A 114,633-nucleotide genomic window follows, 5' to 3' on the forward strand; every position below is an offset into this window, starting at 1 on the left:
CTTGGCGTAAAAATCCCAGACCATGTCGATGGCGTTGGTAGATAGGAACTGCACCCGCACCTGGCGTGAAGCATCGACAACCTGTTCACCCTCGTACTGCCCGGCCGTCTTGCCATTGATACCGAACGCTTTGCACATCACGTCGTAGATCGGCACCAGGGCAAAGCCGAAGGCGAACATCGCCACCACCAGGATGAGCAGCCGAGTAACCAGGCGCTTGATAGGCACGGACTCAGCCATGGCGACTACCCCGCTTTTGATTTTCTGTGGGAGCTGGCTTGCCTGCGATAGCGGTGTGCCAGGCACCGAATCTACCCACTGCCACACCCCCATCGCAGGCAAGCCAGCTCCCACAGGAGACCGTGTCGGCCTGCACCAAGGTGTTCATTTGACCTCCGGCGGGGTGGTGAAGGTGTGGTACGGCGCCGGCGAAGGGATGCTCCACTCCAGGCCTTCGGCGCCGTCCCAAGGCTTGGCCGGTGCGGGTGTACCGCCACGGATGCACTTGATCACAATGAACAGGAAGAAGATCTGCGTGGCGCCGAACATGAACGCGCCAATCGACGAGACCATGTTGAAATCGGCGAACTGCAAGTTGTAGTCCGGCACTCGCCGCGGCATCCCCGCCAGCCCGACGAAGTGCATCGGGAAAAACGCCATGTTCATGCCCACGAAGGACAGCCAGAAATGCAGCTTGCCCAGGGTTTCGTCGTACATGTGGCCGGTCCATTTCGGCAGCCAGTAGTAGGCCGAGGCGAAGATGCCGAAGATTGCGCCAGGCACCAGTACGTAATGGAAATGCGCCACCACGAAATAGGTGTCGTGGTACTGGAAATCCGCCGGTGCAATCGCCAACATCAGCCCGGAAAAGCCGCCGATGGTGAACAGAATCACGAACGCCACGGCAAACAGCATCGGCGTCTCGAAGGTCAGCGAGCCTTGCCACATGGTGCTGACCCAGTTGAACACCTTCACCCCCGTGGGCACGGCGATCAGCAGAGTGGCGTACATGAAGAACAACTCGCCCACCAGCGGGATGCCCACCACGAACATGTGGTGCGCCCACACGATGAACGACAGGAACGCGATGCTCGCCGTGGCGTAGACCATCGAGGTGTAGCCGAACAGCGGCTTGCGCGAAAAGGTCGGGATGATCGAGCTGACGGCGCCGAAGGCCGGCAGGATCATGATGTATACCTCGGGATGGCCGAAGAACCAGAACACGTGCTGAAACAGCACCGGGTCACCACCGCCAGCCGCACTGAAGAAGCTGGTGCCGAAGTGGATGTCCATCAGCATCATGGTCACGCAACCCGCCAGCACCGGCATCACCGCGATCAGCAGGAACGCGGTGATCAGCCACGTCCAGACGAACAGCGGCATTTTCATCAAGGTCATGCCCGGCGCACGCAGGTTGAGAATGGTGGCGACCACGTTGATCGCGCCCATGATCGAACTGATGCCCATCAGATGGATCGCGAAGATGAAGAACGTCACGCTTTCCGGGGCATAGGTGGTGGATAGCGGCGCGTAGAAGGTCCAGCCAAAGTTCGGCCCGCCACCGGGCGTGAACAGCGTCGAGACCAGCAGCAGGAACGCTGCCGGCAACAGCCAGAAGCTGAAGTTGTTCATGCGTGGCAGGGCCATGTCGGGGGCGCCGATCATCAGCGGGATCATCCAGTTGGCCAGGCCGACGAACGCCGGCATCACCGCGCCGAACACCATGATCAACCCGTGCATGGTGGTCATCTGGTTGAAGAAGGCCGGCTGCACAATCTGCAGGCCGGGCTGGAACAGCTCGGCGCGGATTACCATGGCAAACGAGCCGCCGAGCAGGAACATGGCAAAGGCGAACCACAGGTACATGGTGCCGATGTCTTTGTGGTTGGTGGTCAGCACCCAGCGCATCAACCCCTTGGCGGGGCCGTGGGCATGGTCGGCGTGACCATGGTCATCGATCACAGCGCTCATGGCCGTTCTCCTGCAAGCGAGTGGGCGGGGCGGGTCGAGGTAAACGCCTTGAGAGAGGTCATTTGCTTTCCGCCTGCTTGATGGCCAGCACGTCTTTAGGCGTGACCATGTCGCCTTTGTTGTTGCCCCAGGCATTGCGCTCGTAGGTCACTACGGCGGCGATGTCCACTTCCGAGAGTTGCTTACCGAAGGCCGCCATCGCGGTGCCGGGCTTGCCGTGGTAAACGATGCTCAGGTGGTCAGCCGCAGGGCCGGTGGCGATCTTCGAGCCCTTGAGCGCCGGAAACATCGGCGGCAAGCCCTGACCTTCGGCCTGGTGACAGGCCACGCAGGTGGTGTGGTAGACCTTGTCGCCACGCGCCACCAGCTCCTCCAGCGTCCACTCTTTGGAGGTCAGCTCCTTGAGCTTGGCGGCCTCTGCCTTGCGCTCGCCCAACCAGGTCTCGTAGTCGGCCTTGGACTTGACCTCGACCACGATGGGCATGAAGCCGTGGTCCTTGCCGCACAGTTCGGCGCACTGTCCACGGTAGATGCCGGGTTTCTCAACGCGGGTCCAGGCCTCGTTGACGAAGCCGGGAATGGCGTCGCGCTTGACCGCAAAGGCCGGCACCCACCAGGAGTGGATCACGTCGGCGGCCGTTACCAGGAAGCGTACTTTAGCGCCCACCGGCAGCACCAGCGGCTGGTCGACTTCCAGCAGGTAATGTTCGCCCTTGGTGGCCTGGTTATGGATCTGCTCGGCGGGCGTGGCCAGGTTGCTGAAGAACTCCACGTCCTGGCCCAGGTATTTGTAATGCCACTTCCACTGATAGCCGGTGACCTGGATATCGATATCCGACTCACTGCTGTCGTAGATATTGATCAGGGTCTTGGTGGCCGGAATGGCCATCGCGATCAGGATCAGCAAGGGCACCACCGTCCAGAGGATTTCCACGGTGGTGCTCTCGTGGAACTTGGCCGCGACCTGGCCCGTGGACCGGCGATGAACGATCATCGACCAGAACATCGCGCCAAACACGATGATGCCGATCACCACACAGATCCAGAATATGGTCATGTGCAGGTCGAACACAGCGTGACTGACTTCTGTCGCCCCCGGCGCCATATTCGTTGTCCAGGCGGCATGTGCCTGGCCGAATACCGACCACAACAGGAGGCCCATCCAAACGTGTGGATGTCGCATCATTGCGGGTTCCCCTTATCGTTCTTGTTATCCCGCCGGTTTGCACCTGCGTCGAAGGGAGCGGCTTCCATACTGCTTACAACCGCCTGGCCTTGCCTGCTTATGCAGTCTGGCGTCATCAGCTAATCGCGTACAAATCCGAGTATAGACAGGCTCTGCAACCCCGCAATGTGTAGGGGCAAATGAGTAGAAATGATGTGTCAGGGCTATTAAAACCGGGGGCGGAATCGTTTATCCGACGAACGATGGCAATTCGATATAACGCGCGCGCATAACCATGAAATAATTATGACAAATGCGTCTTAGGCGCTCGTATAAACGAGCTACCTTATCCTCTCCCTTTTCCTACGCCTGCATCACTGGAGCTTTCATGAACACCGCCGCATTGCGCGAGCAGATTTCCCGTGCCCATCAACACGAAGCCAGCACGGGCCAGCTTGCCCAGCAACTGGAAAAACAATTGCCGCACCTGCATTCGGCCATCGCCCTGGCTGACGGTGATCGCAACATTGTCATGACCCGCTTTGTCAGCGCCTACATCGACCTCGTCCCGGATTTGCTGGACGCCGCCAACGACGTGGCCCGCGAGGCCGGTATCGAGAGCCAGATCAAGCCGGTGCTGAAGATCGCCGAGCATTTCTTTCTGCAACCGCCCGCGATCCTGGCCGGCCACGAAGGCCTCGACAGCCTGCTGGACGAGGCCTACCTGGCGCATCGGTTGGTTGAAGAGGTGAACGATCTGTATATCAAGCACTTTGGCCAGCCGTTGATTCCGGCCGACACTACCGTGGCCAATGTCATCGCCCACCAGCTGATCGGCGAGACCTTCGCCAACCAACTGGATGAAGCGGTGCATCACGCGGTGGATGAAATGCTCAACGAAGACAGCTTTGCGCTGGAGTCGGTGGAGGTTTATCGCGAGACACTCAAGAGCCCGAATACGGAAGCGGCGTGGAAGCGCTGGCCGTGCCTGTCGCGGCAGCTGGGGGTTGAGCTGACGTTGGATCAGCCGGCTTAATTTCCTGGGTCGCAAACGATCAAATGTGGGAGCCGGGTTTGCCCGGCTCCCACAAGGTTGCTTGGTGGTTAGGCTGGCGCGGAACCTATCCCCGTCGTCATCCTGACCCGACCTTCCAGCCTTCGCTTCAACCCACGCGCCTCGATCACCAGCGTCGAGCCCTTGGCCGCATTGGCTCGCCCCCATTCCTCCAGCAACTCCAGGCAGGAATGGTCGATGTAACTCAGGTTGCTCAACGGCACATGCAAGGTCGTCCCTGTCGGCACCGCCGACAGCACCTGGGTCAGCGCCGGCACTTTCAGGAAAGTAGCCGCGCCCGTCAGACGCAGCTCCATTTCACCCTCCTGGGGCAAATCGATCAGGCTCACTTTCAGGCGTGACGCCTTGAACGCCAGCTTGACCAACGTCAACCCGAAGCCCACCAGCACACCGGTCAGCAGGTCGGTAAAGATGATCGCCAACGCCGTGGCCGCGTAGGTAAACATCGGCATCCGCCCATAACGTCCCAGTGCCTTGAACGCCTTGATGTCCACCAACTTGATCCCGGTGTACACCAACACACCCGCCAGGCTCGCCACCGGAATACTTTGCAGCACACTCGACAGCAACAGCACGAACGCCAGCAGCCACAGGCCGTGGAACATAGCCGACAGACGGGTGGTCGCACCGGCCTGCACGTTAGCCGAGCTGCGCACAATCACACCGGTCATCGGCAAGGCACCGACCAGACCACAGAGCATGTTGCCTACACCTTGGGCAGATAATTCCTTGTCAAAATCAGAACGCTGACCACTGTGCATACGATCGACCGCCGCAGCGGAAAGCAGGGTTTCGGCGCTCGCAATAAACGCCACGGCAAAGGCGGCGATCAGCAGTTGCGGATCGGCCAGGTTCAGCAAGTCACTGGGGCGCAGCCAGTCAATCGCATCCGCGAGGTTTTCCGGGACTTCCACGCGCTTGACCTGCAGCGCCAGCACCAGGCTGACCACGGTAGTCAGGCCCACCCCCAACAAGGCCCCCGGCACAAAGCGCAGGCGTTGCGGGCGTAATTTATCCCAGGCGTACATCACCAGCATCGTCGACAAGCCGAGCAATCCCGCCTGCCACCCCAGGCCACCGCCCAGGGCTGGGATCGCCTCGGCCAACGCCGCCGGGAACCCCGCCAGGTTATCCAGCCCGGAAGGCTTGGGCGCGCCGTCGAGCATCACGTGAATCTGGGATAGCACAATCAACACGCCAATCCCCGCCAGCATGCCGTACACCACCGCCGGCGCTGTGACGCGGAACCAGCAACCCAGGCGCAACCGCCCGGCCACCAATTGCAGGAAGCCCGCCAGCAACAGGATCGGCCCCAGCATCAGCATGCCGTGCTGGCGCACCAGCTCGAACACCAACACCGCCAAGCCCGCCGCCGGACCACTGACCTGCAGCGGCGATCCCGCCAGCCAACCCACCACCAGGCCACCGATGATCCCGGTGATCAGGCCTTTTGCCGGGGGCATGCCGGAGGCAATCGCGATCCCCATGCACAGGGGCAGGGCGACCAGAAACACAACCACGGAAGCCAGCAGCTCCCGTGGCAGTACAGCTTTCAATTGAGCAGCACGCATGATGACTCTCCCGAGGCATTCGCCGGGCGCGGCAAAGCCTGGCTGCGTCCATGGCAGCCACCGCTTTACCCGGCAGGGAAGTGTTTTAGAAGCGCGCTTTAGGCGTCGCGGAAGGAATCGGCCCGTCGCCGCTCAGCGATCGGAACGCTGACTGGTCCGCATCGTAGGCCCGGATTTCACTGGTCTCGATGTTGTAGATCCAGCCATGGATAAACAGCTGACCATTGGCCATGCGCGAAGCCACGGAAGGGTGGGTGCGCAAGTGTTGCAACTGGGCGATGACGTTTTCTTCAGTCAGCACTTTCATGCTCTCGCCTTCATTGGCACAGTCGCAGTTGTCCTCGACCATGGACCTTGCGACCTCGGCGTGCCGCAGCCAGGCCCTGACTGTTGGCATCTTCTCCAGGCTGGCGGGGTTGAGTACCGCACGCATGGCGCCGCAATCGGAGTGCCCGCAGACAATGATGTGCTGCACGCCCAGGGCCAGCACCGCGTACTCGATAGCCGTGGACACACCACCGTTCATCTGGCCGTAAGGCGGCACTACGTTACCGACGTTACGCGTCACGAACAGGTCGCCAGGCGAACTTTGTGTGATCAACTCAGGCACGATGCGCGAGTCGGCACAGGTAATGAACATCGCACGCGGGCTTTGGGCCGTGGCGAGTTTCTTGAAGAGTTCTTCCTGCTGGGGGAAGACGTCGTGATGGAAATGCAAAAAGCCGTCAACGATATGCTGCAACGCTGCATCGGCGGTTTCAGCCACCGGAGAGGCAGAAGCCGACGCAGCCAACGGCTGTTTATCCTTGTCACTCATGATTCATCCTCTTGATTAATGCAGGGGAGTGTTCAAATCAGTTCGACGCCGGGCCAGGCGAACAGTTGCAAACGCCTCAAACCCGGGCCGCCGACTTATCAGTCACTCGCTGAACAAGGTACCCGCCGAAACTTAACTCAAACTGAATGAACCGCTCTAGATCGCGGGTTTCAGTGATATCAAAACGCGACTATTCTTACAGGAAGGGTGCATTCCTCCTCTTAAGTCTACAACAAAGCCATCTGCCTGCCCGGTGGACAGAACGCAGTGCAATCCAGATTGAAACCTTCTCGCTGATTAAGCCCCAGGCGCTTGATTGCCTTGCTGAAGCGCTGGGCCAGCAAATCGGCAAACGGCCCTTCACCGCGCATGCGTACGCCGAAGCGACTGTCATACACCTCACCGCCACGCACCTGGCGCACCAAGCTCATCACATGGGCCGCGCGCTGCGGGTAGTGCGCCGCCAGCCACTCCTCGAACAACGGTGCCACCTCCAACGGCAAGCGCAGCATCATGTACGCCGCGCTTTGCGCGCCCGCAGCATGGGCCTCGGTCAGCAGGCTCTCCAATTCGCTGTCGTTGATCATCGGAATCATCGGCGAACACAGCACGCCCACCGGAATCCCCGCCTCACGCATCACCCGAATCGCCCGCAACCGCGCCTTGGGTGCTGCCGTGCGTGGCTCCAGGATGCGCTTGAGTTCATCGTCCAGGCTGGTGAGGCTGATCATCACCGCCACCAATCGCCGGCGCGCCAACTCGGTGAGCAGGTCCAGGTCTCGCAGAATCAGCGAGCCCTTGGTGATGATGGTCACCGGGTGTCGATAGCGCAGGAGCACTTCGAGGGTTTGCCGGGTAATCCTGTACTCGCGCTCGACCGGCTGGTACGGGTCGGTATTGGAGCCCAGGTTGATCGGCGCGCACACATAGCCTGGCTTCGAAAGCTGCTGCTCCAACACGTCCGCGGCGTTGGTCTTGGCGATCAGTTTGGTTTCGAAATCCAACCCCGGCGACATGTCCCAATAGGCATGGCTGGGCCGTGCGTAGCAGTAGATACAGCCATGCTCGCAGCCACGATAAGGGTTGATGGAGCGATCGAACGGCAAGTCCGGCGAGTTGTTACGGGTGATGATGCTCTTGGCCGTTTCGATACGCACTTCGGTGCCCTGGGTCGGTGGCACTTCCTGGAACCAGCCGTCATCCTCGGCCACGCTGACGGTAGGCGCAAAACGGTTATGCAGATTGGTGGCCGTGCCCCGGCCACGGGGCGGCAGCGGAGTAGACATGAAAGCGCCTCGATACTGTTTTTATATACAGTATCGAGGCGCGAGGGTTCTGACCAGTGCCGTTTGGCGGTCAGGCAAGCCTCATTGCTTCTGCGTCACTTGCCCCAGGTCATCGCCGGAGGTGGTGCGCATATCGTTGTGGCGCAGGTCCTTCACATCGCTGGCCTTCACCGGCGCGCCCTGATTGCCCCAACTGCCACGTATGAAGCTGACCACATCCGCCACTTCCTGATCCGACAGCCGCCAGGCGAACGCCGGCATGGTGAAGGTCGACGGTGCCGCGTGGGTCGCCGGCAAAGTGCCGCCGTTCAACACGATGTTGATCAACGACGTGGCATCCGCCGTTTGCAACACTGGGTTGCCCGCCAGCGCCGGAAACACCCGCGTGTAGCCATGGCCGTCGGTACGGTGGCAAGCCGCGCAGTTGTCGATGTACACCGAGGCGCCGCGCTGGCTGTCATCGCCTTTCCATAACGCCTCGGCCGCTTGCTTGTCGTACTGATGCGGCTGATCCTTGGGATCCACCGCCGGCAGGCTCTTGAGGTAACGGGCGATAGCGGTCAGGTCATTTTCCGACATGTACTGCATGCTGTGGACGACAACGTCGCTCATGCCACCAAACACCGCGCTGCGGTCACTGCGGCCGGTTTTGAGGAACTGCACCAGTTGTTCCTCGCTCCAGCTGCCGAGGCCATCCTTGTGGTCACCGCGCAGGCTCTTGGCGATCCAACCTTCCAGCGGCGCGCTGCCGGACAAGAAGGCGTTTCCGTCAGTGGCACTCAGGGCTTTTTCCTGCATGGTCAACGCCCGCGGCGTGTGGCACGCACCGCAATGGCCAAGGCCTTCCACCAGGTAGGCGCCTCGGCTGATGACCGGGTCGGCGGCTTGGGCCTGATGCTCCTCGACAGAAGGCGCAAACATCCAGCGCCATGCCGCCAACGGCCAGCGCATGCTCAAAGGCCACGGAATGTCGCTGTCCTTGTTCTCCTGGGCGACGGGCTCGACACCTTTCATGAAGTACGCATACAACGCCTGCATATCGCTGTCGCTGACGCGTGCGTAAGACGGGTAGGGCATCGCCGGGTAAAGCGTACTGCCGCTCTTGGCGACGCCATGGCGCACGGCCTTGTCGAAGTCCTCGAAGCTGTAGTCGCCCAGACCGGTCTTGTCCGGGGTGATGTTGGTGGAATAGATCACGCCAATCGGGGTTTCCATTGGCAGGCCGCCGGCAAAGGGTTTACCACCTTTGGCCGTGTGGCAAGCCACGCAGTCACCCGCGCGGGCCAGGTATTCACCTTGCTTGATCAAGTCCGTTTCAGCGGCGCTGACAGAGCAGCTGCTGAAAAGCGCGAAGGTCGCGATAACAAGTGCTTTCATGGTCATCGCTCCTTATGCCTGAACCAGTGGGCCGGGGTTTTTCAGATACTGCTCACGGATTGCCCGCGCCGACCAGTAGGTCAACGCTGCCACCAAGCCTGTAGGGTTGTAGCCCAAACCTTGTGGGAAAGCGGATGCGCCTGGGACAAACACGTTGTGCACATCCCAGCACTGCAGGTAGCGATTCAACGCACTGGTTTTCGGGTCGGCGCCCATGATCGCGCCACCGTTCAAGTGGGTGGTCTGGTACGACGCCGTGTTGAAATGCTCGCCGACTTTTTTGCCGAGCACAGCAATGGCCTTGGGGTTCATCGCCTCAGCGACCTTGCCCATTTTCTCGACCATGAAGCGGTTCATCTTGATGTCGTTTTCCTGCCAATCAAACGTCATCCGCAGCAAGGGCTGGCCGTAGGCATCGCGGTACACCGGGTCCAGATCCAGGTAGTTACCCCGGTAGGACTGATGGGCACCGTGGGCATCCATCGACACCTGGTGGGTGTAGTAATCGGCGGTGGCACGCTTCCAGGCACTGCCCCAGGCCGGAGTGCCCGGCGGGTTTGACGTACCGGCAATCGGTCGGCTGCCAGCCTGGTTTACCCACATCGGCGAACCGCCCACAAAACCATGAGGCCCGTGGTCGAAATTGTCGGCGTTGAAGTCATCAATGGCCACGCCGTTGCCACCCGCACCGATGAAGTTGTTGGTGTGAGTGTCTTTGTCGAAGAACGCCTTGATGGTCGCCATGTTCTGGTAGGCGAAGTTTCTGCCCACCACGCCCTCGTTGGTGATCGGGTCGTAGGGCTTGCCAATGCCGGAGAGCAGCATCAAACGCACGTTATGGAACTGGAACGCGCCGAGGATCACCAAGTCCGCCGGTTGCTCGCACTCCCGGCCCTGGGCGTCGATGTAAGTCACGCCAGTGGCCTTGCTCTTGGTGCTGTCGAGGTTGACCTTGAGCACGTGGGAGTTGGGCCGCAGTTCAAAGTTCGGCACCTGGCGCAGCGCTGGCAGGATGTTCACGTTCGGCGAGGCTTTGGAATACATGTAGCACACGTAGCCGCTGCAAAAACCGCAGAAGTTGCAAGGGCCCATCTGGGCGCCATAGGGGTTGGTGTAAGGCCCCGAGGTGTTGGCAGACGGCAGGTTGTAGGGTTTGTAACCCACTTCACTAGCCGCTTTCTGAAACAGCTGTGCGGAGACGGTGTTTTTCTGCGACTCCAACGGGAACGGGTTGGAACGGTCGGGCGCATACGGGTTGCCGCCACGGCCTTCGCCGACCAGTTGGCCTTTGACGGTCCAGGCTTGCCCAGAAGTGCCAAAGACTTTTTCCGCGTAGTCGAAGAACGGCTCCAGCTCTTCGTAGCTCACGCCGAAGTCCTGAATGGTCATGTCCTTGGGAATGAAGTGCTTGCCGTAGCGTTCCTCGTAGTGGCTGCGCATGCGCAACTCGATCGGGTCGACACGGAAATGCACGCCCGACCAGTGCAGACCCGCGCCGCCCACACCATTGCCCGGCAGGAACGCCCCCAACTGACGGTTGGGCAGGGCGACGTCATTCACGCTATGACGAATGGTCACCGTCTCCTTGGAGATATCCTGGAAGAGTTTCTTACGCACGCTGTAGGTCAATTCGTCGATGACCTGGGGATAGTTGCCGTCCGGATAAGTGTCCTGCATCGGGCCGCGCTCCAGCGCTACCACGTTGAGGCCTGCTTCCGTCAGTTCCTTGGCCATGATCGCGCCGGTCCAGCCGAATCCTACGATTACTGCATCCACTTTCTTCATGATGGTCGCCACGTTTATGCCCTCTCGCCGCGGATGGAAACTGCCGGGAAGGGGTATTGCTCGTTGCGTTCAACCCAGTCCATGAAGTCGGCGCGGGCGCCGGGGAAGCCGATCATGGTCCAGCCAACCATGCCTTTGTTGCCGCCGTGGATCGGGTCGCAGAAGAAGCCTTCCTTGGTGTTTTGTAGCAACAAGTTGAAGAAGATCTTTGGCGGCACCGCATCAAAATGCGCCGTCACCTCACTACCGCCAGCCTCCAGACGCCGCAACATATCGTCTCGGGTAGCGCTGTCTTGCGCGGCAAAAACTTTGCCGTTGAACGCCTTCGACCATGCATCCGTCGCGGCAATGCCCAGGCGATAGATCTCTTTGGGCACCAGTTTGGACTGCCAGCCCATCTCCGACGGCGCGTCGGCGTTGAAAGGACCTTGCATGAACCAAAGGGCACCGCTGGCGTACGGCGTGTTCATCTGGCGGTCGATATATTCCGGTGCACCGGCTTCCAGAGCACCTGGGCCTTGGGCATCAGCAGGAATTAATTGCGCGACGGCGGCGTTGATGAACGCCCATTCCTCGGCGGTGAAATAAGTTGGCTCGTAGGCCTTTTCGCTGGTTGTAGGCTTGGCTGGCGCGGCTTGCGCCGGCTCAGGCGTCGCCATCAGCATTGAGCCGCCAAGGCCGGTGCTGGCAACCGTGACCACCGGGATCAAGGTCAAGGATTTGCGCAAAAAGTCACGCCGCGGGTTGTCTTGATCTTGATCAGACATGGTGGCACCTCATCATGTGGTCACGGGTTCATCAGCCGACTTCTAGCGAGCGGCTTGGTATTTACGGCAATCAATAGTTACAAATGATAGCAGGCTATGCATCGGAGGAATCGTTTCAGCGACTAAAGACTGATGATTCACGATTCTTTGACGCCCCCCTCACGCCTCATTGACCCCCCTTGGACCAACCTGAGCGGCATTCACCAATCTCCTGCCCGGTCATGTCATCCATGCTCAAGAATCAATGGCTGCCGGCCTTCGGCCTCGTGTTCATCGCGCTGTTCTCGAGCGCTTTCGCTCAAGCCGACGAGCCCATCTCCATCCGTTCCCCCGAGTGGGCACAACCGGTGGGAAGTCAATACAACCTTCACCAGATGACGCCCACGCTCTATCGCAGCGGGTTACCCGACAGCAACGCAGCGCCGCTGCTGGAAGAGCTCAAGATCGGCACCGTGATCAATTTCCTGCCGGAATCCGATGCTGACTGGCTCAAATCGCCCGATATCCGACAAGTACAGCTGACTTATCGCACCAACCATGTCGATGATTCCGACGTGCTGGCGGCGTTGAGAGCCATCCAGGAAGCCGAAACCAACGGCCCGGTGCTGATGCATTGCAAGCACGGCTCTGACCGTACCGGCCTGATGGCGGCGATGTATCGGGTGGTGATTCAGGGGTGGAGCAAGGAAGATGCGCTGAACGAGATGACCTTGGGCGGCTTCGGCACCAGTAACGGCTTCAAGGACGGCGTTCGCTACATGATGAGTGCCGATGTCGCCAAGTTACGCAAGGCGTTACTCAATGGAGAATGCAGCACCAGTGCCTTCGCCCTGTGTTCGATGAAGAGTTGGATGAACACTGCCAACACTGGCTCCTGAATTCAAACCACGGTACCGGGTGTAACGTCTAAAAATAAACGCACCGCTTCAACCAACGATCTAGAGTGACCGGGAGCAAGCACTAGCTCGCGAAACGCACGACCCGTCTGCGGGTTGAACACCCCCTCTTGCTCAAACCTTTTGAAGGCTGCACGTGCCAGCACTTCAGACCATTGGTAAGCATAAAACCCGCCCTCGTATCCCGACACCATATGGCTGAAGCCATTGACGTAACGCACAGCGTCCAGCGCTGGCAGGTGCCCGACCTCACGGTTGGCGCTTGCGAATACCTGCTCAATTGCGCGTCCGTCGCCGTGGGTGCGATGCACTTCAATATCAAACAGCGCCAGGGTCAGCGACTCTGCGCGCTCCCAAGACGTTTGAGTGTTGGCATACACCACTTGCTGTCGGGCCACGGCCTCAGGCAACTGCGCGCCGGTTTCGACATGGCTTGACAGCCAGACAAGACATTCAGGGGAATCACACCAGCGCTCGAAGAACTGGCCGCAGAACTCCGCACTGTCTATGCCCAGGTCATCAATGCCCATTTTGGTGCGATAACCCACGCCCATCAGCATCTGCTGCAAGCAATGGCCGAACTCATGGAACAGGATCTTGAGCTGCAGATGCGCAAGCAAGCAGGGCTCATCAGGGGTCACTTCAAACTGGCTGCAGAGCACAACCACCGGTTGCACTCTTTGCCCTTCAGCCGTGGTCCAGCGGTTTTTCAACGAAAACGCGTTGGGAAAATCATCGCTGTTTTGCAAAAACGGTACGAAATATATCTGCCCCAATACTTCGCCATAGGCCTGCACCTGCAAGAGTCGAACCCCGGGAGCCCAGGAGTCGAAGCCATCGAGCTCACTGATTTCGATGTCGAACAGGCGCTTTAGCAAAGCAAACAGGCGGATCAGGGTGGTATCCAGCGGGAAATAAGCGCGCAACGTCTCTTCAGCAACGCCGCTGGTCTGTTGCCGGATGATCTGCGCCAGATAGGCGTAATCCCAGGGCTGCAGATCGGTCAACCCAAGTTCACGGCCCAGCGTGGTGAGCTGACGTTTGTCATGCTCGAAGGCCGTACGTTGCGACGCAACTTGATCACGAATAAACGTCAGCACCTGATCTTCGGTATCCAATACCTGAAGCTCAAGCGCCAATCGAACGAAGTTGGCGTGGCCCAAAAGCTTGGCTTTTTGATGACGGCTGACCATTAGCATTTGCAGCAGCGGGCCATTGTCGAACTGCCCGGCATGCGGGCCGATATCGGACGCACGCGTGTTGTAGGCGATGAAAACCTCCTCTCGCAAAGCGCGATTTTGCGCGTACGCCATGAGGTCTCGGTAGGTCTCTTCATTCAGGGTAATCAGCCAACCTTCCAGGTTGGCGGCACGGGCCTTTTGCGCCATACGCGCCTTGAAGGTTGGCGTAAGCCCCTGCAGGTGTGATTCGTCGGTGATGTGTTTGCGCCAAGCGTTGTTTGCCTGTTCCAACCGGCTAATGAACAACTGCTGAAGCCCGGCAATTTCAAGGTTAAGCGTCACCAGCCTCTGCTGCGAGACAGGTTCCAATTCGATACCGGCCTGTTCAAACTTTTTCAGCGTACGCCTCAGCAAACTCTGACGGGACGCATCGAACAGTCCTGCCGCTGAACTGGCCGCCAACGCTTTGTAGCAGTCAAATAGCGCGCGGTTACTGGTTAGATCGCGCACGAACTCTCTGCCCCGGAACGTGGCTTGCGCGGTGGCTCGTTTCCATTTTTGTTCAGTGTTTACGCTGTCGAGTATGTAAATCACCGTTAACACCTCGTCGATCCGCGACGTCACCGCCTCTATGGCAAGCACGAGATCGTCCCAGTTCGGGCTGTGTCGCTGGCTGGCAATAATGCGGCCCACCTCGGTGCGACCGCGCAGCACGATCGCATCAACGGCAGGTACAAGATGTTCGGCACGAATGGCCGAGAAAGGCGGCAGGTGATAGTCCTGCAACAGGGGATTGGGGTCGTGCATTGGGCATCCTTGAAGACAACAAGTGGGAGTTGTCATCCTGGAATACAACGCAGGAGAGAAGGGTGTAGATGCTTAACGCTCCTCGCCCCAAAACTTTGGTTTCAGGGCGAGAAACATCAAATGGGTCAGTCTTTTTTCAACTTCGGATTCGGAAAGAACTGCACCGCCTGCACCTTGGGGTCCGCCGGCGCTTTCAACGCAGACGTATTCACCCGCGTGCCCAATTCCTTGGGCACCGACAACCCCTGGTCATTCAGCGTGTCGGTATAACCGCAGGCCACGCACTCGCGATGGGGCACGTTGTCTTCGGTCCACATCTTCAACTTGTCCGGCTCGCTGCACGCCGGACAGACCGCCCCGGCGATAAATTGCTTTTTGGTGATCACAGGCCCTTCACTCATGCTGCCGCGTCCTCACTCAGGCCGCTGTGACGCAAGAGTGCGTCAATCGACGGCGCACGTCCGCGGAAGTCGACGAACAGCACCATCGGTTCCTGGGAACCGCCACGCGCCAGGATCGCCTCGCGGAAGGCGCGGCCGGTCTCAGCGTTGAGCACGCCCTCTTCTTCAAACTTAGAGAAGGCATCCGCAGACAGCACTTCAGCCCACTTGTAGCTGTAGTAACCCGCCGCGTATCCGCCAGCGAAGATGTGCGCGAAGCTATTGGGGAAACGGTTGTAGGCCGGCGGACGCATCACCGACACCTCATCGCGCACGCCTTCCAGCACCTGCGCCACGCTGCGGCCATCACCGTGGGTGGCGTGCAGTTCGAAGTCGAACAGCGAGAACTCCAGCTGACGCACCATCATCAGGCCGGACTGGAAGTTCTTAGCCGCGAGCATTTTTTCCAGCAGGTCCTGAGGCAGCGCTTCGCCGGTTTCGTAGTGACCAGAGATCAGCGCCAGCCCTTCCGGCTCCCAGCACCAGTTCTCCATGAACTGGCTCGGCAATTCCACCGCATCCCAGGCCACGCCGTTGATGCCGGACACACCCGCGTGTTCAACGCGGGTCAGCAGGTGATGCAGGCCGTGGCCAAACTCGTGGAACAGGGTGGTCACTTCATCGTGGGTCAGCAGGGCAGGCTTGCCGCTGTCTGCCGGGGTGAAGTTGCACACCAGGTTGGCCACCGGGCTTTGCAGCACGCCGTCGATTTTGCGGCGACGGTCGCGCGCGCCGTCCATCCACGCGCCGCCACGCTTGTTGGCGCGGGCGTACAGGTCGAAGAAGAAGCGGCCCACGTGCTGGCCGTTTTCCTTGATTTCAAACAGGCGGACATCCGGGTGCCAGGTGTCGAAGCCCTTTTGCTCGGCGATTTCGATGCCGTACAGGCGCTGCACGATGGCAAACAGGCCGCCCAGCACCTTGTCGATCGGGAAATAGGCGCGCAGGGCTTCCTGGGACACGCTGTAGCGTTGCTCACGGAGTTTTTCGCCGTAGAAACCGCTGTCCCAGCTTTGCAGCTCGGCGCAGCCTTGTTCGGCGGCGTAGGCCTTGAGCTGTTGCAGGTCTTGGGCGGCAAACGGCTTGCTGCGCTTGGCCAGGTCGCGCAGGAAGCTCAGCACCTGATCGCTGGACTCGGCCATTTTGGTGGCCAGGCTCAGTTCGGAGAACGACGCATAACCCAGCAGCTTGGCCAGCTCCTGACGCAGGTCGAGGATCTGTTCCATCACCGGGCCGTTATCGTTCTGACCGGCATTCGGGCCTTGGTCCGACGCACGGGTGCAGTAGGCCGCGTAGACTTCTTCACGCAGGGCGCGGTCCTGGGCGTAGGTCATCACCGCGTAGTAGCTTGGGAATTCCAGGGTGATCAACCAGCCGTCGAGGCTTTTGGCCTGGGCGGCGGCAGCCATTTGCGCCTTGGCCGAATCGGTCAGGCCGGCGAGGGTGGCTTCGTCGGTGACGTGTTTGGTCCAGGCCTGGGTGGCGTCCAGCAATTGGTTGGAAAACTTGCTGCCCAGCTCGGACAGTTTGCTCTGCACTTCGGCGTAGCGTTTTTGCTGCTCCGGCGGCAGATCGATACCCGACAGACGGAAGTCACGCAGGGAGTGTTCCAGGATGGTTTTTTGCGCCACGTCGAAACCGGCGGCTTCCGGGCTGTTGGCCAGGGCTTCGAAGGCCTGGAACAGCTCGCGGTTCTGGCCCATCTCGGTGGAGTAGGCGCTCAACGCCGGCAGGCAACTTTCGTAGGCTTCGCGCAGTTCAGCGCTGTTGCACACGGCGTTGAGGTGGCTGACCGGGCTCCAGGCGGCGCCCAGGCGGTCATTCAGTTCATCCATGGCCAGGACCAGGCCGGCCCACGTCGGATTTTTCCCCTGGCTTTGCAGGATGCCTTCGATGGCGACACGGTTGTCGGCGAGGATCTGTTCGATGGCCGGCTGGACGTGCTCGGCACGGATCGCCGAGAACGGCGGCAGGTCGTAGGACTGCAGAAGAGGGTTGTTCGCGCTCACGGTTGGCACCTTGGCTGAAGAAACATGTAAGAACAAAGATGGGGCCATCTTAATTACAATCAACGTCCACCGCAGCTATCAGCAGAAGAGAGAGAGGCTATCGTGACCCTTCGCACCTATCAGAACCACACGCCAGCCTTGGGCGCCGGGGCTTTTGTCGATATTTCGGCGGTGGTGATCGGCGATGTCGAAATCGGCGCCGACAGCTCGGTCTGGCCGCTGACCGTGATCCGTGGCGACATGCACCGCATCCGCATCGGTGCGCGCACCAGCGTGCAGGATGGCTGCGTGCTGCACATCACCCACGCGGGTCCGTTCAATCCGGATGGCTTCCCACTGCTGATCGGCGACGATGTGACCATCGCCCACAAAGTCATGCTGCATGGCTGCACCGTTGGCAACCGCATCCTGATCGGCATGGGCAGCATCGTGATGGACGGCGCCGTGGTGGAAGACGACGTGATCATCGGCGCTGGCAGCCTGGTGCCGCCAGGCAAGAAACTCGAAAGCGGCTTCTTGTACGTGGGCAGCCCGGTTAAACAAATCCGCCCGCTGACTGACAAGGAGCGCGCCTTTTTCACCTACAGCGCCGCGAACTACGTGAAGCTCAAAGACCTGCACCTGGCTGAAGGATTCGATCAATGAACTACCAAACCGTGCTGTTCGACCTGGACGGCACCCTCACAGACCCGCGCGAAGGCATCACCCGCTCGATCCAGTACGCCCTCGGCAAACTCGGCATTGATGAGCCGGACCTGACCAAGCTGGAACACTTCATCGGCCCACCCTTGCTGCAAGCCTTCATGCAGTTCTACGGCTTTGATGAAGCCAAGGCCTGGGAAGCGGTGAATTTCTACCGCGAGCGTTTCAAGGTGACCGGCCTGTATGAGAACCACGTGTTCGAGGGCGTGATGCCGTTGCTGGAGGACTTGAGCGGCCAGGGGCGCCAGCTCTACGTCGCGACGTCCAAGCCTTGGGTATTCGCCCGCGAGATCGCGCGGCACTTCGATTTTGCCAAGCACTTCAAGGTGATTTACGGCAGTGAACTGGACGGCACGCGCACCAATAAAGTCGAACTGATCGCCCACCTGATGAGCGAGGAAGGCCTGGACCCAGCCACCACCCTGATGATTGGTGACCGCAAGCATGACCTGATCGGCGCACGCAGCAACGGGTTGGATTCGGCAGCGGTGGGGTATGGCTTTGGCAGTTTTGAAGAGCTGAATGCCGAGGCGCCGACTTGGCATTTTGAGACGTTGGCGCAGATGCACCAGGCATTTTTGCAGCGGCCTTAAAATAGCTATCGCAGGCAAGCCAGCTCCCACAGTTGAAAGCGTTCTCATGTTGAAAATCGGTCAACTGTGGGAGCTGGCTTGCCTGCGATGAGGCCCTAAAGGCCACCACCTTGCAAGTGCCTCAACGCCGCTTTGCGCTGCGCCACCGGCATCCCGCCCATCTTTTCCACAGCCTTATAAAACCTCACCCAATCCCCACCTTCCTGCGCAAACAACGCCGCAAACGCCGGCACCCATTGGTCGTACAGCCCAAATGGCAACAGCCGCGCATTGTTCATGGGCTGGTTGATCCAGGCGTCATAACGTTTATCGCCGCCCCATTGGCTGTCGCGCAGTTGCCGGTAATCGCTGCGCAAACGCTCGAACTCAGCCACCTTGGCCTGACGCATTGCATCAGCGGCCAACGATTGGGCATAGAGCTTTTCCAAACGTTGCCGGGTATCGAGAACCAACTGGATAAACTGATCACGCTGCTTGGATGTGGACAAGCTATCAGGCGCCAACCCCCGCGCAGCGCGCCATTGGCGTGTACCTTCCTGCTCGACGAAATTGGCAAACGACTCATTGAACTCGGTGTCGTCCTTCACATAGAAACGCTGGTGCGCCAGCTCATGGAAGATCAGCGTGGCCAGGCGTTCATCGCCCCAGTTCATCATCGAGTTCATGATCGGGTCGTTGAACCAGCCTAAGGTCGAGTAAGCCTCTACGCCACCGATCGACACGTCCATGCCACGCTGCTTCAACAACGCCGCCTCACCACGCGCCGCACCTTGGTTGTAATAGCCGCGATAGGCCACACAACCGGCAATGGGGAAGCAATGGGTTTCAGGGGACAGGGAAAATTCCTGCGTGGCGAAGACATTCCAGACCACATAGGGCCGACCGATATCGGCGTACAACCTGTAGCTCTGGTTGTCCGGCAGGTGCAAATGCTCACTGGCGAACGTGCGCGCTTTTTGTGATTGCACCAAGTGTTCGCGCAACAGCGGTGGGCGGGAAGGGTCGGCAATGACCTGCGCCACCGGCTCTCGGGCCCGCAACAATTGCCATTGGCCGCTGGCCAACTGGCTGTAATAACTGACACTGGAGCAGCCGCTGAGCAGCACGACCATCAACCCTGGAATAAAACGCCTGACCATGCCGCGACCGCTCCTGGGTAATTTGCTCGCCAGACTATCGCGCCTGCGCGGAATTTTTCCATGGCTCGACGTGTTTATACTCATAGGAAGTCTGCCGCCGTCGCAGCAGGCTAAATTCTTTCTTCCCGTTGAGTGCCTGCCATGCGCCAGCTCTTGTTACCCGTCGCTGCTTTGTTCCTCAGCGCCTGCACGACAACACCCGTGCCACCGATGGATCCGCAACAGGCGTGGGTCGATTTCACTACGCCGACGCCGGGCTCCAAGCTGGTCATGGCGCAGCGCCTGGACGGCAAGAACCTGGATGACGGACGTTTCTTCCAATTCCCGCCCGGCCATCACGAATTGATGGTGCGCTTCGACTTTGAAGTCCCGGCCGGCGGCGGTTTGGGTGGGCTCAGCCAGATGATGTATCGCACCTGCTTCATGACCCTGGAATATGACCACTTCCAGGCCGGCCAGCGTTATGTGCTGGAAGGGCGCTCGCTGGCCTTCACGCCGAATATCCGGTTGTATGATTCGGCGCGTCAGTTGCTCGCGGAGGAACGCAGCGTCAACTGCATCTGATCAGTCGTTGTTTTTCTGGTAGATGATGCGCTTGGTGCCGTTTTCGCACGAACCGACAATCATTGCACTGTCGTGATTCTTGGCTTCTTCGGCGGTGATGATTTCCAGGGTATACGAAGGAATCGCCTTGGCCTGGATCTTCACTTCAATCTCTTTCCTGAGCTCTTCACAATCTTTTGGCGCGGCCACGGCCGAAGTGGCCAATACACCGCAAATGATCGCCAAGGCAAAACGTTTCATGTGTGAAGCTCCCTGAATGCATTGCGCACGGGTGTGCGCCTAGGCTGCATGGTAATAGGACCACACTTACAAAACACGAGTTCTGATTTGAAGCAGATGTTTTAGCCACCCTAAAAACCACTGTAGGAGCTGGCTTGCCAGCGATGACGACCTCAAAAACCATGTAAATCTGAGGGCCTCATCGCCGGCAAGCCGGCTCCTACCGGTTTAGCGGTGTCAATTTACGAGCGTGCCATCCAGGGTGATAGTCGCATTCAGCACCTTGGACACCGGGCACCCTTCCTTGGCCTTTTTGCTCAATTCATCGAACTGCGCCTGGCTCGCGCCCGGAATCTTGGCCTTGAGGATCAGGTGCACGGCGGTGATCGCAAAACCACCGTCGACCTGGTCCAGGGTCACTTCGGCCTGGGTGTCGATGCTGTCAGCCTTGAGCCCGGCATCGCCGAGAATCATGGAGAAGGCCATGGAGAAACAGCCGGCGTGGGCCGCACCGATCAGTTCTTCCGGGTTGGTGCCCTTGCCACCCTCGAAACGCGCCTTGAAGCCGTAGGGCGCTTCACGTAGCACGCCGGTTTCCGTGGAAATGGAACCCAGGCCAGTCTTCAGGTCACCTTCCCAATGCGCGGATGCTTTTTTCACGATACTCATAGCGGTCTCCTCGAACGGTGGTTTTGCGTCAGTAAGGGTTCTGAGAGTAGTCGGACTGGCAAAGTTCATCCTGTCGGAGAAACCTAGCAATACAGTAGGAATTTTCCTGGCGCGCTATTGAATCTCGGGTATATGCCCTTATTGCATAGGTATGCACATGAAGCGGCAGGTTTTGGTTCGTCTAAAAAGCCTGCGGCCCCCTTGGAGAAGCAGGCTTATGAAATCGCTGTCCGACGTAAAATTTTCAACCCTCGACCTAGTGCCCGTGCGCGCCAATGGCAGCCCGGCGCAGTCGCTGCGCAATTCCCTGGACCTGGCCCAGCACGTGGAAAAGTTCGGTTACAACCGTTTCTGGGTGGCCGAGCACCACAATATGGACGGTATCGCCAGCTCTGCGACTTCGGTGTTGCTGGGCTACCTGGCAGGTGGTACCTCGACCATTCGCGTCGGCTCCGGTGGTGTGATGCTGCCCAACCATGCGCCGCTGGTGATTGCCGAACAGTTCGGCACCCTGGAGAGCCTCTACCCCGGCCGTATCGACCTGGGGCTGGGCCGCGCACCTGGCTCCGACCAAATGACCGCCCGCGCCCTGCGACGTGAGCGCTCCGGCAGCGCGGATGAATTCCCGGAAGACGTGGCCGAGCTGATGGCCTACCTAGGCCCACGCACCCCCGACCAACGGATCATCGCCGTGCCTGGCACGGGCACCAATGTGCCGGTGTGGCTGCTCGGTTCAAGCTTGTTCAGCGCACAGCTGGCAGGTGAACGCGGTTTGCCCTACGCCTTCGCCTCGCATTTCGCACCCCGCCTGATGCATGAAGCGATTCGCGTGTACCGCAATCACTTCAAACCTTCAGCCGTGCTGGATAAACCCTACGTGATGCTCGGCATTCCCTTGGTGGCGGCGGATACCGACGAGCAGGCTGATTACTTGGCAACTTCGGTCTACCAGCGCATCCTCGCCCTCATGCGCGGGCAAAGCCTAGTGCAGCGCCCGCCGGTAAAAACCATGGACGGCCTGTGGCTGCCCCATGAAAAGGATGCGGTCGGCAGTTTCCTTGGCCTGGCCATGGTAGGCAGCCCGGCGAAGATCCGCGCCAAACTGGAAGTGCTGATCGAGCAGACCGGCGCCGACGAGTTGATCTTTACCTGCGACCTGTACGAACACGCCGACCGGATTCATTCCTACGAACTGCTGGCGCAGGTGATGAAGGGCTAAAACCTTCAGACATAAAAAACCGACGCAGCGCGTCGGTTTTTTATGTCTGCAACACGGGGTTAACCGCGCTTGTAGGCAATTTCCTTGGTGCCACCCTCGCAGGTGCCGACCACGGTGTGATCGCTCGGCGTAGCGCCTTTATCCACCACTTCCAGCGAATAACCCGAAGCGCCCTTGGCGTCGATTTTCGCTGCAATTTCGCTTTTCAGCTCTTCACAAGGCTTGCCCGCCGCCAGGGCTGTGCCGGCAATGCTCAACAAACCTACCGCTAACAGGAACTTCTTCATCCGTTACTTTCCTTGCGCTGATCTAAAAGAGCGTGCCGACGCTTGTGGCATCGGCACCCATTGGTTGTAGCGCAGGTTATGGCAATCGGCCAGTCAGCAAGTTCAACCGACGCGATCAACTAGTGGCAATTCGGAACCCCACCTTTAGGGTGACCTGAAAGTGCGCAGCCTTGCCGTCCTTGATGTGACCACGGGTCTCAGTCACCTCGAACCATTCCAGATGCTTGATGCTTTTATTGGCCTCGGCCAGCGCATTGTTGATGGCGTCTTCAATGCTGGAGGTGGACGAGCCCACCAGTTCGACTTTCTTGTAAGTGTGATGATCACTCATGGCAGTTCTCCTAAGGGTCGTTAAACAAGCGTAGCAGTCAATGTTCGTACTGCTTCTGGCGACTGTTCGTACCCGAAAGTTCAGATTTACTGCACTTTCTGAAACGGCCGTAGTCGGTATCTACACACGCCACTCAATCACTTCAGGAGAGTCCACATGGCCAACACTTCTTTACGCAAAGCGTCGCTGGAAAGCATGGAAGCCGAGATTTCGAGCCTGCTCAAGTCTTTGGAAAGTCTCAAGGACGATGCATCCGACGAGTCGCGCAAAACCTTGAAGGCCCTGAAAAGCAATGCCGAGAATGCCCTCAAGCATTCCCGCCACCTGATCAGCGACGCCTACGAAGAAAGCAAAGTCAAAATCCGCGAAACCGGTGTTGCAACCCGGGACTACGCACAAGAGCACCCATGGACCACAGCCGGCGTTGCCGTCGGTGCGCTGGGCCTGCTCGCGGCTTACCTGCTGTGCAAACGCGGCGATTAAAGCGGTTCGCGCCGTAGCTCAGCCTTGAGCCACTGCGCCAGTTGCCCGGCGCGCCCGTCTGCGGCGCGCTTTGGCAGCCACAGCGCCAGGTGCGCCGGGGTTTCGCTGAATCCCCACGGAGCCACCAGGCGACCCGCGCGCAGGTCTTCAGCCACCAGCGGCTGAGGCGCGATCGCCACGCCCAAACCTGCCACTGCGGCCTCCAGTAAATAATACAAATGCTCAAACCCTTGGCCGTGTTTCAACGCGCCGGGCTCGATGCCGTGCTGCGCCGCCCAACTGGGCCAAGCTTGCGGGCGTGATGTGGTGTGCAACAGCTTTTCACCACACAAGGCCTCGGAGGGCGCCTCGCGCAAGCGTTCATAGCCGGCAAAGCGCGGGCTCATCACCGGGCCGATGCGTTCACTGGCCAGCTCATACACCTGCATATCCGCCGGCCATGGCGGTTCAGCGAACACCAACAGCGCATCCAGGCCTGGGCGGCGCGGGTCCAGATCCCCATCGCCCGCCGACAGGTGCAAGCGCAGGTCCGGCAAGTCGGCGTTCAAGCGGCCCAGGCGCGGGATCAACCAGCGCGCCAGCAGGCTGCCCGAACAGCCGAGTACAAAAGGCGCATCGGCGCTGGCCTGGGTCAGCTCGGCACACACATCCCTCAGGCGCTCGAATGCCTCCGCGCTGGCATCCCGTAGCCGGACGCCTGCATCTGTGAGTTTAAGGCCGCGACCTTCCTTGACGAACAAGCTGATACCCAAATGCTCCTCCAGCACCTTCAACTGCCGGCTGACGGCACCGTGGGTCACATGCAATTGCTCGGCTGCCTGACTGACGCTGTTCAATCGCGCAGTCGCTTCAAAGGCACGCAGGGCATTGAGGGGCGGGAGGTCTCGGCTCATCTGTGAGTTTTCCTGACAGGTTGCGGCGATCTTATCGGTTTTCAGCATGGAACGTCAGGGGTAGAGTGACCCTCATTGCTTCCCACACCCCTTCTTTCCTGGAGCGTCCCATGACTCAGTCCCAGACCGATCTACGCAACGGCCCAGACGCCAACGGCCTGTTTGGCGCGTTCGGCGGCCGTTACGTCGCTGAAACCCTGATGCCGTTGATCCTCGACTTGGCCCGCGAATACGAAGCGGCCAAGATCGATCCGGCTTTCAACGAAGAACTGGCCTACTTCCAGCGCGACTACGTCGGACGCCCAAGCCCGCTGTACTTCGCCGAGCGCCTGACCGAATTCTGCGGCGGCGCCAAGATCTACCTCAAGCGCGAAGAGCTGAACCACACCGGCGCGCACAAGATCAACAACTGCATCGGCCAGATCCTGCTGGCCCGGCGCATGGGTAAAAAACGCATCATCGCCGAGACCGGCGCCGGCATGCACGGCGTGGCCACTGCCACCGTGGCTGCGCGCTTCGGCCTGCAATGCGTGATCTACATGGGCACCACTGACATCGAGCGCCAGCAAGCCAACGTGTTCCGCATGAAGCTGCTGGGCGCGGAAGTGATCCCGGTGGTTGCCGGCACCGGCACCCTGAAAGACGCGATGAACGAAGCACTGCGTGACTGGGTGACCAACGTCGACAGCACCTTCTACCTGATCGGCACCGTGGCCGGCCCGCACCCGTACCCTGCAATGGTGCGCGACTTCCAGGCCGTGATCGGCAAGGAAGCCCGCGACCAGTTGCAAGCCCAGGAAGGCCGCCTGCCGGACAGCCTGGTGGCGTGCATCGGCGGTGGCTCCAACGCCATGGGCCTGTTCCACCCGTTCCTGGACGACACCAGCGTCGAGATCATCGGCGTTGAAGCGGCCGGCCACGGCATCGAGACCGGCAAGCACGCCGCCAGCCTCAACGGTGGCGTACCCGGCGTACTGCACGGCAACCGTACGTTCCTGCTGCAGGATGACGACGGCCAGATCATCGACGCCCACTCGATCTCCGCAGGCCTGGATTACCCTGGCATCGGCCCGGAACACGCCTGGTTGCACGACATCGGTCGCGTCCAGTACACCTCGGTGACCGACGACGAAGCCCTCGACGCCTTCCACAAATGCTGCCGCCTGGAAGGCATCATTCCTGCCCTGGAAAGCGCCCACGCCCTGGCCGAAGTGTTCAAATGCGCACCGACCCTGCCGAAGGATCACCTGATGGTGGTCAACCTGTCCGGCCGTGGCGACAAAGACATGCAGACCGTGATGCACCATATGGAAACCGCCAAGCAGGAGAAACACTGATGAGCCGCCTGCAAACCCGCTTCGCACAGCTTAAAGAACAAAACCGCGCCGCCCTGGTGACCTTCGTCACGGCCGGCGACCCTGGCTATGACACCTCGCTGGCGATCCTCAAAGGCTTGCCGGCCGCCGGCGCCGACGTGATCGAGTTGGGCATGCCGTTCACCGATCCGATGGCCGACGGCCCGGCGATCCAGCTGGCCAACATTCGCGCGCTGGAAGCCAAGCAGAATCTGCTGAAAACCCTGCAGATGGTCCGCGAGTTCCGCCAGGACAACAACGACACGCCGCTGGTGTTGATGGGCTACTTCAACCCGATCCACAAATACGGCGTGCCGCAGTTCATCGCCGACGCCAAGGAAGCCGGCGTGGACGGCCTGATCGTGGTCGACATGCCGCCCGAGCATAACGGCGAACTGTGCGACCCGGCCCAGGCCGCTGGCATCGACTTTATCCGCCTGACCACGCCGACCACTGACGATGTGCGCTTGCCGACAGTTCTGAATGGCAGCTCCGGTTTTGTGTACTACGTGTCGGTGGCCGGTGTGACCGGTGCTGGCGCTGCGACCCTGGAGCACGTCGAAGAAGCCGTGACCCGCCTGCGTCGCCATACCGACCTGCCGATCAGCATCGGTTTTGGTATCCGTACGCCGGAACAAGCGGCGGCCATCGCCCGCTTGGCTGACGGTGTCGTCGTAGGTTCGGCACTGATCGACCATATCGCCAATGCCAAGAATGACCAGCAAGCCATCGACGGCGTGTTGAGCCTGTGTGCGGCATTGTCGGAAGGCGTGCGTAACGCTCGTAAGTAAGCGCCCCGTAAGCAGTAGGTAAAGTTCCTGATACAGAGGAATCAACCCGCCCGGGCACGGCCTAAACAGCAAGACCAAGGGATTTCGAACCTCGTTCGAAATCCCTTTTTTGCTTGTGTGCCCTGAGGAATACCCGATGAAAATGCCTAAATCCGTGATTGCCGGCCTTGGCGTGCTGGTGCTTGGCGCCAGCGCCCTGGTGCAGGCCGCGCCTTATGACCAAGGCGGCCCTGATCGTGGCGGCCCGCAGGGCCAGCACGAACAACGCGGCGACGACCATCGCGGCCCGCAGGACAACCGTCGCGGCGGCCCGCCCCAGGATTTCGGCCCAGTCCGCCAGATCATCCACGACAACCACGGCCAGTTCGCCCGTGGCGCACCGCCACCGCCGAATGTGCGCCTGGTGCGTGGCCAGCCGTTGCCCCGCGGCTACTACGGCGAACGCCTCGACAACCGCGCCCTCGCACGCCTGCCGGTGTACCCAGGTTATGAGTGGCGCCGTTCGGGGCCGGATGTGGTGTTGATCGCCGTGGGTACGGGCATCGTCTATGAGATCCTCGACGGCGTCCTCAACTGAAACCCACCCACGGTAGGAGCCGGCTTGCCGGCGATGGCGGTCTTGAGGGCGCTATCGCCGGCAAGCCGGCTCCTACAGGGCTGTGGTTATTTGAGTTCGATGCGTTCGACTTTGCCTACGAGCAACACGTAGGAAAGCGCCCCGAGCAACGCCAGCACCGCGATATAGGTAATCGCCGGTGCAAACGAATCGCCACTGGCCAGAAAGCCAATCACGATCGGCGTGGCAATCGCCGACAGGTTGCCGATGAAGTTGAACACCCCACCGGTCAGCCCCAACAGGCGCGCCGGTGCCAAGGTCGACACCAGCGACCAGGTAATCGACGCCAACCCATTACCAAAGAACGCCACCGCCAGGAACGCAATCACCCACGCCGTCGAATCCACATAGTTGGCACCGATGATCGCCGTGGAGATCAGCAGCCCGCCGATGATCGGCAACTTGCGGGCAAAGCCCACCGACGCACCACGACGAATCAGCCAGTCGGAAAAGATCCCGGAACACAGCACGCCGACAAACGCCGCGAGGAATGGCAACGACGCCAGCAAGCCGGACTTGATGAAGTCCATGCCGCGGTATTTCACCAGGTAGGTCGGGAACCATGTCAGGAAGAACCACAGCGTGGAGTTGAGGCAGAACTGCCCCAGGTAGATGCCCCACAGCTTGCGCTTGCTCAACACGATGCCCAGGTCGACCCAACTGAACGGCGCCTTGGCAGCTTTTTCCTGCATATCAACCAAGCCGCCACCTTCACGGATCAGGTCGATTTCAGCGGCGTTCGCGCCTTTGAAGTCTTTCGGCTCACGGTACACCGCGTACCAGATAACTGCCCACAGGATCCCCACGCCACCGGTCGCGACAAACACCATGTGCCAGCCAAATGCATGCTGCAGCCAGGCCAGTACCGGCGTCAGGAATGCCAACCCGACAAACTGCCCGGAGGTATAGACGCCAATCGCCGTGGCGCGCTCGCGCTCAGGGAACCAGGTGGTGACTACGCGGCTGTTGATCGGATAGGCCGGGGCCTCTAAAGCCCCTACTGCCATGCGCAACACAAACAGCGCGATAAAGCTGGCCGCGAAGCCGAGCATGACGGTGGCGATGGACCACAACAGCAGCGCCGCCGTGTAGAGAATACGCGGCGGCACGCGGTCCACCAGCCAACCGCCGGGAATCTGCATGGCGGCGTAGGTCCAGCCGAACGCAGAGAAAATCAGCCCGACGTGCACCGGGTCGATCCCCAGTTCACTGGTCAGGGCCGGGGCGGCGATGGACAGGTTGCTGCGGTCGAGGTAGTTGATCACCACGGTGATAAACAGCAGCACCATGATGAAGAAACGCTTTCTGGTAGGCGTGACTAAAGAAGCCTGCCCGGTGAAGGATTCAGGGTGCATGGGGGGTGCCTCTTCTTATGTTTGTTGAGGACAAGTCTTACTGAAGGAACCGGATCTAAATGTGGGAGCTGGCTTGCCTGCGAAGACGGTGTATCAGTGCCAGCGATGCAAGCTGACCCACCGCCTTCGCAGGCAAGCCAGCTCCCACATTCTTTACCGCGTTCCTTCAGAGGACTATTACCACTCGGCGAAGCTGCCGTCGGCATGCCGCCAGATCGGGTTGCGCCAGCGGTGGCCGATGGCCGCGCGTTCGATCACGTATTCCTCGTTGATCTCGATGCCCAGGCCCGGTCCGTTGGGGATCTTCACGAAGCCTTGGTCGTAGTCGAACACCCCCGGATCGCGCACATAGTCGAGCAAGTCATTGCTCTCGTTGTAGTGGATGCCCAGGCTTTGTTCCTGGATAAACGCGTTGTAGCAGACCGCGTCCAGTTGCAGGCACGCCGCCAGGGCAATCGGGCCCAGCGGGCAGTGCAGGGCCAGGGCCACGTCGTAGGCTTCGGCCATGTTGGCGATCTTGCGGGTTTCGGTGATGCCACCGGCATGGGACGCATCCGGCTGGATGATGTCGACGTAGCCTTCGCTGAGCACACGCTTGAAATCCCAACGCGAGAACAGGCGCTCGCCCAGGGCAATCGGCGTGCTAGTCAGCGGTGCCAGCTCTTTCAGCGCTTCGTAGTTCTCGCTGAGCACCGGCTCTTCGATGAACATCAGTTTGTACGGGTCGAGTTCCTTCATCAGCACCTTGGCCATAGGCTTGTGCACCCGGCCATGGAAGTCGACGCCGATGCCGACGTTGGGGCCGACCGCATCACGTACGGCGGCGACGTTGGCCAGAGCCAGGTCGACTTTTTCAAAGCTGTCGACGAACTGCAGTTCTTCGGTGCCGTTCATTTTTACCGCCGTGAAGCCACGGGCCACGGCCTCTTTGGCGGCGCGGGCGGTGTCTGCGGGGCGGTCGCCGCCGATCCACGAGTAAACGCGGATCTTGTCGCGCACCTGGCCACCGAGCAAGTCGCTGACGGATACACCGAGGGCCTTGCCCTTGATGTCCCACAGCGCCTGGTCGATGCCGGCGAGGGCGCTCATGTGCACGGCGCCGCCGCGGTAGAAGCCGCCGCGATAGAGCACGGTCCAGATGTCTTCGATATTGCGTGGGTCTTTGCCGATCAGGTAGTCGGACAATTCTTCAACGGCCGCTGCCACGGTGTGAGCGCGGCCTTCGACTACGGGCTCACCCCAGCCGGTCACGCCCTGGTCGGTCTCGACCTTGAGGAAGCACCAGCGCGGCGGGACGATAAAGGTCGTCAGTTTGGTGATTTTCATCTGTTATCTCTCTTATAGATGCAGCGCCTGTGGGCGCGAAACTTGATTCAGTTCAGGGCTTTCCAGGCGGCGACATAAGCCTGGGCGCGGCTCGCTACCTGATCCACGGTCATACCCGGTTTGAACAACCCGGAACCCAACCCGAAGCCTTTCGCGCCGGCGTCGGTGAACACCTGCATGTTGTCCGGGGTGATGCCTCCCACCGGCAGCAGCAAGGTGCCGGCCGGCAAGACCGCCAGCCACGCCTTGATTACCGAAGGGCCCATTTGCTCGGCGGGGAACAGCTTCAACACGTCAGCACCTTCGGCCAGTGCCGCAAAAGCTTCGGTGGGCGTGGCCACGCCCGGGGACAGAAACAGGCCCGCGGCTTTGGCGGCACGCAACACCTTGGCATCGCTGTGGGGCATGACGATCACCTGGCCACCGGCAGCCTTCACTTGCTCGACCTGCTCTGGCGTCAGCACCGTGCCGGCACCGATCAGGCAATCGGCGGGCAAGCTGTCGCGCAGGGTGCGGATACTGGTGTAGGGATCAGGCGAATTCAGCGGGACTTCGATCACCCGAAACCCCGCCTGGTACAGCACCTGGCCGACTGCCTGGGCTTCGTCAGGGCGAATGCCGCGCAGGATGGCGATCAAACCGTTTTGCGCGAGTGCTTGCTTGAGCATGTCAGGCCTCCAGTACAGGTTGAGTGAGCCCGGCGGCAAAGGCCAGTTGCCACAGGCCGCGCTCGGTGGCTTCCTGCGCCAGGCTGACGTGGGCAAAGCCGCAGAGGGCGAGGGCGCGTTGATAGCGGGCGCAAAGGGGCGCGGCGCCGACCAGGATGATCGGCTTGTGTTTGGCGCTGTCGGGAAGACCGGCGAGTTCATGGCCGATAAGCAAGCCGGACAGGTAATCGGGCTGTTGGTCAGCGGCGAGTTCGCCGGTGAGCCCCAGGGTGCGGGCACTGAACAAGGTGGACAGCACGCCGCGCTGGCCGTCTTCGGAAAGCGCCACGTGCACGCCTCGGTCGAAGGCTTCGACCTGGAATTGTTCGGACGGCAGCTGAGTACGCCCAAGGATGCTGTGTTTGCTCAACACCGCAAACAGCTCGCCGGTCATAAAGGTATCGAAATGCGTGATGCAGCCCTCGACCACCTCGACCCACTTGGAATGGCTGCCCGGCAGGCCGATCAACACATCGGCGCCCAGCCCTTGCAGCACGCCCAGCACTTGGGTTTCTTCGCCACGCATCACGTTGGGCAAGCCGACCTGCTCGATCACGCCCGGCACGATGTGCACGTCCACGCCGCGCAGGCTGTGCACCTGATGCAGCGCCTGGCCGAGGCTGGCGACATCGACCGGGGTATTGCGATAGGCCGCTTCGCTCCAGCCCTGGGCGCTGCCGACCATGCCACAGGCAATTACCGGTAACCCCGGCTGGGCGTCGAGCCAATCCCCGCACGCCGCATCGAACGCCAACTCGAAGCCGTTGCTGCAACGCACGCCGGCAATGTCCCGGGGTTCGCTGGGCAAATGCATGATGCCCCACCCCAGCGAGCGTTGTTCCAGCACCACGCCGGCGGGGCCGAGTTTATAAGCACGAAGGGAGCTGGTTCCCCAATCGAGCGCGATCAATTGCGCCTGCATCGCTTCACCTGAGTTCTGAGCGGATGCAGCGAATATAAACCTACGCGAACGCAAGTCTCAATATATAAATATCAATCCCATATTTAGGGATGCCATTTAAGAAAAGGCTGACAGGTTCAGCTCCCGCATCGCCCCCATCCAGACGGCATAGTCAGTGTGGTCCTTCAGGTCATCACCGGTTTCGGGGTGCAAAAAAACCACCAGGCCATTGCGATGAATCACCAACCACGGCAACACGACACCGATGTACTCAGGATCGAACGCCAGCTGGCAGCTCCAATCCGGGTGCGGGCCCACCGGTCGTTCGTGCACACGGCCCATGCGCAGTGGGAAGAGTTTGGCGGCGTCTTCGCACAAGGTGCGCGCCTGTTCGATGGTGCTCGCGTCGAAGTAGATATGGGCGTGGTAGCCCTTGATACGTTGCATGGCGGACTCCGGATCCAATATGCGCCAGATGCTAGACCGCAATGGACGGCAGGGCCAGCCCGGTCAGCGACTGCGCGCTGCTGGCTTGCTCCGCCACCAGCCAGTCAACGAAACGCTCGACCAATTGCCCCCGACGTTTGCGCTGGGGTTGCACCACGTAATAGCCAAAGCGCGAGATCACCGTGTCGCTGACCGGCCGGCACAACCAGCCCTGTTCCAGCAGGTTATCCACAAGGTGCCGCCAGCCGATGGCCACGCCCTGGCCGGCAATCGCCGCCTGAATGAGTAGGGTGTAGTTGTCGAAACGCAGTTGGCCCGGCGTTGGTACGCTGGCGATGCCCAGTTCGCGAAACACACCGCTCCAGTCGAACCATTGGCTGTTGTTTTCCTGGCGCAGGTGCAGCAGCGGAAAATCGTGCAAATTTTGCACAGTCAGCGGCGTGGCCTGTTCCTTGAGCCACATTGGGCTGCACACCGGGAACACTTCCTCGTTGAACAACCATAGGCTGTCGCCCTGCTTGAAACGGCCGTCACCAAACAACACTGCCACGTCGATATCGCTGCGCAAGGTGGCGTGGTTGCGCTCGCTGGTCACCAGGCTGACATCGACCTGCGGGTTGGCCTGGTGAAATCGATGCAGGCGCGGCATCAGCCAATAAGCGGCGAAGGCGAAGTCGGTGGCGACTTGCAGCACTTCATGCTGGTCCTGTTGGGTGATGAGGCTCAGGCCCTGGTTGATGCCCTGCAAACCGCCCTGCACATGCTCGAACAGCAGGGCGCCGGCGTCGGTCAGTTCGATCCCCCGGTAGATGCGATCAAACAGGCGGATCGCCAACTGTTCCTCCAGGCGCTTAATCTGTTGGCTGATGGCCGGCTGGGTGGTGCCCAGTTCCATCGCAGCGGCGGTAAAGCTGCGATGACGTGCGGCGGCTTCGAAAGCACGCAGCAAATCGAGGGACAGGTCACCAAGGGCTTCATACATAAGCTGTGCTTATCCTAGACATTGCTTTTCATGGGCTTTACCCCACTTTTCATGGGCTTCATGCTCTTTCGCATAAACACCGCCTATGGAATGCCGATAGATCATGAAGCGCAAGAACATTCTTTTCATCATGGCCGATCAAATGGCCGCGCCGTTGCTTCCGTTCTACGGTTCTTCGCCTATCAAACTACCGAATTTGAGCCGCCTCGCCGCACAAGGCGTGGTGTTCGATGCCGCCTATTGCAACAGCCCGTTGTGCGCGCCGTCGCGTTTCACCCTGGTGAGTGGGCAGTTGCCGAGCAAGATCGGCGCCTACGACAACGCCGCCGATTTCCCCGCCGACGTGCCGACCTACGCCCACTACCTGCGCCGCCTCGGCTACCGCACCGCGCTGTCGGGCAAGATGCACTTCTGCGGTCCCGACCAGTTGCATGGCTACGAAGAACGCCTGACCAGCGACATCTACCCCGCCGACTATGGCTGGGCGGTGAACTGGGATGAGCCGGACGTGCGCCCCACTTGGTATCACAACATGTCGTCGGTGCTGCAAGCCGGGCCGTGCGTGCGCACCAACCAGCTGGATTTCGACGAAGAGGTGGTGTTCAAGGCCCAGCAATACCTGTTCGACCATATCCGCGAAGACGGCGACCAGCCGTTCTGCCTGACGGTGTCGATGACTCACCCCCATGACCCGTACACCATTCCCAAGCCGTTCTGGGACCTGTACGACGACGCTGATATCCCGTTGCCTACAACACCCGCGCAAAGCGATCTCGACCCACATTCCCAGCGCCTGCTCAAGGTCTACGACCTGTGGGACAAACCGCTGCCGGTGGATAAGATCCGCGATGCACGCCGTGCCTACTTCGGCGCGTGCAGCTACATCGACAGCAACGTCGGCAAGCTGCTGCAGACCCTGGAAGACACCGGCCTGGCCGATGACACCCTCATCATCTTCTCCGGCGACCACGGCGACATGCTCGGCGAACGTGGCCTCTGGTACAAAATGCACTGGTTTGAAATGGCCGCCCGCGTACCGCTGCTGATCAGTGCGCCAGGGCAATTCGCGGCGGGCCGCGTCAGCAAAGCCGTGTCCACCGCCGATCTGTTGCCGACCCTGGTGGAACTGGCCGGCGGCGAGCTGGACCCGCGCCTGCCGCTGGACGGCCGCTCGCTGGTCCCACACTTGCGAGGGCAGGGCGGGCACGACGAAGTGTTCGGCGAATACATGGCCGAAGGCACCATCAGCCCGCTGATGATGATTCGCCGTGGCGCCTACAAATTCATCTACAGCGAAGACGACCCTTGTCTACTGTTCGATGTACACAACGACCCTCGGGAGCAGGAAGAACTCAGCCAGTCGCCGCAGCATCAGGCGCTGTTTGCAGCCTTCCTGGACGAGGCGCGGGCCAAATGGGACATCCCGGCGATCCACCAGCAGGTGCTCGCCAGCCAACGCCGCCGCCGTCTGGTGTTTGAAGCACTGACCCAGGGCAAGCTGAAGAGCTGGGATCACCAGCCACTGGTGGACGCCAGTCAGCAATACATGCGCAACCATATCGACCTCGACGACTTGGAGCGCAAGGCACGTTATCCACAACCCTGCCAAAACCAATAACACTGAGGGAAGGCCATGCAAAAGTTAACTGTGATGCTGGGGCTCCTGGCGCTGGGAAGCGCCAATGTTTACGCAGACGCCAGTTGTGAAACGGTAAAGATGGCCGATCCGGGCTGGAGCGATATTGCGGCCACCAATGCCATCACCGGTTTCCTCCTGACGGGCATGGGCTATAAACCCAAGGTCGACACCCTGGCGGTGCCGATTACGTTTGGCGGGCTCAAGGACGGCCAGGTGGATGTGTTCCTGGGCAACTGGATGCCGGCGCAGCAGGGCTTCTATGACAAGTTCGTGGCCAATGGCGACGTGGTGCAATTGGCGAAGAACCTCGACGGCACCGAGTTCACCCTCGCCGTGCCGGACTATGTGTGGGACGCCGGGGTGCATGACTTTGCCGACCTGAACAAATTTGCCGACAAGTTCGACAAGAAGATCTACGGCATCGGCTCCGGCGCGCCGGCGAATATTTCGCTGCAGGAGATCATCAAGAAGAACGACTTCGCGCTCGGCCAGTGGAAGTTGGTGGAGTCCAGCGAACAAGCGATGCTCGCCGAAGTGTCGCGCGCCGTTAAAAAGCAGAAGTTCGTGACCTTCCTCGGCTGGACCCCGCACCCAATGAACGTGCAGTTGAAAATGCACTACCTCAAAGGCGGCGAGAAATATTTTGGTGACACCGGCAGCGTGTATACCTTGACCCGCAAGGGCTACGCACAGGCCTGCCCAAACGTAGGAAAACTGCTGACCAACCTGAGTTTTACCCAGGAGATGGAGAACAGCATCATGGCCGAGGTGGCCAACAACAAGGTCAGCAATGCCGATGCGGCGAAGGCGTGGATCAAGGCCAACCCGGCGGTATTGGATAAGTGGCTGGATGGCGTGAAGACCGTAGATGGCAAGGATGCGCTGGCGGCCGTAAAAGCCAAACTCTAAGCCTCACCGCCAAGCCCTGTGGAAACTGGCTTGTGTGGGAGCTGGCTTGCCTGCGATGCAGACGACTCGGTCTGTCAGTTAGACCGAGGTGATTCTATCGCAGGCAAGCCAGCTCCCACAGGGGCCGGTGTGTGCTGATACCCTGATGCAAACCTTTCAATCCGAGCCTTTCATGCCCCGGCCCAACCGCCATACACTTTTCCCCTTCCTCGCCTGGCTCCCGCGCCAGACCCGCGCCAGTGTTGGCCGGGATGCGATGGTGGGCCTCAGTGGCGCGGTTCTCGCCTTGCCACAGTCAATTGCCTACGCGCTGATCGCCGGTCTCCCACCCGAATACGGCCTATACGCCGCGATCATCCCAGTGCTGATCGCCTGCCTCTGGGGTTCGTCCTGGCACCTGATCTGCGGTCCCACGGCGGCGATTTCCATTGTGCTCTACGCCAGCGTCAGCCCGCTGGCCGTGCCGGGCTCACAGGACTACATCACTCTGATCCTGTTGCTCACCTTCCTCGCCGGGGTGTTCCAGTGGCTACTGGGCATGCTGCGTTTTGGCGCGCTGGTGAATTTTGTCTCCCATTCGGTGGTGCTCGGTTTCACCCTGGGTGCCGCCGTGGTGATTGCGCTCGGGCAACTGCCCAATCTGCTGGGGCTGGATTTGCCGAGCCAAGCCACGGCGATCAACAGCCTGCTGGCACTGATCCACCATAGCGGCGAATGGGATCATGCCTCACTCATCCTCGGACTCGGCACCTTGCTGGTTGGCGCACTGCTCAAATACCTCGTACCGCGCTGGCCGACCCTGTTGATCGCCCTGGCGCTGGGCAGCCTGGTGGCGTGGCTGTGGCCGGCGATGTTCGGGCATGTGGCGCTGGTCAGTTCGTTTATCGGTAAACTGCCGCCGTTCAGCCCGTTGCCCATGGACCTGGACGTGATCCTGCGCCTGCTGCCGAGCGCCGTGGCGGTGGGCATGCTGGGGTTGGTGACCAGCCTGTCGATTGCCCGCTCGCTGTCGGCACGTTCGCAGCAATTGCTCGACGCCAATCAGGAAGTGCGTGCGCAGGGCTTATCCAACATCGTTGGCGGATTTTTCTCCGGGTATTTGTCAGCCGGTTCGTTCACACGCTCTGGTCTCAGCTACGAGGCGGGCGCCTGTTCGCCGTTGGCGGGCGTGTTTTCCGCATTGTGGGTGGCACTGTTTGCGCTGTTTGGCGCGGCATTGATCGCCCATATTCCGATCCCAAGCATGGCAGCGAGCATCTTGCTGATCAGTTGGGGGCTGGTGGACCGTCGCGGTATTCGCGCTTTATTCCGCGTCAGTCGCGCCGAATTCGTGGTGATGAGCCTGACCTGCGTCGCCACCTTGCTGCTGGAGCTGCAAACAGCGATTTACGCCGGGGTGCTGGCGTCGCTGTTTTTCTACCTCAAGCGCACGTCGCAGCCACGGGTTCAGCAATGGCGTGATGGTGATGAGGATGTGCTGCGAGTGGGCGGTTCGATCTTTTTCGGCGCCAGCCACTACCTGCAAGTGCGCCTGCAAAGCCTACAGGGCGAACGGGTGGTGATCGAGGCGCAGCAGATCAACTTTATCGACTATTCCGGGGTGGAGATGCTGCACCAGGAGGCGCGGCGCTTGCGGGGGTTGGGGCGCAGCTTGACGTTGCGTCGGGCGCGGCCACAGGTCGTTGAAGAACTGAAGAAGCTGGAGGGGGCCGACAAGTGCCCCCTCCATTTCGAAGACTGAACCCACCCCCTGTAGGAGACCGGTTTGCCGGCGATAGCGCCCGCGAGGTCAGCACACGTCTTGAGGGCCAATCGCCGGCAAGCCGGCTCCTACAATGACCGTGCCCACGTCAGATCGATGTCAGGCCAACTGACGGCGCAGTTCAGCCAGTACGGGCGCCGAATCCGGGCGCACACCGCGCCACAGGAAGAACGCTTCCGCCGCCTGTTCCACCAACATGCCCAGGCCATCCATCGCCACGACTGCGCCTTGTTCGTTGGCCCAGCGGCAGAACGCGGTCGGCTTCTTGGCGTACATCATGTCGTAGCAAAACGTCTTGCCTGGCTCGATCAGGCTGCCGGCAATCGGCGGTACATCGCCTGACAGGCTGGCGGAAGTGGCGTTGATGATCACGTCCACCGGCTCACGCAGCCAGTCGAAACCACTGGCGGACACCGGGCCAAGATCATCGAACAACTCGGCGAGTAGTTCGGCCTTTTCCACGGTTCGGTTGGCGATGATCAGCGAAGCGGGCTGTTCGGCCAACAACGGTTCCAATGCGCCGCGCACCGCGCCTCCGGCGCCCAACAACAGGATGCGTTTGCCTTGCAGGCTCAACCCGGCGTTGACCGTGAGGTCGCGCACCAGGCCAGCGCCATCGGTGTTGTCACCCAATAGGCTGCCGTCGGCCAGCTTGCTCAGGGTGTTCACCGCGCCCGCGCGTTGGGCGCGTTCGGTCAAGGTGTTGGCCAAACGGTATGCCTCTTCCTTGAACGGCACGGTGACGTTCGCACCACGGCCTTGTTGAAAAAACTCACGGGCACAGCCGGTGAAATCTTCCAAGGGCGCCAGCAAGGTGCTGTAGTCCAGTTGCTCGCCGGTCTGCTCGGCGAACATGCGATGGATCAGCGGCGACTTGCTGTGGCCGATGGGGTTGCCGAACACGACATAGCGGTCCATCAGACAGCCGCCTTGGGCGCGGTCAGGCCCAGCCAATCACGGTCTTGCAGGAAGTAGTCGGTGAGACGCGCTTCTTCGCTGCCGGCCTCGGCTTTCCAGTCGTAGCTCCAGCGCACTTGCGGCGGCAACGACATCAGGATCGACTCGGTGCGCCCGCCCGATTGCAGGCCGAACAGGGTGCCACGGTCGTAGACCAGGTTGAATTCAACGTAGCGGCCGCGACGGAATTCCTGGAATTCGCGCTGCTGCTCGGTGTAGGCGGTGGCCTTGCGGCGCTGCACGATCGGCAAGTAGGCGTCGATGTAGGCGTCACCGATGGCGCGGATGAAGGCGAAGCAGGTGTCAAAGTCCCATTCGTTCAGATCATCGAAGAACAGGCCACCGATGCCGCGCGGTTCGTTGCGGTGCTTGATGTGGAAGTAGGTGTCGCACCAGGCTTTGTAGCGCGAATACACGTCTGGACCGAACGGTGCACAGGCCTGCTCGGCCACGCGGTGCCAGTGGATGCAGTCTTCGTCGTTGCCATAGTAAGGCGTGAGGTCGAAACCACCGCCGAACCACCACACCGGCTCTTCGCCTTCTTTTTCAGCGATGAAAAAGCGCACGTTGGCGTGGGAAGTCGGTACGTGTGGGTTGTGCGGGTGGATCACCAGCGACACCCCCAAGGCCTCAAAGCCACGGCCGGCCAGCTCAGGCCGATGCGCGCTGGCGGACGGTGGCAGACCGCTGCCAAACACGTGGGAAAAGTTGACGCCGCCTTTTTCGATCACCGAACCGTTTTCGATCACGCGGGTGCGACCTCCGCCGCCCGCAGGCCGGGTCCACGCGTCTTCGATAAAGCGAGTGTCCGTCTCAAAGGTTTCCAGGGCGCTGCAAATGCGGTCTTGCAGGTCAAGCAGGTAGGCCTTTACAGCCTCGGTGCGGGTAGTCATGGCATCACCTTGAATCGGGCAAAGCTACGCGAGGCCATTGGGCGTCGGCGGCAAATGGGCGCACAGGATACCACTGCACCCGGTTGCGCCGCAGTTGACGAAGATCAAGCTTAGGAGTGGGATAGGGGGCTATGCGAATTCGACCCAAGGAGAAGGCAGATGGCAAAACGTATCCAGTTCAGCGCCCATGGCGGCCCCGAAGTGCTTGAGTATGTGGACTACACGCCGGCCGAGCCGGGCCCGCAGCAGGTTCGCGTGCGTAACGAGGCGATTGGCCTCAACTTCATCGACACCTATTTCCGCAGCGGCCTGTATGCGCCGCCCGCATTGCCATCGGGGTTGGGCGCAGAAGGCGCCGGGGTGGTCGACGCGGTCGGCAGTGAGGTCACTCAATTCAAAGTCGGTGACCGCGTGGCCTACGGCAGCGGCCCGCTGGGCGCCTACAGCCAACTGCATGTGTTGCCCGCCGCCAACCTGGTACATCTGCCGGACGACATCAGCTTCGAACAAGCCGCCGGCGCCATGCTCAAGGGCCTGACCGTGCAGTACCTGCTGCGCCAGACCTATGAATTGAAAGGCGGTGAGACCATCCTGTTCCACGCTGCGGCCGGCGGCGTAGGCTCCCTGGCCTGCCAATGGGCCAAGGCGCTGGGCGTTAAGTTGATCGGCACGGTCAGCTCGCCGGAAAAAGCCGCCCTGGCCAAATCCCTCGGCGCCTGGGAAACCATTGACTACAGCAAGGAAAACGTCGCACAGCGCGTGCTGGAATTGACCGACGGCAAAAAAGTGCCAGTGGTGTACGACGGCGTCGGCAAGGACACCTGGCTGACCTCGCTGGACAGCGTAGCGCCGCGTGGGCTGGTGGTGAGTTTCGGCAATGCATCAGGCGCGGTGGACGGGGTGAACCTGGGGATCCTGTCGGCCAAGGGCTCGTTGTACGTCACCCGGCCGACCCTGGCGACCTACGCCAACAACCCGCAAAACCTGCAGGCGATGGCGGATGACCTGTTCTCGATGATCAAGAGCGGCAAGGTGCGCATTGATATCAACCAGCGCTACCCGCTGGCGGAAGCGGCGAAAGCGCAGACGGAGTTGTCGGGGCGGCGTACGACTGGCTCAACCATTTTGCTGCCGTAAGACAATGGATATCTGGAGTCTGTAAGGGCCTCATCGCGGGCAAGCCCGGCTCCCACATTTGACCGCGTTGTCATGAAAGACGCGGATCAGGTGTGGGAGCCGGGCTTGCCCGCGATGGCCGCACCTCGGTCTCAGGAAGGCCGCACCACCTCACCCGTCACCAGGTCGCGAATCAGGCTCGGGTTCTTGCGCCCACCCAGGGCGCCACCCAATACCAGGTCCACTTGGCCACGGAAGTATTGCTCCACGCGAATCCGCGTGCGCGCCGCCGGGCGACCCTGTGGGTTGGCCGAAGTAGAAATCAACGGCCCTACCAGCGAGCACAAATCCCTCACCAGCGGATGGTCAGTCACCCGCAGCGCTACGGTGTCGTGCACACCCGTCACCCACTCCGGTAACAAGTCCTGATGGGGCACCAGCCAGGTGTTCGGCCCTGGCCAGGTGCTGGCCATGCGGTCGATCCAGTCCTGCGGGAAGTCTTCGAACAGAAAGTCGAACTGACGGATGTTGTCCGCCACCAGGATCAGGCCCTTGTCCACCGAACGGTTCTTGATGGCGAGCAAACGGTCCACTGCTTCTTCGTTCCACGGGTCGCAGCCCAAGCCCCAAACCGCTTCGGTTGGATAGGCAATCACCGCGCCTGCGCGAATTTCTCGTGCGGTTTCCAGCACACGCCACCGGTTGACCATTGTTCACTCTCCAGACTAAAGCTCTGCGCAGTTTACCGATCTTCTTTACAAAACCTAGCAGCGCGCAAGCCAGCGCCCGCTTTCGCAGATGACCTGACCTTCGAGCTCAAGCTCCGTAAGGGTTGCCAGCACCTGGGACAACGATCGCCCACTGGCAATCGCCAAGGCTTCACTGGTGTGGGGTGCCGCGTGCAGCAGTGCCACCAACGGATGGACAACAGGCATCGGGGCAGGGCGTGACAACGCCTGCCAACCACGCAAACCTTCCAGGATGTGTTCGATAGTCTCCACCAACACCGCGCCATCGCGGATCAACTGATGACAGCCCTTGGCGCCGGGATGGTGGATGGAACCCGGGATCGCATACACCTCGCGCCCTTGCTCCGCCGCCAGCTTCGCCGTGATCAGCGAACCGCTGGCCATGCTGGCTTCCACCACCAACACACCCAGGGACAGGCCACTGATGATCCGGTTGCGGCGGGGAAAATTGCCCGCCTGGGGCGGTGCGTCCAGAGGAAACTCGGAAATCACGGCGCTGCCTTGGTCAATCATCGCCGCCGCCAGCCGTCGGTGGCGCTGTGGATAAAAGTTTTCCAGCCCGGTGCCGAGCACACCGATTGTCTGGCCACCCACATCCAATGCCGCCTGATGGGCTGCACCGTCAATGCCTAACGCAAGGCCACTGGTGATGACAAAACCGGCGCTCGCCAGACTGCGCGAAAACGCTGCCGCCGTGTCCATGCCGGGACGCGATGCACGACGACTACCCACCATCGCGAGTTGCGGTTTTTCCAGGATCGCAGGGTCACCGGCGACGAATAGCAACGGCGGCGCGTCATCGATCTGGGCAAGCAGTGCGGGGTAGTCAGGCTGGTCCCACATCAGTAAATGCTGGGCCGGACGGGCCAGCCAGGCCAATGCCGCGCTGGCGCCGTCGCGGATTTCATGACTGCGCCGGGCATCGGCGCTGATGGCCGGCAACCCCAGCGAACGCCAGGCACTGGCAGGTGCGCTGATGGCTTTTGAGGCAGAGCCGAAGGCCTCGATCAATAAGCGAAAACGTTTCTGACCCAGTTCCGGCAGCCTGTGCAAGCGTAGTCGAGCTTCCAGCTCTGACGGGGATATTTCGTGGTTGTTTGTCGGATACATCTGATCATCCTTGACCGTAACAAGCTGTGGATAACTCTGTTGGTAACTTATTTAGCAGGCTATTCATTGCGTTTGATGAGCAGTCTCGAAACGGTCCATCACTGCCAGGGGTCGTGAGGCATTGAGAACCAGGCCGTAACTGAGTTTTTCGTAGGTGCGAAACACCAGCAGGGTGCCGGCGCGTTCATCGGGCAGTTTGGTCGGTGCGCCGGTCAGGCTGTCGCGAACCTTGGCGCCGGTCTTGATCACGCTGAGCAGTTGGCCTTCGGCCAGGCCGTCACGACGACCCTTGTTCAGGGTCACGGCATCCAGCACGCCGATCTGGGTCACGCCCTTGGGGATATCGATGATCTGCCCTTCGATAAAGGCCGTGGTTGGCGAGACCGCAAAGGCTGTCGGATCGGCCGGAGGTTGTGCACGCAACAGACGGTCACCGGGTCGCACCTCCTGGGTAATACGTTGCACGGCCAGGGTGGTGAGGTCGCCAGCCGTTACAAAACGGGCGGTGCCAATGTCGTCGGCGTTGATCCCCAGCAGCTCTCGGGTCTGCGGGTCGGTGTAGACCTTGCCGCGTCGGAATATGCCGTAATGGGGTTGGGAAGGGTCCAGGTTGCCCCTGGCATGCACCCGCTCGCCATTGGCGCCGAGCACGCGGCCAGACTCGGCAGCGACGATGTACGGCGCGTTGTCCAGGTCCTGGGGTGTATCAAGGATGCGGTTATGCAGCAGGAATCGCTGGATAGCCTGTTGCGTCGGTTGTTCCAGGCGCTGGATGGGCTGGGGCAGCAGGGCCATGGAAAACGGGGACCACAGCAGCAAGACGAGTAGCGATTTCCTCATGGGGTGAATCTCCTTTATTATGTGCGTTCGCGTGAAATGCCTTGGCCTTCGCGGCTTTTAAGGGTTTCACACCGGTCGTGTGGGTCCATCCCAACGCCGATTTGCCTCTACCTCACATGTGCAGCAATTACGCTTATGGCTATTTTGAACATCCTCGAATTCCCCGACTCGCGCCTGCGCACGATCGCCAAACCGGTGGCCGTAGTGGACGACAAGGTTCGTCAGTTGGTCGATGACATGTTTGAAACAATGTATGAAGCCCCGGGTATCGGCCTCGCCGCGACCCAGGTCAACGTGCATCAGCGCGTCGTGGTCATGGACCTGTCGGAAGATCGCAGCGAACCGAGGGTGTACATCAACCCCGAGTTCGAACCGCTGACCGACGAGATGGGCGAATACCAGGAAGGCTGCCTCTCCGTGCCGGAGTTCTACGAGAACGTCGAACGCCCGCTGCGCGTGAAGATCAAGGCCCTGGACCGCGACGGCAAGCCATTCGAGCTGATTGCTGAAGGCCTGCTGGCGGTGTGCATCCAGCACGAATGCGACCACCTCAACGGCAAGCTGTTTGTCGATTACCTGTCCACGCTCAAGCGCGACCGGATCAAGAAGAAGCTGGAAAAAAAGCATCGCCAGCAAGCTTGATGCCCCCTTCCAAAGGCTTGCTGCGGCAAGCCTTTTTCTTTTGTGACTGCTTTTAACCGAGACCTCCCATGACCGAGCCACTGCGCATTGTTTTTGCCGGCACGCCTGAATTTGCCGCCGAACACCTCAAGGCCCTGCTTGCCAGCCCTTATGACATCGTCGCGGTGTACACCCAGCCGGATCGCCCGGCCGGTCGTGGGCAAAAACTGATGCCGAGCCCGGTCAAGCAACTGGCGTTGGCGCACAACATTCCCGTGCTGCAACCGCCGACCCTGCGCAACGCCGAGGCCCAGGCCGAACTGGCCGCGCTGAAGCCGGACTTGCTGGTGGTGGTGGCCTACGGCTTGATCCTGCCGCAAGTGGTGCTGGATATCCCACGCTTGGGCTGCATCAACAGCCATGCCTCGCTGCTGCCACGCTGGCGCGGTGCGGCGCCAATCCAGCGCGCCGTAGAAGCCGGTGACAGCGAAAGCGGTGTGACCGTGATGCGCATGGAAGCCGGCCTGGACACCGGCCCCATGCTGCTCAAGGTCACCACCCCGATCACCGGCGAAGACACCGGAGGCAGCCTGCACGACCGCCTTGCCGAGCTGGGCCCACCTGCTGTGATCCAGGCCATCGCCGGCCTGGCCGCCGGCACCCTGGAAGGCGAAGTGCAGGACGACAAGCTCGCCACCTACGCCCACAAACTCAACAAAGACGAAGCGCGCATCGACTGGAGCCGCCCGGCTGTGGAGCTGGAGCGCCTGGTGCGCGCCTTCAACCCATGGCCGATCTGCCACAGCACCCTCAACGGCGAAGCCTTGAAAGTGCTGGCCGCCACCCTGGCCGAGGGCAGAGGCGCTCCCGGTGAGATCATCGGCGCCAGCAAGGACGGCCTGTTGGTCGCCTGCGGTGAACAGGCGCTGTGCCTGACTCGTCTGCAACTGCCCGGTGGCAAGGCGCTTAATTTCAGCGATTTGTTCAACAGCCGTCGTGAGAAATTTGCCGTGGGCACCCTCCTCGGGGCTGTCCAATGAACCCACGTCTGGCCGCCGCCAAGGCTCTCGCCGCCGTCCTCCAAGGCAAGGCTTCGCTGAACAGTTCATTGCCGACCCAGTTGGACAAGGTCGAAGACCGCGATCGCGGTTTCACCCAGGACCTGGCCTTTGGCACAGCACGCTGGCAGCCACGCTTGTCGGCGCTGGCAACCAAATTACTGCAAAAGCCGTTCAAGGCGGCCGATGCGGATGTCGAGGCGCTGCTGCTGGTGGGCCTCTATCAACTGCTCTACACCCGCGTGCCCGCCCACGCCGCTATCGGCGAAACGGTCGGTTGCGCCGACAAGCTAAAAAAACCCTGGGCCAAGGCCCTGCTCAACGCCGTGCTGCGCCGCGCCCAGCGCGAGAGCGAGGCGCTGCTGGCCGAGCTGGAACATGACCCGGTGGTGCGCACCGCCCATCCGCGCTGGTTGCAAAAGTCCCTGAAGGCGTTCTGGCCTGAGCAGTGGGAAGCCATTTGCGCGGCGAACAATGCGCACCCGCCGATGATCCTGCGGGTCAATCGTCGTCATCGCAGCCGTGACGCCTACCTGCAATTGCTCAACGAGGCCGGCATCAACGCCACGCCATGCGTGTACAGCGTCGACGGCATCGTGCTCGAAGCCGCCACTGACGTGCGCAGCCTGCCGGGCTTTGCCGAGGGCTGGATCAGCGTGCAGGACGAAGCCGCGCAACTGGCCGCCGACCTGCTCGACCTGGCGCCGGGCCAGCGCGTGCTCGACGCCTGCTGCGCGCCAGGCGGTAAGACGTGTCACATCCTGGAAGTCGAAAAAGGCCTGGCCGGTGTCGTCGCTGTCGACCTGGAGGCTAAGCGTCTGGTGCGCGTGCGCGAGAACCTGGCGCGCCTGGGCCTCAGCGCCGAGCTGATCGCTGCCGACGGCCGTGACACCGCCACCTGGTGGGACGGCAAGCCGTTCCAGCGCATCCTGCTCGATGCACCGTGTTCCGCCACCGGCGTGATCCGCCGCCACCCGGACATCAAGCTCACCCGCCAACCCGACGACATCGCCGCCCTGGCCGTGCTGCAAGGCGAGCTGCTCGACGCGCTGTGGCCAACCCTGGAAGTCGGCGGCATCCTGCTCTACGCCACCTGTTCCACCTTGCCGACGGAAAACACCGAGGTGATCGAAGCCTTCCTCGCCCGCACCAGCGGCGCCCGAGAGCTGGACCTTGCCACCACGGCCGGCATCAAGCAGCCCCATGGCCGCCAGTTGCTCGCGCAAGAGGGCGGACACGATGGCTTCTACTACGCCAAACTGATCAAGATCGCCGCCACGCGCGGCTGAATGGTTTTAAGGGAGTGACCGGATGAAAATCATCATCCTTGGGGCAGGGCAGGTCGGCGGTACGCTGGCCGAACATTTGGCCAGTGAAGCCAACGACATCACCGTGGTCGACACTGATGCCGAGCGCCTGCGCAACCTCGGCGACCGCCTGGACATCCGCACGGTGCAGGGCCGCGCGTCGTTTCCAACCGTGCTGCGCCAGGCCGGCGCCGACGATGCCGACATGCTCGTCGCCGTGACCAACAGCGACGAAACCAACATGGTCGCCTGCCAGGTCGCCCACACCCTGTTCCATACCCCGACCAAGATCGCCCGTGTACGCGAAGCGGCCTACCTGACCCGCGCCGGTCTGTTCGACAACGACGCGATTCCCGTCGACGTGCTGATCAGCCCGGAACAAGTGGTCACCCATTACATCAAGCGCCTGATCGAAATTCCGGGCGCCTTGCAGGTGATCGACTTTGCCGGCGGCAAGGCGCAACTGGTCGCGGTAAAGGCCTATTACGGCGGCCCGCTGGTGGGCCAGCAACTGCGTCAGTTGCGTGAGCACATGCCCAATGTGGAAACCCGCGTCGCGGCGATTTTCCGGCGCGACCGCCCGATACTGCCCCAGGGCGATACCGTGATCGAGGCCGACGACGAAGTGTTTTTCATCGCCGCCAAAGCGAATATTCGTGCAGTCATGAGCGAAATGCGCCGCCTCGATGAAACCTATAAGCGCATCGTCATCGCGGGCGGTGGGCAGATCGGCGAGCGTTTGGCCGAAGCCATCGAAAGCCGCTATCAGGTGAAGATCATCGAGATGAGCCCGGCACGTTGCCGGCATTTGTCCGACACCCTCGACAGCACCGTCGTACTGCAAGGCAGTGCCTCGGACCGCGACCTGCTGATGGAAGAGAACATCGCCGACGCAGATATCTTCCTGGCCCTGACCAACGATGACGAAGCCAACATCATGTCGTCGTTGCTGGCCAAGCGGCTGGGCGCGAAAAAAGTGATGACCATCATCAACAACCCCGCCTACGTGGACCTGATCCAGGGCGGCGATATCGACATCGCCATCAGCCCGCAGTTGGCGACCATCGGCACCTTGCTGGCCCACGTACGCCGTGGCGATATCGTCAGCGTGCACTCCCTGCGCCGGGGTGCGGCGGAAGCCATCGAGGCGATTGCCCACGGCGACTCGAAGTCGAGCAAAGTGATCGGCAAGGCCATCCGAGACATCGGCTTGCCGCCGGGCACCACCATTGGCGCGATTATTCGTGATGAAGAGGTGATCATTGCCCACGACGATACGGTGATCGAAACCGGGGACCATGTGATTCTGTTTCTGGTGGATAAAAAACATATCCGCGATGTGGAGAAGCTGTTCCACGTGGGGTTGAGTTTTTTCTGATGACGCTATCGCCGGCAAGCCGGCTCCTACAGGATCCTTTGTATGCTTGAGTCACTGGAAAAAATGCTGGCCAAGGGTGTGGATAATTCCCTGCTGCGCTTTGGTTTGGGCAAGGGTTATTTGGACCTGAAGGACAACGCCAAGGCGGCGGAGCATCTGCAGAAATGCGTGGAGTTCGACCCCAAGTATTCGGCGGCGTGGAAGTTGTTGGGTAAGGCGCAGTTGGGCTTGGAAGATCGTGCGGCGGCGCGGCTGGCGTGGGAGAAGGGCATCGAAGCGGCCCAGGCCCATGGCGACAAACAGGCCGAAAAAGAGATGGCGGTGTTCCTGAAGAAACTCGACCGCCAACCTTGAGCCGATCCCTTGTGGGAGCTGGCTTGCCTGCGATGGCATCAACTCGGTTTAACTGAAAGACTGAATTGCCTGCATCGCAGGCAAGCCAGCTCCCACATTAGATCTTCATGGGTCTTGAGTCAGGGGTGGCTCAATACCACCGCGCCTCACCCGGCGGGCGTTTCTTGAAGCGCTTCATGCTCCACATGTACTGGCTCGGATAAGCGCCGACATAACGTTCTACCACCTTGCTCATCGCCGCGCAGGACGTGGCGGTGTCGGTGCTGTACATGTCTTCCGGCGCCGCTTCCAGGATCACTTTGTAACCCGAACCGTCCGGCAGCCGCAGCGCATGCAGGAACACGCCGACGGCCTTGTGGCCCGCCAGCATGTTCGGCACGAATTTGCTGGTCAGCGCCTGAGTGGCGAAGAATGGCACGAAGATCCCGGCGGATTCGGCCGGCTCCGGGTCGGCGGGGATACCTACCTGGCCGCCTTTGCGCACTTCCTTGATCACACTGAGAATGCCTTCCTTGGTAGAAGCGGCCACACGGTTGCCCAATTGCACGCGCTGCTTGCGCAGCAATTCGTCCACCGCCTTGAGCTTGGGCGGGCGGTAGAAAATGATCGGTTTGCATTGGCTGCAATAGAAGTGGTTCAGCACTTCCCAGTTGCCCAGGTGGCTGGTGATGCCGACCACGCCTTTGCCCGAGGCGAGGGCTTCGTGCAGCACTTCCAGGCCTTCGACTTCACGCACCAGGTCAATGGAGCGCTGGGCCGGCCAGATCCAGGCGCAGGCGCTTTCGGTCAGGGACTTGCCGATGTCCATCAGGCTGCGGCCGACCAGCGCTTCGCGCTCGGCTGGGTTCATGTCCGGGAAGCATTTGGACAGGTTGATCCGCACCGTGTCGCGGGAGCGGTTGGGGGTTTTCCACATGATCCAGCCAATGGCCGTGCCGACGGCCTGGACAGCGCGCCAGGGCAGTAGGGCAAACAGCCGGAGAGCGCCTACCAGCAAGGCGCCTTTAAACTTTTCCACAGGTCACTCCTGATCGTGTGTGGTGCGCAAAGCCGGCATTCTAACCGGCGTTGGCCAAGTCCGCGTAACGGTCGCAGTCTTGAGTGTGGTCCATGACCATGCCCGAGGCCTGCATGAACGCGTAGCAAATGGTTGGCCCGACGAAAGTGAAGCCGGCTTTCTTCAAGGCTTTGCTCATGGCTTCAGCCTGCGGTGTAATCGCCGGCACTTCGCTGCGATCCTTGAAATGATTGACCCTGGGTGTGCCGCCAACAAAGGACCAGAGCAACCCCACCGGGTCCTCCAACGCCAGCCAGGCAGCGGCATTGCGCCGGGTGGCGTTGAGCTTCAGGCGATTGCGCACAATGCCCGGATCCTGCATCAGCGCTTCGATCTCCTCATCGGTCAACCGCGCCAATCGCTGCGCGTCAAAACCAAACAAGACCTTTCGATAATGCTCGCGTTTGCGTAAAACGGTGATCCAGGAAAGGCCCGCCTGGAACCCTTCGAGCAAAAGCAACTCGAACAAACCCTGCGCATCGCGCAGCGGCGTTCCCCACTCCTGATCGTGATAAGCCATGTACAGCGGATCTTCAGAACACCAAAAGCAGCGTGGCATAAGGCTCCAGGGGATGGTGGCGCGGCCGAATCGGGTATACTCCCGCTCTTTAAATCGCAGCCCAAGTAACAGGTGAATTTCGTGAGCCAGCCTACGCCAGCCGTGCGTACCTTCCAAGACTTGATCCTCGCCCTCCAGCAATACTGGGCCGAGCAAGGTTGTGTGGTACTTCAGCCCTACGATATGGAAGTAGGCGCCGGCACTTTCCACACCGCTACATTCCTGCGGGCCATTGGCCCGGAAACCTGGAACGCCGCTTATGTGCAGCCCAGTCGTCGCCCGACTGACGGCCGCTACGGCGAAAACCCGAACCGTCTGCAGCACTACTACCAGTTCCAGGTGGTACTGAAGCCGAACCCGGATAACTTCCAGGAACTGTACCTGGGCTCGCTGAAACATGTCGGCCTGGACCCACTGGTCCACGACATCCGTTTTGTCGAAGACAACTGGGAATCGCCGACCCTGGGCGCCTGGGGCCTGGGCTGGGAAGTCTGGCTCAATGGCATGGAAGTGACGCAGTTCACTTACTTCCAGCAAGCGGGTGGCATCGAGTGCTACCCGGTGACCGGCGAAATCACCTACGGTCTCGAGCGCCTGGCCATGTACCTGCAAGGCGTGGACTCGGTCTACGACCTAGTGTGGGCTGATGGCCCGTTCGGCAAAGTGACCTACGGCGACGTGTTCCACCAGAACGAGGTGGAGCAGTCCACCTACAACTTCGAACATGCCAACGTCGACAAACTGTTCGAACTGTTCGACTTCTATGAAAGCGAAGCCAAGCGCCTGATCGAACTCGACCAGCCGCTGCCGTTGCCAAGTTATGAAATGGTGTTGAAGGCCTCCCATACCTTCAACCTGCTGGATGCCCGCCGTGCCATCTCGGTCACCGCGCGCCAGCAATACATCCTGCGTGTACGCACCCTGGCGCGTTCCGTCGCCCAAGCCTACCTGCTGGCTCGCGCCAAGCTGGGCTTCCCGATGGCAACCCCGGACCTGCGTGATGAAGTGTTGGCTAAGCTGGAGGCTGCACAATGAGTGCTCAAGATTTCCTGGTTGAACTGGGCACAGAAGAGCTGCCACCCAAGGCACTGAACACCCTGGCCGACGCGTTCCTGGCCGGTATCGAAAAAGGCCTGCAGACCGCTGGCCTGAAATTCGCCGCGAAAAAAGTCTACGCCGCGCCGCGTCGCCTGGCCGTGTTGCTGACCGCGCTGGAAACCCAGCAGCCGGACCGCAGCATCAACCTCGACGGCCCGCCACGCCAGGCGGCTTTCGATGCTGAAGGCAACCCGACTCAAGCTGCACTGGGTTTTGCCAAGAAGTGTGGCGTCGAGCTGAGCGAGATCGACCAGAGCGGCCCGAAACTGCGTTTCAGCCAGGTCATCACCGGCAAGCCGACTGCCAGCCTGTTGCCGACCATCGTTGAAGACTCGTTGAATGATTTGCCGATCCCCAAGCGCATGCGCTGGGGTGCACGTAAAGAAGAGTTCGTACGTCCGACCCAATGGCTGGTGATGCTGCTCGGTGACCAGGTCATCGATTGCACCCTTCTCGCCCAGAAGTCCGGTCGTGATTCCCGTGGTCACCGCTTCCATCACCCGCAAGCTGTACGCATCACCTCGCCGGCCAACTACGCCGCCGACCTGCGTGCCGCCTACGTGCTGGCCGACGCCAACGAGCGTCGCGAGTTGATCAGCAAGCGCACCGAAGAGCTGGCTCGTCTGCAAGAAGGCACCGCCATCGTGCCGCCAAGCCTGCTCGACGAAGTGACCGCGCTGGTCGAATGGCCAGTGCCGCTGGTGTGTTCGTTCGAAGAACGTTTCCTCGACGTGCCGCAAGAAGCGCTGATCACCACCATGCAGGACAACCAGAAGTATTTCTGCCTGCTGGATGTGGATGGCAAGTTGCTGCCGCGCTTTATCACCGTGGCCAACATCGAAAGCAAGGACCCGCAGCAGATCATCGCCGGTAACGAGAAAGTCGTTCGCCCGCGCCTGACTGACGCCGAGTTCTTCTTCAAGCAAGACAAGAAGCAGAAGCTGGAAGACTTCAACCTGCGCCTGCAGAACGTGGTGTTCCAGGAAAAACTCGGCAGCGTCTACGACAAGGCTGTGCGGGTTTCCAAGCTGGCCGCCTACATTGCGCCACGCATTGGTGGCGATTCCGCCTGGGCTGCGCGTGCAGGCCTGCTGTCCAAGTGCGACCTGGCGACCGAGATGGTCGGCGAGTTCCCGGAGATGCAAGGCGTTGCCGGCTACTACTACGCACTCAACGACGGCGAGCCAGACGATGTTGCCCTGGCGCTGAACGAGCAGTACATGCCACGCGGTGCCGGCGCTGAACTGCCGACCACCCTGACCGGTGCAGCCGTGGCCATCGCCGACAAGCTGGATACCCTCGTCGGTATCTTCGGTATCGGCATGTTGCCAACCGGCAGCAAAGACCCCTATGCCCTGCGCCGAGCGGCCCTGGGCGTGCTGCGTATCCTCATCGACAAGAAGCTGGACCTCGACCTGACCCAGGCCGTGGTGTTCGCCGTCGGCCAGTTTGGTGCCAAGGTCAAGCAAGCCGGCCTGGCCGAGCAAGTGCTGGAGTTCGTGTTCGACCGCCTGCGTGCGCGCTACGAAGACGAAGGCGTGGACGTGTCGGTGTACCTGTCGGTACGTGCCCTGCAGCCGGGTTCGGCGCTGGACTTCGACCAGCGCGTACAAGCCGTGCAGGCCTTCCGCAAACTGCCGGAAGCCGACGCCCTGGCCGCCGTGAACAAGCGTGTGTCGAACCTGCTGAGCAAGGCCGAAGGCCTGGGCAACGCAGAAGTCGACCCTGGCCTGTTTGCTGATGCCAAGGAGTTCTCGCTGAACTCGGCCATCGCCAAGGCTGAAAACGCCGTGAAGCCGCTGATCGCCGAGCGCAACTACGCCGAAGCCCTGGCGCGCCTGGCGACCTTGCGTGAGCCGGTGGATGCGTTCTTTGAAGCGGTGATGATCAATGCCGACGATGCCGGGGTGCGGAAAAACCGCTACGCCATGCTGGCGCGCCTGCGCGGCTTGTTCGTCAATATCGCTGACATTTCGACGCTGAGCTGACCATGTTGAAACTGCTGATTCTCGATCGGGACGGGGTGATCAATTATGACTCCGACGCTTACATCAAGTCGGTGGCGGAGTGGATTCCACTGCCCGGCTCGATCGAGGCCATCGCGCAGTTGAGCAAAGCCGGCTGGACGGTGGCCATCGCCACCAACCAGTCCGGCATCGCCCGTGGTTACTACGACATCGACACCCTGGACGCCATGCACGCGCGCTTGCGCACGTTGGTGGCGGAGCAGGGCGGTGAGGTGGGGTTGGTGGTGTATTGCCCCCACGGGCCGGATGAGGGCTGCGATTGCCGCAAACCCAAGCCGGGCATGTTGAAAACCATTGCAGAACATTACAAGGTGCCGTTAGCTGGGATATGGTTCGTCGGGGACAGCCTCGGTGACCTGGAGGCGGCCAAAGCCGTCGACTCTCAGCCAGTTTTGGTTAAGACCGGAAAAGGCGAAAAGACCCAGGCGAAAAACCTGCCGGTAGGCACCTTGATTTTTGACGATCTGGCGGCCGTTGCCGCAGAACTTATCAACAACTAGCCGCCCTCGACTTCCTGAACAAGGATTGCTCGGGAGTGCGCTTTTAGCAGGCGGGCCGTGTCCCGCAACGGTAAATGCCGCCATGTCGATTTTGCAGGCCATCAGAACCTTTTTCTTTTACCTGCTGCTGGGCACCAGTTCGTTTCTCTGGTGCACCCTGAGCTTTTTTATTGCGCCCTTCCTGCCGTTCAAGGCGCGCTATCGTTTTATCAACGTCTACTGGTGCCGCTGCGCTTTGTGGCTGACCAAGGTGTTCCTGAACATCCGTTTCGAGGTCAAGGGCGCGGAAAACGTCCCGGACCAGCCCTGCGTGATTCTGTCGAACCACCAGAGCACCTGGGAGACCTTCTTCCTGTCGGCGTACTTCTCGCCGTTGAGCCAGGTGCTCAAGCGTGAGTTGCTGTATGTGCCGTTCTTCGGCTGGGCCATGGCCATGCTGCGTCCGATCGCCATCGACCGTGATAACCCCAAGGCCGCGCTCAAGCACGTGGCCAAGAAGGGCGACGAGCTGCTCAAGGATGGTGTTTGGGTGCTGATCTTCCCCGAAGGCACACGTGTGCCCTACGGCACGGTAGGCAAGTTCTCACGCGGAGGTACGGCTTTGGCGGTCAACGCCCATCTGCCGGTACTGCCGATTGCGCATAACGCCGGCAAGTTCTGGCCAAAGACCGGCTGGGCTAAACGCGAAGGCACCATCACCGTGGTGATCGGTGAACCGATGTACGCCGAAGGTGAAGGACCCCGCGCCATCGCCGCGCTGAATGACCGCGCCCAGGCGTGGAATGAAGCCCAGCAACGGGCCATGGGATCGCTACCGCCGGTGCCGGTTGTAGTCGACACGCCGGTCATCTGAGCATCTGTGGATAACCTGTGCACGGTTTGTTGGCGAATCGTCTTTTTTGTCTTTTAAGAGGCTGATTTACTTACATATTTCCCAAGCTCATAAAATCACGGAAAAGGTGCATAAGTTTTTTCCGCCTAAAAAAACCGGTTCTTGCGACCGGTTTTTTATGCACAGCAGAAAAGTACGTTTTTCAGTCTTCCAACAGCGGCAGTTGAAGGCTGAATGTGGTGCCTTTGCCCACCACGCTTTCGCAACTGATGCGCCCGCCGTGACGCTCCACCACGGCCTTGACCATGGTCAGTCCCAGCCCCAGGCCTTCACTGCCCTGGGCTGAATCGAAGCGACGGTATTGGCTGAACAGCTCCGGCAAGTCCGCCGCGGCAATCCCCGGGCCCTGGTCGCTGATACGGCATTCCAACCAGCCTTGCTCGCTACTGTGCCCCAACCTCACGGTCGTCCCGGAAGGCGAATACTTGATCGCGTTCTCCAGCACGTTGAACAAAGCCCGTGTGAGCAGTGACTGGTCGGCAGAGACCATACCTTCATCCGCTTCATCCAAGTCATGGACCAAATGAATCCCTTTAAGCTGGGCAATCAGTGCCACCTGGTCAAAAGCATCCATGACCAACATGGCGAACAGCGTCGGTTGGAATTGGTAACCGTCAGCCTCGGCTTTCGCCAGTTGCACGAAGGATTCGGTGAGGCCCAAGGCACGGCGAACCTGCTGTTCGATCAGGGCGAACACCGGGGACTCGCCGTTATGCACATCCAGCAGCGCAAGGATCGCTGAATGGGGCGCGCGCAGGTCGTGAGAGAGGAACCGCAACATGGTCTCGCGGTGTTGCTGGGCTTCGCGCTCCTTACTCAAATCCGTCAGGCTCAGCAGCCAACCAAGGGCGACATCGCCTTCAGCCGGCAGCAAGGGCGCAAGCTCCATGCGCAGGCTGCGCTGGTGGATGTCCCGAAACTCCACAAGTTCCAGTACCGACAGGGCAGGGCGCACGCCATTGTGCAGCGGCGGGTAGCCCAGGTCGGCCAGTTGCTCCAACAGGTTTTCGTTGACCAGATCGTTGCCGAACACGTCCCGGGCAATGCGGTTGGCCAGCAGGATATTGCCCTTGGGGTCGGTAATCAGGGTTGCCACCGGCAGGCACTCCAGGCCATCGGCCATGAAGCGCCGTGTGTCGCGTGTGCGGCTCACGGCTTGTTCCAGGGCAAAGATACGCGCCTGCAACACATCGCCTTTGCTGGCGGGCGCACGGCGGCGTTCAGGCAGGACTTTGGGTTCGTTGTCCAGCCGCGCCAGTTCCCAACCGAAATAGGCGAGGATCACACTGAGGCGGCGCCAGTTCCAGATCAGGTAACTGAGCAACAAGCCGATCAGACAGGCCGCAGGCGACCACCAGTGGCCCAGGCGTAATAGGGCTAGGGAGCTGACTAATGCGACGGCCATGCAACCCAGCGTCATCCACAGCGCATAGCGCGGGCGATAGAGCAGCAGGCCCAATAGCAATGCGACCAACGAGGTCGCCATCAAGGCCGCGAGCCAGCCTGGCAGATCAACGATGCTGCGGCCTTGAAGCAAGCCATTCAGCACGTTGGCCTGGATCTCTACGCCTGCCGTAGTGCCCACCGTCGAAGACAGAGGTGTGACGAAACGATCGCCCAACCCGGAGGCTGTCGACCCCACCAAGATCAAACGACCACGTAGTTGCTCGGGAGCGACTTCACCGCGCAGTACGCTGGCGTAAGACACACTGGGAAAATGGGTATGAGGTGCAATAAACGGGATGCGGATAGCGTGTTCCCGATGCCAGTGCGGAGTAATCGATTGCAGAGGCTCGCCCGGCATTTCAGACAACTCGCCACTCATCTCATAGGCCAACCAGGCCAACTGCGGTGCCGTGGCATCAGGCGGGCCTTCACGCAGGTAGAGGCTGCGGACCACGCCGTCGGTGTCTGCTTCAACATTGATGTGGCCCACGCCTTTGGCGCATTTAAGCAGGGGCATCATCTGCGTGTCCGGTTGGCTGTAGTTCGCAGCACCTTCACGCACCAGGGGTAGCAAGACATTGCCAGCGTTGCAGACCGACTCGGCCAGGCGTTTGTCATGAGTGGAGTCACCGGGCTCACTGAAGATCACATCGAACAAAATGCCTGCCGGTTGCGCGGCGCTCAGACGGTCGATCAGGTCGGCGTGCAGGCTGCGTGGCCAAGGCCATCGTCCGAGCTTTTTAAGGCTGGAATCATCGATCGTCACCAGCAGGATACGTGGATCGACGGGTAGTGGTGCGAGGCGACGCAGGCTGTCGTATAACGGATTGTTCAAGGCCAGGCCTGGGCTCAGCGACAGGTAGGCGGTGATAGGCAGCAGCAGCAAACCTATCCACAACCACTCGCGCACCAGACCGTGGAACAGGCGCTGGGCATGGGTGGGTTGTCGTTTTTCGGCCTTGCCCCAGAGCATCATTGGTCAACGTACCTGGGCAGTCGGCGGGTAGTAGAAGATGTCATAGACCCCGGTTTCTCCCTCCAGGCCGTTTTCGTCGTAAGCCGACAAGCGCACGTGATAGAACGAGGCTTTGAGCCCAGTGAAGCTCATTTTCGGCGCGCTGGAAAAGTTTTCCTGCTTGATGTTCATAAAGGCTTTGTCGGTGGCGACCTGGGCACGGTAGCGCTGGGCGCCGGGCAATGGCCGAAGGTACAAGCTCCAGACCGGCGCGTCGCCTTTTTGGCCGTCTTGGCCCATGAGCTTAGGTGCGGGAAGCAGCGCCACGGGATTGAGGTCGCCCTGTTTTTTGAAGAGCAGACCTTGGCGGGCGTCAACTTTGATCTCGCCTGTCCGTTCTCGGTTTGCGGCTACCTGACCGTCCAACACTTCCAACAGCGATCGCTCAGCGTCATTGCGCACTCGAAAGTGCGTGCCCCGTACGCCCAGCACACCGACCGGCGTCACGATCTGGAAGCGATCATGATCGCTGGCGCGCTTGATCACATACGCCTCGGCCTGGCCTTGTTCGAGCACCACCTGGGGAATCGACAGTTTCTTCTCCACGCGCAACCGCACCTGGGAGTCAGAGGGCAACACTACGCGGGATCCATCACCGAGCAACAGGCTGACGAACGCCGAAGCCGAGGTCTTCACACCTTCCCGTTCATCAATGGTCATGCCTTCCAGCAAGGGAGTTACCTTGCCCTGGTTGTCGAGTTTCCAGGCCTCACCGGTGAGATGCTGGACCACGGCAGGCAGAGGCTGGGCTCGGCACAGGAAGTCGTCGTCGATATAAGTTGCACGAACCTTTGTAGCAGCACCCGCCGAGCCAATCACCATGATCAACAAAGAGGGAAGGGCACGGCGTAAGCAATTGGAAGGAACAAACATGGCGCTCATAAAGTCAGGTTTCCAGAGGGCATCAGCGCACAGGAGTTTACGGCAGCACATGCGTCGGCTGATCCTTTTCCTTAGGGTCAGGAGCCGGTATCTTTCCCACATTGGTATCGAGGACTTTCAATGGGTCAACCGCTCATTGATCCCAGCGTATAGAGAGATCCGAGGGGTCGATGAATCTGCGCACAATTCTTCAGATTCAAAAACCGGCCGACGGCTGCCGCACTCTTCAAATGAAAGGACCCACCCATGCGTGTCGCAATACTGGATGACGAACCCGCCGAACTGCGCCGGGTGGAACAGACACTGCGACAAATCCCCAGTACCGCAGAACAGCCTTGGTCCCTGCATTGCTTTGAACGTGGCGAAGACCTGCTCCGCCAACTGCGCCGGGAAACCTTCGACCTGCTGATACTCGACTGGCAATTGCCGGATATCACCGGGATCGCGTTGCTGCGCTGGACCCGCGAACACATGGAGTCGCCGCCCGCCGTCATCATGCTCACCAGCCGTGATGCCGAGAGCGACATCGTCACCGCGCTCAACAGTGGCGCCGATGATTACGTCAGCAAACCTTTCCGTCCTAATGAATTGAAAGCACGGGTCACGGCGGTTCTGCGTCGGCATGGACTGCAAAAGTCTGCCACCCACGAAGTGCAGAGTTTTAATGACTTGACCTTTGATGATGCTGAATTGACCGTGACCCGCGCGGGCAAACCGATCAACCTCACGGAGCGTGAGTACCGTTTGGCTAGCTGCCTGTTTGCCAACCTGGCACGCCCCCTTTCTCGCGAGTACCTCTACGAGCGGTTCTGGACCCATGAAGAAATGGTGTCCTCGCGGCCGCTGGATACGCATATCTACCGGCTAAGAAACAAGCTCGGGCTGACCGCGGATCGGGGTTGGCAGTTGCTGACCATCTATGGATATGGCTACCGCTTGGAAAGTGTCGCAGCGGCGTCCCAAGCCTGATCCGTTGATGTTCCACGTGGAGCATTTTCAAAACCAGTGATTTTTACCCAATAAAAAAGGCCAACGTCTAAACGTTGGCCTTTTTAATCTGACGGGCTTACCGGGATCAGAAGTCCAGGTTAGAAACCGCCAGGGCATTGCTCTCGATGAAGTCACGACGAGGCTCGACCGCATCACCCATGAGGGTGTTGAAGATCTGGTCCGCGCCAATGGCGTCTTCGATGGTCACGCGCAGCATGCGACGCTGTGCCGGGTCCATAGTGGTTTCCCACAGCTGATCCGGGTTCATTTCACCCAGACCTTTGTATCGCTGGATGGTGTGGCGCTTGGTACTTTCCGCCATCAGCCAGTCAAGGGCTTCCTTGAATTCCTTGACCTGCTTCTTACGCTCGCCACGCTGAATATAAGCGCCGTCGTCCAACAAGGTGCTCAGTTGAGCGCCGAGGGTCACCACGGTCTTGTAGTCATTGCTGCCAAAGAAATCGCGGTTGAAGGTGACATAGTTCGACAGGCCGTGGGAGATCAGTTCGACCTCTGGCAGCCACACGTTACGTTCACGGTCTTCACGCAGACTGGCTTTGTACACAAGGCCAGACTTCTCGACAGTACGCAGGCGCACTTCGTACTGAGCCAGCCAATCCTGCATCGCTGCGTGATCGCCCAACTGTTCCAGGCTGACGGCCGGCAGGTAGATGAAATGCTCGGTCAGCTCCTGAGGGTACAGGCGCGACAAACGCTTGAGGGTCTTCATCACCATGCGGAAGTCGTTTACCAAACGCTCCAGCGATTCACCGGAAATTCCCGGCGCTTCGTCGTTCAAGTGCAGGCTGGCATCTTCAAGGGCCGACTGCGTCATGTACTCTTCCATGGCGTCGTCGTCTTTGATGTATTGCTCTTGCTTGCCCTTTTTCACTTTGTACAACGGCGGCTGAGCGATGTAGATGTAGCCACGCTCGATCAGCTCCGGCAACTGACGGAAGAAGAAGGTCAGCAGCAGGGTACGGATGTGCGAACCGTCGACGTCAGCATCGGTCATGATGATGATGTTGTGGTAGCGCAGCTTGTCGATGTTGTACTCGTCACGACCAATACCGCAGCCCAATGCCGTGATCAAGGTGCCGACTTCCTGGGAAGAAATCATCTTGTCGAAGCGAGCCTTCTCGACGTTGAGGATCTTACCTTTCAACGGCAGGATGGCCTGGGTGCGACGGTTACGACCCTGCTTGGCGGAACCGCCAGCAGAGTCACCTTCCACCAGGTACAGTTCGGAGAGGGCAGGGTCCTTCTCCTGGCAGTCAGCCAGTTTGCCTGGCAAGCCGGCGATATCCAGCGCGCCTTTGCGGCGAGTCATCTCACGGGCTTTACGCGCCGCTTCACGGGCACGCGCAGCATCGATCATCTTGCCGACGACCAGCTTGGCTTCGTTCGGGTTCTCCAGCAGGAAGTCGGAGAAGTACTTGCCCATCTCCTGTTCAACGGCAGTCTTCACTTCGGAAGACACCAGCTTGTCTTTGGTCTGGGAGCTGAACTTAGGATCCGGCACTTTTACCGAGATAATCGCGGTCAGGCCTTCACGTGCATCGTCACCAGTGGTGGCGACTTTGTGCTTTTTGGCCAAGCCCTCGGCTTCGATGTAAGTGTTCAGGTTACGCGTCAGTGCCGAACGGAAACCCACCAAGTGAGTACCGCCGTCGCGCTGAGGAATGTTGTTGGTGAAGCACAACAGGTTCTCGTTGAAGCTGTCGTTCCACTGCAGGGCGATTTCCACGCCGATGCCGTCTTCACGCTGGATGTTGAAGTGGAACACCTGGTTGACCGCAGTCTTGTTGGTGTTCAGGTATTCAACGAACGCACGCAGGCCGCCTTCGTACTTGAACAGCTCTTCCTTGCCGCTGCGCTCATCCTTGAGGACGATGCCCACACCGGAGTTCAAGAACGACAGTTCACGAATACGCTTGGCCAGGATGTCCCAGCTGAAGTGGATATTCTTGAAGGTTTCAGCCGATGGCTTGAAGTGGATCTGTGTACCGGTGGTTTCACTGTCGCCGACGATTTTCATCGGCTCTTGTGGAACGCCGTGAACGTAGGTCTGTTCCCAGATCTTGCCGCTGCGGCGAACAGTCAGGATCAGCTCTTCGGACAGTGCGTTCACTACCGAAACGCCCACACCGTGCAAACCGCCGGAGACTTTATAGGAGTTGTCGTCGAACTTACCGCCGGCGTGGAGTACGGTCATAATGACCTCTGCTGCCGAAACACCTTCTTCTTTGTGCACGTCTACCGGAATACCGCGACCGTTGTCGCGCACGGTAATCGACTCATCCGGGTGGATGATGATGCTGATGTCGTCGCAGTGACCGGCCAAAGCTTCGTCGATGGAGTTGTCGACCACCTCGAACACCATGTGGTGCAGACCGCTACCGTCATCAGTGTCGCCAATGTACATACCGGGACGTTTGCGTACGGCATCCAAACCTTTCAGCACTTTAATGCTGGTCGAGTCGTACGTGTTTTCTTCGCTCATGCCTTCACTCCCGATGGTCGTGGGTCTGGGTGATACGGCCTTGTTCCACGTGGAACAAAGCGACTGGCGTTTCCGTCTGCCAGCCTTCCCTCAATAATTCGTGGTCTACACAGGTGATAAACACCTGGCAGCGTAATTCTTCCAACAAGCGGCATAGCGCGCGGCGGTGTTGCTCGTCGAGTTCTGACGGCAAGTCATCCACCAGATAAATACACTGTCCGCGTCGGGCCTGGCTAACCAGATGGCCCTGGGCGATACGCAGTGCACACACCACCAACTTCTGCTGGCCACGGGACAAGATGTCCGCGGCATTGTGAGCGCCTAATCTAAGACGCAAATCAGCCCGTTGGGGTCCGGCCTGGGTATGACCAATTTGCTGATCCCGTTGCAAGGACGTCGCGAGCACTGCACTCAGCTCACGTTCTTTATCCCAACCACGGTAGTAACTCAGCGTCAGACCCTCGAGATCCAACAACTCACTCAAGGTCTGTTCAAAGACTGGTTTCAAGGCTTTGATATAGGCACGGCGGTATTCATCTATTTCGTCGCTGGCCAGGCACAGTTCCCGGTCCCAGGCCGCTTGCGAAGCGGCGTCAAGTGTACCATGCCGCAGCCATGAGTTCCGCTGCCGCAGGGCCTTCTGCAGGCGCTGCCAAGTGGCCATGAAACGCGGTTCCACGTGGAACACTCCCCAATCGAGGAATTGCCTGCGGATTTTTGGTGCACCTTCCAACAGACGAAAACTGTCGGGGTTGATCAATTGCAGCGGCAGGATCTCTGCCAACTGCGCAGCACTGCGTGCATTTTGCCCGTCAATGCGAATCTGGAACTCTCCGCCGCGATCACGGGATATCCCCAGGCTGCTGTGCCCACCTTCAGCGAGTTCGACTTGGCCAAACACAGTGCACGCCAATTGCTCGTACTGAATCACCGGTAACAAGCGAGCGCTGCGAAAGGATCGGGCGAGCCCCAGCAGATGAATGGCTTCCAGCACGCTGGTTTTGCCACTGCCGTTTGCGCCGTGGAGGATATTGATGCGAGGGGAGGGGGAGAAGGTCACCGGGTGCAGATTGCGCACCGCGGTGACCGAGACGCGACTGAGGGACATCTAGCTTCTGCTGAGCATGATTACAGGCGCATCGGCATGACAACATACGCCGAGTCGTCGTTGTCGGACTCCTGCACCAGGGCGCTGCTGTTGGAGTCCGACAGAATCAGGCGAACCTGTTCGGTGGTCATCACACCCAGTACGTCCAACAGGTAGCTCACGTTGAAGCCGATTTCCAGGGAACCACCGTTATAGTCGACGCCCACTTCTTCTTCCGCTTCTTCCTGCTCCGGGTTGTTCGCCTGGATTTTCAGCTGACCGTTAGCCAGTTGCAGGCGGATACCACGGTACTTCTCGTTGGACAGAATCGCGGTACGGCTGAACGCTTCACGCAGCGCCTGACGATCACCCAGTACCAGCTTGTCGCCACCTTTAGGCAGCACGCGCTCGTAATCCGGGAACTTGCCGTCAACCAGCTTGGAGGTGAAGGTGAACTCACCAGTGGTCGCGCGAATGTGGTGTTGACCCAACACGATGCTGACGTTGCCTTCCGGCTCGGTGAGCAGGCGTGCCAGTTCAAGGATACCTTTGCGCGGCACGATCACCTGGTGACGGTCCGGCTGACCGATATCGGCGCGCATCGAGCACATGGCCAGGCGGTGACCGTCGGTGGCCACGGCGCGGATAATGCCTTCCGACACTTCCAGCAGCATGCCGTTGAGGTAGTAACGCACGTCTTGCTGGGCCATGGCGAAGCTGGTGCGTTCGATCAAACGACGCAGCTTGCTCTGCTCCAGGCTGCAGGTCAGCGAGCCCGGGCCTTCTTCAACGGTCGGGAAATCATTCGCCGGCAACGTGGACAGGGTGAAACGGCTGCGGCCGGCCTTGACCACCAACTTCGCATCATCGACCTTGATGTCGATCAGCGCGTCGTTCGGCAGGCTCTTGCAGATGTCCATCAGCTTGCGCGCCGGTACGGTGATCTCGCCCGGCTCGGCAGGCTCTTCCAGCTGCACACGACCGACCAGCTCGACTTCCAGGTCAGTACCGGTCAAGGACAATTGCTGGCCTTCGACTACCAGCAATACGTTGGAAAGCACCGGCAAGGTCTGTCGGCGCTCGACGACGCCTGCGACCAGTTGCAGGGGTTTCAACAGGGCTTCGCGTTGAATGGTGAAATGCATGGTCTAGTCCCTTGCCTTAATAAGCTGCGCTGGTGTCATCAAGTGGTCAGTGTACGCAGCAGGTTCTTGTAGTCCTCGCGAATATCCGCGTCGGATTCCTTAAGTTCGTTGATCTTGCGGCACGCGTGCAAGACCGTGGTGTGGTCGCGCCCGCCAAACACATCACCGATTTCCGGCAGGCTGTGGTTGGTCAACTCTTTGGAGAGCGCCATGGCCACCTGCCGAGGACGTGCCACCGAGCGCGAACGGCGCTTGGACAGCAGGTCGGAAATCTTGATCTTGTAGTACTCGGCCACGGTGCGCTGGATGTTATCCACACTCACCAGTTTGTCCTGCAGTGCCAGCAAGTCCTTCAGGGATTCGCGAATCAGCTCAATGGTGATGTCGCGGCCCATGAAGTGAGAGTGTGCGATGACCCGCTTGAGCGCGCCTTCCAACTCACGCACGTTGGAGCGGATGCGTTGAGCGATGAAGAACGCCGCATCGTGGGGCAAGTCGACCTTGGCCTGATCGGCTTTTTTCATCAGGATCGCAACGCGGGTTTCCAGCTCCGGCGGCTCTACCGCAACGGTCAGGCCCCAGCCGAAGCGGGATTTCAGACGTTCTTCCAGGCCTTCGATTTCTTTCGGGTAACGGTCACTGGTCAAGATGACCTGCTGGCCACCTTCAAGCAGCGCGTTGAACGTGTGGAAGAACTCTTCCTGGGAACGCTCTTTGCGGGCAAAGAATTGAATGTCATCGATCAACAACGCATCTACCGAGCGGTAGAACCGCTTAAACTCGTTGATGGCGTTGAGCTGCAAGGCCTTGACCATGTCAGCCACGAAGCGCTCCGAGTGCAGGTACACGACCTTGGCATTCGGGTTCTTCTTTAATAGATGGTTACCCACAGCGTGCATCAAGTGAGTCTTACCCAAGCCAACACCGCCATAAAGGAAGAGCGGGTTGTAACCGTGCTTGGGGTTGTCGGCGACCTGCCAGGCAGCGGCGCGAGCCAGCTGGTTGGACTTACCTTCGACGAAGTTCTCGAAGGTAAAGGTGCGGTTCAGGTAGCTGGTGTGCTTGAGCGCGCCTTCGACCTGCACAGTGCGCTGTTCGGCGCGAACTGGGGCTTGTTGGGAGGCGGCGCCTGCCATCGGGTCGAAGCTGTCGCGGGATGGCTCTTCATTCTCTGGAGCGTTTTTTTGCGCAGAGGATTTGGAGGGCGCCGGTGCAGGCGCGGGCGCACTGACAGCAGGTGCTGTCGCTGCCTGGGCTTGCGACGCAGCCAGTGGCGCATTCGGCGCAGCGCGAGGCGCCGAGCTACGTTTGCTGCCTATTAATAAGGAAAGCACGGGCGCGAGGCCGTTGCCATGTTCATCGAGCAATTCGAGAACGCGGCTCAGGTACTTCTCATTGACCCAGTCGAGAACAAAACGATTGGGCGCGTAGACACGCAACTCGTCGCCTTCGGCTTCGACCTGTAGCGGACGGATCCAGGTGTTGAATTGCTGGGCAGGCAGCTCATCGCGCAAAAGCTCCACGCACTGCTGCCAAAGTTCCACTGACACGGATATCCCCTAAGTTGAAAGCCGGTGAGGCAAAAACAGCCGCCATTGTAGCGGCGAGCCGCCCACTTATCCACATGTAGCTTGATCACAGGCCGGCCAAAATCAACGTCTTAACGGTAATAAAGGCGACCAATGGTCTGTGTATAAGCTCTGTGGATAAGCCTACCTAAGGTCGTTGTACAAGTGGGGTCGAAAGTCTGTGGGTAACTGGCCTGTGGATAACAACCCATTCCACACACAGCTTATCCGACAGCGCAGCACAGGCAGAGCACCGTTTCTCCCCCGTGTTGTCATTCTCTGTACATCAGGTGGAATATGGCCTCAAGGCAGTTATCCACAGAGGAAGGCCTGCCTAGCTTTTATAAGCTTTACAGAAAAGCTTTAAATAACTTCCTTCTTTATTTTTATATCTATCCCATGACAGGTGGAAGCCTGGCGGACAGAAATGACCGGATGGCCTGTGGAGATCTAATTAAAGGAAAAGCTGGTTGGAAATTGACCTAGAGGCTTGCTTTCACTAGAATCGCCGGTCTCTTAAAACGGGGGCCATTCCGGCCCGTTGTGGACGAACCAGGTAACAACGCCATGAAACGTACTTTCCAACCAAGCACCATCAAACGCGCCCGCACCCACGGCTTCCGTGCTCGCATGGCTACCAAGAACGGCCGTGCTGTCCTGTCGCGTCGTCGCGCCAAAGGTCGTGCGCGTCTGGCAGTTTGATAATCCGGTACTGGTGGTGAGTCAGGACTTCAGTCGGGAAAAGCGTCTGCTAACCCCCCGGCATTTCAAGGCAGTCTTTGACTCCCCCACCGGCAAGGTTCCGGGGAAAAATCTCCTGCTCCTTGCGCGTAACAACGATCTTGATCACCCCCGTCTCGGGTTGGTGATCGGCAAGAAGAGCGTAAAGCTCTCCGTTGAGCGCAATCGCCTCAAGCGTCTGATGCGCGAATCGTTTCGCCTCCACCAGGACACTCTGGTTGGTTGGGATATTGTTATCGTCGCGCGCAAAGGCTTGGGTGATGTAGAAAACCCCGAATTGATTCAGCATTTCGGCAAGCTCTGGAAACGTCTGGCGCGTACCAACAAACCAGCTCCAGCGGCCAACACCGAAACTGTAGGGGTAGACAGCCTTGATGCGTAAACTGGCCCTCGTTCCGATCCAGTTTTATCGCTATGCCATTAGTCCTCTGATGGCCAACCACTGTCGTTTCTACCCCAGTTGTTCCTGCTACGCGTTAGAGGCCATAGAAAATCATGGTCTTCTGCGCGGTGGCTGGCTGACCTTTCGTCGTTTAGGTCGCTGTCATCCGTGGAATCCCGGTGGTTATGACCCGGTTCCACCTATCCCTACCTCCCGTTCTTCTTCGATGGCCGAGTAATCATGGATATTAAACGCACGATCCTGATCGTCGCCCTGGCAATCGTGTCCTACGTCATGGTTCTTAAGTGGAACCAGGACTACGGCCAAGCTGCCCTGCCGACTCAGAATGTTGCTACCAATCAGGCTGCGCCGGCTATTCCGGACACCCCGCTGGGTAACAATGCGTCCGCGAGTGCCGATGTTCCCAGCGCGAATGGCGAGACAAGCGCCCCTTTAGAAACGCCAGTGGTCACCAATAAAGACCTCATCCATGTCAAAACGGATGTGCTCGACCTGGCTATCGACCCACAAGGTGGTGATATCGCGCAGTTGAAACTGCCGCTGTATCCACGTCGCCAAGACCATCCGGATGTTCCGTTCCAACTGTTCGATAACGGTGGTGAACGTACTTATCTGGCGCAAAGTGGCCTGACCGGCACAAACGGTCCGGATGCTCGTGCTACCGGTCGTCCGGTTTATTCGACCGAACAGAAGACTTATCAACTGGCTGATGGCCAGAACCAGTTGAACGTTGACCTGAAATTCAGCCTCGACGGCGTCAACTACATCAAGCGTTTCAGCTTTACCCGTGGTCTGTACGACTTGAAGGTCACTTACCTGATCGACAACGAAAGCGACAAACCATGGAGCGGCAACCTGTTTGCCCAGCTCAAGCGTGATGCCAGTTCCGATCCTTCTTCCAGCACCGCCACCGGCACCGCGACTTACCTGGGCGCCGCCCTGTGGACAAGTAGCGAACCGTATAAAAAAGTGTCGATGAAAGATATCGACAAGGGCTCGCTGAAAGAAACCGTCCAAGGTGGCTGGGTAGCCTGGCTGCAACACTACTTTGTGACCGCCTGGATCCCGAGCAAGGGCGACGCGAACCTGGTTCAAACCCGCAAGGACAGCCAAGGCAACTACATCATTGGCTTCACTGGCCCGGCGTTGACCGTCGCGCCAGGCGCCAAGGCTGAAACCAGCGCCACGTTGTACGCCGGCCCGAAAAGCCAGGCTGTGCTGAAAGAGTTGTCCCCAGGTCTGGAATTGACTGTGGATTACGGCTTCCTGTGGTTCATTGCCCAGCCGATTTTCTGGTTGCTGCAACATATCCACAGCATTGTGGGTAACTGGGGTTTCTCGATCATCTTCCTGACCATGCTGATCAAAGGGATCTTCTTCCCTCTGTCGGCAGCCAGCTACAAGTCGATGGCGCGCATGCGTGCCGTAGCCCCGAAACTGGCGGCGCTGAAAGAGCAGCATGGCGATGACCGGCAGAAAATGTCGCAGGCCATGATGGAGCTGTACAAGAAAGAGAAGATCAACCCGCTGGGTGGATGCTTGCCGATTCTGGTGCAGATGCCGGTATTCCTGTCGCTGTACTGGGTACTTCTGGAAAGCGTGGAAATGCGTCAGGCTCCGTTCATGCTGTGGATAACTGACCTGTCGATCAAAGACCCGTTCTTTATCCTGCCGATCATCATGGGCGCGACCATGTTTATCCAGCAGCGTTTGAACCCTACTCCGCCGGATCCGATGCAGGCCAAGGTAATGAAAATGATGCCAATCATCTTCACCTTCTTCTTCCTGTGGTTCCCTGCTGGTCTGGTGCTGTACTGGGTGGTCAACAACGTGTTGTCGATCTCTCAACAGTGGTACATCACACGTAAAATCGAAGCGGCTACCGCAAAAGCCTCTGCGTAATTTACTCTGTGGATAACCACTCAAGACGCCCCCTAGTGGGGCGTTTTGCTTTCCGTCACTTTAGTTCTGGAACCTGCTGATGAGCGCTCCTCGTGAAACCATCGCTGCTGTCGCTACCGCTCAAGGTCGCGGCGGTGTCGGTATCGTTCGTATCTCCGGACCGCTCGCCGGCAAGGCGGCTGAGGCTATCAGCGGCCGCGAGTTAAAGCCGCGATATGCCCATTACGGGCCATTCCTGGATGCAGATGAAACGGTGCTGGACGAAGGCTTGGCCCTTTATTTCCCTGGGCCCAATTCCTTTACTGGGGAAGATGTCCTGGAATTGCAGGGCCACGGCGGCCCGGTTGTGCTGGATATGTTGCTGCAGCGTTGCCTGCAACTGGGCTGCCGTCTGGCCAGGCCTGGGGAATTCAGCGAACGCGCCTTTCTCAACGACAAGCTCGACCTGGCCCAGGCTGAAGCCATTGCTGATTTGATCGAAGCCAGTTCTGCACAGGCTGCACGCAACGCACTGCGCTCGCTGCAGGGCGCGTTCTCGCTACGTGTGCATAACCTGACCGAACAACTAATCAACCTACGCATATACGTCGAGGCGGCGATTGATTTTCCCGAGGAAGAAATCGATTTCCTCGCCGATGGCCATGTATTGACGATGCTCGATAAAGTCCGTGATGAGTTATCCACAGTGCTGCGTGAAGCCGGGCAAGGTGCGCTGCTGCGTGACGGCATGACGGTGGTGATTGCTGGACGGCCCAATGCAGGCAAATCCAGTCTGTTGAATGCACTGGCGGGGCGCGAGGCCGCCATCGTCACTGAGATCGCCGGTACCACCCGGGATATCCTGCGCGAACATATCCACATCGACGGCATGCCACTGCACGTGGTCGACACAGCCGGCTTGCGCGACACCGATGACCAGGTGGAAAAGATCGGCGTGGAACGCGCGCTCAAGGCCATCGGCGAAGCGGATCGAGTTCTGCTGGTGGTGGATGCGACGGCGCCCGAGGCTGTGGATCCTTTCGCGTTGTGGCCGGAATTCCTTGAGCAACGGCCGGACCCGGCCAAGGTCACCTTGATTCGTAACAAATCCGACCTGACGGGTGAAGCCATTGCGATGGAAACCAGCGCGGATGGCCACGTCACGATCAGCCTGAGCGCCAAGTCGGCGGGTGAAGGCCTGGAACTGCTGCGCGAGCACCTCAAGGCCTGTATGGGCTACGAGCAGACCTCGGAGAGCAGCTTCAGTGCGCGCCGTAGGCACCTGGAGGCGTTGCGCCACGCGAGCGCAGCGTTGGAGCACGGCCGGGCACAGTTGACGTTAGCGGGGGCAGGGGAGCTGCTGGCAGAGGATCTCCGTCAGGCGCAGCAGTTGTTGGGAGAGATCACCGGTGCATTCAGCTCCGATGATTTGTTGGGCCGGATCTTCTCCAGCTTCTGCATCGGCAAATAAAAAAGTTATCCACACGCCCTGTAGGCACTGGCTTAGCAGCGATAGCGGCCTGAAGAACACCACATTCTTCAGGCCCTCACCCATTACCAGTTGTACGAAACCGTCCCAAGCAGCGTGCGGCTATCCCCCCAATAGCAGCGGCCCGCATCGTTGCAACCAGATACATATTCCTTGTCGAACAGGTTCTTGGCGTTCACATCCACAGACCAATGTTTGTCAATTTGATAGCCAACGGCTGCATCCACCAAGGTGACGCTTCCTGCATCCAACTTCCCGTATAGCGTTGGCGCGGTGTAGGAAAAGGTGCTGTCGAAATAACGCACACCGCCGCCCATCGACAAACCTTTGAGTTGGCCATCAAGGAAGCGGTACTTGCCCCATACCGAAGCCTGGTTGCGTGGAACCCCCGTCATCTGGTGCCCTTCAACCAGCGATGTAGCCGAATCCTTAGTAATCCGAGCGTCAGTGTAGGTGTAAGCGGCCGTCACATTCAGGTTGGGCGTGATGTTGCTGTTCACCTCGACTTCCGCACCTTTGGCCCGGCTTTCGCCCACCTGGCGATAGCTGTTGGTGGTGGCGTCGAGGTAGGTGTCGTCTTCCTTGCGCAGGTCATACACCGACAGGGTCATCGCCGTATCCCAGCCGATCGGCTCGTACTTCACACCCACTTCGTACTGACTGCTGGTAATCGGCTTCAGCGGTGACCCGGCATTGGAGATCTGCTGCACCGGCACAAATGCGGTGGAGTAGCTGACGTACGGCGTCAGGCCGTTGTCGAACTGGTACATCACCCCGCCTTGGTAGGTGAACTTGCGATCTTCCGAGCCGGTGTTACTGGCCTTGTTGACCTTGTCGCGGAAATCGCTGTCGACCCAGTCCTGACGGCCACCCAGCAGGAACAGCCAGTGGTCGTACTTGCTCTGGATCTGTGCATAAACGCCCTTCATCTGCTGCTCGAGCAAGGTGTTTTGCACTGCCACCGGCGTAAGCGGATCACGCAGATACACGGGGTTATACACATTGATGGTGCCGGCGAAACCGGCGTCCCAATCCTGATTGAACGAAGTGCGGTCATAGCTGGCACCAAACAGCACTGTGTTTTCCAGGCCGCCCACCTGGAATTTGCCTTCCAACTGGTTATCCAGGGAATACACCATCGACTTGTTATAGCGGTCATAGGCGGTCATGTTCAGTTGCGTACCAAACCCGCGGTTATTCAGGGCGCTGGGCCAGGTTTCATGGCGGTTGATGCGCGACTGCATATACCGCGAGTTCTGGCGGAACTGCCAATCGTCGTTGAAGCTGTGGCTGAATTCGTAACCGGTGCTCCAGGCTTCACGTTCAAATGTGTTCCAGTCCGGGTCGCCGAGCATGGTGTGCTTGGACAGCTTGCCATTGGGATTTGTCAGCAAGGTGCCGGCCGCCGGTAGGCCAAGTTCGAGATTGGTGTGGTCCTTTTGATAATTAGCCAACAGGGTAAGGGTGTTGTAGTCGTCGAAATTCAGGGTCAGTGATGGCGCGATGTACAGGCGATCATCAGGCACATGGTCGGTCTGCGTGTCGGATTTGCGACCGAGCATCACAACTCGGCCAAGAATATTGTCACTGTCATTGAGCGGTCCCGAGATATCCACACCCAGTTGACGCCGATTATTCGAGCCATACCCCAGCTGGACTTCACCTTGCGGCGTGGCTGTCGGGTGCTTGCTCACCAGGTTCACCAAACCGCCAGGTGCGTTTTCGCCGTAGAGCAGGGAAGAGGGGCCACGGAAGATTTCGACGCGCTCCAGGCCATACGGCTCACTGGTGGTGTCATACCGATTGCCTTGTACACGAAGGCCATCTCGCAGCAAACCGTAGCCGTAATCGGTGGCATTGAAACCACGAATGAAGAACAGGTCACCGGCCAGACCGTCGCCGGCAGCAAAGGGTGGCGCAAAGATACCTGGCACGTAGCCCAACACTTCCGTCAGGGTCTGTGACTTCTGGTCCTTGATGCGCTGACCGGTGACTATGGATACCGAACGCGGTGTTTCTGACAGAGGCGTACTGGTCTTGGTACCGACACGGCTGTTTTGTGCCTTGTAACCCACATCCCCGGCGATCTCCTGGTTGAACCCGTCCTGTTGATAAGTGCTGACCGTGGTGGGCGCAAGCGTGAGTTGCCCAGCAGGAATGGCCTGCAGGACATAGCTGCCGGGCGCCTGGGGTACCGCTTGTAACCCCGAGTTCTGCAGCAACAGCGCAAAGCCTTGCTCTACCGAATAGTCGCCTTCAAGCCCGGTCGAGTTCAAACGCGCGGTTTGCTGGGGCGAGAAAGATAGAATCACATTCGCCCGAGCGGCAAATTGGCTCAACGCATTGTCCAGGGGGCCCGCCGCAATAGCGTAGTGCTGCACCGCGCTGGCGGCCAGGACATCAGTGGATAACAAAATACCGCCGGTGGTTGCCGTGCCGAGTAGCAGGCTGCATGTCATACCGTGGTAGGAAAGTCGCTGGCGGAGCTTGGAAGAGAGGCGCATAAGTGGATAAGCCCTGAAGGTGGCGTCGTGATTACCTGTAGGGCCGTGTCAGATAAAAAAAAGATAACCCCTTGTGCGGATACTTTTTGCAATCAACCGATTCGTTTCACCGAAACCCAATAGCGGGTGAAATACTTCACCTGGATCGGCAGGGTTGCCTGCAGATTGGCCAGTACCGCATCGGTGGAATCCAGGCGGAAGGTCCCGGAGACACGCAGGTGTGCCGACGCCAAGTCGCATTGCAGAACACCCGGGCGGTAGCGGGCGAGGTCTTCGATCACATCCCCGAGGCGAGCATCCAATACGATCAACTGACCATCGACCCACGCCGCTTGTGAGCCGCGGTAAGCGTGGTTAAGCCCCACGTGTTGGCGATCGAAGTCAGCGCTTTCACCGGCACTGAGTAGCCACGCGTGATTGGGTTGGTCACCAGGCGCTACGCTCACCCGATCCTCGAGGACGCCGACACGTGTGGAGTCTGGCAACTGGCGCACGGTGAAGGTGGTGCCCAGGGCCTGGATTCGGCCTTGGCGGGTCTCGACATAAAAGGGCGTCTGGCCACCCCGCTTGCCGGTGTGGATAAGTACTTCACCTTCACGCAGGCGAATCAAACGCTGGCGCCCATCGAATACCACGTCAATTGCCGTACGGGTGTTCAGATCAATCCGCGTACCGTCAGCCAGCTCGATACGCCGGCGCTCACCCACGGACGTCCGGTAGTCGGCCCATACATTGCCCAGGGGCGTGTGTTGCTGGACATTCCAGCCGAGGTACCCGGTACCGCCCAGCACCAGCATCCACTTCAACACCTGGCGCCGTTGCTGGCTGGTCGACAAGGCCCGGCGGGTGAAATCCTGGGGCAGGGCGCCGAGACTGCGCTGCAACTGCTCCATCTGGTTCCACGCAGCCTGATGGGACGGATCGCCGTTGAGCCATTGTTGCCAGGCTTGGCGCTCGGCGGCGGTAGGGGTTTGGGATTGAAACTGTACATACCAACTGGCAGCGGCCTCGAAGGTCTTGCGATCAGGCGCCGCCATTACAAGCTGGCCATGATCAATGCGCATTCGGTCAATGCACGGATCATGTGCTTCTTCACGGTGGTCAGTGAAACCTGAAGCTGATCGGCAATCTGTTGATAAGTCAGGCCCTCGATCTGCGACAGCATGAATATCCGGCGTGCTCGCTCGCCGAGTGCCGACAAGGCTTTATCCACAGCCACCAACGTCTCGATGATGATGGCTTTGTCTTCTTCGCTGATGGCTATGGCTTCAGGCCGTTCGGCCAAGGTTTGCTTATAGGCCTGTTCGATGGCATGTCGACGGTAGCGATCAATCACCAAGCCCCTGGCAATGGTCGCCAAATAGTCTCGCGGTTCAACGATCTGCGCCGCATGCCGCCCGCCCAGGATGCGCACGAACGTGTCGTGCGCCACATCGGCCGCATCGCAGGCGTTATGCAACTTCCCTTTGAGCCACCCGTGCAGCCAGGAATGGTGCTGCTCATAGATGTTCTGGACCGCAGCCGTGTGTGAAGAAGGGGACATAGGGCATGACAAGGTAGGTTAATGATAATCGCTATTATTAACTGCCCTATCGTTTTCTCACAATAGATCTCTTTTTTTGCTGTGCTCACCACCGAGTGGAGGTTTCAGTTGACGTTGTCGTGGACTGAATATGGACAGTTACACCGATTTCTGCGAATTAAGCCCTGTGAATAACCGCCTCTGTGCCCAGTTGATAACAGGGCCTGAAACCTGAGTAAAAACCCGCCTGTGGATAAGCACCTGTTTAATCCACAGGCTTAAAGCACTTATCCAAGCCCCTCATTGGCACATGACCACAGACTTTTGAATCGCTGTACACAACGTAAACAAAGGCCTGTAGAGATCTATCCACAGAAAGGTAGCTACATAGAAATAAACATAAAAACAAAGATTTAATAAATTTCTCTCTTTTAATTTCTATTGTCTGTGATTCATCCACAGCTGGTTAAATTTTGTGCAAAGGGTTCTTTAGGAAGGGCTAAGTCCCTATACTTGCCGCCAAAGCTCTAAAACTCTTTCAACAGACAATTCCTGATTACCTACATAAGCAGGCACGAGGTGCGTGGTGGATTTCCCTTCCCGTTTTGAAGTGATCGTCATCGGCGGCGGTCATGCCGGTACCGAGGCAGCACTGGCGTCAGCACGCATGGGCGTAAAAACCCTGTTGTTGACGCATAACGTGGAAACCCTCGGAGCAATGAGTTGCAACCCCGCCATTGGTGGGATCGGCAAAAGCCATTTGGTCAAGGAAATCGATGCCCTTGGCGGCGTGATGGCCACGGCTACCGATAAGGGTGGTATTCAGTTTCGTGTGCTCAACAGCCGCAAAGGCCCAGCCGTACGGGCTACCCGGGCTCAAGCCGACCGCATCCTGTACAAGGCTGCTGTGCGCGAAACCCTGGAAAACCAACCGAACCTGTGGATATTTCAGCAAGCCGCGGATGACCTGATCGTCGAACAAGACCAGGTACGCGGGGTTGTCACGCAAATGGGCCTGCGTTTCTTCGCGGAATCCGTGGTGTTGACCACCGGCACGTTCCTCGGCGGACTTATCCACATTGGTATGCAGAACTATTCCGGCGGTCGCGCCGGTGATCCGCCGTCGATTGCTTTGGCAAAACGCCTGCGTGAATTGCCGCTGCGTGTCGGCCGCCTGAAAACCGGGACCCCGCCGCGTATCGACGGGCGTTCTGTGGACTTCTCGGTGATGACCGAACAGGCCGGCGATACGCCGATCCCGGTCATGTCGTTCATGGGTTCCAAAGAACAGCACCCGAAACAGGTAAGCTGCTGGATCACCCACACCAATGCCCGCACCCACGAAATCATTGCTGCGAACCTCGATCGTTCGCCGATGTACTCCGGTGTGATCGAAGGGATCGGCCCGCGTTATTGCCCGTCGATCGAAGACAAGATCCACCGCTTTGCCGACAAGGAAAGCCACCAGGTCTTCATCGAGCCCGAAGGCTTGACCACTCATGAGCTGTACCCGAACGGCATTTCCACTTCCCTGCCGTTCGACGTGCAAATCCAGATCGTGCAATCGATCCGCGGCATGGAAAACGCACACATCGTGCGTCCGGGCTACGCCATCGAATACGACTATTTCGACCCGCGTGACCTGAAGTACAGCCTGGAAACCAAAGTGATTGGCGGTCTGTTCTTCGCTGGCCAAATCAACGGAACCACCGGTTACGAAGAAGCCGGCGCCCAAGGTTTGCTGGCCGGGACCAACGCAGCATTGCGTGCGCAGGGCAAAGACAGCTGGTGCCCACGTCGAGACGAAGCGTATATCGGCGTTTTGGTCGATGACCTGATTACCCTGGGCACCCAGGAACCGTACCGGATGTTCACTTCCCGGGCGGAATACCGTTTGATCCTGCGCGAAGACAACGCCGACCTGCGCCTGACCGAAAAAGGACGTGAACTTGGCCTGGTCGATGATGTGCGTTGGGAAGCCTTCTGCAAAAAACGCGAAAGCATTGCATTGGAAGAACAGCGCCTGAAAAGCACCTGGGTCCGCCCGGGCACCGAGCAAGGCGACGCGATCGCTGAAAAATTCGGCACGCCGCTGACCCACGAGTACAACTTGCTCAACCTGCTGTCCCGTCCGGAAATCGACTACGCTGGTCTGGTCGAAGTGACCGGCCAGGGCGCGGAAGATCCACAGGTCGCCGAGCAGGTCGAAATCAAGACCAAATACGCCGGTTACATTGACCGCCAACAGGACGAGATCGCTCGCCTGCGCGCCAGTGAAGACACCAAGCTGCCTGTGGATATCGACTACACCGGGATTTCCGGCTTGTCGAAAGAAATCCAAAGCAAGCTGGGGATAACTCGTCCCGAGACATTGGGCCAGGCTTCACGTATTCCCGGCGTCACCCCAGCAGCCATTTCGCTGTTGATGATTCATTTGAAAAAACGCGGCGCGGGCCGTCAGTTGGAGCAAAGCGCTTGAGTTCGTTGGTCACCTCGCAACACGCAGAAGAGTTATCCACAGGCGCACGCCAGTTGGGCGTCGACCTGACCGAAACCCAGCACGAGCTGCTGTTGGGGTATTTGGCGTTGTTGATCAAATGGAACAAGGCTTACAACCTGACCGCAGTGCGTGATCCCGACGAAATGGTGTCCCGTCACTTGCTCGACAGCTTGAGCGTGATGCCATTCATCGAAAACGGCCGCTGGCTTGACGTTGGCAGTGGCGGCGGCATGCCTGGTATTCCGTTGGCCATCCTGTTTCCCGAGTCCCAAGTGACCTGCCTGGACAGCAACGGCAAGAAAACCCGTTTCCTGACCCAGGTCAAACTCGAACTCAAGCTGGATAACCTGCAAGTTATCCACAGTCGCGTCGAAGCCTTCACGCCTGAACAGCCTTTCAATGGAATTGTTTCCAGGGCGTTCAGCAGTATGGAGAACTTCAGCAACTGGACCCGCCACCTCGGCGACCGCGATACCCGCTGGCTGGCAATGAAGGGCGTCCATCCAAGCGATGAGCTGTTAGCATTGCCGGCAGACTTCCACCTCGATAGCGAACACGCCTTGGCTGTACCCGGTTGCCAAGGCCAACGCCATCTGCTGATACTGCGCCGCACGGCATGATTGGGAACACAAGCAAGAATGGCTAAGGTATTCGCGATAGCGAACCAGAAAGGTGGCGTGGGCAAAACCACCACCTGCATCAACCTCGCAGCATCCCTGGTCGCCACCAAGCGCCGGGTGCTGTTGATCGATCTCGATCCACAGGGCAACGCCACCATGGGTAGCGGTGTGGATAAACACGGCCTGGAAAACTCGGTCTACGACTTGCTGATTGGCGAGTGCGACCTGGCCCAGGCCATGCACTACTCCGAACACGGCGGTTATCAACTGCTGCCGGCCAACCGCGATTTGACCGCGGCGGAAGTGGTGCTGCTGGAAATGCAGATGAAGGAAAGCCGTCTGCGTAGCGCCTTGGCGCCGATCCGCGAGAATTACGACTACATTTTGATCGACTGCCCGCCGTCACTGTCGATGCTCACGCTGAACGCGTTGGTGGCAGCTGATGGGGTGATTATCCCCATGCAGTGCGAGTACTACGCACTGGAAGGCTTGAGCGACCTTGTGGATAACATCAAGCGTATCGCTGAGTTGCTCAACCCGAACCTGCAGATCGAAGGCTTGCTGCGGACCATGTTCGATCCGCGCCTGAGCCTGATGAACGATGTGTCGGCGCAGCTCAAGGAACATTTCGGTGATCAGCTGTACGACACGGTGATCCCGCGCAACATTCGTCTGGCCGAAGCGCCAAGCTACGGCATGCCCGCGCTGGCGTACGACAAGTCATCCCGTGGTGCCATTGCCTACCTGGCCCTAGCCGGCGAGATGGTTCGTCGCCAACGCCGCAACTCACGCACCGCTGCAGCCCAGCCAACTTAAGGAATCCCCATGGCCGTCAAGAAACGAGGTCTCGGACGTGGACTGGATGCACTGTTGAGTGGTCCGACCGTCACATCGCTTGAAGAACAAGCGGTGCAGGCCGACGAGCGCGAGTTGCAGCACCTGCCGCTGGACCTGATCCAGCGCGGCAAATACCAGCCACGCCGGGACATGGACCCCCAGGCACTGGAAGAGCTGGCCAATTCGATCAAGGCCCAAGGCGTGATGCAGCCAATCGTGGTACGCCCGATTGGCGGCGGCCGCTTTGAGATCATCGCCGGTGAGCGCCGCTGGCGCGCCAGCCAGCAGGCCGGCAAGGAAACCATCCCGGCGATGGTGCGCGATGTACCGGATGAAACCGCCATCGCCATGGCGTTGATCGAGAACATCCAGCGCGAAGACCTCAACCCGATCGAAGAAGCGATCGCGTTGCAGCGTTTGCAACAGGAATTCCAGCTGACCCAGCAACAGGTGGCCGAGGCGGTGGGTAAATCCCGCGTAACCGTGTCCAACTTGCTGCGTTTGATTGCGCTGCCGGAAGTCATCAAGACCATGTTGTCCCACGGCGACCTGGAAATGGGCCACGCCCGTGCTTTGCTCGGTTTGCCGGAAAATCAACAGGTTGAAGGGGCGCGACACGTTGTCGCACGGGGGCTCACCGTTCGCCAGACCGAGGCGTTGGTTCGCCAGTGGCTCAGCGGCAAACCTGCACCGGTCGAAACGGCTAAACCTGATCCGGATATCGCCCGTCTCGAGCAGCGCCTGGCCGAGCGCCTGGGCTCTGCGGTGCAAATTCGCCACGGCAAGAAAGGCAAAGGGCAATTGGTCATCGGTTATAACTCGCTTGATGAGCTCCAGGGCGTCCTTGCCCACATCCGCTGAAACATTTGCTTATGTAGCGTGTGATCGGAAATCACTACCCGACAGTTGAATAGGGGCAGAACCGCCCCTATACTCTGCGCGCATTTTGTCGGCACAAATTATGCCAAGTTATTGATTTCCGGCAGCCGACCATTGAGGAGCAAGAGTGATGGAAACCCGCACGCCAAACACGTTGCCGTTCCATCGCTTGGCCGTTTTTCCGGTTTTATTGGCTCAATTTGTCATTTTGCTGATCGCCGCATTGGCGCTTTGGTATTGGCATGGAGTCGTTGCCGGATATTCAGGACTCTGCGGAGGCCTGATAGCCTTGCTGCCCAATATGTATTTTGCTCACAGGGCCTTTCGGTTTTCCGGCGCCCGAGCAGCCCAGGCTATCGTCCGGTCATTTTATGCCGGCGAGGCAGGGAAACTGATTTTGACGGCAGTGCTGTTTGCACTGACCTTTGCAGGTGTGAAGCCATTGGCGCCGCTGGCTGTATTCGGCGTCTTCGTGTTGACCCAACTGGTCAGCTGGTTCGCTCCCCTGCTAATGAAAACAAGACTTTCGAAACCTTAGGGCGTTTGAGGCAACCATGGCAGAAACAACCGCTTCGGGCTATATCCAGCACCACTTGCAGAACCTGACCTTCGGTCAGCTTCCTAATGGCGGCTGGGGCTTTGCCCACTCCGCAGCAGAGGCCAAAGAAATGGGCTTCTGGGCTTTCCACCTGGATACTCTGGGCTGGTCGGTCGCATTGGGTCTGATCTTCGTCTTCATTTTCCGCATGGCGGCAAAGAAGGCGACTTCCGGTCAGCCAGGTGCTTTGCAGAACTTCGTTGAAGTACTGGTCGAATTCGTCGATGGCAGCGTGAAAGATAGCTTCCATGGCCGTAGCCCGGTGATCGCACCGCTGGCACTGACCATCTTCGTCTGGGTGTTCCTGATGAACGCCGTCGACCTGATCCCGGTTGACTGGATTCCTCAGCTGGCCATGGCGATCAGCGGCGACCCGCACATTCCATTCCGTGCCGTATCGACCACTGACCCGAACGCTACCCTGGGCATGGCCCTGTCGGTCTTCGCGTTGATCATTTTCTACAGCATCAAGATCAAGGGCATCGGCGGCTTCATCGGCGAACTGACCCTGCACCCGTTCGGCAGCAAGAACATCTTCGTTCAAGCCCTGCTGATCCCGGTGAACTTCCTGCTGGAATTCGTGACCCTGATCGCCAAGCCGATTTCCCTGGCTCTGCGACTGTTCGGCAACATGTATGCCGGCGAGCTGGTATTCATTCTGATCGCTGTGATGTTCGGCAGCGGCCTGCTCTGGCTTAGCGGCCTGGGCATTGTTCTGCAGTGGGCGTGGGCTGTGTTCCACATCCTGATCATCACCCTGCAGGCCTTCATCTTCATGATGCTGACCATCGTCTACCTGTCGATGGCGCACGAAGAGAACCATTAAGACCAGTCTCGACTAGTCTGATGTCCTTCCCGGTCAAACGGGAAGGTAGGCCCTACCGGGCTATGAAACGATTTGTTTTACCGCTTTAAAATCTAAAAAACCTAAACCATACGACGTAAAAGTCGGGAGGAAAGATGGAAACTGTAGTTGGTCTAACCGCTATCGCTGTTGCACTGTTGATCGGCCTGGGCGCCCTGGGTACTGCCATTGGTTTCGGCCTGCTGGGCGGCAAGTTCCTGGAAGGCGCAGCGCGTCAGCCAGAAATGGTTCCAATGCTGCAAGTTAAAATGTTCATCGTCGCCGGCCTGCTCGACGCCGTGACCATGATCGGTGTTGGTATCGCTCTGTTCTTCACCTTCGCGAACCCTTTCGTTGGTCAACTCGCCGGTTAATCACTCGTCTTTTCGAGTGATTGGTGTGTTGTGCAACGAATGAGCGAGGTATTGGCGTGAACATTAATGCAACCATTATTGGTCAGTCCTTAGCGTTCTTGATTTTTGTCGTTTTCTGCATGAAGTTCGTATGGCCTCCGGTCATCGCAGCTCTGCACGAACGTCAGAAGAAGATCGCGGATGGGCTGGACGCTGCAGCACGAGCAGCTCGCGACCTGGAGTTGGCCCAAGATAAAGCGGGTCAACAACTGCGCGAAGCGAAAGCTCAAGCAGCCGAAATCATTGAGCAAGCCAAGAAACGCGGTAACCAGATCGTTGAAGAGGCTGTTGAAAAAGCCCGTATCGACGCTGACCGTGTGAAGGTTCAGGCTCAGGCCGAGATCGAGCAGGAACTGAACGGTGTCAAAGATGCGCTGCGTGCCCAACTGGGTGCTCTGGCCGTCGGCGGTGCTGAGAAGATCCTGGGTGCCACAATCGATCAAAACGCGCACGCGGAGCTGGTAAACAAACTGGCTGCTGAAATTTAAGCGAGGGCGATCATGGCAGAATTGACCACGTTGGCCCGACCTTACGCTAAGGCAGCCTTCGAGCACGCCCAGGCCCACCAGCAGCTGGCCTCTTGGTCAGCCATGCTCGGCCTGGCTGCAGCAGTGTCGCAAGACGACACAATGCAGCGCGTGCTCAAGGCCCCGCGACTGACGAGCGCAGACAAGGCCGCCACTTTTATTGAAGTGTGCGGCGACAAGTTTGATGTGAAAGTGCAGAACTTCATCCACGTCGTTGCCGAAAACGACCGTCTCCTGCTTCTGCCGGAGATTGCCGCTCTGTTCGACCTGTACAAGGCCGAGCAAGAGAAGTCGGTAGACGTTGAAGTGACCAGTGCTTTTGCATTGAACCAAGAACAGCAAGACAAACTCGCCAAGGTTCTCAGTGCACGACTCGACCGGGAAGTGCGCCTGCAAGTTGCGGAAGACAAGTCCCTCATTGGGGGCATTGTCATTCGCGCCGGCGACCTGGTTATCGATGGCTCGATTCGCGGCAAACTCGCGAATCTTGCCGAAGCATTGAAATCTTGAGTTTGAAGGGGCAGCAGAGCAATGCAGCAACTCAATCCTTCCGAAATAAGTGAAATTATCAAGGGCCGCATCGACAAGCTCGATGTGACCTCCCAAGCCCGTAACGAAGGCACTGTCGTCAGCGTATCTGACGGTATCGTGCGGATTCACGGTCTGGCCGACGTAATGTCCGGCGAGATGATCGAGTTTCCGGGCGGCGTCTTCGGTATGGCCCTCAACCTGGAGCAGGACTCCGTAGGTGCCGTTATCCTGGGCGCTTACCAGTCTCTGGCTGAAGGCATGAGCGCCAAGTGCACCGGCCGCATCCTGGAGGTTCCGGTTGGTAAGGAACTGCTGGGTCGCGTAGTCGACGCACTGGGTAACCCTGTTGACGGCAAAGGTCCACTGGGCAACACCGAGACCGACGCGGTCGAGAAAGTTGCTCCAGGCGTGATCTGGCGTAAGTCGGTAGACCAGCCTGTACAGACTGGCTACAAGGCTGTCGATGCCATGATCCCTGTCGGCCGTGGCCAGCGTGAGCTGATCATCGGTGACCGTCAGATCGGTAAAACCGCTCTGGCGATCGACGCGATCATCAACCAGAAAGACAGCGGCATTTTCTGCGTCTACGTAGCCATCGGTCAGAAGCAATCGACCATCGCCAACGTGGTTCGCAAGCTGGAAGAGAACGGCGCACTGAAAAACACGATCATCGTGGCTGCCAGTGCTTCGGAATCGCCTGCACTGCAATACCTGGCACCGTATGCCGGTTGCACCATGGGTGAATTCTTCCGCGACCGCGGTGAAGACGCGCTGATCGTTTATGACGATCTGTCCAAGCAAGCAGTGGCTTACCGCCAGATTTCCCTGCTGCTGCGCCGTCCACCAGGCCGTGAAGCTTACCCAGGCGACGTGTTCTATCTCCACTCCCGTCTGCTGGAGCGCGCATCCCGCGTTTCGGAAGAGTACGTAGAGAAGTTCACCAACGGCGCAGTGACGGGCAAAACCGGTTCCCTGACCGCACTGCCGATCATCGAAACCCAGGCTGGCGACGTTTCCGCGTTCGTTCCGACCAACGTGATTTCCATCACCGACGGTCAGATCTTCCTGGAATCGGCCATGTTCAACTCGGGCATCCGCCCTGCAGTGAACGCCGGTGTTTCGGTATCCCGTGTGGGTGGTGCCGCTCAGACCAAGATCATCAAGAAGCTCTCCGGTGGTATCCGTACCGCTCTGGCTCAGTACCGTGAACTGGCGGCATTCGCCCAGTTCGCTTCTGACCTGGACGAAGCGACCCGTAAGCAACTTGAGCATGGTCAGCGCGTTACCGAGCTGATGAAGCAGAAGCAATACGCCCCAATGTCGATCGCTGACATGGCGTTGTCGCTGTATGCCGCTGAGCGTGGGTTCCTGACTGACGTCGAAATCGCCAAGGTCGGCAGCTTTGAACAAGCGCTGATTGCTTACTTCAACCGCGATCACGCCGACTTGTTGGCCAAGATCAACGTGAAGGGTGACTTCAATGACGAAATCGACGCTGGCCTCAAAGCCGGTATCGAGAAGTTCAAGGCCACCCAAACCTGGTAAGCCGCAGCGGGAGCCGCAAGGCTCCCGCTTGCTAACCTGATAGGTGTTACATGGCAGGCGCAAAAGAGATTCGCAGTAAGATTGCGAGCATCAAAAGCACGCAAAAGATTACCAGCGCCATGGAAAAAGTGGCGGTCAGCAAAATGCGCAAGGCACAAATGCGCATGGCTGCTAGCCGTCCTTATGCGGAGCGTATCCGCCAGGTAATTGGGCATCTGGCCAACGCCAACCCGGAATACCGCCACCCATTCATGATCGAGCGCGAAGTTAAGCGTGTGGGTTATGTGGTTGTGAGCAGTGACCGTGGTTTGTGCGGTGGTTTGAATACCAACCTGTTCAAGGCCCTGGTCAAGGACATGGCGGTAAACCGCGAAAACGGCGTCGAGATTGATCTGTGTGTAGTTGGTAGCAAGGGTGCGGCCTTTTTCCGCAACTTCGGCGGCAACGTCGTAGCAGCTATCAGCCACCTGGGTGAAGAGCCGTCGATCAACGATTTGATCGGCAGTGTGAAGGTGATGCTGGATGCATACCTGGAAGGCCGGATTGACCGCCTCTCCGTGGTATCCAACAAGTTCATCAACACCATGACCCAGCAGCCAACCGTGGAGCAATTGATTCCACTGGTGGCGACTCCGGATCAGGAACTCAAGCACCACTGGGACTACCTCTACGAACCAGACGCCAAAGAGCTGCTTGACGGCTTGATGGTGCGCTACGTGGAGTCGCAGGTGTACCAGGCGGTGGTCGAGAACAACGCAGCTGAACAAGCGGCGCGGATGATCGCGATGAAAAACGCTACCGATAACGCCGGTGATCTGATCAGCGATTTGCAGCTGATCTACAACAAGGCGCGTCAGGCTGCGATCACCCAAGAGATCTCGGAAATCGTCGGCGGCGCTGCCGCGGTTTAACGGTTCAAATATTCAGAGGATCCAGCTATGAGTAGCGGACGTATCGTTCAAATCATCGGCGCCGTTATCGACGTGGAATTTCCACGCGACAGCGTACCGAGCATCTACAACGCGCTGAAAGTACAAGGCGCGGACACTACTCTGGAAGTTCAGCAGCAGCTGGGCGACGGCGTAGTTCGTACCATTGCGATGGGTTCCACCGAAGGCTTGAAGCGCGGTCTGGACGTTGTCGACTCTGGCGCAGCCATCTCCGTACCGGTCGGTAAAGCGACCCTGGGCCGGATCATGGACGTACTGGGCAACCCGATTGACGAAGCTGGTCCGATCGACACCGAAGAGCGTTGGGGCATTCACCGTCCAGCACCTTCGTTCGCGGAACAAGCTGGCGGCAACGACCTGCTGGAAACCGGCATCAAGGTTATCGACCTGGTTTGCCCGTTCGCCAAAGGCGGTAAAGTCGGTCTGTTCGGTGGTGCCGGTGTAGGCAAGACCGTAAACATGATGGAACTGATCCGTAACATCGCCATCGAGCACAGCGGTTATTCCGTGTTCGCCGGTGTGGGTGAGCGTACCCGTGAGGGTAACGACTTCTACCACGAGATGAAGGACTCCAACGTTCTGGACAAAGTGGCACTGGTTTACGGTCAGATGAACGAGCCGCCGGGTAACCGTCTGCGCGTAGCACTGACCGGCCTGACCATGGCCGAGAAGTTCCGTGACGAAGGTAACGACGTTCTGCTGTTCGTCGACAACATCTACCGTTACACCCTGGCCGGTACTGAAGTATCCGCACTGCTGGGCCGTATGCCTTCCGCAGTAGGTTACCAGCCGACCCTGGCTGAAGAGATGGGCGTTCTGCAAGAACGTATCACTTCGACCAAGGAAGGTTCGATCACTTCGATCCAAGCGGTATACGTACCTGCGGATGACTTGACCGACCCGTCGCCTGCGACCACTTTCGCCCACTTGGACGCCACCGTCGTTCTGTCCCGTGACATCGCTTCCCTGGGTATCTACCCAGCGGTCGATCCACTCGACTCGACTTCGCGCCAGCTGGACCCGAACGTGATCGGCCAGGAGCACTACGACACCGCTCGCGGCGTTCAGTACGTACTGCAGCGTTACAAAGAACTGAAGGACATCATTGCGATCCTGGGTATGGACGAGCTGTCGGAAGCCGACAAGCAGTTGGTAAACCGTGCTCGTAAGATCCAGCGTTTCTTGTCGCAGCCGTTCTTCGTGGCTGAAGTCTTCACCGGTGCATCGGGTAAATACGTTTCCCTGAAAGACACCATTGCTGGCTTCAAAGGCATCCTCAACGGTGACTACGACCACCTGCCAGAACAAGCGTTCTACATGGTCGGCGGCATCGAAGAAGCGATCGAGAAAGCCAAGAAACTGTAATCCAGGCGCCCGGAAACGGGCGCTAATCAGGTTGAGGCAATCAGATGGCTATGACAGTCCATTGCGATATCGTCAGCGCGGAAGGGGAAATCTTCTCCGGTCTGGTAGAGATGGTGATTGCACACGGCGAACTCGGTGACCTTGGTATTGCCATGGGTCACGCGCCGTTGATCACCAGCTTGAAGCCAGGTCCGATCACTCTGACCAAGCAAGGCGGGGAAAAAGAGGTGTTTTACATCTCTGGTGGTTTCCTCGAGGTTCAGCCGAACATGGTCAAGGTTCTTGCCGACACCGTGCAACGTGCTGGCGACCTGGATGAAGCCTCCGCTCAGGAAGCCGTCAAGGCTGCTGAGAAGGCCCTGAACGAAAAGGGTGCGGACTTCGACTACAGCGCTGCTGCTGTACGTCTGGCCGAGGCTGCAGCTCAGCTGCGCACGCTCCAGCAGATCCGCAAGAAGTAACCGGCCACGCCGTCATGCTTCATGCGCGATTGATTAAAAAGGGTAGCCTCGGCTACCCTTTTTCTTTTTCAGCAAAACACTTCTTTGGTCTGAAGCCGGACCGCCCAGGATTGGTAGCCACTCATGTCTCTTGAAATCGTCATTCTCGCCGCAGGCCAGGGCACCCGCATGCGTTCGGCCCTGCCCAAGGTGCTGCACCCGGTTGCCGGCAATTCCATGCTGGGCCATGTTATCCACAGCGCCCGGCAACTCGATCCGCAACGCATTCATGTAGTGATCGGCCATGGTGCCGATGTGGTACGTGAGCGCCTCGCCGCGGACGATCTGAATTTCGTATTGCAAGACAAACAACTGGGCACCGGCCATGCCACTGCCCAAGCCGTGCCGTTCATCACCGCCGACACTGTGCTGATCCTCTACGGCGACGTACCGCTGATCGAAGTCGAAACCCTGCAACGCCTGCTCAAGCACGTCGTGCCTGGCCAGATGGGCCTGCTGACGGTTGAACTGGATGATCCCACCGGTTACGGGCGCATCGTGCGTAACGCCGATGGCAAGGTTGCCGCTATTGTTGAGCACAAAGATGCCAGCGAAGCCCAGCGCGCCATTACCGAGGGCAACACCGGGATCCTGGCGGTCCCCGCCGATAAGCTCGGCGACTGGATGAGCCGCCTGTCCAATAACAACGCCCAGGGCGAGTACTACCTCACCGACGTCATCGAGATGGCGGTAAGCGATGGCCTGCTGGTCGCCACCGAGCAGCCCCACGACCCGATGGAAGTGCAGGGCGCCAACGACCGCAAGCAACTCGCCGAACTGGAACGTCACTACCAATTGCGCGAAGGCCGTCGCCTGATGGCCCAAGGCGTGACCTTGCGTGACCCGGCACGCTTCGATGTACGTGGTGAAGTGACCGTCGGCCGCGATGTGCTGATCGACATTAACGTGATCCTCGAAGGTCGCGTGATCATCGAGGACGACGTGGTGATTGGCCCGAACTGTGTGATCAAGGACAGCACCCTGCGCAAAGGCGTGGTGGTCAAGGCCAACAGTCACTTGGACGGTGCGGTGATGGGCGAGGGCAGCGATGCGGGTCCGTTTGCGCGACTGCGCCCCGGAACCGTCATGGGCGCCAGGGCGCACGTGGGCAATTTCGTCGAGCTGAAAAACGCCAAAATGGGTGACGATGCGAAGGCCGGCCACTTGGCCTACCTCGGTGATGCGGTGATTGGGGCTCGCAGCAACATTGGCGCTGGTGCCATTACCTGTAATTACGACGGCGCGAACAAGTACCAGACTACCATTGGTGAAGACGTATTTATCGGCTCCAACAACTCGCTGATCGCCCCCGTTTCTATCGGAGATGGCTCGAACACCGCAGCGGGCTCAACCATCAACCAGGATGTGGATAAGTCTCAACTGGCGGTAGCCCGGGCCCGCCAACGCAACATCGACGGTTGGAAACGCCCGGTCAAAATCAAAAAGACCTGAGTTATCCACAGTCTCCTCAGCAACAGGCATTCAATGTGGGAGGGGGCTTGCCCCCGATAGCGGTAGTTCAGCCAATGTAGTCAGTGGCTGACACACTGCTATCGGGGGCAAGCCCCCTCCCACATTTGCGCTGCGTCATATCAAAAATTTGCTGTGTCCCGCTTGACGATCTTTCGGCAATAGGTTTTGATTGCCTTCGTTATCTTTCGAAACGAAACTTATCATCACCATGTCGAAACGAAATACACCCCAACGACGCCACAACATCCTGACCTTGCTCAATGAACAGGGCGAAGTCAGCGTGGACGAATTGGCCAAGCGTTTCGAAACGTCGGAAGTTACGATCCGTAAGGACCTGGCCGCACTCGAAAGCAACGGCCTGCTGCTGCGTCGCTACGGGGGCGCGATCACCATGCCCCAGGAGTTGGTGGGCGACGCTGCCCAGCCCATCTCGGCGTACAAGCGCGCCATCGCCCGTGCCGCCGTGATGCGCCTGCGTGAACACGCCCGCATCATCATCGACAGCGGCAGCACCACCGCCGCCATGATCCCCGAACTGGGCCACCAGCCAGGCCTGGTGGTGATGACCAATTCCCTCCACGTGGCCCGCGCCTTGAGCGAACTGGAACACGAGCCGGTGCTGTTGATGACCGGCGGCACCTGGGATCCGCATTCGGACTCGTTCCAGGGCCAGGTTGCCGAGCAGGTGCTGCGTTCTTACGACTTCGATCAACTGTTCATCGGTGCCGACGGCATCGACTTGGAACGCGGCACCACCACCTTCAACGAATTGCTGGGCCTGAGCCGCGTCATGGCTGAGGTCGCCCGTGAAGTGGTGGTGATGGTCGAATCCGACAAGATCGGCCGCAAGATTCCCAACCTGGAACTGCCCTGGAGCAGCGTCCATACCCTTATCACCGATGATCGCCTGCCGCTTGAGGCCCGCGACCAGATCCAAGCCCGCGGCATTACGCTGATATGCGCGGCAATCATCTAGGAGAAACACCATGTGTGGCATCGTAGGCGCAGTCGCTGAACGCAACATCACCCCGATCCTGCTCGAAGGCCTCAAGCGCCTGGAATACCGCGGCTATGACAGCGCTGGTGTGGCGGTCTTCACCAACGCCGGCAAGCTGGAGCGCATGCGCCGTCCGGGCAAGGTCAGCGAGTTGGAGCAGGCCCTGGCCGGCGAGCCGCTGGTTGGCCGCCTGGGTATTGCCCACACCCGTTGGGCGACTCACGGTGCGCCCTGCGAACGCAACGCCCACCCGCACTTTTCGGGCGACCTGGCCGTGGTGCACAACGGCATTATCGAAAACCACGAAGTGCTGCGTGAACAACTCAAGGGCCTGGGCTACGTGTTCACTTCGGACACCGACACTGAAGTCATCGCCCACCTGCTCAACCATAAACTCAAGGACCTGGGCGACCTGACCGTTGCCCTCAAGGCCACCGTCAAAGAGCTTCACGGCGCCTACGGCCTAGCCGTGGTCAGTGCCAGCCAACCGGACCGCGTAGTCGCTGCTCGCAGTGGTAGCCCGCTGGTGATCGGCCTGGGCCTGGGCGAAAACTTCCTCGCCTCCGACCAACTGGCCCTGCGCCAGGTCACCGACCGCTTCATGTATCTGGAAGAAGGCGATATTGCTGACATCCGTCGTGAAAGCGTGGCGATCTGGGACGTTAACGGTCAATCCGTCGAGCGCGAAGCCGTGCAATACCGCGACGGCGCCGAAGCGGCCGACAAAGGTGAATACCGCCACTTCATGCTCAAGGAAATCCACGAGCAGCCAGCCGTGGTGCAACGCACCCTGGAAGGTCGCCTGAGCCAGAACCAAGTGCTGGTCAACGCCTTCGGCCCACAGGCCGCCGAGCTGTTCGCTAAAGTGCGGAACGTGCAGATCGTTGCCTGTGGCACCAGCTACCACGCCGGCATGGTTGCGCGTTACTGGCTGGAAGAACTGGCCGGCATCCCGTGCCAGGTCGAAGTCGCCAGCGAATTCCGCTACCGCAAGGTGGTGGTGCAGCCCGACACCCTGTTCGTGACCATCTCCCAGTCCGGCGAAACCGCCGACACCCTGGCCGCCCTGCGCAATGCCAAGGAGCTGGGCTTCCTGGCCAGCCTGGCGATCTGCAACGTCAGCATCAGCTCCCTGGTGCGTGAGTCCGACCTGACCCTGCTGACCCAGGCCGGTCGCGAAATCGGTGTGGCGTCCACCAAAGCCTTCACCACCCAGTTGGTGGGTCTGTTGCTGCTGACCCTGTCCCTGGGCCAAGTGCGCGGCACCCTGGCCGAAGGCGTCGAAGCCACGCTGGTCGAAGAACTGCGCCGCCTGCCAACCCGCCTGGGCGAAGCCCTGGCCATGGACAGTACCGTGGAAAAAGTCGCCGAACTGTTCGCCGACAAGAACCACACCCTGTTCCTCGGCCGTGGCGCGCAATACCCGGTGGCGATGGAGGGTTCGCTCAAGCTCAAGGAAATCTCGTACATCCACGCCGAAGCCTACCCGGCCGGTGAACTCAAGCATGGCCCATTGGCCCTGGTGGATGACGACATGCCGGTGGTCACCGTGGCGCCGAACAACGAACTGCTGGAGAAACTCAAGTCCAACCTGCAGGAAGTCCGCGCCCGTGGCGGTCAACTGGTGGTGTTTGCTGACGAAAAGGCCGGCATGACCAACGGTGAAGGCACCCATGTCATCAACATGCCGCACATCAACGACACCCTGTCGCCGATCCTCTACACCATCCCGCTGCAGTTGCTCTCGTACTACGTCGCCGTGCTCAAGGGCACTGACGTCGACCAGCCGCGCAACCTGGCGAAGTCGGTGACCGTGGAGTAATCCGCCACACCCTGGAGGCCCGCCCGGGTCTCCAGGCTCCCGCGAAAGGACGCGCCCTCAATGCAAGCCCCCTCCCAGCTTCACCAACGCTTGAACAACCGCCGCTTCACCGTCGCCAACAATGCCCAGGGGCTTTCCGGCTCGGGCACGGTGTTTCATTACCTTGTGGAGGGTGATGCCATCTCCAGCACTTACCAGGGCGGGCGCGTTCGCCTGGGCACGCAAGTGGGACGAGTGACAGGCCCGGACACTATCGAATTGCTGTTTCAGTGCCTGACCTTGGACGGTGAGCTGCTGTCCGGTTGGTCGCGTGGCACGGTCGGTTTGGATGTTGCCGGGGCTACCACGCTGAGCTTTGTCTGGGGTTGGTTGTCGGGGGCAACGGGAGGCGGGGAGTCAAGTTACGTTGAGCTTGCTGAGTGCGACAACCACTCCTAAGGCACAAACTCCACCCGCAACCCCCGACTCACACTGCGCCCCTGATCATCACTGACCCGCAACCGATACTCCCCCGACTTGCCCGGCCGCCAATTCAACGTGGTTTGCGGTGGCCCTTGGCCGATCAGGGTTTGATCGGCAAACCAGTACAGCGTCGTTGCATCGCTGGCGGCGTTGGCATTCAGCGGGATGCTTTCCTGGGGCTGGGACAGGCGCAGTTGATAGCTCACCTGGGTCAGCGGCGAGCGGATCTGCGGGGCTTCGCTCTGGTCGCTGAGGCGGTTGGGCTGACAGTTTTTCATCACGTTTGGCGGGGTACGTCGCGGCAGGCCGGCGGCGCGGTACAGGCGTTGCACATCGCTGGGCCAGAATTCGAAGACTTCTTCGCGGGTGTATTGCGCGTCAAACGGCGGGCAGGCGGCCTTGCCGGTGCGGGTGTCGATCAGCACCGGGCGGTGCAGGTTCGACACGCGAATCGGCGATACGCCGGGGATGTACCAGGTCTTGCGGGTTTGCGGGCACCAGCGGTTGGGCAACTCGCCGGACGCGGCGCAGACAGCAATGCGCACTAATCCGGCGGGCGGTTTGTCGGCTTTGATCACCACGTTGGGCAAGGCCAAAGGCAGGGCGTCGGCGATGCGGAAGAACAACGGCGCGGCGGTCTTGGCCCCGATGAAGGCTGGGTTTGGACGACCATCGAAGTTGCCCACCCACACCACCAGCACGTAGGGGCCGACCAGTCCTGCACTCCATGCATCGTGAAAACCCCAGGAAGTGCCGGTTTTCCAGGCGGTGCGCCAGTGACGTCCAGGCAGGCCATCCGGGCGTGGGTTACGACGCAGCATGTCGCGCACCATGAACGCTGCCTGGGGCGTCAGCAGTTGGGCGCCGGTGGTCTGGGGCTGTTCCTGCAAATAGCGCAATGGCCGCAGATGCCCATCACCGGCCAGCATCACATACAGCCGCGCCAGCTCTTCCGGGGTCATTTCACCACCACCGAGGGCCAGGGCCAGGCCGTAATGGCTTTCGTCTCGCAGGCCTTTGATCCCAGCGCGTTGCAACAGTCCATACAAAGAGGGTGACTTGACCTGGCTGGCGAGCCACACCGCCGGGATGTTGCGACTACGGATCAGCGCATCCCGCGCTGTCAGTGGCCCGACAAAACTGCCGTCGAAATTTTCCGGTTGGAAGTAGCCGAAGTTACTCGGCAGGTCCTTGAGGATGCTCATGGGGTGGATCACCCCTTGGTCCAGCGCCAGCCCGTACAGGAACGGCTTGAGTGTCGACCCTGGCGAGCGCCGCGACAGCACGCCATTGACCTGGCCGTGAAGGCTTGTGGATAAGTAATCCGCCGACCCGACCAATGCCTTGACGCTCTGGTCGCGGCTGTCGATCAAGATCGCCGTGGCGTTTTCCACACCCGTGCTGCGCCGTTCGGCGATGAAGCCGGTGATCAGACGTTCGAGCAATTGTTGCAGCGGCAGGTTGAGGGTGCTGTTCAGCTCAGTGCCGGGCTGGGATGCCAGCAGTTGCTCACTCAAATGCGGCGCAAGGAACGGGATGTGCTGGCGGTCGCGTGCTTCGAGGGGCAACTCCAGCAAACTGTCGTTACGCGGGTCCTGTGGGTAAGTCTCGCGCCAGTCGTTCATCAAGCGCAGCCGGGCGTTTTGCAGCGACGGCCCGAAGCGCGCTCGCCGCCCTGGCTGTTGCGGGATCACCGCCAGCGCCAGGGCTTCGGACAATGACAGCTGCGCCGCCGACTTGCCGAAGTAGATACGGCTGGCCGCTTCGGCACCTTCGATATTGCCCCCCATGGGCGCCAGGTTCAGATAGGCCTCAAGGATGTCGTGCTTGCTGTAGCGCGCCTCCAGCCACAGTGCCAAGGCCATCTGTTGCAACTTGCCCGGCACCTGGCGGGTGTTCAAGTCCCACAGGCGCCGTGCCAATTGCATGCTCAAGGTCGAGCCGCCCTGGCGCTGGCCACCGCTGTAGGTGGCCATGGCCGCGCGAAGCAACGCCGGGGGATTGATCCCCGGGTGCCAGTAGAAATTGCGGTCTTCCTTGAGCAGCAAGGCTTCGACCAATGAAGGAGAAATCCGCTCCAACGGTAGCCAAAGACGGTATTGCCCGTCATCCGCCAAGGTCATGCGCAGCAGCGCGCCGTCATCGGCCAACACCACCCGCGATGAGGTCACGGCCTTTTCCAGCGGAGCATGGGGCCACACCCGCAGCCCCACCAGGACCACCGCCGCTGCGAACAGCGGCAGTGTCAGTCGCTTAAGGCTTGGTAATTTCAAGCTGGCCTACTTTGCCGCGCCCTTGCAGGGTGGTTTCGTACATGCCCTCGGCGTAGGCCGGTGGCGTATTGAAGGTGCCCGCGTTGGTAGCGCGCACGCGGTATACGAAAGTGCCTACATCGCGCAGCGCGGTACCGTACAGCACCACGCGATCATCGCGCACATCGACGTACTCCGGCTGCCAGTTGCTCAGCTCGGTTTCGCCGATGGGGGCTTGCCAGCTTTCTTCTTCCTGGCTGTCCTCTTCCACGTACTCGGACTCTTCGCCTTCCTCGCTGCTCGCGGCTTCTGGCTCCGGCGGCAAGTTATACACAGGCTCGACGCCACCCGGCAGCAGGTCGACCACGGCCACTTGCTGCACCTGGTCACGGTCGGTCGCGCGCAGACGCAGGCGCACCAGGAACTCATCGCCTACCGCGACCTTGCTCACCGGCTCGCCCTTGAGGTCGAGGTATTCGTGGATGATCTCCAGGCCATTGGTGATCGGCTTGAGTTTGGCGCCCTTGTCGAAACCGGCTTCGCTGAGCATGAAGAACGCCGCCGGGCCGTCGGATTTTTCCATCACCAGCTTCTGCGTAGCGCCCGGCACGGCGGCGCGGGGTGGTTGGCCGGCCATCTCCAGCAATTGCTGCTGCTTGTCCCCCAGCCAGGCGGTGGCCTTGAGCGTCATGTCACTTTGCGCACGCTGGCCGTAGTTGTCCAAGGCGCGCAACAGCAGGGCGGCCGACAGCGAGTTGTAACGTTGCTCGTTGAGGCGCTTACCGAGTTTATCCAGCAGCGCTGTAGGCACATCGTCCATCAGCTCTGGGAAATGTCGGGCCAGCAGGTGCAGGTGTTCGGTGTCGTGCACCAGCGGGTCGTAGTACAAACCGTCGCTGTCCCACTTATCCACAAGCGAACGCCAGGGGATTTTGCGGAACAGTGTGTCAGCCTGGCGATCCTGCTTGAGCAGCTTGTAGCTGGCCGCCAGGTAAGCGGCGCCCAAGTCGTTCTGCCAACTATCCTTGAAGTAGCCCTCGTAGCGCTCGCGGATATCGCTCAAGGCGCCGCTTACCAGAATCCCCTGACGGCTTAGCAGGTAACTGGCGTAGGCGCGGTTGCGCAATTCCGACAGGCCTTCGCTGGGGCCATTGGCCAGGTCAGTCAGATACGCATTCGAGCGCACCAACAGGTCTTCCGGCACCGGCAAGCCGCGCTCCTTGGCTTCGATCAAGAAGTCGGTGGCGTACAGGCTGGCGTACGGCGCCACGTCCGGGTTTGCTGCCCACAAACCAAAGCCCCCGGCCTGGTTCTGGCGCTGGCGCAGCATGCGCACTGCACTGCCGAAGGCCTGTTCGGCTTCAGGTGCGTTGCCGCCCCAGATCAACGCCGGCATGGCCTTGGACACCAGTTGCTCGGTGCAGGCGTAGCCGTAGTCGTCCAGGTAATGCTTGAGGCCGTTGGCCCATACCAGTGGCGAGGCCGCCACACCCAACTGTACGTCGCGCAGTTGGCTGAACAGCTCTCGGGTCGGCTTGAGCTCTTTGCTGGCGCTCTCAAAGCGACCCAGGCTCAGGGCGACGCGATGTTCGCTCAGTGGGCGGATCGAAGTGGTTTCGGCCACCTGGATACGTTTGCCGTCCGGCAGCACTGCGACAAAACGCAGGTCCGCCGACCCCAGAGTTTCACCGACCTTGATCTTGAACTCGGCGGTGCCTTCCTTGCGCGGTTGCAGGGACAAGGTGCCGCCCTTGTCGCCCTGTACCTTCAGGCCATCGCTGGTCTGCAGTTCAAACTTCACCTCTGCCGCCGCGTCGAGGTTGCTGAACACCCCGGCGCTGACGTTGAACACATCCCCCGGCGCCACAAACGCCGGCACGTTTGGCGTGATCACGATCGGACCGCGGACTTCGGTATTGGCTTCGCTGACGCCCACGCTGTCGCTGTCCACCGCCACTGCAAACAGGTGAAGCTTGCCGTTGAAGCTGTCCGGCACCTGGTAATGCAGCACGGTCTCGCCAGTTGGCAGGTCGACCAGTCCAGACCACCAAGCCACGGGCGGCTGGTGTTTACGCTTGAACGGGTTGAGGTGATTGGCCAGGGCGCCTTCCGTATCGCCACCGGGCGCTGCCCCACTGAGCAGACGGCTGAATTCCGGCAGGATCAGGTCAAGGATCTGACTGGTGCCTACTTCCAGCGCACGTTTCTGAAAGAAAAAGCCCAGCGGGTCCGGCGTCTGGTAGCGCGCTACTTGCAGGATGCCTTCGTCCACCGCGTACACCACCGCGCGGCCTGGGCGGTCGGCGTTGACCTTGATGTCGAGCATCTGCCCCGGCTCGATCTTCGCCGGGCCTTCAACCGCCAGCGCCATGCGCCGCGCATCCAGGTTGATGCTGAAGGGCACCACGCCATAGGACAGAGGGCTCATGTACACCTCGGCCGAACCCATATCGCGCACAAACTGCACGTTGACGTAGGCATTGCCCTCAAGCCCCGCAGGCACGCGGATATGTTGCACGCTGTTGGTGCTGTCGGCCTTGAACCACTGCTGGGTGTAGACCTTGTCCCGCTCGATGGTGATCAAGCCGGCACCGGTATACGGCGCGCGGATGCTGATCGCAATTTCATCACCGGTGGCGTAGCTGCGTTTATCCAGGCGCAGTTGCAACTCGGCATTGCGTTCCAGGGAGCGCGATGTGTTGCCACGCCCGGCCACGCTGTAGTCGATCTGGTTGAGCAGGTTGCCGTTGGCGTCCTTGAGTTGCAGGGTGAAATCGCCCGGCGTGCCGGTGTTCAAGGTCTGCTTGGCGCCCTCCTTGGTCATCAGCAGCGGTGAGGCCGGCTGGCTGATGTTTTTGATGCGCGACTCGTACTTGTAGGTGCCGTTGGATTGTTTCACCAGCACCGACACATAACGGTGCTCGACCACCTCTGTAGTCAGGCCGTCCACCGCCAGGGGCGAAAGGTCCGGCGCGACGGCCAGCCATTGCACTTGGCGCGGCGCATCCTTGGCGACGTACGACAGCGAGTCCTGACTTTTCACACCCACAAGGTAGGGTGCGGACGACACCAGCAAGGCACTTTGCGCCGCCACATTGCGCCCGCCTTCGGCTTCGAACACCTGGCTCATCACCTGCAGGCGATAGGTGCTGTTGGCGAAGCGTTGCAGGTTGAGGTCGAGCACGGCCTGGCCGTTATCGTCGACGGTGGTTTCGGCCAGGTCTTCAGTGGTGGCGTCTTCCAGGGAGTCGTTGAGACGGAAACGGTAATCCGGGTAACGATCAAACGCAGCGAGTGTTGGGCTCAGGGACATTTTGGCGGTCACACGACGGCCGGACGCCGGGGCGCCAAACAGATGCATCGCGGTGACCTTGGCGACCACCTGATCCGGTGGGATCCAGCCCTGCACCGGCGTGTCGTGCAGGCTCAGGCTGACCTTCATGCGGTCCGGTTCGAAGTCACGGACCTTGAAGCTCACGCTGCCCAGGTCGGTGCGGGTCTGCTTCTGGTCGATCAACTGCAAGGTCGCGGTGTATTCCCCGGCGGGGGCGACTTCGCTGCTGGGGAAATCAAAGCTTTCAAAACCGCTGGCGGACAGCTTCAACGGTTGGCGAATCACTTCCAGGCCACGGGGGTCGGTGATTTGCAGTTCCACCGGCAGGCCCAGCAGGGCGCCTTTCCAGTCGCCGCTGCGCACGATCATGCCCAGGTGCGCGGTTTCGCCCGGACGGTACAGGCCGCGGTCGGTAAACAGGTAGGCGCTGAGGCGATCAATCGCACCGTCTTCTTCCAAACCGCCTACATCGAAGCGCGACAGATCCAGTTGCTGGGACTGACGGGCGATCGGCAAAAACGACTGGTCATTGCCGCGAGTGACCACATACATCAGCGGCGTTTTCTCACGGCGCAACTCATCCAGCTTGGCGAAGTGCGCGTGGCCTTCGGCGTCGGTGCGGCCACTGCTCACCGGCAGACCGTTACGCCCAATGATGTCGACTTGTGCATCGGACACCGGCGAACCATTGCCGATGGACTGCACATACACGTCATGGCTGCCATCGCTGGAGCGCTTGGCGATGATGCCCAGGTCCGTCACCACGATAAAACGCAGGTCGCTGGTGCTGCTGCGGTCGTACTCGAAGGTGCGCTGGGCCGGATCATCCTGCGGGCTCAGCTTGAGCACGAAAATGCCGCGCCGCCCGCCATTGGCGGTGAGGTAGTGGCTGAGGTCCACGTTGTCGTAGACGGTTTTCGCCGGGTCATTGGATGACAGCGGGATATCCAGCGATTGACGCTCGACCATGCGATCGAAGTATTCGTTGCCGAAGTTCGGCCGGGCAAAGCTGCCGCTGCTTTGGTCCACCAGGTGTTGCAATTGGTTGGGCAGCAGGCGAGCGATTTCCACATGGGCGCCAGGCACACCGCGGGCCATGAAGCCCAGGCGTTTTTCGCCGTTGAGGCTGAGCAAGGCGCCGTCAGACAGGAACTGCAGAGTGCGTGGGTAAGCCGGCATGCTGATCAGCGACGGCGTAGGATTCTTCGCCAGGTAGCCGCCGATGGCTTCCAGGTTGGCGGGCACGCGTACATACACCGCGCGGCCCGCCGGGGCCTTGAATTTGAAGGCATGCAGAGTGTTCAGCGGCTCGACGCTGGGCACGTGGGTCAGGTTGAGCTTGGTGCTGCGGGCGAGCAGGGCGTCGTCGATCTCGTTGCTGCTGTAGGGGCGCGTGTCGTCCTGGGCTTTTTCCGGCAACAACCAGGCTTGGACCTTACCGGCAATGGTCTCATCGGCTACCGCGCTGGAACTGCTGAACATCAACACCGGCTCTGGTTCACCCCGTGCGTTGTCGACAAAACTCACTTCGGCGCCGGTAAAGGTCAGGCGATAGCGCCCGGGCACGGTGACTTCCGCCACCAGCGGCGCGGTGCTGGCGTTGCCACCATCGCGGGCCTTGATGCCTTCGTCGAGTTTGGCGCTGACCGGCGTGCTTTCCAGCGGGGTCGCCAGGGCGGCGGAGCGCACGTAGGCGTTGAGTTTTTTCTCGTCGAAGGTGATTTCCGGGCGGTTGGGCAGCTGGGCGTCGCGGTAAGCCAGGCCTTTGCCGAGGGTTACCGTGACGCGCTTGCGTAGGTTGTCTTCATCCACCGGGTGGGAAAAATGGAAGGTCGCCACCAACTGTTTCAGTGTCGGGTTGGACGGGTCCTGATACAGCTCGTTTTGCGCCAGGGTGGCGCGGAACGGTTGGGTGGAAAACTGCGTGCTGTATTGGTCCAGCAACACGCCATCCGCCAACAGGTTTTTCTTCGCCATATCCAAGGTGTAATGGGCGTCGATGGGCCAGTCTTTTTCCGGCACGAACAACAGGCTGCGGTCATCCGCCCAGCGCCAGGTGCCCGCCACCGCAGGTTTGAGGGTGATGCCTTCGGTGACCGGTTTGCCGATGGCCGACAACGGAGCCACGGACTCACCGAAACGCACCTGCAAGTTATCCACAACCGGGGTTTGCTGGGTGTAGTCGGTGAGGTTGGGTTTGTGCAGCGAGTAGCTCGCGGTATGCGGCTGTGGCAGGTTGGAATACCAGTGCCAGCCGTAGAAACCAGCGGCGGCCAGCAACACCAGGCCCACGAAGCCGGCACCGGTTTGACGCGGATAAGCGCGCGCCTTGCTACCCAGGTTCGCCAGCCCACGGCCGATGGCGCGCAGCCAGAACGGCGGATGCCATTGGCCAAAGACGGCCCCCACCATAGTCAATAACGCACCGACAATACGGCGGCTGATCGCTTTGAACGAATCGAACATGGTGAGCATCCCTGGCTAAGTGCGGCGTATCTTACACGCGTCTTTGATACAAAAGATGACGCCGATACGCCGCACTGCTAGGCGTGTTGCACAAAAGTGAGGCGTACCGCAAAACCGATCAAAAGACTGCCGAATAGCCACTGCTGCACACGCTGCGCCGAGCGATTGCGTGCCAGCCACTGGCCGATGCGCGCGCCGGCCAGGGCGTAGCAACAGTCGAAGGCGAAACCGACCGCGACCAGGATCACGCCCAGCAACGCGAATTGCGCCGCCACGGGGCTGGCTTGCGGGTTGATGAATTGCGGCAGCAGCACCGAGCAGAACAGCAGCGCCTTGGGATTGAGCAGATTGGTCAGCAAGCCGCGTTGCAGTGCGGCACGCCAGGCGTGGGTTTTCAGGGTGGCGTTGGCCGTATCGAGCGTCGGCAGCATATTTGCCCGCAGGCACTGCACCCCCAGCCACAACAGATAGGCCGCGCCACCCAGCCGCACCACATCAAAGGTCCAGGGCGCCACTTTGAACAAGGTCGCCAAGCCCATGCCTGCCAGGGCCACATGGCAGGCGCGGGCCAGTCCCAGGCCAATCGCGGTGGTCAGCGCCAAGGCTTTGCCTTGGCGCGCGCCGGTCTGCAGCAGCAGGATCATGTCCGGCCCTGGCAGCAGATACGCCACCGAAAGAGCCACCAGAAACAACCAGAGTTCCGCCATGTTCCACCCCCTTGTGTGTTGGCCAATTCTAGGGCCGAAGGGCGGGGCAGGTGCTTGCGTAGTCAGCCAGAAAAGCGTCTAGTCTTGGCACTATCTGCCACTTATTACTCTGTAAGCCATCCACTTATGCCAAATCTGAAACTCGATGCTTTTGACCGCAAGATTCTCGAAGCCCTGCAACGCGACGGCCGCCTGAGCAATGTGCAGCTGGCGGACGAGATCGGGCTGTCTGCCTCACCCTGCCTGCGGCGCGTGCGGCTGCTGGAAGAAGCCGGTGTGATTCGCGGCTACCAGGCCACACTGGATCGCGATGAAGTGGGCCTGGGGATGATGGTGTTCGTGGGCGTGAAGGTGGAGCGGCATAACGACACCGAGGCCAATGCCTTTCGCGACGCAGTGACGGCGCTGCCGGAAGTGATCTCGGCGTTCCTGGTGTCGGGGGAGTCGGACTTTCTGTTGCAGGTGGTGGTTCCGGATTTGCGCGGCTATGAGCGGTTCGTCACTGGTAGTTTGCTGAAGCTGCCGGGCGTGAGGGATATCCGCAGCAACTTCGCGATCCAGACCGTGAAAACCCCAGGCGCATTGCCGCTGGGGCATTTGCCAAGCTAATGACTGTAGGAGCCGGCTTGTTCAGGTCCACCAGTAGCGCACGAGGTGGAAGAAGATGGGCGCGGCGAAGCACACCGAATCCAACCGATCCAGCATCCCGCCGTGCCCTTCGATCATATGGCCCCAGTCCTTCACGCCCCGATCACGTTTGATCGCCGACATCACGATGCCGCCGGCAAACCCGAGCAGGTTGATCAGCAGCGCAATCAAGAACGACTGCCACGGGTTGAACGGTGTGGTCCACCACAGTGCCGCGCCGATCAGGGACGACAACAGGATGCCGCCGACAAAGCCTTCCACGGTTTTCGACGGTGACAGGTTCGGCGCGATCTTGTGCTTGCCGAACAACTTCCCACACACGTACTGCAATACGTCCGACAGTTGCACCACGATCACCAGGTAGGCAATCAGCAGCAGGTTGCGGCCTTCGTAGCCGGGGATGTCCAACGTCAGCAATGCCGGCACGAAGGACACGCAGAACACTGCGATCATCAAGCCCCACTGCACTTTCGACGCGCGTTCCAGGAAGTGCGTGCTGTCGCCACCCAGGGAGGCGAGGATCGGCAGTAGCAGGAATACGTACACCGGGATGAAAATCGAGAACAGCCCGTACCAGTCCGAGTAAATCAGCAGGTATTGCAGCGGCAGCGCCAGGTAGAACGCGGCCACCAGCGCCGGGTAGTCGCTGCGGCGGGTAGGTGTGAGGGTGAGGAATTCGCGCAGGGCGTAGAACGATACCGCATAGAACAGCAGGATCACCGCGCCGGTGCCGAGCCAGAAAGCAATGCCGATCACCACCACCATCACCCACCAGGCGTTGATGCGGGCGTTGAGGTTGTCGATGACGGCATTTGGGCTGCCACGGGTGCGCAGCTTGAGGATCAGGCCGATCAGCGAGGCGAGCACCAGGATGGCGCCGATGCCGCCGAACAGCATCAGGGTTTGGCTATCCATGTCAGACATGCTCCGGGGCAAGGGCGAGCAGGGCATCGCGGGTGCGGGTGAGAAAGGCAGTTTTGTCTTCGCTTTCTTCCAGTTGCAGCGGCGCGCCGAAGCTGGTGGTGCACAGCAGGGGCAGCGGCAGGACGCGGCCCTTGGGCATGACCCGGTTGAGATTGGCGATCCACACCGGGACCAATTCGGCCTGTGGGTAACTTTTCGCCAGGTGATACAAGCCACTTTTGAACGGCAGCAGGCCGTCTTCAAGGTTGCGTGTGCCTTCGGGGAAGATAATCAGCGAATCACCGCCTTCCAGAGCGTTGAGCATGGGTTGCAAAGGGTTATCCACAGGGTCCTTGCGTTCGCGGTCGATCAGCACGCCGTTGAACACGCGGTTAATGATGTAGCGGCGCAAGGCGCTTTTATTCCAGTAATCGCTGCCGGCCACCGGGCGCGTGAATTTGCGCAGGTTCTGCGGCAGTGAGGCCCACAGCAACACGAAGTCGCCGTGGCTGCTGTGGTTGGCGAAGTAGATGCGTTGCACCGGCACCGGCGCGCACCCCAGCCACAGGCTGCGGGCACCGGTGACGGTGCGGGCCATGGAGGTAATCAACGTGGCGACCACGGGTTCGAACATGGGGATTCCTTATCCGGCGAAAGGCAGCCAAGGGCTGGCGAGGATCACGCCCAGGGTCAGCAGCGCTTGCGCGCCCAGCAGCCAGGCTTGTTTGCGCAACAGTTTGAGCGCGCCACGACGGCGCTCGGTCCAGGGCCGGCCAATGCGCTTGGCCGATTGCAGGCCAAGGGTCTGCAAGGCCTGGTCGAGGTCCGGGGTGCGGTCGATATCGCGGGCCAGCAGGGCGAACAGATCGGCATCGAAGGCCACGCGCAATGCCCAGTACTTTTGCAGCAGCCCGAGGATAATCATCCACAGGCTCAGCAGCAGGCAGATCGGCGCAATACTCGCCATCAGCAGTTGAGCCAGGCCAAACGCGACGCCGACCAGGGTCAGGCCTGTGGATAACTGATCCAGCGAGCGACCACGACGCAGCAGGCTGGCGACAACCTGCAGTTCCATATCAGCGGGCATGGGGTAAACCCTCCAAAGCTTCACGGTGTGCGGGGTGCAGGACCACATCGGCCCGCGCTGTACGAATGATAGTCAGCGCATTCTCTATCGTCGCGGCGCGCCCGGTGTGCAGTAGCCAGGCCGCGACGGCGGTGGCGCTGCGCGAGTAGCCGAGAGCGCAGCACACCAGCAATGGGCCACTTGCGCGCAAGTGCTCGATGGCTTGCGCGGCTTGCAGGCATTCGGTGGGGCTCGGGGCAATCAGGTCCAGCACGGGAATCAATTGGTAAGCGCGGCCCTGTGGATTAATCGGCAATTCGGCACAGAGATCGACGATGGCCTTGAAGGGTTCTTGCTCGCTCGTTGTAGGAATACGCCCAAGCCAGACGTTATCCACAATCAGGTCGGGTTGTGGATGCTTGCGTGTCCACAGGCGCGAGTTGACCCAGGCGGCGGCCAGATAGGGTGCATAAAGCCAACGCGCGGCGGGCGTCAGTTGGCCGTCAGCGCGTTTCTGGAAGCCCGCAGCGCCGAGCACGAAGTAATTCGCTTTGATCAAGGCGAGGGAAACCGCAGGCCAAAGTATCCACAGCCATGCGCCACCCATCACCAATGCAAGGATCGCCAAGGCCAAGGCGCCTACGCCATAGCGCACACCCAACCGCCAGCGCTTGGGGTCCCGCGTCAGCCGTGCATTCAACAGTGGGCTCGTATTTTCCACCGGCCACAACCACACACACAGCCAACCGGCGAGGGCGCCTGTGGGTAAGTCGATAAAGTGATGTTGATAAGTGGTCAGCACCGAAATGCCGATCAACGCGAACCAGCCATGCACCAGCCAACGCCAGATTCCCTGGGTATGGCGTTGGTACATGACCCACAGGATCACCAGCAACGCGATATGCAGGGACGGCGCCTGGTTGAACGGCTTGTCGAACCCCGCCAGCACCGCAAACAGCCAGCCAAACACGCCGTCCAACTCCGGCCGCTCGAAGGTGAAGCGCAGCGGCCAGATCAGGAAGCAGCTCACGGCGATCACTTGGGCACTCAGCAAACGCAGCGCATGTTGCTTCAACTCATGCCGGGTGTTGGGCAGCAGCAGGGAGAACCCGTAGAGCAGGTCGATGGACCAGTAGGGCACGATGGTCCAGGCCCAGAACGGCATATGGGTTTCCCAGCCGAACACCAGCGTGCCGACGTCGCTGCGCTGGCTGGTGACCCAGGTGGCAAAGCCATAGGTGCTGAAAAACAGCGGCGCCAACAGCAGTAGCCACAGGAACGCAGGTTTCAATAAGCCGGGTTCGCGCATGCTCAGATCTTCTGTGCCAGGGACACCGTGAAAATGCCCCACTCATCCACTCGCTGGGTGATCTTGCGGAAACCGGCGGCTTCCACCAGTTGATCCATTTCCGCTTGGCTGCGGCGGCGCATCACCCAAGCCTGGCCCTGGCGGTGGCTGGTCAGTGCGCGTGCGATCAGCTCCAGTTGCGGGTGCCATGGCTGGCCGGTGTAGACCAGATAGCCGCCGGGCTCTACGGCCTCAGCGAGGCCCGCCAGCGAACCGCCGACCATGCCGTTATCGGCAAACAGCTCATACAACCCGGACACCACCGCCAGCGTCGGCTTGGGGTCCAGTGCCGCCAGGTCCAGACGGTCGAATGCGTCACCTTTGACGAACTGCGCAATATCCCCCAGGCCTTTCTCGCGAATCAGCGCGCCACCGTCGCGCACGTTGATGTCGCTGTAGTCGCGCAGCAGGATCGATTCCGGCAGCGGCGACACACCCTGCAAGGCTTCCAGGATGTAGCGGCCATGACCGGCGGCGATATCCACGATACGCACTTCGCGATCTTCTCCACGCAACTTGGCCATCGCCAGGCGCAGGAGTTCCTCCACATTCAGCTTGCGCTGGCGAATGCCGCGCCAGCCGATGGAGTTGAGGTAGTTGGTGTCGATCATCCGTCCCAGCCCGCCCTTGCCGGTGGGCGTGTTGCGGTACACATAGTCCAGGGTGCTGCCGGAGTCGAAACCGGTGTCGAAGCCCAGCTTCACACCGTCCGACAGGTTCTTGCCCAGGCCCATGCTGGCGCGGGTCATGCGCCAGTACAGGTCGCGCAAGGAGTTGCGCGGTAGCGGCGCGGCGAGGGCTTCGGACTCGGCGCAGGTGGCGCCCAGCTTGTCGGCGTCCAGCAGTGACGCGCGGTCCAGCGGGTGTTCGAAGTTCTGCAGGATGAAACGCCGGGCGCTGCTCACCGCAGTGGCGCGCTCGCGTTCGCCGAGGGTGTCGTGGAAGAAACCGGGGAGAATGTGCAGCTCTTTTTTCAGGCTGCCGAGGCGGTCGAAAAATTGCTGCTGGGGTTTGCGGTGCACCACAAAGTCCGAACCCGAGATCAGCAGTTGCGTCGGCACTTGGATCGCCTGGGCATCGGCGACAACCCGGTCGGCCGCTTCGTACAGGCCGAGCAGCACATTCACCGAAATGGCCTTGGTAATCAGCGGATCGCTGTCGTAGGACGCCACGCGCTCCGGGTCATGGCTGAGGAACTTGGCCTTGACGTAACTGTTGACGAAAAAGTTGCCACGGAACTTGCGCATCAGCGCCAGGCCTGGCCGGGCGAATGGCACGTAGAGCTTGACCTTGAACGCGGGGGACGCGAGCACCAGCGCGCGAATCTTCGGCGCGTAGTCGTGCACCCACGTCGCGGCAATCACCGCGCCGACGCTTTGCGCAATGACGGCGAAGTTGTCTTCCTCGATGCCATAGGTGGTGCCGATGTGGTCGCAGAAAGTCTGCACATCACGGGCGCTGGTGGCGAAGCTGGGGCTGTCACCGCGCTCGCCGGGAGACTGGCCATGGCCACGGGCGTCCCAGGCGAAGAAATCAAACTGCGGCAGGTTCAGCTCATCCACTAGGTGGGCGATACGTCCCGAATGCTCATGGCCGCGATGGAGCAACACGATTGCCTTGCGCGGCCCGGTAGTCTCCATGGCCGGCCAGTGCCGGTAGAAAAGCTCGACGCCGTCGTGGGTAGTGAAGGTGTGCTGTTGCTGTTCGCGCATCGCAAAAATCCTTATGCAATCGGTGAGGTTTCTTGTTGTTCTTTGAGGCCCTGGCGCACTCGGTTGACCAAGGTGTAGGCGAGCAGGGCGGCCACCAGCCACATCACCGCGTCGACCCAACCCGCGCCCAGCCAACCCAGTGCCACGCCGGTGGCCAGTACGCCGAGCACGAACGCGCGATCGCTTTTGCCCATCGGCCCGTCATAGCGTCGCGATGCGCCCACCATCGGCCCCAGCACGCCGGCGTATTCGCTGAACACCGCCAGTAGCGCCACCAGCAGCACCGGCGCCAGGCTCACGCCGGGGATCAGTGCAAACGGCAGGATCAACGCGCTGTCGGCGATCACATCACACAGTTCATTCAGGTAGGCGCCCAGGCGCGACTGTTGGCCGAATTCACGGGCAAGCATGCCGTCGATGGCGTTGAGCGCCATGCGCAGGATCATCCACAGCGGGATCAGCGCAAACAGCCACAGGTGTTGGGCGAAGCTGGCAATCAACAGGCCGACCAGCAAGGAAATCACGCCGGCCAGCACGGTGATTTGGTTGGCGGTGGTGCCATTGTCATAGAGGCGCTGCACAAGAGGGCGCAGCAAGTTTTGAAAACGCGGCTTGAGCTGATAGATCGAAATCATGGGGAGTGACGCTTCCTTGTCCGTGGACCCGCGAAAAACTGTTCTGGAGTGTGCCCGATTCTTCGTGGCCTGCACCAGTGATGGCGCGTGTTTCTGGGGGTTTAGTCACGATATCGAACGCGCTGAAGAACAAATGTGGGAGCGGGCTTGCTCGCGAATGCGGTGGATCAGCCAACTATTAAGTGACTGACACTCTGCATTCGCGAGCAAGCCCGCTCCCACAGGGAATTTGCGTTGTATTCGAACAAAAATTTCACGCTCCGTGTTATATCGTAACGAATCATGTACAGGCGGGCGTTGAGTGGATGCAAGTGGATCTGGAAGCTGACGGCGCTTCGGTGGAAGGCCTTCCGCGTTTTCAACAGGGGCTGTTCCATGCCCGCCGATTGCGCCAGGCCGGTATCAGCCTGACGGTGTTGGCGGTTGCCGGCTGGGTGCTGGCGCTGTTTGTCGCGCTGTTTGCGCCGCTGTCGATCTGGCCGGTGGTGCTGATCAACTGTGCCTCGGCGTTGCTGCTATTGGTGGCGGGTTTGCAATCGGCGTGGTGGGTGGCGGATTGGCGTGCCCAGGCGTTGGAAGAACCGACGGTTGATGTGCCGGTTGAAGACGCAAGCCGGTACGCGCGGCTTGTGGAGCGTTTTGGCAAACAGATCGGTACGCCGGTGTTGTGGCTCGGCGGCTGGTCGTTGCTGGCGCTGGTCAGCATTGTCGAGTTCTGGAACCTGGCGCTGCCCGCCGCACCGGTCGGTCAATCGGCAAGCATCGGCGCCGCGCTGGCGTTGGGATTGGCGTTTGGTTTGCTGGTGTTTGAACGCCGTCTGGCCCAGGAGACCGCCGCGCAATGGCCGGAAGCCTCGCAACTGGCGCAGTTGAGCCGAGTAGCGATTATTTGCCTGGTGGTCAGTGCGGTGTGTCTGCTGTTTGCCGGGGCTAACTCAGTCTGGCCACTGAGGTTGGCTGTGTTGATCGGTTTGCTGCCGGCCTTGGTCTCGCTCGAATTTCTATTAAGAGCCGTGCTGTCCCTCTTCAGCCCACGCCAGCCACGCCTCGAGCCGCGCCTGATGGCGCAAAGCTTTATCGCCGGATTGTTACGCTGGCCGCCGCAACCCTTGCTCGCATTGCAACATGAATTGCACAACCGCTTCGGCATCGACCTGCGCCAGATCTGGGCATTTACCTACATGCGCCGGGCGTTCCTGCCGGTGTTGCTGGTGGTACTGGCGGTAGGCTGGGCGCTCACTGGCGTGCACGAAGTGCCCCTGCAAGGCCGTGGGATCTATGAACGTTTCGGCAAGCCGGTGCAGGTCTTCGGCCCTGGCTTGCATGCGGGATTACCATGGCCATTGGGCCGCGTGATCAGTGTGGAAAACGGCGTGGTGCATGAACTGGCCACCAGCGTCAGCGAAGCCGCTACACCGGAGCTGGCGCCTGCCGAAGGCCCGGCCCCGCTGATCGCCAACCGCTTGTGGGACGCCAGCCATGTGAATGACAAGTCCCAGGTGATCGCCAGCAGTAGCGGCGACAAACAGAGCTTCCAGATCGTCAATATGGATGTGCGGTTCGTCTACCGCATCGGCCTCACCGACCAGGCCGCGCTCGCCGCCACCTATAACAGCGCGGACGTGCCGACCCTGATCCGCAGCACCGCCAGCCGCATCCTCGTACATGACTTCGCCTCGCGCACCCTCGACGAATTGCTCGGCGAACAACGCACCAGTCTGGCCGACGAAATCGGACGCGCCGTGCAGGCCGACCTGCAAAAGCTCGACAGCGGCGTGGAAATCCTCGCCACGGTGGTGGAGGCGATCCACCCGCCGGCCGGTGCCGCCAACGCTTACCACGGTGTGCAGGCTGCACAGATCGGCGCCCAGGCGCTGATCTCCCGCGAACGCGGCGCGGCCAGTGAGCAAACCAACCAGGCGTTGCTGCAAGCCAGCACCGCCCGCGACCAGGCCACGGCCACGGCCCGCGAAGTGAACGCGGGCGCGCAAGCGGCCAACCTGCGCTTCACCGCCGAACAAAAGGCCTACGCCACCGCCGGGCAGGCGTTCGTGCTGGAACAGTACCTCGGCCAACTCAGCCAGGGCCTGGCCCACGCCAAGCTGCTGATTCTGGATCATCGCCTGGGTGCCGACGGCGCACCGACGATCGATCTGCGTTCTTTTACCTTGCCGGCCGATCCTTCGGTGCCGCGTAAAGCCGTTCAATAAGGAGTCTGTCTGTTGAGCGCTCATTCTCACGATCACGGTCATCACCACCACCATCATCACGGTGACGACCAAGCGGCCGGCCCGTTCCCCTGGCGGCGTATGGCCTGGGCGCTGTTGCTGGTGCTGTTTGCGGTCGCTGCCGCCAGCCTGGTGCAGGTGCGTTCCGGCGAGGCCACGGTGATTACCCGTTTCGGTAACCCGTCGCGGGTGTTGTTGGAGCCGGGCTTGGGCTGGCGTTGGCCGGCGCCGTTCGAAGCGGCGATCCCGGTGGATTTGCGCCTGCGCACCACCTCCAGCGGTTTGCAGGATGTGGGCACCCGCGATGGCCTGCGGATTATCGTGCAGGCCTATGTGGCCTGGCAGGTGCAGGGCGACGCAGACAACGTGCAGCGTTTCATGCGAGCTGTGCAGAACCAGCCGGATGAAGCGGCGCGGCAGATTCGCACCTTCGTGGGTTCGGCGCTGGAAACCACGGCCGCCAGCTTCGACCTGTCCAGCCTGATCAACACCGATGCCAGCCAGGTGCGCATCGCTGATTTCGAAGCGCAGTTGCGCCAGCAGATTGATCAACAATTGCTCACCACCTATGGCGTGCGCGTGGCCCAGGTCGGCGTTGAACGCCTGACCTTGCCATCGGTCACCCTCACGGCCACCGTCGACCGCATGCGCGCCGAGCGTGAAACCATCGCGACCGAACGCACCGCCGTGGGCAAGCGTGAAGCCGCGCAGATCCGCTCCGCCGCCGAGCGTGATGCGCGCATCGTGCAGGCCGATGCCACGGTGAAGGCTGCCGATATCGAGGCCCAGTCGCGGGTCGAAGCGGCGCAGATTTATGGCCGCGCCTACGCGGGTAATCCACAGCTGTACAACCTGCTGCGCTCTCTGGATACCTTGGGCACTGTGGTCACGCCAGGCACCAAGATTATCCTGCGCACCGACGCGGCGCCGTTCCGCGCCTTGGTGGACGGGCCGAAGGACGTCCAGCCATGATCGAGCGTGACAGCCCGGACAGCCCATGGATCCAGGCCGGGCGCCTGACCTTCCTGGCGTTGTACGCGGTGACGGTATTGGCGGCGTTGGCCTGGGCGTTTTCCAATGTGCGCCAGATCGACCCGCAGAACCGTGCGGTGGTCCTGCATTTTGGCGCACTAGACCGTATCCAGAATGCCGGACTCTTGCTGGCATGGCCGCAGCCCTTCGAGCAGGTGGTGCTGCTACCGGCAGCTGATCGGGTGATCGAACGCCGGGTGGAGAACCTGCTGCGCTCCGACGCGGCGCTCCAGGCCGACCGTGTAGCCAGCTTCGCCACGCCCTTGAGTGATGCGCTGGCCGGTTCCGGTTACCTGCTGACTGGCGATGCCGGCGTGGTGCAACTGGATGTGCGGGTGTTCTACAAAGTCACTGAACCCTATGCCTTTGTGTTGCAGGGCGATCATGTGCTGCCGGCCCTGGATCGACTGGTGACGCGCAGCGCGGTGGCCCTCACCGCGGCGCGGGACCTGGACACGATTCTGGTGGCGCGACCTGAACTGATCGGCACCGACAACGGCGCCGCCGAGCGCCGTGAGCGGTTGCGTGGCGACTTGGTGCAAGGCATCAACAAGCGCCTGGTGGAATTGGCTTCCACAGGCTTGGGATTGGGTATCCAAGTGACCCGTGTCGATGTGCAATCGAGCCTGCCGGGCCCGGCAGTCAATGCCTTCAACGCCGTGCTGACGGCCAGCCAACAAGCCGACAAGGCCGTGGCCAACGCGCGCACCGACGCGGAAAAACTCACCCAGACCGCGACCCAGCAGGCCGACCGCCTGGTGCAAGTCGCCCACGCCCAGGCCAGCGAACGCCTGGCCAACGCCCAGGCGCAAACCGCAACCGTTGCCAGCCTGGCCCAAGTTAAAGACCCGGGTTTGCTGCTGCGTCTGTACCGCGAGCGCTTGCCGAAAATTCTTGGCCAGGCCGGTTCCGTGACCACGGTCGATCCTAAAGACGACTCCCGTTTGATCATCCAGGGAGCCGAACAATGAGCGCACCCATGCTGACCTCCGCCGAACAGCGCAGCGCTGCCCGGCAATTGACCCTGGCCATGCTGGCCTTGGGTTTGCTGGTGCTGGGCCTGGTATGGCGCTGGCTGGCGCCGGACCAGACCGGCGTGAGCCAACTGCTGCTGGGCGTGGCGTCGTTGCTGGTGGCGGTACCGGTGATGCGTTCGGCTTGGTACAGCCTGCGGTTTCCGAGCCTGCATGGCATCACCGATCAACTGATCGCCCTGGCGATGCTCGGTGCCTGGGCCACAGGGGACCTGCTGACGGCGGCGTTGCTGCCTATCATCATGATCTTCGGCCATGTGCTGGAAGAGCGCAGCGTGATCGGTTCCCAGGAAGCGATCCATGCGTTGGGCAAACTGACGCGCAGCCATGCGCGGTTGGTGCAGGCCGACGGCAGCATTGTTGAAGTGGATAACGGCACGCTGAACACCGGCGATGTGGTCGAGGTGCGGGCCGGTGACCGGGTGCCGGCCGATGGCTTGGTGTTGTCGGGCCAGGCGAGCCTGGACACGGCGCCGATTACCGGTGAGTCAGTGCCGTTGGAAGCCAGTGTGGGCGTGCAGGTGTTTGGCGGGGCGATCAACCTGGATGGCTTGCTGCGCCTGCAAGTGACGCGCACGGGCAATGAGTCCACCTTGGGCAAGGTGATTGCGCTGATGCAGAACGCCGAGCGCGCCAAGCCGCCGATCACGCGGCTGCTGGAACGCTATGCCGGCAGCTATATGGTGCTGGTGTTGTTGCTGGCGGCGGTGACCTGGTTTGTAACCAACGACGCCCAGGCGATGCTCGCGGTGCTGGTGGCGGCGTGCCCGTGCGCGTTGGTGCTGTCGGCACCGGCCACGGCGATTGCCGGGATCGCGGTGGCGGCGCGGCATGGGATTCTGATTCGCAGCTCGGCGTTTCTGGAGGAGCTGGCGGACCTGACCTCGTTGGTGGTCGACAAGACCGGGACGCTGACCTTCGGCACCCTGCGCCTGCAATCCATCGAAACCACCGCGCCGGATCGGCAAGTGCTGCTCAATCTGGCAGCCAGCCTGGGCTCGGCGAGCAGCCATCCGGTCAGCCGGGCGTTGGCGGGGTTGGCAACGCAGGAACAACTGCTGGCGTTGACGGATATTCGTGAGCGCCAGGGGCTGGGCGTCGTGGCGCAGACCGATCGGGGCGAAGCGGCCTTGGGTCGGCCGGAGTTGTTCGAGCAACTGGGCATCGTCACCACCGCTGTACCGAACCACGATGGCCCCATCGCCGGGCTGGCGCTGAATGGGCAGTTCCTCGCCTGGTTGCTGCTGGCCGACAGCGTCAAGCCGGAGGCTCGCCAGGCCCTGCAAGAACTGCGTGACCTCGGTCTCGGTCGCCAACTGCTGCTTACCGGCGATCGTCAAAGCGTGGCCAACAGCCTGGCGCTGGAGGTAGGCATCAGCGATGTCGAAGCCCAGGCCCTGCCGGAGGACAAGCTCAACCGCGTGTTGGGTGAGATCGGCAGCGGCTTCCGTCCGATGGTGGTGGGCGACGGCATCAACGATTCCCTGGCGCTCAAGGCTGGCGTAGTCGGCGTAGCCATGGGCGCGGGCGGGGCGGATATTGCCCTGGCGTCGGCGGACGTGGTGCTGATCGGCAGCGACCTGCGGCGCCTGGGCACCTGTGTGCGCTTGAGTCGCCAGTGCCGGCAGACCTTGCAGGTTAACGTGATCATCGGCCTGGGTTGGACCTTGGCTATTGTCGTGTTTGCCGCGTTTGGCTGGTTGGGTGCGGCGGGCGCGATGATTGCAGCGGTGTTGCATAACCTCAGTACCTTGCTGGTACTGGGTAACGCCGGGCGATTACTGCGTTTTCAGGAACCGCTTTTGAAGCTCGAGGAATAATTTTCAGAAATTTTTGTACAGCGCTGTAACGCGCATGAGGGACCTCACTCTAGTGGTGTGTCGAGACTGAACAATCCGTTCAGACCGACACCCTTACTGATCTCTGAGGACTACAAAAATGAACATCAAAAACGCCGTTTCCGGTGCTGCTCTGGCCATCGCTGCCGCCACCATGTTTGCCGGTGTCGCCACCCAGGTACAGGCCGCCGACGCTACTGTTCATTGCTACGGCGTGACCTCCTGCAAAGGCATGAACGACTGCAAGACCGCCGAGAACGCCTGCAAAGGCCAGGCTGTCTGCAAGGGTCATGGCTTCAAGGCGATGACCAAGGCTGCCTGCGATGCTGCTGGCGGAAAAGTCGGCGAGTAATCGCAAGACGAGTGCAACCGCAGCGGGCCTTCAAGCCGCTGCGGACACTTTCCAGGAGTCCACATGCCTACCTCTTTCTCCTCTCTGGGTTACGGCCTGGGTTTACGCAACGAATACTATGAGCAGATCCTTGCGCAATCCCCTGCGGTGGATTGGTTCGAAGTGATCTCCGAGAATTACCTGGTCCAGGGCGGTAAAGCCTTGTATTACCTGGATGCGATAGCCGAGCGTTATCCCCTGGTCATGCACGGTGTCTCCCTGTCCATCGGCGGGCCGCATGCCCTTGATACCGATTACCTGAAGCAGATCAAACAGCTCGCCGAGCGTATCCAGCCGGCGTGGATTTCCGATCACCTGTGCTGGAGCCGCGGCAGCGCCCACCAGTTGCATGACCTGCTGCCGCTGCCTTACACCGAAGAAAGCCTCTACCACGTGGCCGCCCGTGTGCGCCAAGTGCAGGACGTGCTGCAACGCCCGTTGGTGCTGGAAAACGTCTCCAGTTACGTGCGTTCGAAAGCGGACGAATTCACCGAATGGGAATTCCTCAATGCCCTGGTCCACCTGTCGGGCTGCCAGCTGTTGCTGGACGTTAACAATGTGTATGTCAGCTCGCGCAATCATGGTTTTGACGCCTGGACGTTTATTCGCAACCTGCCACCGGAAAGCATTCGCCAGCTACACCTGGCGGGGCATATGGACTACGGCGACTACGTAGTCGACACCCATGACCATCCCGTGTGTGATCCGGTGTGGGCGCTTTATCAACAGACGCTTGAGCACCTGGGACCTGTGTCGACGCTACTGGAGCGGGACGACCATTTCCCACCCTTTGAAGAGCTGCTCACCGAGCTGAGCAAGGCCCGTGACCTGGGTGCGACGGCCCTGGCCAGGAGGCCGTTATGCGCCTGACCGATTGGCAGTTGGCCTTCGAACAGCATCTGTTAGCCGACACACCGAGTGCCCGCAGTGACTTCGCCGCCACGTTGCTGGGCGGACCGACGCTGGATGTGGACACGGGCCTGGCGATTTACCACAACGCCTACCGCTCACGGTTGCAAGAAGTCTTGCGGCATGACTTCAGCGCCCTCCTTTATTGGCTGGGTGATGACGAGTTTGCCGCGTTGACCGAGGCCTACCTGCGCCGCTACCCCTCGGCTCATTACAGCCTGCGTTGGCTGGGCGAGCGTTTCCCGGCGTTTATCCTTGAGCATCTGGTGGCGGAGCAGAGTGCGCCATTGGCGGAGCTAGCGCGTTTGGAATGGGCGTTTACCCTGGCATTTGATGCGCCGCAGGGCGAACCGCTGACGCTGAACGACATGGCGTCGTTACCGCCGGAGGCGTGGCCGGTGTTGCAGGTTTCCCTGGCGCCGACGGTGCAACCGCTGCTGTGCCAGTTCAACAGCGTAGCGATCTGGCGCGCCAGTAAGGACGAATCCGACTTTCCCAACAGCCAGGCACTGGCCCCGGCGCAGACGTGCCTGGTGTGGCGCTATCAGAATGTCTGCCATTACCGTAGCCTGGAGCCCGCCGAAGCCTCTGCTTTGACAGGAATGGCGACCACCGGTTGGAGCTTTGCCGAACTGTGCGCCGAGTTGGCAGTCACTCATGCAGAGGGTGCGCCACTGCAGGCCGTCACATGGCTCAAGCAGTGGGTCCAGGACGGGTTGCTCGAACGTCGAGCCCCATAGAGGAGCGCTATCAAATCGATAGCCTCCTACTTTGTCTTTGGATGGTCTAACCTCTCAGCAGACGTCTGAAACAAGGGGGGACTACTCATGCTCGCGCAACTTCCACCGGCCTTACAGAATCTTCAGCTACCGCTGCGTCTTCGACTCTGGGACGGCCATGAATTCAACTTGGGCCCCGAGCCCAGTGTGACCATCGTGGTCAAGGACCCCACGGTTGTCAGCCAACTGACCCATCCCACGCTCAACTCACTGGGCGAAGCCTTCGTCGAGGGCAAATTGGAGCTGGAAGGCTCCATTTCCGAGGTCATCCGGGTGTGTGATGAGTTGAGTCACGCGCTGGTGCACGACGATGAGACACGTCCGGTGCGATCGATCCACGACAAGGCCACCGACGCAGCGGCCATTTCCTACCATTACGACCTGTCCAACGATTTCTACCAGCTGTGGCTGGACCAGGAAATGGTGTACTCCTGCGGTTATTTCGAAACCGGCAGCGAATCCATCGACCAAGCCCAACAAGACAAATTCCGCCACCTGTGCCGCAAGCTGCGGCTGCAGCCGGGCGAGTATCTGCTGGATGTCGGTTGTGGTTGGGGCGGGTTGGCGCGGTTTGCCGCGCGGGAGTTCGGGGTCAAGGTGTTTGGCATCACCCTGAGCAAGGAGCAGTTGGCGCTGGCCCGGGAACGGGTAAAAGCCGAAGGCCTGGAAGACCAGGTGGACCTGCAACTGCTCGACTACCGTGACCTGCCGCAAGACGGCCGTTTCGATAAAATTGTCAGCGTGGGCATGTTCGAACACGTCGGCCATGCCAACCTGGCGGAGTACTGCAAGACCCTGTTCGGCGCTGTGCGCGAAGGCGGCCTGGTGATGAACCACGGCATCACCGCCAAGCACACCGATGGTCGCCCTGTGGGCCGTGGCGCCGGGGAGTTCATCGAGCGTTACGTGTTCCCCAACGGCGAGCTGCCACACCTGGCGATGATGACGGCCGAGATCAGCGAAGTCGGGCTGGAAGTGGTCGACGTCGAAAGCCTGCGCCTGCACTACGCGCGCACCCTGGACCATTGGAGCGAGCGCCTGGAAGACAACCTGGAAGCGGCGGCGAAAATGGTGCCGGAGCAAGCGTTGCGCATCTGGCGGCTGTACCTGGCGGGTTGCGCGTATGCGTTTGCCCGGGGCTGGATCAACCTGCACCAGATTCTGGCGGTGAAACCCCATGCCGATGGCAGCCATGACCTGCCGTGGACACGGGAAGATATCTACCGCTAACCCGAACCTCCAGACCAATGAAGATACAAATGTGGGAGGGGGCTTGCCCCCGATGGCAGTGTGTCAGCCAGCTGATTCGGCACTGGTTGACCGCTATCGGGGGCAAGCCCCCTCCCACATTGTTTACCGCGGTGTTTGTTAGAGAATCGGTGAAATAAGCCGCGCAACCCGCATGCCCAGTTGCTGAAGGCGACGGGTTTCGCGGCTTTCTTCTTGGCTGACTTCATGGGCCAGGGCGAAGTCGCCCAGCAGCATGTGCTCGACTTCCTTGGCGAAGGCCTCGTCGACCGTCAGCAACATCACTTCGAAATTCAACCGGAACGAACGGTTGTCCATGTTCGCACTGCCGATAGCGGCGATTTCGTCGTCTACCAACACCACCTTCTGATGCAGGAAGCCCGGCATATAGCGGAACACCCGCACGCCGGCGCGCACGGCTTCGATTGCGTACAGGCTGGACGCGGCGTAGACGATGCGGTGATCGGGCCGTGAAGGCAGCAGCAGACGCACGTCGACACCGCGCAGCACGG

Annotated in this window: 105 protein-coding genes (2 of these 105 running past the window's edge); 55 read left to right on the forward strand and 50 right to left on the reverse strand. The window is 60.2% G+C overall.

Features of this window, described 5'->3' with window-relative positions:
- From EJ576_RS00280 to coxB, 3 genes are all read right to left on the reverse strand, one after another.
- Positions 1-240 carry the beginning of a cytochrome c oxidase assembly protein gene (locus EJ576_RS00280; protein ID WP_025999925.1) on the reverse strand. Its footprint begins 312 nt before the window's first position, so 240 of the gene's 552 nt are visible here — the first part of the coding sequence; it begins with the start codon at positions 238-240; its stop codon lies beyond the left edge, outside the window.
- 144 nt (positions 241-384) lie between these two features.
- The gene (ctaD, locus tag EJ576_RS00285) at positions 385-1,971 is read right to left on the reverse strand and encodes a cytochrome c oxidase subunit I (RefSeq protein WP_122730093.1); all 1,587 of its coding nucleotides are present in this window, start codon (positions 1,969-1,971) and stop codon (positions 385-387) included.
- Between the two features lie 58 nt (positions 1,972-2,029).
- Complete coding sequence (gene coxB, locus EJ576_RS00290) at positions 2,030-3,157, reverse strand: cytochrome c oxidase subunit II (RefSeq protein WP_028618633.1); 1,128 nt, start codon at positions 3,155-3,157, stop codon at positions 2,030-2,032.
- 367 nt (positions 3,158-3,524) lie between these two features.
- On the opposite strand from coxB, the gene EJ576_RS00295 reads away from it, so the two are divergent.
- A complete protein-coding gene (locus tag EJ576_RS00295; protein WP_126569391.1) occupies positions 3,525-4,172 on the forward strand; it encodes a hypothetical protein in 648 nt (215 codons plus the stop codon).
- Between the two features lie 68 nt (positions 4,173-4,240).
- Here EJ576_RS00295 and EJ576_RS00300 read toward each other — a convergent pair whose 3' ends face one another.
- The 6 genes from EJ576_RS00300 to EJ576_RS00325 form a co-directional block, all read right to left on the reverse strand.
- Entirely contained in the window at positions 4,241-5,782 is a 1,542-nt protein-coding gene (locus tag EJ576_RS00300) for a SulP family inorganic anion transporter (RefSeq protein ID WP_126569392.1), read from the reverse strand.
- Positions 5,783-5,867: 85 nt separating this feature from the next.
- Positions 5,868-6,599, reverse strand: coding sequence for a carbonic anhydrase (locus tag EJ576_RS00305; protein WP_095014125.1), 732 nt, complete (start codon positions 6,597-6,599; stop codon positions 5,868-5,870).
- Between the two features lie 227 nt (positions 6,600-6,826).
- Positions 6,827-7,885, reverse strand: coding sequence for a PA0069 family radical SAM protein (locus EJ576_RS29645; protein WP_158628940.1), 1,059 nt, complete (start codon positions 7,883-7,885; stop codon positions 6,827-6,829).
- An 81-nt stretch (positions 7,886-7,966) separates the two neighbouring features.
- Complete coding sequence (locus EJ576_RS00315) at positions 7,967-9,262, reverse strand: cytochrome c (protein WP_123478368.1); 1,296 nt, start codon at positions 9,260-9,262, stop codon at positions 7,967-7,969.
- Between the two features lie 12 nt (positions 9,263-9,274).
- Entirely contained in the window at positions 9,275-11,059 is a 1,785-nt protein-coding gene (locus EJ576_RS00320) for a GMC family oxidoreductase (protein ID WP_126569393.1), read from the reverse strand.
- A 2-nt stretch (positions 11,060-11,061) separates the two neighbouring features.
- On the reverse strand, positions 11,062-11,814 hold the full coding sequence (locus EJ576_RS00325) for a gluconate 2-dehydrogenase subunit 3 family protein (RefSeq protein ID WP_028618626.1): 753 nt from the start codon (positions 11,812-11,814) through the stop codon (positions 11,062-11,064).
- A gap of 230 nt (positions 11,815-12,044) precedes the next feature.
- On the opposite strand from EJ576_RS00325, the gene EJ576_RS00330 reads away from it, so the two are divergent.
- Entirely contained in the window at positions 12,045-12,692 is a 648-nt protein-coding gene (locus EJ576_RS00330; RefSeq protein ID WP_126569394.1) for a tyrosine-protein phosphatase, read from the forward strand.
- Between the two features lie 2 nt (positions 12,693-12,694).
- Here EJ576_RS00330 and EJ576_RS00335 read toward each other — a convergent pair whose 3' ends face one another.
- The 3 genes from EJ576_RS00335 to prlC form a co-directional block, all read right to left on the reverse strand.
- A complete protein-coding gene (locus EJ576_RS00335; RefSeq protein WP_158628941.1) occupies positions 12,695-14,698 on the reverse strand; it encodes a M3 family metallopeptidase in 2,004 nt (667 codons plus the stop codon).
- A gap of 125 nt (positions 14,699-14,823) precedes the next feature.
- Positions 14,824-15,099: a YheV family putative zinc ribbon protein gene (locus EJ576_RS00340; RefSeq protein ID WP_010207776.1), complete on the reverse strand. Its 276-nt coding sequence runs from the start codon at positions 15,097-15,099 to the stop codon at positions 14,824-14,826.
- Positions 15,096-17,147 carry an oligopeptidase A gene (gene prlC, locus EJ576_RS00345; RefSeq protein WP_095014118.1) on the reverse strand — a complete coding sequence of 684 codons (2,052 nt, stop codon included), beginning with the start codon at positions 17,145-17,147 and terminating at the stop codon, positions 15,096-15,098. Before prlC ends, EJ576_RS00340 begins: the two co-directional genes overlap by 4 nt.
- A gap of 102 nt (positions 17,148-17,249) precedes the next feature.
- Here prlC and EJ576_RS00350 point away from each other — a divergent pair, with 102 nt between their 5' ends.
- The gene (locus EJ576_RS00350) at positions 17,250-17,792 is read left to right on the forward strand and encodes a gamma carbonic anhydrase family protein (RefSeq protein WP_122730075.1); all 543 of its coding nucleotides are present in this window, start codon (positions 17,250-17,252) and stop codon (positions 17,790-17,792) included.
- Positions 17,789-18,442 (forward strand): HAD family hydrolase, encoded by a 654-nt coding sequence (locus EJ576_RS00355; RefSeq protein WP_126569396.1) that lies wholly within the window; start codon positions 17,789-17,791, stop codon positions 18,440-18,442. Before EJ576_RS00350 ends, EJ576_RS00355 begins: the two co-directional genes overlap by 4 nt.
- 95 nt (positions 18,443-18,537) lie before the next feature.
- Here the strand turns inward: EJ576_RS00355 and EJ576_RS00360 are convergent, their stop codons facing one another.
- Complete coding sequence (locus EJ576_RS00360) at positions 18,538-19,581, reverse strand: aminopeptidase (protein ID WP_126569397.1); 1,044 nt, start codon at positions 19,579-19,581, stop codon at positions 18,538-18,540.
- A gap of 141 nt (positions 19,582-19,722) precedes the next feature.
- Here EJ576_RS00360 and EJ576_RS00365 point away from each other — a divergent pair, with 141 nt between their 5' ends.
- On the forward strand, positions 19,723-20,145 hold the full coding sequence (locus EJ576_RS00365) for a hypothetical protein (protein WP_028618621.1): 423 nt from the start codon (positions 19,723-19,725) through the stop codon (positions 20,143-20,145).
- On the opposite strand, the gene EJ576_RS00370 is transcribed toward EJ576_RS00365, so the two are convergent.
- Entirely contained in the window at positions 20,146-20,385 is a 240-nt protein-coding gene (locus tag EJ576_RS00370) for a DUF1161 domain-containing protein (protein WP_016969660.1), read from the reverse strand.
- 216 nt (positions 20,386-20,601) lie between these two features.
- On the reverse strand, positions 20,602-21,033 hold the full coding sequence (locus EJ576_RS00375; RefSeq protein ID WP_003170750.1) for an OsmC family protein: 432 nt from the start codon (positions 21,031-21,033) through the stop codon (positions 20,602-20,604).
- 217 nt (positions 21,034-21,250) lie between these two features.
- Here EJ576_RS00375 and EJ576_RS00380 point away from each other — a divergent pair, with 217 nt between their 5' ends.
- Entirely contained in the window at positions 21,251-22,252 is a 1,002-nt protein-coding gene (locus EJ576_RS00380) for an LLM class flavin-dependent oxidoreductase (protein WP_028618620.1), read from the forward strand.
- Positions 22,253-22,311: 59 nt separating this feature from the next.
- Here the strand turns inward: EJ576_RS00380 and EJ576_RS00385 are convergent, their stop codons facing one another.
- Positions 22,312-22,539: a DUF1161 domain-containing protein gene (locus EJ576_RS00385; protein WP_122730070.1), complete on the reverse strand. Its 228-nt coding sequence runs from the start codon at positions 22,537-22,539 to the stop codon at positions 22,312-22,314.
- Positions 22,540-22,654: 115 nt separating this feature from the next.
- Positions 22,655-22,870: a dodecin gene (locus EJ576_RS00390; RefSeq protein WP_122730069.1), complete on the reverse strand. Its 216-nt coding sequence runs from the start codon at positions 22,868-22,870 to the stop codon at positions 22,655-22,657.
- A 156-nt stretch (positions 22,871-23,026) separates the two neighbouring features.
- On the opposite strand from EJ576_RS00390, the gene EJ576_RS00395 reads away from it, so the two are divergent.
- Complete coding sequence (locus EJ576_RS00395) at positions 23,027-23,353, forward strand: YqjD family protein (protein ID WP_003170746.1); 327 nt, start codon at positions 23,027-23,029, stop codon at positions 23,351-23,353.
- Here the strand turns inward: EJ576_RS00395 and EJ576_RS00400 are convergent.
- Positions 23,350-24,246, reverse strand: a complete 897-nt coding sequence (locus EJ576_RS00400; RefSeq protein WP_126569398.1) for a LysR family transcriptional regulator — start codon at positions 24,244-24,246, stop codon at positions 23,350-23,352. The genes EJ576_RS00395 and EJ576_RS00400 overlap by 4 nt on opposite strands.
- Before the next feature lie 110 nt (positions 24,247-24,356).
- Here EJ576_RS00400 and trpB point away from each other — a divergent pair, with 110 nt between their 5' ends.
- The 3 genes from trpB to EJ576_RS00415 all read left to right on the forward strand — a co-directional run bounded on the left by trpB (position 24,357) and on the right by EJ576_RS00415 (position 26,969).
- Positions 24,357-25,583 carry a tryptophan synthase subunit beta gene (gene trpB / locus EJ576_RS00405; protein ID WP_126569399.1) on the forward strand — a complete coding sequence of 409 codons (1,227 nt, stop codon included), beginning with the start codon at positions 24,357-24,359 and terminating at the stop codon, positions 25,581-25,583.
- A complete protein-coding gene (gene trpA, locus EJ576_RS00410; protein ID WP_028618616.1) occupies positions 25,583-26,392 on the forward strand; it encodes a tryptophan synthase subunit alpha in 810 nt (269 codons plus the stop codon). Before trpB ends, trpA begins: the two co-directional genes overlap by 1 nt.
- A 136-nt stretch (positions 26,393-26,528) precedes the next feature.
- Positions 26,529-26,969 (forward strand): anti-virulence regulator CigR family protein, encoded by a 441-nt coding sequence (locus EJ576_RS00415; RefSeq protein ID WP_028618615.1) that lies wholly within the window; start codon positions 26,529-26,531, stop codon positions 26,967-26,969.
- A gap of 86 nt (positions 26,970-27,055) precedes the next feature.
- On the opposite strand, the gene EJ576_RS00420 is transcribed toward EJ576_RS00415, so the two are convergent.
- The 6 genes from EJ576_RS00420 to EJ576_RS00445 form a co-directional block, all read right to left on the reverse strand.
- The gene (locus EJ576_RS00420) at positions 27,056-28,363 is read right to left on the reverse strand and encodes an MFS transporter (RefSeq protein ID WP_028618614.1); all 1,308 of its coding nucleotides are present in this window, start codon (positions 28,361-28,363) and stop codon (positions 27,056-27,058) included.
- A gap of 177 nt (positions 28,364-28,540) precedes the next feature.
- A complete protein-coding gene (gene dgoD / locus EJ576_RS00425; RefSeq protein ID WP_003170741.1) occupies positions 28,541-29,689 on the reverse strand; it encodes a galactonate dehydratase in 1,149 nt (382 codons plus the stop codon).
- Positions 29,690-29,736: 47 nt separating this feature from the next.
- A complete protein-coding gene (locus EJ576_RS00430; protein WP_122730065.1) occupies positions 29,737-30,357 on the reverse strand; it encodes a 2-dehydro-3-deoxy-6-phosphogalactonate aldolase in 621 nt (206 codons plus the stop codon).
- A gap of 1 nt (position 30,358) precedes the next feature.
- A complete protein-coding gene (locus tag EJ576_RS00435; RefSeq protein WP_122730063.1) occupies positions 30,359-31,318 on the reverse strand; it encodes a 2-dehydro-3-deoxygalactonokinase in 960 nt (319 codons plus the stop codon).
- 96 nt (positions 31,319-31,414) lie between these two features.
- Complete coding sequence (locus EJ576_RS00440; protein ID WP_028618611.1) at positions 31,415-31,744, reverse strand: DOPA 4,5-dioxygenase family protein; 330 nt, start codon at positions 31,742-31,744, stop codon at positions 31,415-31,417.
- A 31-nt stretch (positions 31,745-31,775) separates the two neighbouring features.
- Positions 31,776-32,726 carry a LysR family transcriptional regulator gene (locus tag EJ576_RS00445; protein WP_122730062.1) on the reverse strand — a complete coding sequence of 317 codons (951 nt, stop codon included), beginning with the start codon at positions 32,724-32,726 and terminating at the stop codon, positions 31,776-31,778.
- 103 nt (positions 32,727-32,829) lie between these two features.
- Here EJ576_RS00445 and betC point away from each other — a divergent pair, with 103 nt between their 5' ends.
- The 3 genes from betC (at position 32,830) to EJ576_RS00460 (ending at position 37,015) form a co-directional block, all read left to right on the forward strand.
- Positions 32,830-34,344 (forward strand): choline-sulfatase, encoded by a 1,515-nt coding sequence (gene betC, locus EJ576_RS00450; RefSeq protein WP_122730060.1) that lies wholly within the window; start codon positions 32,830-32,832, stop codon positions 34,342-34,344.
- Between the two features lie 15 nt (positions 34,345-34,359).
- A complete protein-coding gene (gene choX / locus EJ576_RS00455) occupies positions 34,360-35,274 on the forward strand; it encodes a choline ABC transporter substrate-binding protein (protein WP_122730058.1) in 915 nt (304 codons plus the stop codon).
- 172 nt (positions 35,275-35,446) lie between these two features.
- Complete coding sequence (locus tag EJ576_RS00460; RefSeq protein WP_126569400.1) at positions 35,447-37,015, forward strand: SulP family inorganic anion transporter; 1,569 nt, start codon at positions 35,447-35,449, stop codon at positions 37,013-37,015.
- 120 nt (positions 37,016-37,135) lie between these two features.
- Here EJ576_RS00460 and aroE read toward each other — a convergent pair whose 3' ends face one another.
- Entirely contained in the window at positions 37,136-37,954 is an 819-nt protein-coding gene (gene aroE, locus EJ576_RS00465; protein ID WP_126569401.1) for a shikimate dehydrogenase, read from the reverse strand.
- The gene (gene hemF / locus EJ576_RS00470) at positions 37,954-38,886 is read right to left on the reverse strand and encodes an oxygen-dependent coproporphyrinogen oxidase (protein WP_122730054.1); all 933 of its coding nucleotides are present in this window, start codon (positions 38,884-38,886) and stop codon (positions 37,954-37,956) included. Before hemF ends, aroE begins: the two co-directional genes overlap by 1 nt.
- A gap of 159 nt (positions 38,887-39,045) precedes the next feature.
- Here hemF and EJ576_RS00475 point away from each other — a divergent pair, with 159 nt between their 5' ends.
- Positions 39,046-40,023 (forward strand): quinone oxidoreductase, encoded by a 978-nt coding sequence (locus EJ576_RS00475; RefSeq protein WP_126569402.1) that lies wholly within the window; start codon positions 39,046-39,048, stop codon positions 40,021-40,023.
- A gap of 131 nt (positions 40,024-40,154) precedes the next feature.
- Here the strand turns inward: EJ576_RS00475 and EJ576_RS00480 are convergent, their stop codons facing one another.
- The 3 genes from EJ576_RS00480 to EJ576_RS00490 all read right to left on the reverse strand — a co-directional run bounded on the left by EJ576_RS00480 (position 40,155) and on the right by EJ576_RS00490 (position 42,701).
- Positions 40,155-40,712 (reverse strand): L-threonylcarbamoyladenylate synthase, encoded by a 558-nt coding sequence (locus EJ576_RS00480; RefSeq protein ID WP_003170728.1) that lies wholly within the window; start codon positions 40,710-40,712, stop codon positions 40,155-40,157.
- Between the two features lie 54 nt (positions 40,713-40,766).
- Positions 40,767-41,861 (reverse strand): DNA-processing protein DprA, encoded by a 1,095-nt coding sequence (dprA, locus tag EJ576_RS00485; protein WP_126569403.1) that lies wholly within the window; start codon positions 41,859-41,861, stop codon positions 40,767-40,769.
- Positions 41,862-41,924: 63 nt separating this feature from the next.
- Positions 41,925-42,701 carry a peptidoglycan-binding protein gene (locus EJ576_RS00490; protein ID WP_126569404.1) on the reverse strand — a complete coding sequence of 259 codons (777 nt, stop codon included), beginning with the start codon at positions 42,699-42,701 and terminating at the stop codon, positions 41,925-41,927.
- A 135-nt stretch (positions 42,702-42,836) separates the two neighbouring features.
- Here EJ576_RS00490 and def point away from each other — a divergent pair, with 135 nt between their 5' ends.
- From def to EJ576_RS00515, 5 genes are all read left to right on the forward strand, one after another.
- The gene (def, locus tag EJ576_RS00495) at positions 42,837-43,343 is read left to right on the forward strand and encodes a peptide deformylase (RefSeq protein WP_053127413.1); all 507 of its coding nucleotides are present in this window, start codon (positions 42,837-42,839) and stop codon (positions 43,341-43,343) included.
- Positions 43,344-43,411: 68 nt separating this feature from the next.
- Positions 43,412-44,362, forward strand: a complete 951-nt coding sequence (gene fmt / locus EJ576_RS00500) for a methionyl-tRNA formyltransferase (RefSeq protein WP_123478393.1) — start codon at positions 43,412-43,414, stop codon at positions 44,360-44,362.
- Positions 44,359-45,669: a 16S rRNA (cytosine(967)-C(5))-methyltransferase RsmB gene (gene rsmB, locus EJ576_RS00505; protein WP_122730050.1), complete on the forward strand. Its 1,311-nt coding sequence runs from the start codon at positions 44,359-44,361 to the stop codon at positions 45,667-45,669. Before fmt ends, rsmB begins: the two co-directional genes overlap by 4 nt.
- A gap of 22 nt (positions 45,670-45,691) precedes the next feature.
- The gene (gene trkA / locus EJ576_RS00510; protein WP_065875588.1) at positions 45,692-47,065 is read left to right on the forward strand and encodes a Trk system potassium transporter TrkA; all 1,374 of its coding nucleotides are present in this window, start codon (positions 45,692-45,694) and stop codon (positions 47,063-47,065) included.
- A 42-nt stretch (positions 47,066-47,107) separates the two neighbouring features.
- Positions 47,108-47,419: a lipopolysaccharide assembly protein LapB gene (locus EJ576_RS00515; RefSeq protein WP_122730048.1), complete on the forward strand. Its 312-nt coding sequence runs from the start codon at positions 47,108-47,110 to the stop codon at positions 47,417-47,419.
- Positions 47,420-47,549: 130 nt separating this feature from the next.
- Here EJ576_RS00515 and EJ576_RS00520 read toward each other — a convergent pair whose 3' ends face one another.
- Positions 47,550-48,437 (reverse strand): lysophospholipid acyltransferase, encoded by an 888-nt coding sequence (locus EJ576_RS00520; RefSeq protein ID WP_028618597.1) that lies wholly within the window; start codon positions 48,435-48,437, stop codon positions 47,550-47,552.
- A gap of 40 nt (positions 48,438-48,477) precedes the next feature.
- Complete coding sequence (locus EJ576_RS00525) at positions 48,478-49,035, reverse strand: DNA-3-methyladenine glycosylase I (RefSeq protein ID WP_123478395.1); 558 nt, start codon at positions 49,033-49,035, stop codon at positions 48,478-48,480.
- A gap of 81 nt (positions 49,036-49,116) precedes the next feature.
- Between EJ576_RS00525 and glyQ the strand changes: the two genes are divergently transcribed.
- From glyQ to EJ576_RS00545, 4 genes are all read left to right on the forward strand, one after another.
- A complete protein-coding gene (gene glyQ, locus EJ576_RS00530) occupies positions 49,117-50,070 on the forward strand; it encodes a glycine--tRNA ligase subunit alpha (protein WP_003187265.1) in 954 nt (317 codons plus the stop codon).
- A complete protein-coding gene (glyS, locus tag EJ576_RS00535) occupies positions 50,067-52,121 on the forward strand; it encodes a glycine--tRNA ligase subunit beta (RefSeq protein WP_126569405.1) in 2,055 nt (684 codons plus the stop codon). Before glyQ ends, glyS begins: the two co-directional genes overlap by 4 nt.
- A 2-nt stretch (positions 52,122-52,123) precedes the next feature.
- Complete coding sequence (gmhB, locus tag EJ576_RS00540; RefSeq protein ID WP_016978727.1) at positions 52,124-52,660, forward strand: D-glycero-beta-D-manno-heptose 1,7-bisphosphate 7-phosphatase; 537 nt, start codon at positions 52,124-52,126, stop codon at positions 52,658-52,660.
- Positions 52,661-52,742: 82 nt separating this feature from the next.
- Positions 52,743-53,513, forward strand: a complete 771-nt coding sequence (locus EJ576_RS00545) for a 1-acyl-sn-glycerol-3-phosphate acyltransferase (RefSeq protein ID WP_122730044.1) — start codon at positions 52,743-52,745, stop codon at positions 53,511-53,513.
- A 181-nt stretch (positions 53,514-53,694) separates the two neighbouring features.
- Here EJ576_RS00545 and EJ576_RS00550 read toward each other — a convergent pair whose 3' ends face one another.
- Both EJ576_RS00550 and EJ576_RS00555 read right to left on the reverse strand, forming a co-directional pair.
- A complete protein-coding gene (locus tag EJ576_RS00550; RefSeq protein WP_126569406.1) occupies positions 53,695-55,974 on the reverse strand; it encodes a CHASE2 domain-containing protein in 2,280 nt (759 codons plus the stop codon).
- Between the two features lie 3 nt (positions 55,975-55,977).
- Entirely contained in the window at positions 55,978-56,895 is a 918-nt protein-coding gene (locus EJ576_RS00555) for a FecR domain-containing protein (RefSeq protein WP_164393864.1), read from the reverse strand.
- Positions 56,896-57,141: 246 nt separating this feature from the next.
- On the opposite strand from EJ576_RS00555, the gene EJ576_RS00560 reads away from it, so the two are divergent.
- Entirely contained in the window at positions 57,142-57,864 is a 723-nt protein-coding gene (locus EJ576_RS00560; protein ID WP_028618590.1) for a response regulator transcription factor, read from the forward strand.
- 106 nt (positions 57,865-57,970) lie between these two features.
- On the opposite strand, the gene gyrB is transcribed toward EJ576_RS00560, so the two are convergent.
- Genes gyrB through dnaA form a run of 4 tightly spaced genes read right to left on the reverse strand, consistent with a single transcriptional unit; the run spans position 57,971 to position 64,170 of the window.
- Positions 57,971-60,388, reverse strand: a complete 2,418-nt coding sequence (gene gyrB / locus EJ576_RS00565) for a DNA topoisomerase (ATP-hydrolyzing) subunit B (protein WP_017528682.1) — start codon at positions 60,386-60,388, stop codon at positions 57,971-57,973.
- 4 nt (positions 60,389-60,392) lie between these two features.
- Positions 60,393-61,496, reverse strand: a complete 1,104-nt coding sequence (recF, locus tag EJ576_RS00570; RefSeq protein ID WP_012721452.1) for a DNA replication/repair protein RecF — start codon at positions 61,494-61,496, stop codon at positions 60,393-60,395.
- A gap of 20 nt (positions 61,497-61,516) precedes the next feature.
- Positions 61,517-62,620: a DNA polymerase III subunit beta gene (gene dnaN, locus EJ576_RS00575; RefSeq protein WP_016970682.1), complete on the reverse strand. Its 1,104-nt coding sequence runs from the start codon at positions 62,618-62,620 to the stop codon at positions 61,517-61,519.
- A gap of 38 nt (positions 62,621-62,658) precedes the next feature.
- Complete coding sequence (gene dnaA / locus EJ576_RS00580; RefSeq protein WP_122730031.1) at positions 62,659-64,170, reverse strand: chromosomal replication initiator protein DnaA; 1,512 nt, start codon at positions 64,168-64,170, stop codon at positions 62,659-62,661.
- Positions 64,171-64,755: 585 nt separating this feature from the next.
- On the opposite strand from dnaA, the gene rpmH reads away from it, so the two are divergent.
- The 5 genes from rpmH to mnmE all read left to right on the forward strand — a co-directional run bounded on the left by rpmH (position 64,756) and on the right by mnmE (position 68,684).
- Positions 64,756-64,890 carry a 50S ribosomal protein L34 gene (gene rpmH, locus EJ576_RS00585; RefSeq protein ID WP_003213577.1) on the forward strand — a complete coding sequence of 45 codons (135 nt, stop codon included), beginning with the start codon at positions 64,756-64,758 and terminating at the stop codon, positions 64,888-64,890.
- 16 nt (positions 64,891-64,906) lie between these two features.
- Positions 64,907-65,311 carry a ribonuclease P protein component gene (gene rnpA / locus EJ576_RS00590; protein ID WP_204937165.1) on the forward strand — a complete coding sequence of 135 codons (405 nt, stop codon included), beginning with the start codon at positions 64,907-64,909 and terminating at the stop codon, positions 65,309-65,311.
- The gene (yidD, locus tag EJ576_RS00595; RefSeq protein WP_003213574.1) at positions 65,304-65,549 is read left to right on the forward strand and encodes a membrane protein insertion efficiency factor YidD; all 246 of its coding nucleotides are present in this window, start codon (positions 65,304-65,306) and stop codon (positions 65,547-65,549) included. The genes rnpA and yidD overlap by 8 nt, the downstream gene beginning before the upstream one ends.
- 2 nt (positions 65,550-65,551) lie before the next feature.
- Positions 65,552-67,234: a membrane protein insertase YidC gene (yidC, locus tag EJ576_RS00600; RefSeq protein WP_068937756.1), complete on the forward strand. Its 1,683-nt coding sequence runs from the start codon at positions 65,552-65,554 to the stop codon at positions 67,232-67,234.
- Positions 67,235-67,313: 79 nt separating this feature from the next.
- The gene (gene mnmE, locus EJ576_RS00605) at positions 67,314-68,684 is read left to right on the forward strand and encodes a tRNA uridine-5-carboxymethylaminomethyl(34) synthesis GTPase MnmE (protein WP_122730028.1); all 1,371 of its coding nucleotides are present in this window, start codon (positions 67,314-67,316) and stop codon (positions 68,682-68,684) included.
- Positions 68,685-68,767: 83 nt separating this feature from the next.
- Here mnmE and EJ576_RS00610 read toward each other — a convergent pair whose 3' ends face one another.
- The 3 genes from EJ576_RS00610 to EJ576_RS00620 form a co-directional block, all read right to left on the reverse strand.
- On the reverse strand, positions 68,768-71,206 hold the full coding sequence (locus EJ576_RS00610) for a TonB-dependent siderophore receptor (RefSeq protein ID WP_122730026.1): 2,439 nt from the start codon (positions 71,204-71,206) through the stop codon (positions 68,768-68,770).
- A 92-nt stretch (positions 71,207-71,298) separates the two neighbouring features.
- A complete protein-coding gene (locus EJ576_RS00615; RefSeq protein WP_122730024.1) occupies positions 71,299-72,243 on the reverse strand; it encodes a FecR domain-containing protein in 945 nt (314 codons plus the stop codon).
- Positions 72,243-72,749 carry a sigma-70 family RNA polymerase sigma factor gene (locus EJ576_RS00620; RefSeq protein WP_122730022.1) on the reverse strand — a complete coding sequence of 169 codons (507 nt, stop codon included), beginning with the start codon at positions 72,747-72,749 and terminating at the stop codon, positions 72,243-72,245. The genes EJ576_RS00615 and EJ576_RS00620 overlap by 1 nt, the downstream gene beginning before the upstream one ends.
- A 565-nt stretch (positions 72,750-73,314) precedes the next feature.
- Here EJ576_RS00620 and mnmG point away from each other — a divergent pair.
- The 17 genes from mnmG to EJ576_RS00705 all read left to right on the forward strand — a co-directional run bounded on the left by mnmG (position 73,315) and on the right by EJ576_RS00705 (position 89,567).
- Positions 73,315-75,207 (forward strand): tRNA uridine-5-carboxymethylaminomethyl(34) synthesis enzyme MnmG, encoded by a 1,893-nt coding sequence (gene mnmG, locus EJ576_RS00625; RefSeq protein ID WP_123478451.1) that lies wholly within the window; start codon positions 73,315-73,317, stop codon positions 75,205-75,207.
- Complete coding sequence (gene rsmG / locus EJ576_RS00630) at positions 75,204-75,848, forward strand: 16S rRNA (guanine(527)-N(7))-methyltransferase RsmG (RefSeq protein ID WP_028618580.1); 645 nt, start codon at positions 75,204-75,206, stop codon at positions 75,846-75,848. The genes mnmG and rsmG overlap by 4 nt, the downstream gene beginning before the upstream one ends.
- A gap of 18 nt (positions 75,849-75,866) precedes the next feature.
- Positions 75,867-76,664, forward strand: a complete 798-nt coding sequence (locus tag EJ576_RS00635; RefSeq protein WP_016978715.1) for a ParA family protein — start codon at positions 75,867-75,869, stop codon at positions 76,662-76,664.
- A 9-nt stretch (positions 76,665-76,673) separates the two neighbouring features.
- Positions 76,674-77,546 carry a ParB/RepB/Spo0J family partition protein gene (locus EJ576_RS00640; protein WP_016970690.1) on the forward strand — a complete coding sequence of 291 codons (873 nt, stop codon included), beginning with the start codon at positions 76,674-76,676 and terminating at the stop codon, positions 77,544-77,546.
- Positions 77,547-77,694: 148 nt separating this feature from the next.
- The gene (locus tag EJ576_RS00645; protein WP_010565865.1) at positions 77,695-78,102 is read left to right on the forward strand and encodes a F0F1 ATP synthase subunit I; all 408 of its coding nucleotides are present in this window, start codon (positions 77,695-77,697) and stop codon (positions 78,100-78,102) included.
- A gap of 16 nt (positions 78,103-78,118) precedes the next feature.
- Positions 78,119-78,988, forward strand: a complete 870-nt coding sequence (atpB, locus tag EJ576_RS00650) for a F0F1 ATP synthase subunit A (protein WP_016978714.1) — start codon at positions 78,119-78,121, stop codon at positions 78,986-78,988.
- A gap of 134 nt (positions 78,989-79,122) precedes the next feature.
- Positions 79,123-79,380, forward strand: coding sequence for a F0F1 ATP synthase subunit C (gene atpE / locus EJ576_RS00655; RefSeq protein ID WP_002555987.1), 258 nt, complete (start codon positions 79,123-79,125; stop codon positions 79,378-79,380).
- Between the two features lie 56 nt (positions 79,381-79,436).
- Positions 79,437-79,907, forward strand: a complete 471-nt coding sequence (locus EJ576_RS00660; protein ID WP_008439543.1) for a F0F1 ATP synthase subunit B — start codon at positions 79,437-79,439, stop codon at positions 79,905-79,907.
- Between the two features lie 12 nt (positions 79,908-79,919).
- Positions 79,920-80,456, forward strand: coding sequence for a F0F1 ATP synthase subunit delta (locus EJ576_RS00665; RefSeq protein WP_010207689.1), 537 nt, complete (start codon positions 79,920-79,922; stop codon positions 80,454-80,456).
- 21 nt (positions 80,457-80,477) lie between these two features.
- Positions 80,478-82,022: a F0F1 ATP synthase subunit alpha gene (gene atpA / locus EJ576_RS00670; protein WP_010207686.1), complete on the forward strand. Its 1,545-nt coding sequence runs from the start codon at positions 80,478-80,480 to the stop codon at positions 82,020-82,022.
- 50 nt (positions 82,023-82,072) lie between these two features.
- Positions 82,073-82,933 (forward strand): F0F1 ATP synthase subunit gamma, encoded by an 861-nt coding sequence (gene atpG / locus EJ576_RS00675; protein ID WP_028618578.1) that lies wholly within the window; start codon positions 82,073-82,075, stop codon positions 82,931-82,933.
- A gap of 27 nt (positions 82,934-82,960) precedes the next feature.
- Complete coding sequence (gene atpD, locus EJ576_RS00680) at positions 82,961-84,337, forward strand: F0F1 ATP synthase subunit beta (RefSeq protein ID WP_010207684.1); 1,377 nt, start codon at positions 82,961-82,963, stop codon at positions 84,335-84,337.
- Between the two features lie 44 nt (positions 84,338-84,381).
- Positions 84,382-84,798, forward strand: coding sequence for a F0F1 ATP synthase subunit epsilon (locus EJ576_RS00685; protein ID WP_003177061.1), 417 nt, complete (start codon positions 84,382-84,384; stop codon positions 84,796-84,798).
- Positions 84,799-84,921: 123 nt separating this feature from the next.
- A complete protein-coding gene (glmU, locus tag EJ576_RS00690) occupies positions 84,922-86,289 on the forward strand; it encodes a bifunctional UDP-N-acetylglucosamine diphosphorylase/glucosamine-1-phosphate N-acetyltransferase GlmU (RefSeq protein WP_122730020.1) in 1,368 nt (455 codons plus the stop codon).
- A gap of 229 nt (positions 86,290-86,518) precedes the next feature.
- On the forward strand, positions 86,519-87,286 hold the full coding sequence (locus EJ576_RS00695; RefSeq protein ID WP_017135115.1) for a DeoR/GlpR family DNA-binding transcription regulator: 768 nt from the start codon (positions 86,519-86,521) through the stop codon (positions 87,284-87,286).
- Positions 87,287-87,296: 10 nt separating this feature from the next.
- Positions 87,297-89,129, forward strand: coding sequence for a glutamine--fructose-6-phosphate transaminase (isomerizing) (glmS, locus tag EJ576_RS00700; protein WP_033900499.1), 1,833 nt, complete (start codon positions 87,297-87,299; stop codon positions 89,127-89,129).
- 60 nt (positions 89,130-89,189) lie between these two features.
- Positions 89,190-89,567, forward strand: coding sequence for a hypothetical protein (locus EJ576_RS00705; RefSeq protein WP_126569407.1), 378 nt, complete (start codon positions 89,190-89,192; stop codon positions 89,565-89,567).
- Here the strand turns inward: EJ576_RS00705 and pbpC are convergent.
- The 3 genes from pbpC to EJ576_RS00720 all read right to left on the reverse strand — a co-directional run bounded on the left by pbpC (position 89,564) and on the right by EJ576_RS00720 (position 98,350).
- On the reverse strand, positions 89,564-91,864 hold the full coding sequence (gene pbpC, locus EJ576_RS00710; protein ID WP_126569408.1) for a penicillin-binding protein 1C: 2,301 nt from the start codon (positions 91,862-91,864) through the stop codon (positions 89,564-89,566). The two genes, EJ576_RS00705 and pbpC, sit on opposite strands and share 4 nt — an antisense overlap.
- Positions 91,845-97,643, reverse strand: coding sequence for an MG2 domain-containing protein (locus tag EJ576_RS00715; protein WP_126569409.1), 5,799 nt, complete (start codon positions 97,641-97,643; stop codon positions 91,845-91,847). Before EJ576_RS00715 ends, pbpC begins: the two co-directional genes overlap by 20 nt.
- Before the next feature lie 77 nt (positions 97,644-97,720).
- Entirely contained in the window at positions 97,721-98,350 is a 630-nt protein-coding gene (locus tag EJ576_RS00720; protein WP_123478408.1) for a LysE family translocator, read from the reverse strand.
- A 135-nt stretch (positions 98,351-98,485) separates the two neighbouring features.
- Between EJ576_RS00720 and EJ576_RS00725 the strand changes: the two genes are divergently transcribed.
- Positions 98,486-98,959, forward strand: coding sequence for an Lrp/AsnC family transcriptional regulator (locus tag EJ576_RS00725; RefSeq protein WP_126569577.1), 474 nt, complete (start codon positions 98,486-98,488; stop codon positions 98,957-98,959).
- Positions 98,960-98,980: 21 nt separating this feature from the next.
- Here EJ576_RS00725 and EJ576_RS00730 read toward each other — a convergent pair whose 3' ends face one another.
- Genes EJ576_RS00730 through EJ576_RS00755 form a run of 6 tightly spaced genes read right to left on the reverse strand, consistent with a single transcriptional unit; the run spans position 98,981 to position 104,662 of the window.
- On the reverse strand, positions 98,981-99,913 hold the full coding sequence (locus tag EJ576_RS00730) for a phosphatidate cytidylyltransferase (RefSeq protein WP_010207670.1): 933 nt from the start codon (positions 99,911-99,913) through the stop codon (positions 98,981-98,983).
- 1 nt (position 99,914) lies between these two features.
- Positions 99,915-100,535: a 1-acyl-sn-glycerol-3-phosphate acyltransferase gene (locus EJ576_RS00735; RefSeq protein ID WP_122730013.1), complete on the reverse strand. Its 621-nt coding sequence runs from the start codon at positions 100,533-100,535 to the stop codon at positions 99,915-99,917.
- 9 nt (positions 100,536-100,544) lie between these two features.
- Positions 100,545-100,988 carry a hypothetical protein gene (locus EJ576_RS00740; protein ID WP_122730011.1) on the reverse strand — a complete coding sequence of 148 codons (444 nt, stop codon included), beginning with the start codon at positions 100,986-100,988 and terminating at the stop codon, positions 100,545-100,547.
- The gene (locus EJ576_RS00745; protein WP_122730009.1) at positions 100,978-102,276 is read right to left on the reverse strand and encodes a phosphatase PAP2/dual specificity phosphatase family protein; all 1,299 of its coding nucleotides are present in this window, start codon (positions 102,274-102,276) and stop codon (positions 100,978-100,980) included. Before EJ576_RS00745 ends, EJ576_RS00740 begins: the two co-directional genes overlap by 11 nt.
- A gap of 2 nt (positions 102,277-102,278) precedes the next feature.
- The gene (locus tag EJ576_RS00750) at positions 102,279-104,027 is read right to left on the reverse strand and encodes a bifunctional alpha/beta hydrolase/class I SAM-dependent methyltransferase (RefSeq protein WP_126569410.1); all 1,749 of its coding nucleotides are present in this window, start codon (positions 104,025-104,027) and stop codon (positions 102,279-102,281) included.
- A gap of 11 nt (positions 104,028-104,038) precedes the next feature.
- Entirely contained in the window at positions 104,039-104,662 is a 624-nt protein-coding gene (locus tag EJ576_RS00755; RefSeq protein ID WP_061434689.1) for a CDP-alcohol phosphatidyltransferase family protein, read from the reverse strand.
- A 305-nt stretch (positions 104,663-104,967) separates the two neighbouring features.
- Between EJ576_RS00755 and hflK (EJ576_RS00760) the strand changes: the two genes are divergently transcribed.
- From hflK (EJ576_RS00760) to cfaB, 8 genes are all read left to right on the forward strand, one after another.
- The gene (hflK, locus tag EJ576_RS00760; RefSeq protein WP_126569411.1) at positions 104,968-106,872 is read left to right on the forward strand and encodes a protease modulator HflK; all 1,905 of its coding nucleotides are present in this window, start codon (positions 104,968-104,970) and stop codon (positions 106,870-106,872) included.
- Between the two features lie 12 nt (positions 106,873-106,884).
- Positions 106,885-107,862 (forward strand): protease modulator HflC, encoded by a 978-nt coding sequence (gene hflC, locus EJ576_RS00765; RefSeq protein ID WP_126569412.1) that lies wholly within the window; start codon positions 106,885-106,887, stop codon positions 107,860-107,862.
- The gene (gene hflK, locus EJ576_RS00770) at positions 107,859-108,893 is read left to right on the forward strand and encodes a protease modulator HflK (RefSeq protein WP_123478413.1); all 1,035 of its coding nucleotides are present in this window, start codon (positions 107,859-107,861) and stop codon (positions 108,891-108,893) included. The genes hflC and hflK (EJ576_RS00770) overlap by 4 nt, the downstream gene beginning before the upstream one ends.
- Entirely contained in the window at positions 108,890-110,776 is a 1,887-nt protein-coding gene (locus tag EJ576_RS00775) for a cation-translocating P-type ATPase (protein WP_126569413.1), read from the forward strand. The genes hflK (EJ576_RS00770) and EJ576_RS00775 overlap by 4 nt, the downstream gene beginning before the upstream one ends.
- 118 nt (positions 110,777-110,894) lie before the next feature.
- A complete protein-coding gene (locus tag EJ576_RS00780; protein WP_028618561.1) occupies positions 110,895-111,146 on the forward strand; it encodes a membrane protein in 252 nt (83 codons plus the stop codon).
- A gap of 63 nt (positions 111,147-111,209) precedes the next feature.
- Entirely contained in the window at positions 111,210-112,055 is an 846-nt protein-coding gene (locus EJ576_RS00785; RefSeq protein ID WP_126569414.1) for a DUF692 domain-containing protein, read from the forward strand.
- Positions 112,046-112,834 (forward strand): DNA-binding domain-containing protein, encoded by a 789-nt coding sequence (locus tag EJ576_RS00790; RefSeq protein ID WP_126569415.1) that lies wholly within the window; start codon positions 112,046-112,048, stop codon positions 112,832-112,834. The genes EJ576_RS00785 and EJ576_RS00790 overlap by 10 nt, the downstream gene beginning before the upstream one ends.
- An 87-nt stretch (positions 112,835-112,921) precedes the next feature.
- The gene (gene cfaB / locus EJ576_RS00795) at positions 112,922-114,103 is read left to right on the forward strand and encodes a C17 cyclopropane fatty acid synthase CfaB (RefSeq protein ID WP_126569416.1); all 1,182 of its coding nucleotides are present in this window, start codon (positions 112,922-112,924) and stop codon (positions 114,101-114,103) included.
- Between the two features lie 138 nt (positions 114,104-114,241).
- On the opposite strand, the gene cls is transcribed toward cfaB, so the two are convergent.
- Positions 114,242-114,633, reverse strand: partial view of a cardiolipin synthase gene (gene cls / locus EJ576_RS00805; protein WP_126569417.1) — the 3' end only. It continues 1,048 nt past the right edge of the window; 392 of the gene's 1,440 nt are visible here — the last part of the coding sequence; its start codon lies beyond the right edge, outside the window; its stop codon occupies positions 114,242-114,244.

It is taken from the genome of Pseudomonas sp. C 49-2, from assembly GCF_003970195.1.
GTDB lineage: Bacteria > Pseudomonadota > Gammaproteobacteria > Pseudomonadales > Pseudomonadaceae > Aquipseudomonas > Aquipseudomonas canadensis.

What these genes read in the sequence shown, in the direction of transcription:
- ctaD (WP_122730093.1), bottom strand. Translation starts at nt 1,971, where the DNA reads ATGAGCGCTGTGATCGATGACCATGGTCACGCCGACCATGCCCACGGC.
- coxB (WP_028618633.1), bottom strand. Translation starts at nt 3,157, where the DNA reads ATGATGCGACATCCACACGTTTGGATGGGCCTCCTGTTGTGGTCGGTA.
- EJ576_RS00295 (WP_126569391.1), top strand. Translation starts at nt 3,525, where the DNA reads ATGAACACCGCCGCATTGCGCGAGCAGATTTCCCGTGCCCATCAACAC.
- EJ576_RS00300 (WP_126569392.1), bottom strand. Translation starts at nt 5,782, where the DNA reads ATGCGTGCTGCTCAATTGAAAGCTGTACTGCCACGGGAGCTGCTGGCT.
- EJ576_RS00305 (WP_095014125.1), bottom strand. Translation starts at nt 6,599, where the DNA reads ATGAGTGACAAGGATAAACAGCCGTTGGCTGCGTCGGCTTCTGCCTCT.
- EJ576_RS29645 (WP_158628940.1), bottom strand. Translation starts at nt 7,885, where the DNA reads ATGTCTACTCCGCTGCCGCCCCGTGGCCGGGGCACGGCCACCAATCTG.
- EJ576_RS00315 (WP_123478368.1), bottom strand. Translation starts at nt 9,262, where the DNA reads ATGAAAGCACTTGTTATCGCGACCTTCGCGCTTTTCAGCAGCTGCTCT.
- EJ576_RS00325 (WP_028618626.1), bottom strand. Translation starts at nt 11,814, where the DNA reads ATGTCTGATCAAGATCAAGACAACCCGCGGCGTGACTTTTTGCGCAAA.
- EJ576_RS00330 (WP_126569394.1), top strand. Translation starts at nt 12,045, where the DNA reads ATGCTCAAGAATCAATGGCTGCCGGCCTTCGGCCTCGTGTTCATCGCG.
- EJ576_RS00335 (WP_158628941.1), bottom strand. Translation starts at nt 14,698, where the DNA reads ATGCACGACCCCAATCCCCTGTTGCAGGACTATCACCTGCCGCCTTTC.
- EJ576_RS00340 (WP_010207776.1), bottom strand. Translation starts at nt 15,099, where the DNA reads ATGAGTGAAGGGCCTGTGATCACCAAAAAGCAATTTATCGCCGGGGCG.
- EJ576_RS00355 (WP_126569396.1), top strand. Translation starts at nt 17,789, where the DNA reads ATGAACTACCAAACCGTGCTGTTCGACCTGGACGGCACCCTCACAGAC.
- EJ576_RS00360 (WP_126569397.1), bottom strand. Translation starts at nt 19,581, where the DNA reads ATGGTCAGGCGTTTTATTCCAGGGTTGATGGTCGTGCTGCTCAGCGGC.
- EJ576_RS00365 (WP_028618621.1), top strand. Translation starts at nt 19,723, where the DNA reads ATGCGCCAGCTCTTGTTACCCGTCGCTGCTTTGTTCCTCAGCGCCTGC.
- EJ576_RS00370 (WP_016969660.1), bottom strand. Translation starts at nt 20,385, where the DNA reads ATGAAACGTTTTGCCTTGGCGATCATTTGCGGTGTATTGGCCACTTCG.
- EJ576_RS00375 (WP_003170750.1), bottom strand. Translation starts at nt 21,033, where the DNA reads ATGAGTATCGTGAAAAAAGCATCCGCGCATTGGGAAGGTGACCTGAAG.
- EJ576_RS00380 (WP_028618620.1), top strand. Translation starts at nt 21,251, where the DNA reads ATGAAATCGCTGTCCGACGTAAAATTTTCAACCCTCGACCTAGTGCCC.
- EJ576_RS00385 (WP_122730070.1), bottom strand. Translation starts at nt 22,539, where the DNA reads ATGAAGAAGTTCCTGTTAGCGGTAGGTTTGTTGAGCATTGCCGGCACA.
- EJ576_RS00390 (WP_122730069.1), bottom strand. Translation starts at nt 22,870, where the DNA reads ATGAGTGATCATCACACTTACAAGAAAGTCGAACTGGTGGGCTCGTCC.
- EJ576_RS00395 (WP_003170746.1), top strand. Translation starts at nt 23,027, where the DNA reads ATGGCCAACACTTCTTTACGCAAAGCGTCGCTGGAAAGCATGGAAGCC.
- EJ576_RS00400 (WP_126569398.1), bottom strand. Translation starts at nt 24,246, where the DNA reads ATGAGCCGAGACCTCCCGCCCCTCAATGCCCTGCGTGCCTTTGAAGCG.
- trpB (WP_126569399.1), top strand. Translation starts at nt 24,357, where the DNA reads ATGACTCAGTCCCAGACCGATCTACGCAACGGCCCAGACGCCAACGGC.
- trpA (WP_028618616.1), top strand. Translation starts at nt 25,583, where the DNA reads ATGAGCCGCCTGCAAACCCGCTTCGCACAGCTTAAAGAACAAAACCGC.
- EJ576_RS00415 (WP_028618615.1), top strand. Translation starts at nt 26,529, where the DNA reads ATGAAAATGCCTAAATCCGTGATTGCCGGCCTTGGCGTGCTGGTGCTT.
- EJ576_RS00420 (WP_028618614.1), bottom strand. Translation starts at nt 28,363, where the DNA reads ATGCACCCTGAATCCTTCACCGGGCAGGCTTCTTTAGTCACGCCTACC.
- dgoD (WP_003170741.1), bottom strand. Translation starts at nt 29,689, where the DNA reads ATGAAAATCACCAAACTGACGACCTTTATCGTCCCGCCGCGCTGGTGC.
- EJ576_RS00430 (WP_122730065.1), bottom strand. Translation starts at nt 30,357, where the DNA reads ATGCTCAAGCAAGCACTCGCGCAAAACGGTTTGATCGCCATCCTGCGC.
- EJ576_RS00435 (WP_122730063.1), bottom strand. Translation starts at nt 31,318, where the DNA reads ATGCAGGCGCAATTGATCGCGCTCGATTGGGGAACCAGCTCCCTTCGT.
- EJ576_RS00440 (WP_028618611.1), bottom strand. Translation starts at nt 31,744, where the DNA reads ATGCAACGTATCAAGGGCTACCACGCCCATATCTACTTCGACGCGAGC.
- EJ576_RS00445 (WP_122730062.1), bottom strand. Translation starts at nt 32,726, where the DNA reads ATGTATGAAGCCCTTGGTGACCTGTCCCTCGATTTGCTGCGTGCTTTC.
- betC (WP_122730060.1), top strand. Translation starts at nt 32,830, where the DNA reads ATGAAGCGCAAGAACATTCTTTTCATCATGGCCGATCAAATGGCCGCG.
- choX (WP_122730058.1), top strand. Translation starts at nt 34,360, where the DNA reads ATGCAAAAGTTAACTGTGATGCTGGGGCTCCTGGCGCTGGGAAGCGCC.
- EJ576_RS00460 (WP_126569400.1), top strand. Translation starts at nt 35,447, where the DNA reads ATGCCCCGGCCCAACCGCCATACACTTTTCCCCTTCCTCGCCTGGCTC.
- aroE (WP_126569401.1), bottom strand. Translation starts at nt 37,954, where the DNA reads ATGGACCGCTATGTCGTGTTCGGCAACCCCATCGGCCACAGCAAGTCG.
- hemF (WP_122730054.1), bottom strand. Translation starts at nt 38,886, where the DNA reads ATGACTACCCGCACCGAGGCTGTAAAGGCCTACCTGCTTGACCTGCAA.
- EJ576_RS00475 (WP_126569402.1), top strand. Translation starts at nt 39,046, where the DNA reads ATGGCAAAACGTATCCAGTTCAGCGCCCATGGCGGCCCCGAAGTGCTT.
- EJ576_RS00480 (WP_003170728.1), bottom strand. Translation starts at nt 40,712, where the DNA reads ATGGTCAACCGGTGGCGTGTGCTGGAAACCGCACGAGAAATTCGCGCA.
- dprA (WP_126569403.1), bottom strand. Translation starts at nt 41,861, where the DNA reads ATGTATCCGACAAACAACCACGAAATATCCCCGTCAGAGCTGGAAGCT.
- EJ576_RS00490 (WP_126569404.1), bottom strand. Translation starts at nt 42,701, where the DNA reads ATGAGGAAATCGCTACTCGTCTTGCTGCTGTGGTCCCCGTTTTCCATG.
- def (WP_053127413.1), top strand. Translation starts at nt 42,837, where the DNA reads ATGGCTATTTTGAACATCCTCGAATTCCCCGACTCGCGCCTGCGCACG.
- fmt (WP_123478393.1), top strand. Translation starts at nt 43,412, where the DNA reads ATGACCGAGCCACTGCGCATTGTTTTTGCCGGCACGCCTGAATTTGCC.
- rsmB (WP_122730050.1), top strand. Translation starts at nt 44,359, where the DNA reads ATGAACCCACGTCTGGCCGCCGCCAAGGCTCTCGCCGCCGTCCTCCAA.
- trkA (WP_065875588.1), top strand. Translation starts at nt 45,692, where the DNA reads ATGAAAATCATCATCCTTGGGGCAGGGCAGGTCGGCGGTACGCTGGCC.
- EJ576_RS00515 (WP_122730048.1), top strand. Translation starts at nt 47,108, where the DNA reads ATGCTTGAGTCACTGGAAAAAATGCTGGCCAAGGGTGTGGATAATTCC.
- EJ576_RS00525 (WP_123478395.1), bottom strand. Translation starts at nt 49,035, where the DNA reads ATGCCACGCTGCTTTTGGTGTTCTGAAGATCCGCTGTACATGGCTTAT.
- glyS (WP_126569405.1), top strand. Translation starts at nt 50,067, where the DNA reads ATGAGTGCTCAAGATTTCCTGGTTGAACTGGGCACAGAAGAGCTGCCA.
- gmhB (WP_016978727.1), top strand. Translation starts at nt 52,124, where the DNA reads ATGTTGAAACTGCTGATTCTCGATCGGGACGGGGTGATCAATTATGAC.
- EJ576_RS00545 (WP_122730044.1), top strand. Translation starts at nt 52,743, where the DNA reads ATGTCGATTTTGCAGGCCATCAGAACCTTTTTCTTTTACCTGCTGCTG.
- EJ576_RS00550 (WP_126569406.1), bottom strand. Translation starts at nt 55,974, where the DNA reads ATGATGCTCTGGGGCAAGGCCGAAAAACGACAACCCACCCATGCCCAG.
- EJ576_RS00555 (WP_164393864.1), bottom strand. Translation starts at nt 56,895, where the DNA reads ATGAGCGCCATGTTTGTTCCTTCCAATTGCTTACGCCGTGCCCTTCCC.
- EJ576_RS00560 (WP_028618590.1), top strand. Translation starts at nt 57,142, where the DNA reads ATGCGTGTCGCAATACTGGATGACGAACCCGCCGAACTGCGCCGGGTG.
- gyrB (WP_017528682.1), bottom strand. Translation starts at nt 60,388, where the DNA reads ATGAGCGAAGAAAACACGTACGACTCGACCAGCATTAAAGTGCTGAAA.
- recF (WP_012721452.1), bottom strand. Translation starts at nt 61,496, where the DNA reads ATGTCCCTCAGTCGCGTCTCGGTCACCGCGGTGCGCAATCTGCACCCG.
- dnaN (WP_016970682.1), bottom strand. Translation starts at nt 62,620, where the DNA reads ATGCATTTCACCATTCAACGCGAAGCCCTGTTGAAACCCCTGCAACTG.
- rpmH (WP_003213577.1), top strand. Translation starts at nt 64,756, where the DNA reads ATGAAACGTACTTTCCAACCAAGCACCATCAAACGCGCCCGCACCCAC.
- yidD (WP_003213574.1), top strand. Translation starts at nt 65,304, where the DNA reads ATGCGTAAACTGGCCCTCGTTCCGATCCAGTTTTATCGCTATGCCATT.
- yidC (WP_068937756.1), top strand. Translation starts at nt 65,552, where the DNA reads ATGGATATTAAACGCACGATCCTGATCGTCGCCCTGGCAATCGTGTCC.
- mnmE (WP_122730028.1), top strand. Translation starts at nt 67,314, where the DNA reads ATGAGCGCTCCTCGTGAAACCATCGCTGCTGTCGCTACCGCTCAAGGT.
- EJ576_RS00610 (WP_122730026.1), bottom strand. Translation starts at nt 71,206, where the DNA reads ATGCGCCTCTCTTCCAAGCTCCGCCAGCGACTTTCCTACCACGGTATG.
- EJ576_RS00615 (WP_122730024.1), bottom strand. Translation starts at nt 72,243, where the DNA reads ATGGCGGCGCCTGATCGCAAGACCTTCGAGGCCGCTGCCAGTTGGTAT.
- EJ576_RS00620 (WP_122730022.1), bottom strand. Translation starts at nt 72,749, where the DNA reads ATGTCCCCTTCTTCACACACGGCTGCGGTCCAGAACATCTATGAGCAG.
- EJ576_RS00635 (WP_016978715.1), top strand. Translation starts at nt 75,867, where the DNA reads ATGGCTAAGGTATTCGCGATAGCGAACCAGAAAGGTGGCGTGGGCAAA.
- EJ576_RS00640 (WP_016970690.1), top strand. Translation starts at nt 76,674, where the DNA reads ATGGCCGTCAAGAAACGAGGTCTCGGACGTGGACTGGATGCACTGTTG.
- EJ576_RS00645 (WP_010565865.1), top strand. Translation starts at nt 77,695, where the DNA reads ATGGAAACCCGCACGCCAAACACGTTGCCGTTCCATCGCTTGGCCGTT.
- atpB (WP_016978714.1), top strand. Translation starts at nt 78,119, where the DNA reads ATGGCAGAAACAACCGCTTCGGGCTATATCCAGCACCACTTGCAGAAC.
- atpE (WP_002555987.1), top strand. Translation starts at nt 79,123, where the DNA reads ATGGAAACTGTAGTTGGTCTAACCGCTATCGCTGTTGCACTGTTGATC.
- EJ576_RS00665 (WP_010207689.1), top strand. Translation starts at nt 79,920, where the DNA reads ATGGCAGAATTGACCACGTTGGCCCGACCTTACGCTAAGGCAGCCTTC.
- atpA (WP_010207686.1), top strand. Translation starts at nt 80,478, where the DNA reads ATGCAGCAACTCAATCCTTCCGAAATAAGTGAAATTATCAAGGGCCGC.
- atpG (WP_028618578.1), top strand. Translation starts at nt 82,073, where the DNA reads ATGGCAGGCGCAAAAGAGATTCGCAGTAAGATTGCGAGCATCAAAAGC.
- atpD (WP_010207684.1), top strand. Translation starts at nt 82,961, where the DNA reads ATGAGTAGCGGACGTATCGTTCAAATCATCGGCGCCGTTATCGACGTG.
- EJ576_RS00685 (WP_003177061.1), top strand. Translation starts at nt 84,382, where the DNA reads ATGGCTATGACAGTCCATTGCGATATCGTCAGCGCGGAAGGGGAAATC.
- glmU (WP_122730020.1), top strand. Translation starts at nt 84,922, where the DNA reads ATGTCTCTTGAAATCGTCATTCTCGCCGCAGGCCAGGGCACCCGCATG.
- EJ576_RS00695 (WP_017135115.1), top strand. Translation starts at nt 86,519, where the DNA reads ATGTCGAAACGAAATACACCCCAACGACGCCACAACATCCTGACCTTG.
- glmS (WP_033900499.1), top strand. Translation starts at nt 87,297, where the DNA reads ATGTGTGGCATCGTAGGCGCAGTCGCTGAACGCAACATCACCCCGATC.
- EJ576_RS00705 (WP_126569407.1), top strand. Translation starts at nt 89,190, where the DNA reads ATGCAAGCCCCCTCCCAGCTTCACCAACGCTTGAACAACCGCCGCTTC.
- EJ576_RS00715 (WP_126569409.1), bottom strand. Translation starts at nt 97,643, where the DNA reads ATGTTCGATTCGTTCAAAGCGATCAGCCGCCGTATTGTCGGTGCGTTA.
- EJ576_RS00720 (WP_123478408.1), bottom strand. Translation starts at nt 98,350, where the DNA reads ATGGCGGAACTCTGGTTGTTTCTGGTGGCTCTTTCGGTGGCGTATCTG.
- EJ576_RS00730 (WP_010207670.1), bottom strand. Translation starts at nt 99,913, where the DNA reads ATGGATAGCCAAACCCTGATGCTGTTCGGCGGCATCGGCGCCATCCTG.
- EJ576_RS00735 (WP_122730013.1), bottom strand. Translation starts at nt 100,535, where the DNA reads ATGTTCGAACCCGTGGTCGCCACGTTGATTACCTCCATGGCCCGCACC.
- EJ576_RS00740 (WP_122730011.1), bottom strand. Translation starts at nt 100,988, where the DNA reads ATGCCCGCTGATATGGAACTGCAGGTTGTCGCCAGCCTGCTGCGTCGT.
- EJ576_RS00745 (WP_122730009.1), bottom strand. Translation starts at nt 102,276, where the DNA reads ATGCGCGAACCCGGCTTATTGAAACCTGCGTTCCTGTGGCTACTGCTG.
- EJ576_RS00750 (WP_126569410.1), bottom strand. Translation starts at nt 104,027, where the DNA reads ATGCGCGAACAGCAACAGCACACCTTCACTACCCACGACGGCGTCGAG.
- EJ576_RS00755 (WP_061434689.1), bottom strand. Translation starts at nt 104,662, where the DNA reads ATGATTTCGATCTATCAGCTCAAGCCGCGTTTTCAAAACTTGCTGCGC.
- hflK (WP_126569411.1), top strand. Translation starts at nt 104,968, where the DNA reads ATGCAAGTGGATCTGGAAGCTGACGGCGCTTCGGTGGAAGGCCTTCCG.
- hflK (WP_123478413.1), top strand. Translation starts at nt 107,859, where the DNA reads ATGATCGAGCGTGACAGCCCGGACAGCCCATGGATCCAGGCCGGGCGC.
- EJ576_RS00775 (WP_126569413.1), top strand. Translation starts at nt 108,890, where the DNA reads ATGAGCGCACCCATGCTGACCTCCGCCGAACAGCGCAGCGCTGCCCGG.
- EJ576_RS00780 (WP_028618561.1), top strand. Translation starts at nt 110,895, where the DNA reads ATGAACATCAAAAACGCCGTTTCCGGTGCTGCTCTGGCCATCGCTGCC.
- EJ576_RS00785 (WP_126569414.1), top strand. Translation starts at nt 111,210, where the DNA reads ATGCCTACCTCTTTCTCCTCTCTGGGTTACGGCCTGGGTTTACGCAAC.
- EJ576_RS00790 (WP_126569415.1), top strand. Translation starts at nt 112,046, where the DNA reads ATGCGCCTGACCGATTGGCAGTTGGCCTTCGAACAGCATCTGTTAGCC.
- cfaB (WP_126569416.1), top strand. Translation starts at nt 112,922, where the DNA reads ATGCTCGCGCAACTTCCACCGGCCTTACAGAATCTTCAGCTACCGCTG.